The organism is Octadecabacter algicola (genome assembly GCF_021532625.1).
GTDB classification, from domain to species: domain Bacteria; phylum Pseudomonadota; class Alphaproteobacteria; order Rhodobacterales; family Rhodobacteraceae; genus Octadecabacter; species Octadecabacter algicola.
In genome coordinates, this window is sequence record NZ_JAKGAR010000001.1 from 571094 (window position 1) to 686436 (window position 115343).

At 54.2% G+C, this 115343-nt stretch carries 115 protein-coding genes (2 of these 115 running past the window's edge); 73 read left to right on the forward strand and 42 right to left on the reverse strand.

Annotation, left to right across the window (positions count from 1 at the left end; all coding sequences use genetic code 11):
- The 8 genes from rplU to L0666_RS02775 form a co-directional block, all read left to right on the forward strand.
- Positions 1-71, forward strand: the final stretch of a protein-coding gene (gene rplU, locus L0666_RS02740) for a 50S ribosomal protein L21 (protein ID WP_235258191.1). It extends 682 nt beyond the left edge of the window; 71 of the gene's 753 nt are visible here — the last part of the coding sequence; the start codon falls outside the window, past its left edge; its stop codon occupies positions 69-71.
- 11 nt (positions 72-82) lie between these two features.
- The gene (gene rpmA, locus L0666_RS02745; protein WP_216036907.1) at positions 83-352 is read left to right on the forward strand and encodes a 50S ribosomal protein L27; all 270 of its coding nucleotides are present in this window, start codon (positions 83-85) and stop codon (positions 350-352) included.
- Between the two features lie 83 nt (positions 353-435).
- Positions 436-924, forward strand: coding sequence for a GNAT family N-acetyltransferase (locus L0666_RS02750; protein ID WP_235258193.1), 489 nt, complete (start codon positions 436-438; stop codon positions 922-924).
- Positions 921-1526 carry a LysE family translocator gene (locus tag L0666_RS02755; protein WP_235258195.1) on the forward strand — a complete coding sequence of 202 codons (606 nt, stop codon included), beginning with the start codon at positions 921-923 and terminating at the stop codon, positions 1524-1526. The genes L0666_RS02750 and L0666_RS02755 overlap by 4 nt, the downstream gene beginning before the upstream one ends.
- A complete protein-coding gene (locus L0666_RS02760; protein ID WP_235258197.1) occupies positions 1523-2080 on the forward strand; it encodes a GNAT family N-acetyltransferase in 558 nt (185 codons plus the stop codon). The genes L0666_RS02755 and L0666_RS02760 overlap by 4 nt, the downstream gene beginning before the upstream one ends.
- Before the next feature lie 71 nt (positions 2081-2151).
- Positions 2152-3186 carry a GTPase ObgE gene (obgE, locus tag L0666_RS02765; protein ID WP_235258199.1) on the forward strand — a complete coding sequence of 345 codons (1035 nt, stop codon included), beginning with the start codon at positions 2152-2154 and terminating at the stop codon, positions 3184-3186.
- Positions 3174-4277 carry a glutamate 5-kinase gene (proB, locus tag L0666_RS02770; RefSeq protein WP_235258207.1) on the forward strand — a complete coding sequence of 368 codons (1104 nt, stop codon included), beginning with the start codon at positions 3174-3176 and terminating at the stop codon, positions 4275-4277. Before obgE ends, proB begins: the two co-directional genes overlap by 13 nt.
- Positions 4277-5527 carry a glutamate-5-semialdehyde dehydrogenase gene (locus L0666_RS02775; RefSeq protein ID WP_235258214.1) on the forward strand — a complete coding sequence of 417 codons (1251 nt, stop codon included), beginning with the start codon at positions 4277-4279 and terminating at the stop codon, positions 5525-5527. Before proB ends, L0666_RS02775 begins: the two co-directional genes overlap by 1 nt.
- On the opposite strand, the gene L0666_RS02780 is transcribed toward L0666_RS02775, so the two are convergent.
- Positions 5524-6141, reverse strand: coding sequence for a histidine phosphotransferase family protein (locus L0666_RS02780; RefSeq protein ID WP_235258224.1), 618 nt, complete (start codon positions 6139-6141; stop codon positions 5524-5526). The genes L0666_RS02775 and L0666_RS02780 overlap by 4 nt on opposite strands.
- 45 nt (positions 6142-6186) lie before the next feature.
- On the opposite strand from L0666_RS02780, the gene L0666_RS02785 reads away from it, so the two are divergent.
- From L0666_RS02785 to olsA, 3 genes are all read left to right on the forward strand, one after another.
- Positions 6187-6336 carry a DUF3553 domain-containing protein gene (locus L0666_RS02785; RefSeq protein WP_418887976.1) on the forward strand — a complete coding sequence of 50 codons (150 nt, stop codon included), beginning with the start codon at positions 6187-6189 and terminating at the stop codon, positions 6334-6336.
- Positions 6337-6420: 84 nt separating this feature from the next.
- Positions 6421-7191 (forward strand): L-ornithine N(alpha)-acyltransferase, encoded by a 771-nt coding sequence (gene olsB, locus L0666_RS02790; protein ID WP_235258228.1) that lies wholly within the window; start codon positions 6421-6423, stop codon positions 7189-7191.
- The gene (gene olsA / locus L0666_RS02795; RefSeq protein WP_235258229.1) at positions 7188-8021 is read left to right on the forward strand and encodes a lyso-ornithine lipid O-acyltransferase; all 834 of its coding nucleotides are present in this window, start codon (positions 7188-7190) and stop codon (positions 8019-8021) included. The genes olsB and olsA overlap by 4 nt, the downstream gene beginning before the upstream one ends.
- Here the strand turns inward: olsA and L0666_RS02800 are convergent.
- On the reverse strand, positions 7989-8615 hold the full coding sequence (locus tag L0666_RS02800) for a thiamine phosphate synthase (RefSeq protein WP_235258232.1): 627 nt from the start codon (positions 8613-8615) through the stop codon (positions 7989-7991). The genes olsA and L0666_RS02800 overlap by 33 nt on opposite strands.
- A 92-nt stretch (positions 8616-8707) precedes the next feature.
- Here L0666_RS02800 and L0666_RS02805 point away from each other — a divergent pair, with 92 nt between their 5' ends.
- The 3 genes from L0666_RS02805 to L0666_RS02815 all read left to right on the forward strand — a co-directional run bounded on the left by L0666_RS02805 (position 8708) and on the right by L0666_RS02815 (position 12180).
- Positions 8708-9448 (forward strand): RNA methyltransferase, encoded by a 741-nt coding sequence (locus L0666_RS02805; RefSeq protein ID WP_235258234.1) that lies wholly within the window; start codon positions 8708-8710, stop codon positions 9446-9448.
- Between the two features lie 119 nt (positions 9449-9567).
- Positions 9568-10707, forward strand: a complete 1140-nt coding sequence (ctaA, locus tag L0666_RS02810; protein WP_235258236.1) for a heme A synthase — start codon at positions 9568-9570, stop codon at positions 10705-10707.
- Between the two features lie 3 nt (positions 10708-10710).
- Positions 10711-12180 carry a carboxypeptidase M32 gene (locus L0666_RS02815; protein ID WP_235258238.1) on the forward strand — a complete coding sequence of 490 codons (1470 nt, stop codon included), beginning with the start codon at positions 10711-10713 and terminating at the stop codon, positions 12178-12180.
- Here the strand turns inward: L0666_RS02815 and L0666_RS02820 are convergent.
- The gene (locus tag L0666_RS02820) at positions 12177-12959 is read right to left on the reverse strand and encodes an enoyl-CoA hydratase (protein WP_235258240.1); all 783 of its coding nucleotides are present in this window, start codon (positions 12957-12959) and stop codon (positions 12177-12179) included. The genes L0666_RS02815 and L0666_RS02820 overlap by 4 nt on opposite strands.
- A 54-nt stretch (positions 12960-13013) precedes the next feature.
- Here L0666_RS02820 and L0666_RS02825 point away from each other — a divergent pair, with 54 nt between their 5' ends.
- Positions 13014-13436, forward strand: a complete 423-nt coding sequence (locus L0666_RS02825) for a PaaI family thioesterase (RefSeq protein ID WP_235258242.1) — start codon at positions 13014-13016, stop codon at positions 13434-13436.
- 64 nt (positions 13437-13500) lie between these two features.
- Here L0666_RS02825 and L0666_RS02830 read toward each other — a convergent pair whose 3' ends face one another.
- Positions 13501-13728 carry a DUF1127 domain-containing protein gene (locus L0666_RS02830; RefSeq protein WP_235258244.1) on the reverse strand — a complete coding sequence of 76 codons (228 nt, stop codon included), beginning with the start codon at positions 13726-13728 and terminating at the stop codon, positions 13501-13503.
- Between the two features lie 98 nt (positions 13729-13826).
- Here L0666_RS02830 and L0666_RS02835 point away from each other — a divergent pair, with 98 nt between their 5' ends.
- The 9 genes from L0666_RS02835 (at position 13827) to L0666_RS02875 (ending at position 22047) form a co-directional block, all read left to right on the forward strand.
- Positions 13827-15227: an aminotransferase-like domain-containing protein gene (locus tag L0666_RS02835; RefSeq protein ID WP_235258245.1), complete on the forward strand. Its 1401-nt coding sequence runs from the start codon at positions 13827-13829 to the stop codon at positions 15225-15227.
- 157 nt (positions 15228-15384) lie between these two features.
- Complete coding sequence (gene rplM, locus L0666_RS02840) at positions 15385-15846, forward strand: 50S ribosomal protein L13 (RefSeq protein ID WP_216036888.1); 462 nt, start codon at positions 15385-15387, stop codon at positions 15844-15846.
- Complete coding sequence (gene rpsI / locus L0666_RS02845) at positions 15846-16340, forward strand: 30S ribosomal protein S9 (RefSeq protein WP_235258252.1); 495 nt, start codon at positions 15846-15848, stop codon at positions 16338-16340. Before rplM ends, rpsI begins: the two co-directional genes overlap by 1 nt.
- 359 nt (positions 16341-16699) lie before the next feature.
- Entirely contained in the window at positions 16700-17665 is a 966-nt protein-coding gene (locus tag L0666_RS02850) for a TRAP transporter substrate-binding protein (RefSeq protein ID WP_235258256.1), read from the forward strand.
- 74 nt (positions 17666-17739) lie between these two features.
- Positions 17740-18252 carry a TRAP transporter small permease subunit gene (locus L0666_RS02855; protein ID WP_235258257.1) on the forward strand — a complete coding sequence of 171 codons (513 nt, stop codon included), beginning with the start codon at positions 17740-17742 and terminating at the stop codon, positions 18250-18252.
- Positions 18253-18256: 4 nt separating this feature from the next.
- A complete protein-coding gene (locus tag L0666_RS02860) occupies positions 18257-19558 on the forward strand; it encodes a TRAP transporter large permease (protein WP_235258258.1) in 1302 nt (433 codons plus the stop codon).
- Positions 19559-19567: 9 nt separating this feature from the next.
- On the forward strand, positions 19568-20341 hold the full coding sequence (locus tag L0666_RS02865) for a LamB/YcsF family protein (protein ID WP_336246263.1): 774 nt from the start codon (positions 19568-19570) through the stop codon (positions 20339-20341).
- 3 nt (positions 20342-20344) lie between these two features.
- The gene (locus tag L0666_RS02870) at positions 20345-21034 is read left to right on the forward strand and encodes a 5-oxoprolinase subunit B family protein (RefSeq protein ID WP_235258262.1); all 690 of its coding nucleotides are present in this window, start codon (positions 20345-20347) and stop codon (positions 21032-21034) included.
- Positions 21031-22047: a 5-oxoprolinase subunit C family protein gene (locus L0666_RS02875; protein ID WP_235258265.1), complete on the forward strand. Its 1017-nt coding sequence runs from the start codon at positions 21031-21033 to the stop codon at positions 22045-22047. Before L0666_RS02870 ends, L0666_RS02875 begins: the two co-directional genes overlap by 4 nt.
- 87 nt (positions 22048-22134) lie before the next feature.
- Here L0666_RS02875 and L0666_RS02880 read toward each other — a convergent pair whose 3' ends face one another.
- From L0666_RS02880 to guaA, 12 genes are all read right to left on the reverse strand, one after another.
- Positions 22135-23385 (reverse strand): aminotransferase class V-fold PLP-dependent enzyme, encoded by a 1251-nt coding sequence (locus tag L0666_RS02880; protein ID WP_235258267.1) that lies wholly within the window; start codon positions 23383-23385, stop codon positions 22135-22137.
- A 283-nt stretch (positions 23386-23668) separates the two neighbouring features.
- Positions 23669-24577 carry a LysR family transcriptional regulator gene (locus L0666_RS02885; protein ID WP_235258269.1) on the reverse strand — a complete coding sequence of 303 codons (909 nt, stop codon included), beginning with the start codon at positions 24575-24577 and terminating at the stop codon, positions 23669-23671.
- A gap of 263 nt (positions 24578-24840) precedes the next feature.
- Complete coding sequence (locus L0666_RS02890; protein WP_235258270.1) at positions 24841-25458, reverse strand: TetR/AcrR family transcriptional regulator; 618 nt, start codon at positions 25456-25458, stop codon at positions 24841-24843.
- The gene (gene ppk2 / locus L0666_RS02895; protein ID WP_235258274.1) at positions 25451-26335 is read right to left on the reverse strand and encodes a polyphosphate kinase 2; all 885 of its coding nucleotides are present in this window, start codon (positions 26333-26335) and stop codon (positions 25451-25453) included. Before ppk2 ends, L0666_RS02890 begins: the two co-directional genes overlap by 8 nt.
- Positions 26336-26386: 51 nt before the next feature.
- Positions 26387-27370 (reverse strand): alpha/beta fold hydrolase, encoded by a 984-nt coding sequence (locus L0666_RS02900; protein ID WP_336246264.1) that lies wholly within the window; start codon positions 27368-27370, stop codon positions 26387-26389.
- Positions 27371-27449: 79 nt separating this feature from the next.
- Positions 27450-28418 carry a homoserine O-succinyltransferase gene (locus L0666_RS02905; protein WP_235258279.1) on the reverse strand — a complete coding sequence of 323 codons (969 nt, stop codon included), beginning with the start codon at positions 28416-28418 and terminating at the stop codon, positions 27450-27452.
- 41 nt (positions 28419-28459) lie between these two features.
- Entirely contained in the window at positions 28460-29335 is an 876-nt protein-coding gene (locus L0666_RS02910) for an ATPase (protein ID WP_235258281.1), read from the reverse strand.
- Between the two features lie 89 nt (positions 29336-29424).
- Positions 29425-30489 carry an OmpP1/FadL family transporter gene (locus L0666_RS02915; protein WP_235258284.1) on the reverse strand — a complete coding sequence of 355 codons (1065 nt, stop codon included), beginning with the start codon at positions 30487-30489 and terminating at the stop codon, positions 29425-29427.
- A gap of 106 nt (positions 30490-30595) precedes the next feature.
- Entirely contained in the window at positions 30596-31495 is a 900-nt protein-coding gene (locus tag L0666_RS02920; RefSeq protein ID WP_235258288.1) for a DMT family transporter, read from the reverse strand.
- A 44-nt stretch (positions 31496-31539) separates the two neighbouring features.
- Positions 31540-31884, reverse strand: coding sequence for a hypothetical protein (locus L0666_RS02925; protein ID WP_235258289.1), 345 nt, complete (start codon positions 31882-31884; stop codon positions 31540-31542).
- A 22-nt stretch (positions 31885-31906) separates the two neighbouring features.
- A complete protein-coding gene (locus L0666_RS02930) occupies positions 31907-32572 on the reverse strand; it encodes a YdcF family protein (RefSeq protein ID WP_235258291.1) in 666 nt (221 codons plus the stop codon).
- On the reverse strand, positions 32563-34140 hold the full coding sequence (gene guaA, locus L0666_RS02935) for a glutamine-hydrolyzing GMP synthase (RefSeq protein ID WP_235258292.1): 1578 nt from the start codon (positions 34138-34140) through the stop codon (positions 32563-32565). Before guaA ends, L0666_RS02930 begins: the two co-directional genes overlap by 10 nt.
- A gap of 162 nt (positions 34141-34302) precedes the next feature.
- On the opposite strand from guaA, the gene L0666_RS02940 reads away from it, so the two are divergent.
- Positions 34303-35856, forward strand: coding sequence for a trimethylamine methyltransferase family protein (locus L0666_RS02940; protein WP_235258293.1), 1554 nt, complete (start codon positions 34303-34305; stop codon positions 35854-35856).
- A gap of 17 nt (positions 35857-35873) precedes the next feature.
- Here L0666_RS02940 and L0666_RS02945 read toward each other — a convergent pair whose 3' ends face one another.
- A complete protein-coding gene (locus L0666_RS02945; protein WP_235258295.1) occupies positions 35874-36191 on the reverse strand; it encodes a DUF6477 family protein in 318 nt (105 codons plus the stop codon).
- A gap of 215 nt (positions 36192-36406) precedes the next feature.
- Here L0666_RS02945 and L0666_RS02950 point away from each other — a divergent pair, with 215 nt between their 5' ends.
- From L0666_RS02950 to L0666_RS02960, 3 genes are read left to right on the forward strand one after another with little or no spacing between them, the layout of a single operon-like run.
- Entirely contained in the window at positions 36407-37438 is a 1032-nt protein-coding gene (locus tag L0666_RS02950) for a DUF6456 domain-containing protein (RefSeq protein ID WP_235258305.1), read from the forward strand.
- Positions 37339-38496: a lipoyl synthase gene (gene lipA / locus L0666_RS02955; protein WP_235258313.1), complete on the forward strand. Its 1158-nt coding sequence runs from the start codon at positions 37339-37341 to the stop codon at positions 38494-38496. Before L0666_RS02950 ends, lipA begins: the two co-directional genes overlap by 100 nt.
- A gap of 57 nt (positions 38497-38553) precedes the next feature.
- A complete protein-coding gene (locus L0666_RS02960) occupies positions 38554-39390 on the forward strand; it encodes an endonuclease/exonuclease/phosphatase family protein (protein WP_235258323.1) in 837 nt (278 codons plus the stop codon).
- A gap of 2 nt (positions 39391-39392) precedes the next feature.
- On the opposite strand, the gene L0666_RS02965 is transcribed toward L0666_RS02960, so the two are convergent.
- From L0666_RS02965 to hpt, 3 genes are all read right to left on the reverse strand, one after another.
- On the reverse strand, positions 39393-40262 hold the full coding sequence (locus L0666_RS02965) for a cytochrome c (RefSeq protein WP_235258325.1): 870 nt from the start codon (positions 40260-40262) through the stop codon (positions 39393-39395).
- Positions 40262-40711: a c-type cytochrome gene (locus L0666_RS02970; protein ID WP_235258327.1), complete on the reverse strand. Its 450-nt coding sequence runs from the start codon at positions 40709-40711 to the stop codon at positions 40262-40264. Before L0666_RS02970 ends, L0666_RS02965 begins: the two co-directional genes overlap by 1 nt.
- A gap of 98 nt (positions 40712-40809) precedes the next feature.
- Positions 40810-41370, reverse strand: coding sequence for a hypoxanthine phosphoribosyltransferase (gene hpt, locus L0666_RS02975; protein WP_235258336.1), 561 nt, complete (start codon positions 41368-41370; stop codon positions 40810-40812).
- An 83-nt stretch (positions 41371-41453) separates the two neighbouring features.
- On the opposite strand from hpt, the gene L0666_RS02980 reads away from it, so the two are divergent.
- Entirely contained in the window at positions 41454-41897 is a 444-nt protein-coding gene (locus L0666_RS02980; RefSeq protein WP_235258338.1) for a type II toxin-antitoxin system RatA family toxin, read from the forward strand.
- Positions 41898-41922: 25 nt separating this feature from the next.
- Positions 41923-42438, forward strand: a complete 516-nt coding sequence (locus tag L0666_RS02985) for a GNAT family N-acetyltransferase (protein WP_235258340.1) — start codon at positions 41923-41925, stop codon at positions 42436-42438.
- 62 nt (positions 42439-42500) lie between these two features.
- Here L0666_RS02985 and L0666_RS02990 read toward each other — a convergent pair whose 3' ends face one another.
- The 4 genes from L0666_RS02990 to L0666_RS03005 all read right to left on the reverse strand — a co-directional run bounded on the left by L0666_RS02990 (position 42501) and on the right by L0666_RS03005 (position 45938).
- A complete protein-coding gene (locus L0666_RS02990) occupies positions 42501-43682 on the reverse strand; it encodes an ammonium transporter (RefSeq protein WP_235258342.1) in 1182 nt (393 codons plus the stop codon).
- 143 nt (positions 43683-43825) lie between these two features.
- Positions 43826-44323 (reverse strand): CinA family protein, encoded by a 498-nt coding sequence (locus L0666_RS02995; RefSeq protein ID WP_235258344.1) that lies wholly within the window; start codon positions 44321-44323, stop codon positions 43826-43828.
- The gene (locus tag L0666_RS03000) at positions 44302-44802 is read right to left on the reverse strand and encodes a phosphatidylglycerophosphatase A family protein (RefSeq protein WP_235258347.1); all 501 of its coding nucleotides are present in this window, start codon (positions 44800-44802) and stop codon (positions 44302-44304) included. The genes L0666_RS02995 and L0666_RS03000 overlap by 22 nt, the downstream gene beginning before the upstream one ends.
- Complete coding sequence (locus L0666_RS03005) at positions 44799-45938, reverse strand: bifunctional 2-C-methyl-D-erythritol 4-phosphate cytidylyltransferase/2-C-methyl-D-erythritol 2,4-cyclodiphosphate synthase (RefSeq protein WP_235258349.1); 1140 nt, start codon at positions 45936-45938, stop codon at positions 44799-44801. Before L0666_RS03005 ends, L0666_RS03000 begins: the two co-directional genes overlap by 4 nt.
- A 160-nt stretch (positions 45939-46098) precedes the next feature.
- Here L0666_RS03005 and dusB point away from each other — a divergent pair, with 160 nt between their 5' ends.
- The 9 genes from dusB to hflX all read left to right on the forward strand — a co-directional run bounded on the left by dusB (position 46099) and on the right by hflX (position 57912).
- Positions 46099-47064 carry a tRNA dihydrouridine synthase DusB gene (gene dusB / locus L0666_RS03010; RefSeq protein WP_235258352.1) on the forward strand — a complete coding sequence of 322 codons (966 nt, stop codon included), beginning with the start codon at positions 46099-46101 and terminating at the stop codon, positions 47062-47064.
- Positions 47061-48125, forward strand: coding sequence for a two-component system sensor histidine kinase NtrB (locus L0666_RS03015; protein ID WP_235258354.1), 1065 nt, complete (start codon positions 47061-47063; stop codon positions 48123-48125). The genes dusB and L0666_RS03015 overlap by 4 nt, the downstream gene beginning before the upstream one ends.
- A complete protein-coding gene (locus L0666_RS03020; protein ID WP_235258355.1) occupies positions 48126-49487 on the forward strand; it encodes a response regulator in 1362 nt (453 codons plus the stop codon).
- A gap of 152 nt (positions 49488-49639) precedes the next feature.
- Positions 49640-51856 carry a sensor histidine kinase NtrY-like gene (locus L0666_RS03025; protein WP_235259546.1) on the forward strand — a complete coding sequence of 739 codons (2217 nt, stop codon included), beginning with the start codon at positions 49640-49642 and terminating at the stop codon, positions 51854-51856.
- An 11-nt stretch (positions 51857-51867) separates the two neighbouring features.
- Positions 51868-53274, forward strand: a complete 1407-nt coding sequence (gene ntrX / locus L0666_RS03030) for a nitrogen assimilation response regulator NtrX (protein WP_235259547.1) — start codon at positions 51868-51870, stop codon at positions 53272-53274.
- 65 nt (positions 53275-53339) lie between these two features.
- A complete protein-coding gene (trkA, locus tag L0666_RS03035; RefSeq protein ID WP_235258356.1) occupies positions 53340-54716 on the forward strand; it encodes a Trk system potassium transporter TrkA in 1377 nt (458 codons plus the stop codon).
- Positions 54717-54740: 24 nt separating this feature from the next.
- Positions 54741-56252 carry a TrkH family potassium uptake protein gene (locus L0666_RS03040; protein WP_235258357.1) on the forward strand — a complete coding sequence of 504 codons (1512 nt, stop codon included), beginning with the start codon at positions 54741-54743 and terminating at the stop codon, positions 56250-56252.
- 125 nt (positions 56253-56377) lie between these two features.
- Entirely contained in the window at positions 56378-56614 is a 237-nt protein-coding gene (hfq, locus tag L0666_RS03045) for an RNA chaperone Hfq (RefSeq protein ID WP_216036857.1), read from the forward strand.
- 2 nt (positions 56615-56616) lie between these two features.
- Entirely contained in the window at positions 56617-57912 is a 1296-nt protein-coding gene (gene hflX, locus L0666_RS03050; RefSeq protein ID WP_235258358.1) for a GTPase HflX, read from the forward strand.
- A gap of 41 nt (positions 57913-57953) precedes the next feature.
- Here the strand turns inward: hflX and L0666_RS03055 are convergent, their stop codons facing one another.
- Positions 57954-60419 (reverse strand): penicillin acylase family protein, encoded by a 2466-nt coding sequence (locus L0666_RS03055; RefSeq protein ID WP_235258359.1) that lies wholly within the window; start codon positions 60417-60419, stop codon positions 57954-57956.
- 112 nt (positions 60420-60531) lie between these two features.
- Between L0666_RS03055 and L0666_RS03060 the strand changes: the two genes are divergently transcribed.
- Positions 60532-61404 (forward strand): NAD(P)-dependent oxidoreductase, encoded by an 873-nt coding sequence (locus tag L0666_RS03060; protein ID WP_235258361.1) that lies wholly within the window; start codon positions 60532-60534, stop codon positions 61402-61404.
- 8 nt (positions 61405-61412) lie between these two features.
- On the opposite strand, the gene L0666_RS03065 is transcribed toward L0666_RS03060, so the two are convergent.
- Both L0666_RS03065 and L0666_RS03070 read right to left on the reverse strand, forming a co-directional pair.
- On the reverse strand, positions 61413-61841 hold the full coding sequence (locus L0666_RS03065; RefSeq protein ID WP_235258363.1) for a hypothetical protein: 429 nt from the start codon (positions 61839-61841) through the stop codon (positions 61413-61415).
- A gap of 32 nt (positions 61842-61873) precedes the next feature.
- A complete protein-coding gene (locus L0666_RS03070) occupies positions 61874-62875 on the reverse strand; it encodes a GlxA family transcriptional regulator (RefSeq protein ID WP_235258365.1) in 1002 nt (333 codons plus the stop codon).
- A 187-nt stretch (positions 62876-63062) separates the two neighbouring features.
- Between L0666_RS03070 and L0666_RS03075 the strand changes: the two genes are divergently transcribed.
- On the forward strand, positions 63063-64433 hold the full coding sequence (locus tag L0666_RS03075) for a class II 3-deoxy-7-phosphoheptulonate synthase (protein WP_235258367.1): 1371 nt from the start codon (positions 63063-63065) through the stop codon (positions 64431-64433).
- 7 nt (positions 64434-64440) lie between these two features.
- Here L0666_RS03075 and L0666_RS03080 read toward each other — a convergent pair whose 3' ends face one another.
- Positions 64441-65076 (reverse strand): PAS domain-containing protein, encoded by a 636-nt coding sequence (locus L0666_RS03080; RefSeq protein WP_235258369.1) that lies wholly within the window; start codon positions 65074-65076, stop codon positions 64441-64443.
- Positions 65077-65358: 282 nt separating this feature from the next.
- Between L0666_RS03080 and L0666_RS03085 the strand changes: the two genes are divergently transcribed.
- The 11 genes from L0666_RS03085 (at position 65359) to phoB (ending at position 75962) form a co-directional block, all read left to right on the forward strand.
- Positions 65359-66246, forward strand: a complete 888-nt coding sequence (locus tag L0666_RS03085) for a YicC/YloC family endoribonuclease (RefSeq protein ID WP_235258371.1) — start codon at positions 65359-65361, stop codon at positions 66244-66246.
- 4 nt (positions 66247-66250) lie between these two features.
- Positions 66251-66901 (forward strand): guanylate kinase, encoded by a 651-nt coding sequence (gene gmk / locus L0666_RS03090; RefSeq protein WP_235258373.1) that lies wholly within the window; start codon positions 66251-66253, stop codon positions 66899-66901.
- 12 nt (positions 66902-66913) lie between these two features.
- Positions 66914-67438, forward strand: a complete 525-nt coding sequence (locus L0666_RS03095; RefSeq protein ID WP_235258375.1) for a gamma carbonic anhydrase family protein — start codon at positions 66914-66916, stop codon at positions 67436-67438.
- Positions 67431-68630, forward strand: a complete 1200-nt coding sequence (locus tag L0666_RS03100; RefSeq protein ID WP_235258384.1) for a trans-sulfuration enzyme family protein — start codon at positions 67431-67433, stop codon at positions 68628-68630. Before L0666_RS03095 ends, L0666_RS03100 begins: the two co-directional genes overlap by 8 nt.
- Positions 68631-68639: 9 nt before the next feature.
- The gene (locus tag L0666_RS03105; RefSeq protein WP_235258392.1) at positions 68640-69683 is read left to right on the forward strand and encodes a sensor histidine kinase; all 1044 of its coding nucleotides are present in this window, start codon (positions 68640-68642) and stop codon (positions 69681-69683) included.
- 138 nt (positions 69684-69821) lie between these two features.
- Positions 69822-70859, forward strand: a complete 1038-nt coding sequence (locus L0666_RS03110; RefSeq protein ID WP_235258394.1) for a PstS family phosphate ABC transporter substrate-binding protein — start codon at positions 69822-69824, stop codon at positions 70857-70859.
- Positions 70860-70978: 119 nt separating this feature from the next.
- Complete coding sequence (gene pstC, locus L0666_RS03115) at positions 70979-72451, forward strand: phosphate ABC transporter permease subunit PstC (protein ID WP_235258396.1); 1473 nt, start codon at positions 70979-70981, stop codon at positions 72449-72451.
- Positions 72451-73773 carry a phosphate ABC transporter permease PstA gene (pstA, locus tag L0666_RS03120; RefSeq protein ID WP_235258398.1) on the forward strand — a complete coding sequence of 441 codons (1323 nt, stop codon included), beginning with the start codon at positions 72451-72453 and terminating at the stop codon, positions 73771-73773. Before pstC ends, pstA begins: the two co-directional genes overlap by 1 nt.
- A gap of 22 nt (positions 73774-73795) precedes the next feature.
- Entirely contained in the window at positions 73796-74557 is a 762-nt protein-coding gene (gene pstB, locus L0666_RS03125) for a phosphate ABC transporter ATP-binding protein PstB (protein ID WP_235258406.1), read from the forward strand.
- Between the two features lie 12 nt (positions 74558-74569).
- A complete protein-coding gene (gene phoU, locus L0666_RS03130) occupies positions 74570-75274 on the forward strand; it encodes a phosphate signaling complex protein PhoU (RefSeq protein ID WP_235258415.1) in 705 nt (234 codons plus the stop codon).
- Between the two features lie 4 nt (positions 75275-75278).
- Complete coding sequence (gene phoB, locus L0666_RS03135) at positions 75279-75962, forward strand: phosphate regulon transcriptional regulator PhoB (protein ID WP_235258424.1); 684 nt, start codon at positions 75279-75281, stop codon at positions 75960-75962.
- On the opposite strand, the gene L0666_RS03140 is transcribed toward phoB, so the two are convergent.
- From L0666_RS03140 to L0666_RS03155, 4 genes are all read right to left on the reverse strand, one after another.
- Entirely contained in the window at positions 75959-76774 is an 816-nt protein-coding gene (locus L0666_RS03140; protein ID WP_235258426.1) for an ABC transporter permease, read from the reverse strand. The genes phoB and L0666_RS03140 overlap by 4 nt on opposite strands.
- On the reverse strand, positions 76771-77622 hold the full coding sequence (locus tag L0666_RS03145; RefSeq protein WP_418887977.1) for an ABC transporter permease subunit: 852 nt from the start codon (positions 77620-77622) through the stop codon (positions 76771-76773). Before L0666_RS03145 ends, L0666_RS03140 begins: the two co-directional genes overlap by 4 nt.
- Before the next feature lie 411 nt (positions 77623-78033).
- Complete coding sequence (locus L0666_RS03150) at positions 78034-79182, reverse strand: ABC transporter ATP-binding protein (RefSeq protein WP_235258427.1); 1149 nt, start codon at positions 79180-79182, stop codon at positions 78034-78036.
- A gap of 65 nt (positions 79183-79247) precedes the next feature.
- Positions 79248-80336 (reverse strand): polyamine ABC transporter substrate-binding protein, encoded by a 1089-nt coding sequence (locus tag L0666_RS03155; protein ID WP_235258429.1) that lies wholly within the window; start codon positions 80334-80336, stop codon positions 79248-79250.
- Positions 80337-80527: 191 nt separating this feature from the next.
- On the opposite strand from L0666_RS03155, the gene L0666_RS03160 reads away from it, so the two are divergent.
- Positions 80528-81925, forward strand: coding sequence for an aspartate aminotransferase family protein (locus tag L0666_RS03160; RefSeq protein WP_235258431.1), 1398 nt, complete (start codon positions 80528-80530; stop codon positions 81923-81925).
- 9 nt (positions 81926-81934) lie between these two features.
- Here L0666_RS03160 and L0666_RS03165 read toward each other — a convergent pair whose 3' ends face one another.
- A complete protein-coding gene (locus L0666_RS03165) occupies positions 81935-82831 on the reverse strand; it encodes a hydrogen peroxide-inducible genes activator (protein ID WP_235258433.1) in 897 nt (298 codons plus the stop codon).
- Positions 82832-82927: 96 nt separating this feature from the next.
- On the opposite strand from L0666_RS03165, the gene katG reads away from it, so the two are divergent.
- From katG to L0666_RS03195, 6 genes are all read left to right on the forward strand, one after another.
- Complete coding sequence (gene katG / locus L0666_RS03170) at positions 82928-85126, forward strand: catalase/peroxidase HPI (RefSeq protein WP_235258443.1); 2199 nt, start codon at positions 82928-82930, stop codon at positions 85124-85126.
- Positions 85127-85313: 187 nt separating this feature from the next.
- A complete protein-coding gene (locus L0666_RS03175) occupies positions 85314-86090 on the forward strand; it encodes an ABC transporter ATP-binding protein (protein ID WP_235258445.1) in 777 nt (258 codons plus the stop codon).
- Positions 86087-86803: an ABC transporter ATP-binding protein gene (locus L0666_RS03180; RefSeq protein WP_235258447.1), complete on the forward strand. Its 717-nt coding sequence runs from the start codon at positions 86087-86089 to the stop codon at positions 86801-86803. Before L0666_RS03175 ends, L0666_RS03180 begins: the two co-directional genes overlap by 4 nt.
- 1 nt (position 86804) lies before the next feature.
- Positions 86805-87752, forward strand: a complete 948-nt coding sequence (locus L0666_RS03185) for a branched-chain amino acid ABC transporter permease (protein WP_235258449.1) — start codon at positions 86805-86807, stop codon at positions 87750-87752.
- Complete coding sequence (locus L0666_RS03190) at positions 87752-88852, forward strand: branched-chain amino acid ABC transporter permease (protein WP_235258451.1); 1101 nt, start codon at positions 87752-87754, stop codon at positions 88850-88852. Before L0666_RS03185 ends, L0666_RS03190 begins: the two co-directional genes overlap by 1 nt.
- Positions 88849-90039, forward strand: a complete 1191-nt coding sequence (locus L0666_RS03195; RefSeq protein ID WP_235258453.1) for an ABC transporter substrate-binding protein — start codon at positions 88849-88851, stop codon at positions 90037-90039. The genes L0666_RS03190 and L0666_RS03195 overlap by 4 nt, the downstream gene beginning before the upstream one ends.
- A gap of 81 nt (positions 90040-90120) precedes the next feature.
- Here the strand turns inward: L0666_RS03195 and L0666_RS03200 are convergent, their stop codons facing one another.
- Genes L0666_RS03200 through L0666_RS03210 form a run of 3 tightly spaced genes read right to left on the reverse strand, consistent with a single transcriptional unit; the run spans position 90121 to position 93785 of the window.
- Positions 90121-91878 (reverse strand): OmpA family protein, encoded by a 1758-nt coding sequence (locus tag L0666_RS03200; RefSeq protein ID WP_235258455.1) that lies wholly within the window; start codon positions 91876-91878, stop codon positions 90121-90123.
- A gap of 34 nt (positions 91879-91912) precedes the next feature.
- Positions 91913-92818: a type IV pili methyl-accepting chemotaxis transducer N-terminal domain-containing protein gene (locus L0666_RS03205; protein ID WP_235258457.1), complete on the reverse strand. Its 906-nt coding sequence runs from the start codon at positions 92816-92818 to the stop codon at positions 91913-91915.
- A gap of 58 nt (positions 92819-92876) precedes the next feature.
- Positions 92877-93785: a type IV pili methyl-accepting chemotaxis transducer N-terminal domain-containing protein gene (locus L0666_RS03210; RefSeq protein ID WP_235258459.1), complete on the reverse strand. Its 909-nt coding sequence runs from the start codon at positions 93783-93785 to the stop codon at positions 92877-92879.
- A gap of 305 nt (positions 93786-94090) precedes the next feature.
- Here L0666_RS03210 and L0666_RS03215 point away from each other — a divergent pair, with 305 nt between their 5' ends.
- Both L0666_RS03215 and L0666_RS03220 read left to right on the forward strand, forming a co-directional pair.
- On the forward strand, positions 94091-94633 hold the full coding sequence (locus L0666_RS03215; protein ID WP_235258461.1) for a hypothetical protein: 543 nt from the start codon (positions 94091-94093) through the stop codon (positions 94631-94633).
- 306 nt (positions 94634-94939) lie between these two features.
- Complete coding sequence (locus tag L0666_RS03220; RefSeq protein WP_235258462.1) at positions 94940-95692, forward strand: autoinducer binding domain-containing protein; 753 nt, start codon at positions 94940-94942, stop codon at positions 95690-95692.
- 402 nt (positions 95693-96094) lie between these two features.
- Here L0666_RS03220 and tsf read toward each other — a convergent pair whose 3' ends face one another.
- The 3 genes from tsf to L0666_RS03235 form a co-directional block, all read right to left on the reverse strand.
- Entirely contained in the window at positions 96095-96967 is an 873-nt protein-coding gene (tsf, locus tag L0666_RS03225; protein WP_235258473.1) for a translation elongation factor Ts, read from the reverse strand.
- Positions 96968-97044: 77 nt separating this feature from the next.
- Positions 97045-97830: a 30S ribosomal protein S2 gene (gene rpsB / locus L0666_RS03230; protein ID WP_235258475.1), complete on the reverse strand. Its 786-nt coding sequence runs from the start codon at positions 97828-97830 to the stop codon at positions 97045-97047.
- A 533-nt stretch (positions 97831-98363) separates the two neighbouring features.
- Positions 98364-99716 carry a HupE/UreJ family protein gene (locus L0666_RS03235; protein WP_235258477.1) on the reverse strand — a complete coding sequence of 451 codons (1353 nt, stop codon included), beginning with the start codon at positions 99714-99716 and terminating at the stop codon, positions 98364-98366.
- Between L0666_RS03235 and L0666_RS03240 the strand changes: the two genes are divergently transcribed.
- On the forward strand, positions 99709-100524 hold the full coding sequence (locus L0666_RS03240; protein WP_235258479.1) for a DUF4198 domain-containing protein: 816 nt from the start codon (positions 99709-99711) through the stop codon (positions 100522-100524). The genes L0666_RS03235 and L0666_RS03240 overlap by 8 nt on opposite strands.
- A 503-nt stretch (positions 100525-101027) precedes the next feature.
- Complete coding sequence (locus L0666_RS03245; protein ID WP_235258481.1) at positions 101028-101966, forward strand: sulfotransferase family 2 domain-containing protein; 939 nt, start codon at positions 101028-101030, stop codon at positions 101964-101966.
- 241 nt (positions 101967-102207) lie between these two features.
- Here L0666_RS03245 and L0666_RS03250 read toward each other — a convergent pair whose 3' ends face one another.
- Positions 102208-102879: a lysophospholipid acyltransferase family protein gene (locus L0666_RS03250; RefSeq protein ID WP_235258497.1), complete on the reverse strand. Its 672-nt coding sequence runs from the start codon at positions 102877-102879 to the stop codon at positions 102208-102210.
- A 174-nt stretch (positions 102880-103053) separates the two neighbouring features.
- Here L0666_RS03250 and L0666_RS03255 point away from each other — a divergent pair, with 174 nt between their 5' ends.
- The 3 genes from L0666_RS03255 to L0666_RS03265 all read left to right on the forward strand — a co-directional run bounded on the left by L0666_RS03255 (position 103054) and on the right by L0666_RS03265 (position 105697).
- The gene (locus L0666_RS03255; RefSeq protein ID WP_235258507.1) at positions 103054-103944 is read left to right on the forward strand and encodes a PfkB family carbohydrate kinase; all 891 of its coding nucleotides are present in this window, start codon (positions 103054-103056) and stop codon (positions 103942-103944) included.
- Positions 103941-104846 (forward strand): pseudouridine-5'-phosphate glycosidase, encoded by a 906-nt coding sequence (locus L0666_RS03260; RefSeq protein WP_235258509.1) that lies wholly within the window; start codon positions 103941-103943, stop codon positions 104844-104846. The genes L0666_RS03255 and L0666_RS03260 overlap by 4 nt, the downstream gene beginning before the upstream one ends.
- A 92-nt stretch (positions 104847-104938) precedes the next feature.
- Complete coding sequence (locus L0666_RS03265; RefSeq protein WP_235258510.1) at positions 104939-105697, forward strand: DUF502 domain-containing protein; 759 nt, start codon at positions 104939-104941, stop codon at positions 105695-105697.
- Between the two features lie 2 nt (positions 105698-105699).
- Here L0666_RS03265 and L0666_RS03270 read toward each other — a convergent pair whose 3' ends face one another.
- Complete coding sequence (locus tag L0666_RS03270) at positions 105700-106719, reverse strand: patatin-like phospholipase family protein (RefSeq protein ID WP_235258512.1); 1020 nt, start codon at positions 106717-106719, stop codon at positions 105700-105702.
- 25 nt (positions 106720-106744) lie between these two features.
- On the reverse strand, positions 106745-107530 hold the full coding sequence (locus L0666_RS03275; RefSeq protein WP_235258514.1) for a 3-hydroxybutyrate dehydrogenase: 786 nt from the start codon (positions 107528-107530) through the stop codon (positions 106745-106747).
- Positions 107531-107662: 132 nt separating this feature from the next.
- Here L0666_RS03275 and L0666_RS03280 point away from each other — a divergent pair, with 132 nt between their 5' ends.
- From L0666_RS03280 to L0666_RS03310, 7 genes are all read left to right on the forward strand, one after another.
- Entirely contained in the window at positions 107663-108979 is a 1317-nt protein-coding gene (locus tag L0666_RS03280) for a calcium-binding protein (RefSeq protein WP_235258516.1), read from the forward strand.
- A gap of 195 nt (positions 108980-109174) precedes the next feature.
- Positions 109175-110677, forward strand: coding sequence for a calcium-binding protein (locus L0666_RS03285; protein ID WP_235258522.1), 1503 nt, complete (start codon positions 109175-109177; stop codon positions 110675-110677).
- Positions 110678-111068: 391 nt separating this feature from the next.
- Positions 111069-112901: an extracellular solute-binding protein gene (locus tag L0666_RS03290; RefSeq protein ID WP_418887978.1), complete on the forward strand. Its 1833-nt coding sequence runs from the start codon at positions 111069-111071 to the stop codon at positions 112899-112901.
- Positions 112813-113943, forward strand: a complete 1131-nt coding sequence (locus L0666_RS03295; RefSeq protein ID WP_272492158.1) for a Gfo/Idh/MocA family protein — start codon at positions 112813-112815, stop codon at positions 113941-113943. The genes L0666_RS03290 and L0666_RS03295 overlap by 89 nt, the downstream gene beginning before the upstream one ends.
- A gap of 172 nt (positions 113944-114115) precedes the next feature.
- Positions 114116-114772, forward strand: coding sequence for an aquaporin (locus L0666_RS03300; RefSeq protein WP_235258526.1), 657 nt, complete (start codon positions 114116-114118; stop codon positions 114770-114772).
- A 68-nt stretch (positions 114773-114840) separates the two neighbouring features.
- Positions 114841-115068, forward strand: coding sequence for a hypothetical protein (locus tag L0666_RS03305; RefSeq protein ID WP_235258528.1), 228 nt, complete (start codon positions 114841-114843; stop codon positions 115066-115068).
- Between the two features lie 49 nt (positions 115069-115117).
- On the forward strand, positions 115118-115343 hold the 5' portion of the coding sequence (locus L0666_RS03310; RefSeq protein WP_235258530.1) for a class I adenylate-forming enzyme family protein. Its footprint extends 1271 nt past the window's final position; the window shows 226 of its 1497 coding nt (coding positions 1-226); it begins with the start codon at positions 115118-115120; its stop codon lies off the right edge, out of view.

Below are 115343 nucleotides of genomic sequence, written 5' to 3' on the forward strand. Positions count from 1 at the left end.
AACTGAATTTCAAAGGTCGCATTGACCGCGACGAGTGGCTCAAGCAAGCCGCTGAATTCGCGAAAGCGTAAGGAGAGACCTAATGGCACATAAAAAAGCAGGCGGTTCATCCCGTAACGGTCGCGACTCAGCTGGTCGCCGCCTTGGTATCAAGAAGTACGGCGGCGAAGCTGTCATCCCAGGTAACATCATTGCACGCCAGCGTGGCAACAAGTGGTGGCCGGGTGAGGGCGTTGGTGAAGGAAAGGATCACACGATCTTCGCTGTCACTGAAGGCGCAGTGTCCTTCCGCAAAGGCTTCAAAGGCCGCACCTTTATTTCGGTTCTCCCGGTGGCGGAGGCCGCTGAGTAACCGAACCTTAGGTTTTTAAGAATTTGAAGGGGTCGGTGTAAACCGGCCCCTTTTATTTTGTTCATTCGGTCAGGGAGGATCGCATGATTACGACAGAACGTCTTACATTGCGTCGGCCCATTATGGCTGATGCGCACGCCATCACGGCCATCTTGCAAGATGTCGAGGTGGCGAAATGGCTTACGAACCCGCCGTTTCCTTATACTTTGGCGGATGCTGAGGCGTACATCGCGCTTGACCACGAAGAAGACGTCTATGCGATTGTAGACGAGGCTGGCATATGTGGGGTGATCTCTTTGCGCAGTGAGCTGGGCTACTATTTAGCGCAGGACAGATGGGGGCGTGGCTATATGAAAGAGGCGGCCTCGGTATTGGTGGACGCCCATTTCGAGCTGTCCGATAAGGATCTGGAAAGCGGCCATTTCGTCGATAATACACGATCAAGGGCTGTTCTGGTGTCGCTCGGGTTTAAAGACACTGAGGTCGATCGCCACTACTGTCCCGCACGAGATGCGGCTCTGGATAACCAGAAAATGGTCCTTACCCGCGCCGCGTGGGAGGCAAAGTCATGAGCGTTGCAGTTCTGCCATTTCTTGCTTTTGGCGCATCACAGGTCGGCACGCCGGGTCCTGCGAACATGGTTTTGCTGGCCACGGGGGCCCGGTTCGGGCTGCGCCGTGCGCTGCCGTTCGTGGCTGGTGTCGCCTTCGGAAAACAGTTGATTATCTGGCCGCTGGGACTGGGTCTTATGGCAGTACAGGACGACTATCGATTTGTTTTTGAAGTTCTAAAATGGATTTCCGTCGCCTACATCTTGTATTTAGCGTACCGCGTTGCAGGTCTGCGGCTCAAAGTCGGTGAGGCCATGGGTACACCTCCTGGTTTCTTTGCCGGGCTGATCGTGCATCCGCTTAATCCCAAAGCATGGGCCATGATCACAACGGGGTTCACAACCTTCGTGAGCACTGGAACACCGCCCTTGCAAGCCACAGCAACCATCGCCATCTGTTTGTTGGGACTGCAAATCGTGTTGCACCCCATTTGGACCTACGCGGGACAAAGGGTTGCAACTGCTTTGGCCGGAAAACCGGCGGAGAAATATTTAATGTGGACGCTTGCTGCTCTGACCGTAGCGTCCGTGATCTATGCACTATTTGCAGGAGGCACATCATGAACAGCAATGTTGAGTTGGCCCAGACCCCAGACCAAACCGTGATTGAGGCGGAGCGCTTTGTATTGCGCCCATTGGCAGTGTCGGACGGTGGCCTTTTGGAACGATATCTCGGGGATGAGCGGGTCGCCACAATGACTCGTGTCATCCCGCATCCCTTGCCGCCCAACTACATTGCGAACATGTTGGATCGGGCCCAAAACCCAACCCGAACGGAAGATATTTGGGCGATCGACGGATCTGTAAATGGCCACGCCGAAGTAATGGGTGTGATTAAGCTCCTGCGTTTGGACCGTGACCAATGCGAAATTCGGTATTGGGTGGCCCCAGCATTCTGGAATGGTGGGATCGCTACGGCAGCGGTGGAGGCCATTTTGGCGGCAAACCCACAAGGGTCCAAAGACGTCTATGCAGAGGTGTTTCAGGATAACCCGACATCGGCCCGTGTGTTGAGCAATGCTGGGTTCTCCTACCTCGGTGATGCAGAGACGTTCTGCGTTTCCCGCAATGCCGTAATCCCCACATGGACATATGTCCGAAAGATGACTGCCGCTTAAGGGCGGCAAATGGTTGAGGCAAGCGCGGCTTTCGCGTATCGGCCTTACTAAACAGTTAGAAAGCGATCCCGATGAATTTCCTCGACCTTTGCAAAGTCTACATTCGGTCCGGCAGCGGTGGAGGCGGGTGTATCTCGTTTCGGCGGGAAAAATACATCGAATACGGCGGCCCGAACGGCGGTGACGGAGGCAAAGGCGGTGATGTCATCGTTGAGGCCGTCGACAACCTCAACACGTTGATCGATTTTCGCTATCAGCAACACTTTTTCGCAAAGAACGGTGAGGCGGGCAAAGGCCAGCAGCGCACAGGTGCGGATGGTGATGATATCTTGCTGAAGGTTCCAACTGGGACCGAAATTTTGGACGAAGACCAAGAAACCGTCATCGTCGATATGGCCACCACAGGCCAACGGGTCGTTATCGCCAAGGGCGGCAATGGTGGTTGGGGCAATCTGCACTTTAAATCTGCCACCAACCAAGCACCGCGGCGCGCCAACCCGGGCCAAGACGGCATCGATCGCACGATCTGGATGCGTCTAAAACTGATCGCGGATGCGGGGCTTTTGGGATTGCCAAACGCTGGTAAGTCCACATTCTTGGCCGCGACATCCAATGCCCGTCCGAAAATTGCGGATTATCCGTTTACGACTTTGGTCCCGAACCTTGGTGTTGTCGGCGTTGACGGCTCTGAGTTTGTGGTTGCCGATATTCCGGGCCTGATTGAGGGCGCATCCGAGGGCAAAGGGTTGGGCGATCTGTTCCTTGGTCATGTGGAACGCTGTTCTGTGTTGCTACACCTGATTGATGGCACGTCTGGCGATCCGGTTGGCGATTACAAAACCATTATTAGTGAGCTTGAGAATTACGGCGGCCATCTTGCAGATAAGCCGCGTGTGACGGTTTTGAACAAGGTCGACACCTTGGATGCCGAAGAGCGCCAGTTCATTGTCGATGAGATTAAGGCCGGAACCGGCGTTGATGTTATGTTAATGGCGGGCGCAACCGGTGAGGGCACTGTTGATGTGCTACGCGCGCTTAAGGTCGAGATCGAAGCAGACAAGCTACGCCAGAAGACCCCCGAGGAGCAAGAACCGTGGAAGCCCTAAGCACTGCGAAACGGCTGGTCGTTAAGATTGGGTCAGCGCTGCTTGTCGATCAGGATCAAGGGTTGCGCACGGATTGGCTACACGCACTTGCACAAGACGTCGCGACGATCCGCGCACGTGGTACAGATGTAATACTGGTGTCTTCCGGTTCGATCGCGCTTGGGCGCGGTGTCTTGGGTCTTCCAATGACGGAACTGGCGCTTGAACAAAGCCAAGCAGCGGCAGCGGTTGGCCAAATTCGCCTTGCACGCGCTTACGAAGAAGCTTTGGCACCACATGGGATCACAACGGCTCAGGTTCTTGTCACGCTTGAAGACTCAGAGGATCGTCGGCGTTATCTTAACAGTCGCGCTACGATGGAGACGCTATTGTCACTAGGCGTGACACCAATTGTGAATGAGAACGACACCGTTGCGACGGATGAAATCCGTTATGGCGACAACGACCGTTTGGCGGCGCAGGTCGCTGTCACGGCCGGGGCAGATTGTTTGGTTCTGTTGTCGGATGTTGACGGGCTTTATGACGATAATCCACATCTTAACGCCGGCGCACAACATTATGACGTTGTTACAGAAATTACGCCTGAGATTGAATCCCAGGCAGGGGATGCTGGGTCTGGCTTGTCAAAGGGCGGGATGAAAACCAAGATTATGGCGGCGCGCCTTGCCACTGATGCAGGATGCGCGATGGCGATCACCTTAGGTACACCAAACAACCCATTGAAACTGCTTGAAAATGGTGCAAGAGCAACGTGGTTCACGGCGCAAACTAACCCTAAGGCGGCGCGTAAGGGTTGGATTGCAGCAATGAAACCGCAGATGCAGGTTACGATTGATGCCGGCGCCGAAGCCGCGCTGAAGTCAGGCAAGTCTTTGCTACCAATTGGGATTACAGCCGTAAAGGGAACCTGCAATCGCGGTGATCCTGTTGAAATCCTTTCGGCGGCGGGCGAACGATTGGGGCTTGGCTTGTCCCGCTACTCCGGCGCTGAGGCGCAAGCGATCAAAGGATTGCGAAGCCAAGACATTGCTGCGGTTTTAGGTTACGAAGGCCGCAGTGTATTTATCCATCGCGACGATATGGTGATCTGATGAAAGACCTCGACAACATTCCCGAACTCATGGCGGACATTGGTGCGCGTGCAAAAGCAGCTGCCCGAGTGCTGGCCAGCGCCCCGTCTGACGCCAAAACTGCAGCATTGAATGCGGCGGCAGATGCCGTTTGGGCGGCCCGGGCTGATATTATCGCCGCGAACGAAAAAGATATGACGTTTGGCCGTGATAAGGGGCTTAGTGCTGCAATGTTGGACCGCTTGATGCTGGATGAAGACCGCATTCAAGGCATGGTTGACGGATTGCGCAGCGTGGCAGCACAGGACGATCCAGTTGGTGCCGTGACTGAAGAATGGACACAGCCAACCGGCTTGAACATTCAACGTGTTCGCACTCCATTGGGGGTGATCGGGGTGATCTATGAAAGCCGCCCGAATGTGACAGCAGACGCAGGTGCGCTGTGCCTCAAAGCGGGCAATGCTGTTATTCTGCGCGGCGGGTCAGAGAGTTTCCATAGCTCAGGAGCGATCCATGCAGCATTGCAGGCGGGCCTGCGGAGTGCAGGTTTGCCCGAGGACGCAGTGCAATTGGTGCCAACTCGCGACCGTGCGGCGGTTCGTGAGATGCTCACAATGACGGACACCATTGATGTGATCGTTCCACGGGGCGGTAAGGGACTTGTCGGTCTGGTACAACGCGAAGCGCGTGTTCCTGTGTTCGCCCACCTTGAAGGGATCGTGCACATCTACATCGACAAAGATGCGGACGCCGAAAAAGCCCGCGCCGTTGTTCTGAACGCCAAAACGCGCCGCACTGGTATTTGTGGCGCTGCCGAATGTTTGCTGGTGCATCGTGATGCGACGGCGCTTGGCCAACAGATCGTCGATGATCTGATGGCAGCTGGTGTTGAGGTTCATGCAGCCGGCCTATCAGGCAACACTGTGGCCACCGAAGATGATTGGGGTATGGAGTTCCTCGACATGAAGATCGCGGCAAAAACCGTTGATAACATTGATGAAGCAATCAATCACATCCAGACTTACGGGTCCAATCACACCGATTGCATCATCACAGAAGATGCGCAGGCCGTATCGAAATTCTTTGCGGAATTGGACTCGGCCATTCTGATGCACAATGCCTCAACTCAATTCGCCGATGGCGGTGAGTTCGGCATGGGCGCGGAGATTGGTATCGCGACCGGCAAGATGCATGCGCGTGGGCCTGTTGGGGCCGCGCAGCTTACGAGCTTTAAGTATTTGGTCGTTGGCGATGGCGCCGTTCGCGCCTAAAACGCAATCTTGACCCAATCGGCGCCGTGGCTGAGCTTGAGTTCGTGTCCAGCCTCGGTCGTCATATCTGGCAGTAAGCCAAAGTGTACTTGTGCACCGCTTAGCGTGTCAGGCACTGCGTTTTTGCTGAGCGGTACCCAAAGGGCTGGGTCGAGATTAAGTCGTTCATGTTGCGAATATACCGTCCACGTAGACCCGTCCTTCTCGATCTTAATGTCGCCGCCGAGCGGGAGCGCTGTTTCGACGCACATCGCCGCAAGGAAAGCGACACGGACGTCGAGGCGACGGACGTCTTCGAAGACCATCCATGAATAGTTTAACCGACCACCAACGGCGACATTGTCGAGCGTTGACACAACCTCAGCGCGGCCACAGACCTGATCGGCGGATGCTTCGCCAAAAGCGAGCCTAAGAAACTTTAGCCGCGCAGTCGCACCCGCAACGCTATCGACCACCAAGTCCATTTCTGGCCCCGTGCTCGATCCTGTCAGCTCAAGCAGCTCAATCCCATTGCCGATCGCGCCCAATGGGTTAATGAGGTCATGACAAATCCGAGAGCCCACAAGTGCGTTTAGGTTCGGGGCTTTTGGTTTAGTGGTATTCGAAGTGGGCAAGGGAGGCTCCAATTGGATAATGAACGTTCGATTTTCGAACCAGGTATGATTGTGGCCCATCCAGACGAGCCTGATTGGGGTTTAGGACAGGTACAATCGTCGATAACTGGTAAAGTTACGGTTAATTTCCGTGAAGCTGGAAAGGTGGTTATTGACGAAACCACTGTGTCACTCCGGATTGTTTTTGACCACTGACATACACGTCTAACTTGTATTTTCTTGCATTTGTGTCGTGAACGACCGCATTTAAAGCGGCACTAAACAAGAGGTTGGGAGGCCATGGGGCAAACTACGCCGATATTCGAGACTCGCTTGGCAGTGACCGACGATGACATTCGGGCAGCGCAGGCTTTGCGCTATGACGTCTTTGTGACTGAACTAGGCGGGGATGGACCTTTGGTGGATCATACGGGTGCGCTGGAACGCGACCGTTTTGATGAATACGCCGAACAGTTGATCCTGCTGGATTTAACACGTCCTGCTGGCGAACAGGTTGTTGGCGTCTATCGGTTTATGGATCAGGAGGCCGCGAAGGCTGCTGGGCAATTCTATTCAGAAAACGAATACAATTTAGCCGCGCTAAAGACATCTGGGCGGCCCTTGTTGGAAATGGGTCGGTCCTGTTTGCACACCGATTATCGGGGCGGGGCCGCGATGGTGCACCTGTGGCAGGGATTGGCGCAGGTCGTGCGAACCAAGGGGGCCGAGGTACTGTTTGGCGTTGCCAGTTTTCACGGGCAAGATCTGCAGGCACTTGCCCAACCTTTGTCCGTGTTGGCGCGCGATCATCTTGCACCAGAAGAATTGCGCGTGCGGGCAACACCTTACCAAAGCATGCAGCTGGTGAAGGAAATTGATCGCGTGACTGCCGTGAAGCAGATACCAGCCCTGATCAAAGCCTATCTTCGGTTGGGCGGATTTGTCGGGGATGGCGCATTTGTCGACCGCGAATTCAACACGACGGATGTGTGTTTAGTGTTGGATGTTGCGCGAATGAACGAGCGCCAAAGCGCGATTTATGGGGTTCATTCGGAGGAGAGTCGTCCATGACATGGGACTCCGATCATACGCCACCGAGCGAAACCATTACTTTGGCAGGCTGGGCGCGAGTTGTGGTTCGCGGCTTCGCGGTTGGAACACTGACCTTTGGTGGGCTTTTGGTGTTACTGTTGGTGCGTTTGGTTGAACGGCCTTTGTTTGGCCAAGGGCGCCCCGTGACGCCGTTTATCACGCAATTCGTTTGCCGCTGTGCATTCTGGTTTCTGGGTATCCGTTACCGTCGTATCGGCACGCCAATGGCGGGTGCGGGTGCTGTGGTTGCCAATCACTCATCATGGTTGGATATTTTCGCACTAAACGCCGCAAAGCGCATTTATTTCGTTAGCAAAGCTGAAGTGGCCGGCTGGCCGGGGATTGGCTGGCTGGCACGCGCCACGGGCACTGTCTTTATTGCGCGGGATCGCCGTCAAGCGGTCAGCCAAGTGGAGGTCTTTCGCACGCGTCTCAGCCACGGTCACAAGCTGTTGTTTTTCCCTGAGGGCACATCCACCGATGGGTTACAGGTCTTACCCTTTAAGCCGACTTTGTTTGCCGCGTTTTATGATGACGCCTTGCGCGACACCTTGTCGATCCAGCCTGTGACAGTGGTTTACCAATCACCAGAGGGCGAGGATGCGCGGCTTTATGGATGGTGGGGTGACATGGATTTCGGCCCGCATTTATTGCACACCCTAGCACAATCTCCCCAAGGGACTGTCACGGTTGTCTATCATGATCCCGTCAGGGTGGCCGATTTCGAGAACCGAAAGGTTCTGGCGGCGCACCTCGAAGAACAGGTGCGTGGTGGTTTAGCCGATCATCGCCGCGGCATAGGCGCTTAGGGCAGCAGACGGATCATCAGAACCCCAAATTTCGTCGCCAATGCCGAAAAAGTCAGTATGTGGCGCAAGCGTTTTGATAAGCGCATCGTCCAACATGCCCTCAGCCACGACTGGAACTTCGATCATCATCGACCACCACTGGAACAGCTCCAGTTCGGCCTGACGGCCATCCCCAAGCGAGGACGCACCAACGGGGCCAAAGCTGATGTAGTCAGCGCCCAGTTCACCAGCTGTCATGCCATCATGACGCGAATTGCCACAAAAGCTTCCGACAATGGCATCTACACCAAGATCATCGCGAACTTTTTTCACAGAACGCGCCCCATCCGTGAGATGCACACCATCTAGACCAAGACGATCCACCATCAAGACATGCGTATCGATGACCAAAGCCACATCGCGTTCATGGGTCACGACGCGCAATGCATCGGCAGCCTTGGCAATACGGGCTTCGTCCGTCGTTGACAGTGCAAGGCGCACGCAAGCAATTTCCGTCGTGTCAAGGCACCGCGCGAGCATGTCTGGAAACGTCGATAGTTCGAATTCAGACGGTGTAATGAGGTAAATTTGCGGTTGATCGGGTTGGTCGGTCATAGATAGGTCCTTAAACGTTGCGCCCGCTATAGCGGTCATGTTGCGCATTGAATAGGGGTGCGTTACTTCGACGACGAATTTGGAGAAACCTGATGCCTACTGACGCCCCCCAGCCAAGCTTTGTCCTGATCCGCCCCCAAATGGGCGAGAACATCGGCGCAGCAGCCCGTGCGATGTGGAACTTCGGGTTGGACCGGATGCGCATCGTCGCCCCGCGTGATGGCTGGCCAAACCCCGCAGCGGATGCGTTGGCCAGTGGTGCAGGGCGGTTGCTTGATGAGGCAGAAGTTTCGCCAGACGTCGCGAGCGGGATTGCCGACCGGACTTATGTTTATGCCACAACTGCACGCCCCCGCGAGCTGACAAAGCCGGTGTTCTCACCAGAGGCGGCCATGAAAGACGCTGCCGAGCGGATTGCACGTGGTGAAAAAGTCGCTGTGATGTTCGGACCTGAACGATCCGGCATGGAAAACGCGGATATTGCCCATGCCAATGCGATTATCACGGTGCCTGTGAACCCCGAATTCCCGTCCTTGAACCTTGCGCAATGTGTCTTGTTGGTTGGGTACGAATGGCGCCGAGCAAGCGAAGAGATCGTCGATGTTGTTGTTCAAGGACAAACAATTGAGACAGCGGATCAGCGCGATATCGAAGCTTTGGCGCGCCACTATGAAGATCGTCTTGAGGATGCAGGGTTCTTTTATCCAGACCACAAAGCCGAAAACATGAAGGTCAATCTACGTAACCTCTGGAGCCGGATGCCACTAACGCGGGCCGATGCTCAGATGTTACATGGTGTCTTGCGCCAGCTGTTACGTGGCAAGACTGATTAAGACCGAGTGCTAAGCACCTTTCATTTAGTTGGAATGAAGCGAGCGAAATGCTGCAGTTGGGTTGCCCAATGACAAGGTGCAGCCTAGGTTTCGCGTAAGACATATTTTGAGGTGAGAAGATGGCGACCAAGCCGCGTAGTATTTTTGAAGAGGTCAGCGACGTTCAAAAGCCCGTTGCCGCCCCAGGTGGCATCGACGGCAAGGGCAAAGGCGCGCGTGGCGGTATTCGTGTCTGGTTAATGATCCTGTTTGCGATGGTTGTTGCGATGATCGCAGTTGGGGGGCTGACACGGCTGACCGACAGTGGACTGTCGATTACCGAATGGGCGCCACTAAGTGGCGCGATGCCACCGATGAGCGCCGAAGCTTGGGATGCCGAGTTTGAGGCCTATAAGCTGATCCCTGAGTACATCGAACAAAATGCGGGCATGAGCCTGAGTGAGTTCAAAGAAATTTACTGGTGGGAATGGGGGCATCGTCAACTGGGCCGTGTCATCGGTCTGGTTTGGGCCGTCGGGTTCCTGTGGTTCTTTGTGCGCCGTCAAATTCCGGTCGGTTGGACTGGGCGTTTGGTTCTCATCGGTGCTTTGGGTGGCTTACAAGGTGCGATTGGCTGGTGGATGGTACATTCTGGTCTGCAGGCTGGGATGCTTGACGTTGCATCGTATCGTTTAGCGACACACTTAGGATTGGCATTTGTCATCCTAGGGTTCATCGCGTGGTACGTGTTCTTGCTTGGCCGTCGTGAGGCGGACTTGATGCAGGCGCGCCGCAGCGGTGAGGCCAAGCTGTTTTCGATGTCCACAGGGCTGATGCATTTCGCATTCCTGCAAATTTTGCTTGGCGCTTTGGTGGCCGGGATTGATGCCGGACGTGCTTTCCCGACTTGGCCCTTGATGGGAGATGGATTCTTCCCGCCTGAGCCGTTCCAGATCACGCCGATTTGGCGCAACTTCTTTGAGGATGCGGGGCTGGTACAGTTCATCCACCGCATGTCCGGCTATCTGCTGTTGGCGTTTGGCGTGGTTGTTTGGCTGCGCGGGCGCAAGTCCGCCAATGATCAGACGCGATTTGCAGTGAACATGGTGTTTGCCGTCTTGCTGGTACAGATGGTGATCGGCATCGCTACTGCGCTTTATTCAGCACCTGTTCACATTGCCATTGTTCACCAGTTTACAGCGATCCTGCTTTGGGTCGCGATATTGCGGGCGCGCTATTTGGCACGGTATCCGCTTCCTCAATCGATCAAAGGAACCTGATCTATGACCGCTTATGAAGACCTAATGGCCATGCAGCGCGAAACCGAAGCCCTGTCACAGGTTGCCGGACGTCTGGGTTGGGATCAGGAAACCATGATGCCGCGCGATGCGGCTCCTCAACGCGGTGCGGAGATGGCAGCGATGGAATCTGTTCTCCATGCGCGGCGCACGGATAGTCGGGTTGCGGACTTGCTGGCCGAAGCTGAGGCGAGCTCGGATGTAGAGGCTGCGCAGTTGCGCCACATCCAACGCTCCTTTGATCGCGCGAGCAAGGTTCCAGCGAAACTGGCCTCCGAGATTGCGCGGGTGACATCTGAGTCCCAAGGCAAATGGGCTGAGGCCCGCGAAGCCGATGATTTCGAAGCCTATGCGCCCGTCCTGAAAGAGGTTGTCGCACTCAAGCGTGAAGAGGGCGCAGCTCTGTCCGCAGGTAGTGATGTTTATGACGCGATGCTGGATGATTACGAACCCGGCGCGACCGCGGCAGAGTTGGGGGCAATGTTTGATGCCCTGCGGCCCCGTTTGGTGGATTTACGAGCAGCCGTTTTAGACGCACCAGCGCCGCCAGCCTTGCAAGGCAAGTTCGACGAAAACGCTCAGATGAAACTCAGCCGCCAGATCGCCAAAACCTTTGGTTATGACATGGCAAAGGGCCGCGTAGATAAGGCGGTGCATCCTTTTTCCAGCGGGTCTGGGTTGGACGTGCGGATCACCACGCGGACCAGTGAGACCGACCCGTTCAATTGTATCTATTCCACGATCCACGAGGTCGGCCACGCGTGTTATGAACAAAACATCGACACCGCATATCTCTTAACGCCTCTCGGTAATGGCGTATCGATGGGTGTTCACGAAAGCCAAAGCCGCATTTATGAAAATCAGATCGGGCGGGGCCGTGCGTTTACGGGATGGCTTTATGGTCAGATGCGCGATGCCTTCGGGGACTTCGGTATTGAGGACGAGGATGCGTTCTACGGCTGCGTGAACCGCGTCGAAAACGGGTTTATTCGCACAGAAGCAGACGAGGTTCAGTATAACCTCCACGTCTTGCTGCGCTTTGATCTGGAACGCGCGTTGATCGCTGGTGACATTGAAGTCGATGATCTTGAGGCCGCGTGGAACGAACGGTTCGAGGCTGACTTCGGTTATCCCGTCGACAAAGCCAGCAATGGCGTGTTGCAGGATGTCCATTGGTCCGTGGGGCTGTTTGGCTATTTCCCGACCTATTCATTGGGCAACGTCTACGCTGGCTGTCTGAACCAAGCGATGCGCAAAGCGGTTCCGGACGTCGATTTGGCACTGGCACGAGGCGAAACCCAATACGCCACAGGCTGGTTGCGCGATAATGTGCAGACCCATGGCGGATTGTACAAGCCACGAGAAGTGATCGGGAAAGCTTGTGAATTTGAGCCGAGCGAAGCCCCATTGCTAACCTACCTTGAGGACAAGTTCCGCGGGATTTACGGGCTTTAGGACCAGTCAGGTTTGCGTTTCTCCAAGAAGGCAGTGATGCCTTCGTTGGTTTGTGCCTCGAGCATGTTTTCGACCATCCTTGCACCGGTGTAGGCGTAAGCGTCGGCCGTTGTCATTTGGGCCTGTTCGTAAAAAGCTTGTTTGCCGGTTTTGACCGCGACGGGCAGTTTTGATGCAATGGTCAGGGCAAGGGCGCGGGTTTCTTCGGCAAGATCAGCCTCGGGCACAGCACGGTTAATCAAACCTAGTGTTTTTGCCTCAGCGGCATCAATCAGGCGGCCCGTGGTCAATAGCTCGAACGCGGCTTTGCGGCCAAGGTTGCGGGTCAACGCGACCATGGGCGTTGAACAAAACAACCCGATGTTCACGCCATTGACGCCAAAGCGGCAAGTATCTGCAGCAACGGCCAGATCACAGCTGGCGACCAGTTGGCAACCTGCAGCTACGGCAACACCATGGGTTTGCGCAATCACAGGCTGCGGCAGTTTCTGAAGCGTCTTCATCATCGTCGCACAACGATCAAACAGATCACCGAGGGCCGCAGCACCCGCGTCTTCGGCTTGGCGAGCGGCTTGCATTTCTTTGAGGTTGTGGCCCGCGCAGAACCCTTTGCCCGCGCCGGACAAAACCACCACACGAGTCTCTCGGTCGTTCATCAAGCCGTCAAATTCATCCTGCAAGGCCGCGATCATCCCGTCAGACAGGGCATTCAAACGTTCAGGCATAGTCATTTCGATGTGGGCGATGCCGTCTGCATCGGTGCGGGTCAAATGGGGCATCTTGTGTCCTTCTAAATTCTAGGCAAGCTTAGGACAGAGGGCAGGGGGAATGCTATGGAAATTAAGATGGACAAGGCCGCGTTGCAGGCTTTTCTAGAAACGGACTTTGCACAGGTCGCGGATCAATTCGGATTTGTTGAGGTCGCACCGCCGTTTTTGACGCTAGAACTGATCGCGTCGGATCAACATTTACGACCGGGAGGCACAGTGTCAGGCCCGACAATGTTTGGACTGGCCGACGTTTGCGCCTATTTCTGTATCCTGTCCGTGATCGGCCCCGTGGGTCTGGCGGTGACGACCAATTGTTCGATCGACTTTATGCGCAAGCCACAAGCGGGGCGGTTGCTGTGTCGTATGGAGTTGCTGAAACTTGGACGGGCTTTGGCCGTGTGTGAGGGGCGGATTTACAGCGAAGGTGCCGAAGACAAACCCGTCGCACGGGCGTCTTTGACCTATTCGATACCGCCCAGCAGATAGCGCATAAAAAAACGGGCCAGAGCAATGACGTGCAACTGGCCCGAGGTAGGAAGTTCTATTGCAATCAGTCTTGCCAGAAGGGTTTTTGCCCTTCGCGCTGCGCTGAAATCGGGTCAATCCCGATGTCGCGCAGAAGATGTGGCTCAAGGCGGGTCAGGTGTTTTCGTGAGCGTTGGCGGGCATCCCATTTCGTCACCATAACCGCGATCGTCACTGCGACGCGGGCCACAAACGGAAGGCTGTGGGCGGCGTTGAGGTACTGGATCTGGGTCGCATTGGTGGAGAGTGACATGGGGATGCTCCTTTGTGTCACGGGGTTGATTGTATCAATACAATTTGGCATTGTGCCGTAAGTAATTGATACAATGCAGACACCAGGCGGTAAACGAATTGATTGTACCCGATACAAAATGGTCCCCAGACCTCAGCGCTGCTGGCCGGTCCAAATACAAAGCCCTCGCCGAAGCGATCCGCGAAGGGATCGTGTCAGGGCAACTTATGGCCGGCACAAAGCTGCCGCCAGTGCGCGAACTGGCCTATCAGATTGGTGTCACACCGGGGACGGTGGCGCGGGCCTATTCCATGATGACGGATGAAGGGCGTTTGATCGCGGAAATCGGGCGCGGAACATTTGTTGCAGGGCGCACCAAGGTTGAACCGGTCGCGGATGTACCATTGATTAACACGGTCGATGAAACGATCGCAGATTTCCGCAGCAGCCGTGTGCCCGATGTGGGGCAGGGACTAATCATTGATGCCGCCTTGATGAAGATCGCGCAATCACACCGCCGCAGACATATTAATTATCCAACGCAAGAAACCGATCTAGAGGCCCGAGAGGCTGTGGTTGACTGGCTTTCTACTGTCGAGCTTGGGACTGTGGATGCGGATCATGTTGTTTTGGCGAATGGAGCTCAGAACGCATGCATCATGGCATTGCTATCCGAATTGAGCGGGCCGACACCCGTGATCCTGACCGAAGACCTTGCCTATCCAGGTGTGCGCCATGCTGCGCGCCTTTTGCGGGCAAAAGTCTTTGGTGTTGCGATGGACGATCACGGGATTATCCCAGAAGCGCTTGCGGCGGCCTATCGCGAACACGGCGGACAGGTACTGGTTACAGCCCCCGAAGTGCACAGCCCGACAACAATCAAAACGCCGCTTGAGCGCAAACAACAGATCGCTGAAGTTGCGCGGGCCCTAAACATTGTCATCGTCGATGATGATTGCCACTCAACCGTGAAATCCGATGTGCCCAGCTACCGCGCCATTCTGCCGGAACAGACGTATTATGTATCGTCACTCACAAAATCTGTGACGGGCGCACTGCGGTTCGGGTTTGCTGTCGCACCGCAGGGGCGGGGTGCGGTGCTGCGCCAAGTGGCCCAAAGCGCCCATTACGGGGTGTCTCAGCCTGTTGTCGATCTGTGTTGCGCGCTGATTAGGTCGGGCGATGCCGCCAGAATTCGGGCGGATGTTGCCGAGGCGGTCGCGCAGCGGGTACGCCATGCGGTGAACATGCTTGGGCGATGGAACATCAAATGGCGCGAAGATGCTCCGTTTATTTACCTGCAATTGCCGACCGGTTGGCGCGCCTCCAGCTTTATGGCAGCTTGCGAAGTCCGCGGCATTTTGGTGAAACCCGCCGATGAGTTTGCCCTGCCTGAGGATCGAGCCCCCAATGCCGTACGCCTTGCGATTGGAACATGTGTGTCCGAGAAGCGTTTTATCGCTGCGATCGCGGAAATCGACACGATGTTAGGCAATCCTGAGAGTCGGATCGATAATTGATGGGGTAAAATAATACCGTTTTATTAAGCCCTTGAAAACGCGTCACAAAAGGTGTCGCAAGGCACTTGACCGTAAATCCAACCCAGCTATAACCCCCCAATCGAATGTCGGGCCGGCCCTAAATACGGGGTGCGGTCCTTTCACTTAGGAAAAACCGATGAAAACTTTCTCTGCTACACCAGCGGACATCGACAAGAAATGGATCCTGATCGACGCTGAAGGCGTTGTTCTGGGCCGTCTTGCTTCGATTATCGCTATGCGGTTGCGCGGCAAGCACAAGCCGTCCTTCACGCCACACATGGACATGGGCGACAACGTCATTGTTATCAACGCTGAAAAAATCCAGCTGACAGGTAACAAGCGCGAAAAGCCTAACTACTGGCACACTGGCACTGTTGGCGGCATCAAGTCCCGCACAACTGGTGAGATTCTCGAGGGTGCACACCCCGAGCGTGTTGTTATGCAGGCCGTTAAGCGCATGCTTCCGGGCAACCGTTTGTCCCGCGTTCAGATGACACACCTGCGTGTGTTCGCTGGCGAAGAGCACGGCATGGACGCGCAAAAACCTGAAGTTCTGGACGTTAAGGCCATGAACAAGAAAAACACGAGGACTGCGTAATGGCTGATCAAGTGAATTCCCTCGAAGAATTGGGCGCAGTTGCCGAAGGCGTTGCACCTGCTGAGGTTGTGGCAGAAGCCATTGCACGCGAGCCTGTCAAGGACGAGCTTGGCCGTTCTTACGCAACTGGTAAACGTAAAGACGCTGTTGCCCGCGTTTGGATCAAGCCGGGTTCCGGCAAGGTCATCGTAAACGGTCGCGACCAGTCCGTATACTTTGCACGTCCGGTTTTGCAGATGATCCTGCGCCAGCCGTTCGAAGTTGCAGGTGTTGACGGTCAGTTCGACGTTATGGCGACAGTCAAAGGCGGCGGCCTGTCTGGTCAAGCTGGTGCGGTTAAGCACGGCATCTCCAAGGCTCTGCAATTGTTCGACCCAGCCTTGCGCGCACCACTAAAAGCTGCTGGCTTCATCACACGCGACAGCCGTGTTGTTGAACGTAAGAAGTACGGTAAGGCGAAAGCCCGTAAGAGCTTCCAGTTCTCCAAACGTTAAGGTTTTGGATTATATTTTGGAAAAGGGCGTGCTGCATGGCGCGCCCTTTTTCGTTGAGTGGTGAATCAACGGTAAAGGTCTGCTTTGAGCCCAAAATGCCCAATGCTGCGACACTCACCAATGTCCGGTCTTTAGAGAGAGCTGCAAATTTAGTCTCAAAAACTTGCCCCAAAGTCACGATGCCGGAAGGTTGGTTTGCCTTACTGGTTCGAGTTTCGGCCCCCTCTCATTCCCAAAAGTGATGAGGTTCCCACCAACTAAATTCACTTTTCATTTACATCAAGTTCATCAACGATACTCGCAATAATCTCGATTAAAAAAACTAAAACACATCTGACACTCACCAGGAGGGAATACCTATGTTTAATCGTAGCATCGCAATCGCGGTTTTCGCCGCAAGTCCTGCACTTGCTGAAAATTGGGATCTGCCGTTGGCATGGCCTGCGGACAACTTCATTAGCGTTAGTGCAAGTACCTTTGCTAGTGAAGTCGCCGAAGTGACCGAAGGCCGTGTAAGCATCACAACGCATCCGGGTGGTTCACTCGGGTTCAAGGGCCCTGAAATGCTCGGAACTGTTCGTGACGGAATTGTGCCTATTGGCGACCTGCTATTGCCGCAACAGGTCGGCGATGAACCACTTCTCGGCTTGCCGGGTCTTCCATTCCTGTTTGGCTCATACGATGAGCTAGAAGGCTTTGATGCGTACTTTCGCGAAGAGCTCGAAGGCATCATGGAAAGTCACAACCAAAAAGTACTTTATACAATTCCATGGCCTGCGCCTCAGGCTTGGGTGAAGGTTGAGCTTGCCGATATCGATTCATTTGAAGGGATCAGCATTCGTACTTACGATCGAACTTCAACTGAGGTCTATGAAGCCGCAGGCATGACCGCCGTTCAACTGCCTTGGGGCGATGTTATTCCATCATTGGCAGCCGGTACGATTGATGGGGTAGTGACGTCTTCCTCTTCCGCGATTGACGGCTCATTTTGGGAATTCCTGAGTGCAGGCTACCCGCTGGCCCATTCATGGAACGTCAATGCGACAACCGTAAACCTCGATGTCTGGAATGCTCTTAGCGCCGAAGACCAAGCTGCGATTGAAGAGGTGTCAGCGCGTTTGCAACCAGAATTCTGGCTCGCGTCTCGGGCAGAAGATGCCAAGAACATGGAAGTTTTGGCAGCGAATGGCATCGTCGCCGGCACGGTCTCGGAAGAACTGCGGGCTGAAATCATTGCCCGTTCCGGTCCAGTTCGTGACGGACTGCTTGAGGGCATGGGCGACGAAGCCGCAGCGATCATTGACGGTTTCGTCAACGCAAACTGATTGCTCCCACACACCAAAAGAACAGGAGGCGACTTACGCCTCCTGTTCATCGGCGCATCGCGAGGTTTAATTAAATGTTGAAGGCTATTGATCGTTTGTCATTTGTAATGGCACTTGCTTCCGGTGTGGCCTTACTTGTCATCGCGGTGCTGATCGCTGCAGAGATCATTTTACGGAAATTCTTTGGTATTAGCATGCATTTCCTTTGGGAAATCGCATCGTTCATTCAGCTCACGGCCGTCTTTCTTGGTGCCGGGTGGACGTTAAGAACAGGTGGTCATATTCGTGTTACCATCATCAGTTCCAAGGCACCGCGCCTATTTGAATGGCTCGCGACGCTGTTTGGGTTGGCAATCTCCGCATATTTGACAAAGGCTTTAGTTCTAATGGCTTGGGGCTATTTCGAGACTGGGCGCACAACGGGCACAGTCACAGATACGCCGCTGGTTTATCCCGCAGTTTTGGTTGCGTTTGGCGCAGCCATGCTCACGTTACAATTGGCCCTTCGGGCGCTGAGATTGGCGACGGGCGAAGAAACTGAAACCGACCAAACAGGCGCGAGCACTGACGTGCTCACAATGGAGTAATATCATGGGTAGTACTGCCGTTGTCCCGCTAATCCTTTTGATTGTCGTTCTTGGTTCGAGTGTCTGGGTTGGCCTTGGCTTGCTGGGCGTGGGAGTCATTAGTCTTGAATTGTTCCGGTCTATGCCGGTCGACAAATTGTTGGCACAGGCCGTCTGGAACGGGTTGTCATCCCCGGAACTGTTGGCGTTGCCACTGTTTATCCTGATGGCCGAATTGCTGATGCGTTCGAAGTTTATCGACGGCGTGTTTGGCTCGCTTGAACCATGGCTGCGAAATACGCCCGGTGGTCTTTTGCATACAAACATCGTTGGCTGCGCACTCTTTGCGCTTGTCTCTGGGTCTTCGGCAGCCACCACCAGCTCTATCGGTCGGATCACCATCGGCGAGTTAAAAGAGCGGGGCTATGATGAAAACGTTACGATCGGAACCTTAGCGGGTGCGGGAACATTAGGTTTCTTGATCCCACCATCGATTGTGATGATTATCTATGGCGTCTTATCTCAGACCTCTGTTTTGAAATTGTTTGCTGCTGGCCTTTTGCCTGGCCTACTACTGACACTTTGCTTTTCCGGCTACGTTGGCATCTTGTCCTATTTTCGCCCCAGCATCGTCGGCCCGCGCGTAGAAACGTCTAAGGCCGATCTTTGGCGCGCGCGCCGAGAACATCTCCCTCAACTTTTGCCCTTTCTGATTTTGATCCTTGCTATCCTCGGTTCGATCTACGGCGGATTGGCCAGCCCAACAGAGGCAGCAGCCTTTGCGGTCATAATGACGGGGATCATCATGATGTTTGAGGGCACGATGTCCGTTCAGATGTTACGTGACGCCTGCATCGGGACCGCGCGTATCGTATCGATGCTTGGTCTGATTATTGCAGCGGCTTCGTTCCTATCGGTCACCATGGGCTTCCTTGGAATGCCGCAAGCAATTCTGAATTTCATAAATGGCTTAGATCTGGCACCGCTCGCTCTTATCGCGTTGCTCATCGTAATCTACATTGTGCTCGGCAGTTTTCTGGAAGGGATGTCGATCATCGTGATGACTATCCCGATTGTGTTGCCACTTGTTGTTGCCGCTGGCTATGACAGTCTTTGGTTTGGCGTTTTCCTGATCCTAATGGTCGAACTTGCGCAAATATCTCCGCCTGTCGGTATGAACCTCTTTGTTCTGCAAGGCCTTACCAAGAAGCCACTTTCCGAGATCACGCGTGCAGCGTTTCCGTTTTTCTTGATAATGTTGGCGTTTGTTCTTTTGTTGGCCGTATTTCCGAGCATTGTGGCGTTTATTCCGAATCTTATTTCATGATAGATTTTCGTGGGGTGTACGTTGCAAATTGACCTAAATTCAGATCTCGGTGAAGGTTTCGGGCCGTGGCGCATGGGCGACGATGCAACGATGTTGACGCTTGTCAACTCTGCAAACATTGCTTGTGGCGGACATGCCAGCGACCCCGAGACCATGTACGACACACTTATGCTCGCCGCCGAGCACGGGGTGACGGTTGGCGCACACCCGGGATTCAATGACCGCGAAGGATTTGGCCGGCGCCTGATCCCAATGTCGCCTGATGAAATCACACGAATGATCGCTGCGCAGGTCGGGGCATTGATGGCCGTTGCAAAACTGATCCCTACTAAGGTGTGCTATTTCAAAGCACATGGCGCTCTGGGAAATCTCGCGGCACGGGATATGAATGTGGCACAGGCCGTCGCCACTGCGGTTCGCTTGATTGACGAGGAGTTACCAATTCTTGCGATCTCGGGGACCTGTCTTGAACACGCCGCACGTTCGGCCGGCGTCACTGTTTTTTCAGAAATCTTTGCCGACCGGGGCTATCTGAGCACCGGCCAACTTGTCCCTCGCGGCACGCCCGGCGCGATGATCCATGACGCGAAAGAAGCGGCAGAGCGTTTGATTGGCTTCTTGAAAACCGGCAAAATGCCGGTGATTGACGGCGAACCAATCGAGCTTTTGGCGCATTCAATTTGTGTGCATGGTGATAGCCCGACCGCTGTGGCCATGACCCAAGAGATACGGCAACGACTCATGGCGGAAGGCGTCGAATTCCGCGCCTTTCTAGTTCCCTAGGCAATGCAAAAGGTTTCCTTTTATCCCGTTGCCGATCATGCGCTTCTGGTGCAGCTCGGGCCCGAAATCAGCGATGCTTTGACGGCGCAGGTTCTGCGGCTTGATCGCGCGATTGCCGCCAACCCACCTTTGGGTTTGCGCGAAACCGTCCCTGCGTTCGTCAATTTGCTTGCTGAATTTGATCCGTTGGTCACCGACCATCAGGAAATGGAAGCCGCCATTCGAAGCTTGTTTGATGCCGAGGTTGGCCCAGCCCCAAAGGGGACCGAACGAGAAGTTCTTGTATGTTACGAGGACGATTTGGCCCCTGATCTGGATGCCGTGTCCAAAGCCACGGATATGAGTCCGGAAGCTGTCATCAACATGCATCTTTCAGGTCGCTATCAGGTTGGCATGTACGGATTTGCACCCGGGTATGCCTATCTGTCCGGCGTGCCAACAGCTTTGCAAGTACCGCGAAAGCCCGCAGCAATTCGCGATATTTCAGCAGGAAGCGTGGTGATTGCGGGGCCGCAATGCCTTGTGATGACACTGACCATGCCAACAGGGTGGTGCATTATTGGTAGATCACCGACCGAAATTTTGAGATCCGACCCCGACAAACCGTTCCTTTTTGATGTTGGCGACAGTGTGAAATTTCGCCGCGTAGGCCGATCTGCATATGACAATTTAACGAAGGGACGCGAAACATGACCGACGCAGTTTTACGCGTTTCTTTCGCGGGGCCGCTTGTCACGTATCAAGACGCTGGACGTGTGGGGCAAATGCGATTTGGTGTGCCGGCCTCTGGCCCTATGGATCGTCTTTCGCACGCCGCCGCCAACACGGCTTTGGGAAATGCGCCAGATTGCACAGCGGTAGAAATATCCGTCGGCGGGCTGTCGTTGGAATGTATCTCCGGCGCGTTATCTCTTGGCGTTGCAGGTGGCCATTTTAAGGTGAACCGGGCTGAAGAAGGCATCGGTGCATGGAGCGTTTTCGCCCTTCAAAAAGGTGATAAACTTACCATTCGCGCCGGTTCTAAAGGCAGCTGGGCCTATTTGGCCTTTGCCGGAACGGTAAACGCACCAAAATGGTTGGATCACACCGCAACACATTCGGCCTCAGGCTTTGGAGGAGGCGCGTTATTGGCAGGCTCTACAATCCGCGTCTCGGACACCAATATTCGTGAAGAACGTCATGGCGATATCGAGCGACCTTCGTTTCTGCCCCCAAAGGACAGGGTTCGGGTGGTGCGCGGCCCGCAAGACAGGTTCTTTACCGATACCCTCATCGAAACGTTCTTTTCCGCACAATATACATTGACGGGCTCATTTGATCGTATGGGGGTTCGGCTGTCCGGGCCAAAATTGGAAGTAGGCGGTGCGCTGTCTATCCCTTCAGAACCCATCACGCGCGGTTCTGTTCAGGTTGCCGGAAACGGTATTCCTACTGTTCTGCTTGCCGACCATCAGACGACTGGTGGGTATCCGAAAATCGCGACCGTGATCTCGGACGACATCGACAACGTAAGTCAGATGCGTGCCAATGACCGTTTGAGTTTCGTCGAGATATCACCACAAGACGCAGTACAAGAAATCCGTAAATCAGCGACAGATCGTGCTTTGTATCTCGCAAAAATTGCGGAGCCTAAAGGAACTTTGGGCCAACGCTTGATGCAAGAAAACCTAATCAGTGGTGCAATCGCCAATGATACGACGCCTTAACGGAACGCTTCGCCGGCGTTGTTCTGATCTGACATCGAAAACGCCCCAACAACGACGCGTGGATGGCCGCCTCCCTAAGTTACACTATCAAGTGAACTCTTTCATTACGGCCAAGAACTGTGCGACCTCTTCAATGGTGTTGTAATGGCACATTGAAACACGGACGCAATCCGGCAGTTCCAACGGCTTAAGAATATTGCCGCTATAATGATCGGCCTTACGAATGTGGGTGCGAATTCCCGCGTCCTTCAAAGCTTTCACTATTTCCTCTGAAGGAATCCCCTCAAGCGCGAATGAAACCGTGCCCTCACGCGCGGGATTATCAGCGCCAGCCAAAATTGTTACACCCGCCAGTTCCCGCAGCCCTGGAAGATTTCCAGTCCCGCCAATCAACGCGTTTGTAAGGTGGGTTTCATAGCTTCTGATCGCTTTGCCTGCGGCCTCGATGCGCTTACGGGCGTCGGTTTCGGTTGAAACCTCTCCTCCAAGCCAATCAAGATACGCTATGACATCCGAAGTCGCCGCATAGGAACCGGTGTCGCGTGTGCCGAGTTCCCAGTTGTTCCTCGGTCCACCTATCAAAGCTTCGTGCGGCAGTTCCGTCAACTTGTCAGATATCCACGCGAGTCCATAACCATGGCGTGAAAAGACTTTATATGGGGAGACGGCATAGCCATCGACGTCATAAGCGCTCAAGTCCATCTGGCCATGGGCGGCATGTTGGATGCCGTCGACGATAATCAGGCAATCGGGGGCGACAGCACGGATCGCTTGTGCAATTTCGGCCACATCCATGCCGATGCCCGTTACTGGTGACGCGTGCAGGATTGTTGCGACGGCAACATCGGCCGTCACGTGCCGAGTGTAATCATCAGCAGAAACGAGACCCGTCGCATCATTATGGGGAACATTTACATACTCCATTCCGACAACCCCAGCCCAATGAAGGGCCGCGCTTCTGCTGGAAGGATGTTCAATTGAACTCCCAATGATTTTGGACCCTTTTGGAGCGTTCAGACAGGCCGCGCGGATCATGCGGAATAATAGCTCAGTTCCAGTTTCACCGAATATGAATTGCCCAGATACTGGGTTCATCAACACAGACAGATTGGTCTTGGCTTCGTTGATCGTACCGACAAGTGCTTCGGCAGCGGGGTTGTCGCGCCCTTGGTTATCGGGAATTGCCGCATATTTGGCAGAGGTTTCGGCGACAGACTTCAGCGTAAGCGCGCCTCCACCATTCTCAAAATAGATACGCGGCCCTTGAAACGGGCAGCTATGCACGTGGGCGAACTTATCTCGGATGGCTTTGATGAGGGCTGGGTTATCTTGGATCATTGAGCTGTCCTGTACAGTCTGGTGCACCGTTGAAAACGGGAAGACGCAATCAGAGAAGCCCTAGATCACTTGATTGATGATTCAATCTGTTGCGTTATCAAGCGATTGGCGCAGAATGAAACCCATAAAGTTCTACCTAAGACTGCAAATCCCTGACCTGGTTATTAATGTCAAAAGTTGGGTTAAATCTAACCAACCTAGATGGTCGCGGAAAACGACTAATCGGCATCGGGAATGATCTAAAAAGCGACTGAATCGGATCTGGTGTTCTTCGACATTTGCACTAGCTCTGAAAGCTACGCCCAAAATCACAAGCCGATTTTGCAAGCTCCGCGATCCCATGAATGAACGAATGAGGCCGATCTTCACGGTACATTGCCACATAAGGAATAGCTGGCAGTGGTGTTTCCGCCTCGATTACTTCTAGCGTCCCGGACTCTTCAAACCGACGACAAAGTTCATACGGCAGGTAGGCAACACCCAGACCAGCAACTGTCAGCCCCAACAGAGCAGTCATAGAGTCGCAAGCTAAAGTTTCCTCAAAAACGACGCCTCGCTCCTTTAGCCACTTATTGAGGAACAGACCGGATCCGGATGCCTGCCCTTGAAGTAGAACTGGATACTGGGCCAAGTCCCTGTGTCGGATTGGGCCCGACAAGTTGACCAATCCTTTCTTCGCCATCCAGACATTCTGTACTTCTGCAATCGGAACAGATGAAAACTCGGGCAAAGTAAACGTCGCCGGAATGATGATTAGGTCAAGCAGGCTATGCTCAAGATCATTGAAAAGTGCGCGCGCCATATCGACTTTTGGCGAAACCTGCACGTTCCCGTATTCTGCTTTTATGCTCGAAATGAGTTGTGGTAGCCAAGTAATGGTCGTCAGTTCTGTCACACCTATTCGAAGCGTTCTCGGCTGGTTCGTTTCGCCGTGCCGAACTTCCATAATCTGATCATGCAGGTGGAGAATTTGCTTTGCCATTTCGAACAGCTCTTCGCCCCGTGCAGTTAGCTTGGCACCACGCATTGAGCGATCAAAGATCTCAATTCCAGATCCACGCTCAAGCTCTTGCACACGTTTGGAAATCGCGGATTGAGTTGTATACAAATGTGAGGCGGCGCGCTCAAAAGTGCCGAGCTCAGAAATCCAGAAGAGCGCTTCAAGCTGTTTCAGGGTAATTCTAGTGTTCATGACTTACCCTAAGTATAAAGAGTCGCGGTTCATTCCTCCAAGCGAAGCTTAGTGGCAAAGTAAGTCGCCATAAAGGAATGAAAGACAATATAAGAGAAATTTGTAAAATTAAACCAGCGAGTACCAAGGGAAATCACATACTGGCACGTTTCAGGTTGTTTATGCCATCAATATGCGGCCAGCTCACGAAAGCAGACCGTCATTGTGTTAAGGTGAATGGCGGCTTCGTCCCGCAAAGCTGACCATCGCCACGCGCCTTGGGCCTATTCGTCCGGCTTCACCAGACCAAGCCCTCGTAGGTAGACGCCGATGCCGCTTTCTAACAGGTCTTCGGGGGGGAAAGGGGATTTTGTCCCGGGTGATCCACGGGCAAACAATTCAACCACGCCGTGGGACATCGCCCAGATGTGAGCGCTGAACATCTGCGGAGGAGGGCGTTTTTCTTCGGGGATATGCTTGGACAGTTCAACGGCAGCTTTCTCAAGCACCCCCATAGCGCGGGTTGCGGCGTCGTTGAGTTCTGGCGTGCGTTGGATCGAAATGCCGGATTCAAACATCGCGACGTAGTGGCCAGGGTATTTTCGCGCAAAGGCGAGGTAGGCGCGACCAGTTGCTTCGAAACTGGCAAGTGCCGACGGCTGGCCTTTGTCATAAGCGTATTCCATCAGGTCACCAAAAATGACGTAGCCCTGACGTGCGGCTTCGGCGATCAGGTCTTCGCGACCGTCAAAGTGGCGATAGACAGCAGCCGGCGTTACGCCAGCTTCGCGTGCGGCCTCTGAAAGGGTGAACCCTGTCGGGCCCTTTTCTTCGATCAGGCGTAAAGCCCCATCGACAAGCGCACGTTTCAGATCGCCGTGGTGATAGCCGCGTTTAGCCACCCGCGTTCTCCGTCATGATTTCGGGTCCGCCAGCTATCTTTTGATCGACCAAGCCAAGGGCTTTTGCGTCTTTTCCAGTGTAATCCAGCTGGTTCAGAACGGCGCGAATGGCGTTGACGCGCGCACGGCGTTTATCCGCACTTAGCACGGCAATCCACGGTGTGTCATCGGTATGGGTCTTGGACAGCGTTTCTTTGATGGCGGCCGTGTATTCATCCCACTTTTTGAGACCCTCAACGTCGATCCAGCTAAGCTTCCAATGCTTTAGAGGATCACCTTCACGGTCCATAAATCGTTGAAGCTGGGCGGCGCGATCAACATTCAGCCAGATTTTGAATACCTTGATGCCTTCATCGACCAGCATTTGTTCAAACGGATTGACCTGCTCGAACCACTTTTCACGTTGCTTGTCAGAACAAAATCCAAAGACGTTTTCGACAACCCCGCGGTTATACCATGATCGGTCGAAGAACACGATTTCGCCCGCAGTGGGTAGATGCTGGATATAACGCTGGAAATACCATTGGCCCGCTTCGGCGTCCGTGGGTTTAGACAACGCGACAACGCGCGCGCCACGTGGATTTAGGTTTTCGCGGAACCGTTTGATCGTGCCGCCTTTGCCTGCAGCATCGCGGCCTTCAAACACAATCGCAATCCGCTGGCCTGTTTCTTTGGCCCAACGCTGCATTTTCACCAGCTCAATCTGAAGCGCGGCGAGCGCTTCCTCATATTCGGACCGTTTCCATTTCTTGTCGTAGGGGAAATCCGTGGCGAGGATTTCGCCCTTTTTCACACCTTCGATTTCCGCGCGAACATCGGCGGGCGCGTCTTCGCGAAAGTAGCGGCTGATTTCGCCGTCAAAGGGCAGGTCGGTCATGGTTTGGCCTCGTGTTTCAATGAGTTGCGCCACTATGGGGATGTGCGCGGCTTAGCGCAATCCAGCTTGCGTGGCGATCCTGTCGATTGCAGCCTCGACAAGGTCTGGATGAGCGTGGTGTGGCATGTGTCCAACTCCGTCCAAAACTGTCAGGTTCGCGTGGGAAACGGCTTGGTTGAGCGGAATGGAGTGAATGTCGAGCGGCACGGTTGCGTCTAGATCACCGTGCAAAATCTCGAGCGGGCGGGTGAATTCACTGGCGTAACGCCCAGCCATATCCACGATGTGTGGCCGCAGCGTTGTGACCTGACGTGCATTAGTTCGCAAATTTGTCGGCCGGATGGTAAGCGGCGCACCGATGTGATCAATATAGCCGTCCGGCACCGGCTGGGGCGCAAAGACGCCCGCGATGGACGTTTCGATCTGCTGGGCACTCGCGTAGGCCGAAATCATGGGTGGCAAAACGGCACAGCCCCAAAGTGACGCGTTCACTGTATAAAACGGGCCTAAATTGCCGGGCCAAGGGTGGCTCGGCGCCGCGAGGTTCACAACGCCTGCAATGGCATCAGGATGGTTAAGTCCCCACGCCAAAGCAACAGAACCACCAAAGGAATGCCCAAGTACGATAGGTTTATGCGCGCCAAGGGTTGCCGCAGCCGCTTGTAGCATTTCAGCCTGTTCAGCGGGGCTTTCAGCGGTCGTATTGAATACACCATCATAGGTATCAGACGTGCGGTCTGTGTACCCCAAACCCGGACGATCAAAAATGATAACACGGTAACGATCCGTCAATCGATCCATGAAATCAAAGGTAAATTCGCGGGTGTTTCCACCAGCACCATGGAGCAAAATAACATCAGGTCCTTCACCGCGAACAACCGCGTGAACCTTGCGGCCGCCCACGTCAATAAACTGCCCCTCAGGAGGGTAGTCTTGTTCTGCTGTGTCCTTACGCGCATTGACTTGGCTTTTCGTCACTGCGGCAACGCCCGCGACGGCAGCAAGAGACAATGTCGCAATCAGATTTATGGCCACGGTGGTGTCCTGCGTTATGTTTCCCTCATTAACATAAGCGCGGGACATCAAAACGCAAACATCGCCGGGCAAGTTTTCCCTATTCCGTAACGTCGTCTGTGTTTGTACGCAGGTCGGTGGTCTTCAGGCCGATTTCGTCGACATTGTAAGGCGTTGTCAGATAAATCTCTGAAATCCAGTTGCCATAAAGCAGGTGCGCATGGCTGCGCCATGTATTCGGCGGCGCCTTTGTCGGATCATCGGACGGGAAATAGTTCACCGGAAGCTGGATTTCCGCGCCTTGAACTTGGTTGCTTTCTAGATCGCGTCGATACTCTTGCGCCAGCGTGTCGCTGTCATATTCAAAGTGGTTGAAAACATAGATTGCGCGATGTTCTGGGTCCTCTACCAAGGCGGGGCCGACTTCGTTTGAATGTAGCAGAATTGGCAGACCAGCGGCCTCAATTTCATCCTTACGCATCTCGGTCCAGCGGCTGACAGGCATGGACATTTCGTCAGAAAACCCTCTGAGATAAGGACTTTGCGGGTCGAAGTTCATGTGTCGGTACAGACCAAACAGCTTTTCATCGAGAACATGTTTACGCACCCCATGAAAGTGATTGATCATCGCCATGCCGCCCCAGCACACACCAAAAGTGGAATGCACATTGGTTTGGGTCCAATCCATGATCTCTGACAGTTCATTCCAATAGGTCACATCCTCAAAGTCGAGGTGTTCAATCGGGGCACCGGTAATGATCAGCCCATCGAACTTCTGGTCCTTCACCTCTTGGAAGGTGCGATAGAATTCAGTCATGTGGTCAGCGGCCGTGTTGCGGGCCTGATGTTCGCTCATCCGGATCAGGGTCAGTTCGATCTGCAAAGGCGTTGCGCCCATAAGCCGAGCAAATTGATTTTCCGTCTGAATCTTCTTTGGCATCAGGTTCAGGATACCAATGCGAAGGGGCCGAATGTCCTGATGATCGGCAGCGGACCGTCCCATCACCATCACACCTTCGCGCGAAAGCACGTCATAGGCGGGCAGGGATCGAGGAAGACGGATGGGCATTGTATTCAACCTGTATTGGAGTTCGTAAGGAAATAGTAAGCTTAGCTGCGCATCTCAAGGGTTTGAGCGACACCCTGAGCGATCACGTTCGTGAAATCGGCCTCATCGCGCACGCTGGCCATATCAGAGGCCTGCACCGTTACGCCCCAGTTCTTGGCCATGGCTGCATAACGCGGTTGTCGATGGGCAAGGGCGCGCGCATAGGTCCAACGGATAAACGTATCGGGATCAACCGTATTTGGGTTCTGGTCGTGAACCTTGAGAAATTCAGCCCAAGTTTCCATTAGAAACGTTGGATCGTATGCCATCGGCTTTGGCGCCTTGTCGAAACGTTCGATCAGGTCGGCGGTGTGTTCTTCGCTGCCTTCGATCCAGACCATAAGACTTTGAGAAGACAGAGCTTTCAGCAACGCATCGTCGGGGTCTTCTGGGTTAACCCATTCGCAAATCGAACCGCCAGTGTCACAGACGAAGTTCTTGTACCCGTAAAGCGCCTGCGAGCGTTCCATAAAATAGCCGGTATCATGGAGCGCGGAGATTTCAGCGCGTTGGAACTGATCCTGACGACGGCGATATTCTGACATTGGCAAACCGCCCTTAGCCGGATCGCCGGGCTTTCCAAGATAGGTGCTGACGGTGCTTAAATCATCAAACGATATATTGGAGCCGATATAGATGCTGTCAGACATCAGCAATTCCCGCAGAAACGGGACCTTCATCGCCTCTGCTTTGGCATTATCGGCAATGAATTCACCCATGTAGCGGGTGCCAATGCGGTAATCGACAGAATAGTGGAACCAATCACCTGTATCGCGCAACATATTGGAGACATGGGTTTTTCCCAGTCCAGACATTGCGAATATCAGTACACGCTTTTGCGCGGCGTCGGTCCATTTAGAGGCGGAATTATACAACATGGGCTAGGGGTAGCCTGAGACGCGCAGTGGGGCAATAAAAAAGCCCCGACCGGTTGGGTCGGGGCTTTGATGTGTTGTTTTTGGCTGCCTTAGAAGGAGTACGCAACCTTCAAGCCGACACCAATTGCCGAGTTGTCATTAAACGCCGAACCGATCGTTGTCGTTGCATCACCGATATTGACATAACGGACACCGCCAGACACTTCGACACCGCTGTCCATCGTATAGGCCGCGCCAACTTGGTAGCTGATGTAGCCGTCTGTTGGCCCAAGGTTACCGGTGGGGTCACCAGTTGAATTTTCGTAACCAATGGAGAATGAAGCGGCGAGTTGGTCTGTCAGACGCCGACCAACACCTACGTTGTACGTGACCACATCATCGTCATAAGTCAGGATGTCACCCGCGAGAGAGTCCGTCAGCGCAAAACCATCCCAAGCGACATAGCGAATAGAACCGAACAACAGTGTGTCCGCCGCAATGCCTGTTTGGAAATCAAGGTTAATCGATTCAGGCAACGTTGTATCAAGGTCGCCAACAGTACCTTCAAGTGTGCTCAACTCAATTTCGCTTGAGTAAGTCAAAGCGACACGAAGCGCGATGTCTTTACGCTCATATGCGGCACCTGCCACAAATCCAACGCCGTCACCGGAAGAATAAGTGGAAGAATACGCAGGTGATCCACCGAGAGCGGCAGGCAGGGCCGGAACGGTATAGACACCATTTGCTTTCAAGTAGCGCAAACCACCGTGAACACTGAAGTTGTCGTTGATGTTGTAGTTCAAAAGGGCCGTTACCGCATCGCTTTCAACTTGCGCGTTCGCGCCGTTGAAAATGTAACCTGCTGTGTCATATGTTACGTCGGCACCGTACGGGTTATCAAAGATAATGCCGAGAGCAAGTTGATCGCTCAACTGCGTTTTATACGCCAGCCCAAACTGCGTGTAGCTGTTGGCCATTTCGCCCGAATTTGTGCCGCCAAGTGCGGCTTGAGCAACACCAGTTACGCTCGGTGTCACCGACCCAAAGCTCAGCTCAGCGTAGTCGCCGTCTTCAAAAATAACACCTACGCTCTGCCCAGAGCGGTCAAGACCGCCGGCGGTTGCGATGCTGGTCGTCAAAAGCAGGGCTGCGCCTGCAGTTACAAACTGTTTCATTTTTCCCATTTTTCCCTAATACCAAAACTTTTCAGTCTCGGACGTTTCCTCACGATCAACTTAGGGAAGGTGCGACGTTTTGGTCAATGAATTTGATTGTCTTACGCTACGTCCCTATCGTCTGTTCGGCGTCTGTGTGATGTTTTTGTGACCCCGTTTTTGCCCGTGAAATATTAAGATAGTTCGCACCAAAGATCACTGCAGCGCCGACAAACACCCAGATATCCAAGGGCTCTGCGTAAAAAAGCGCCCCGACAATTGCGATCACGGGTAAACGTGCAAAGTCGATAGGCATCACGATACCGGCAGGCGCGAGAGACAGGGCGGTCGTGAGACAGAAATGCGCTGTCAGCCCCGCGAATCCAATCAAGATGACCCAAGGGAGTGCGGAGAGTGACGGCAGCGTAATCTGCCCATCATAGCCCGCAGCGATCAGCCCAAAGGCGGCTTGGGTGACTGTAAGCCAAAACAAAATACAGGTGATTGTTTGGGTCCGCGTCAGTTTACGAGTGAGAAGGGCGGTCACCGCAAAACCGATTGCAGCACTCGCCGCCGCGACTGTCGCCGGTGACAGCGGCGTACCGATGGGCCGCGTCACGATCATAACACCGACAAAGCCGATCGCAGCGGCCAACACTCCAATGGACGTGATCCGTTCGCGCAACAGCAATGGCGCCAGAAGGATCACCCAGATTGGCGTGGTGAATTCCAATGCAAAGACCTGCGCCAACGGCAGCAGAGGCAAGGCGTAAAACCAGAGGTTTTGACCCGTAAAATGTGCAAGATTTCGAGCGCCATGCAACGCGAGCTGTTGGCTATTGATTTGGCGGTAAGCCCCCGACGCTCCCGCCACCGTCACGACGACAATCACGCCAACAAGAGACCGGAACAGCATAATCTCGAAGGTGTCCAGCTCGTGACTGATCTCTCGGCCAGCAATGGCCATAGATGTAAAGGCGATGATAGCCCCGATCATCCAAAGTGCAGCTTTCAGTGTGTCGGTCATGGGCACTTGCTGTCAGCTTGACGGTCGGCGCGCAAGAGGGCGGTTCAATTACGCAGGCAGCAACCGACCAGCAACAACGGGGTTTCGCCTCTTTGGGTCAAAACACGCGCGCCATGATCGTAGCCATTACACAGGCCCTGATCGACGATCAGGATCGCGCTGTCGCCGCGCCCGATCAGAGTTAGTGCGACGGGCCAGTCGCGCCCCTCGGCCGGAGTCACCAACATCACATCCATTTCAGAGCTGCGCTGAAAGTCGAGCGTGGCGGTCTCGCCAGCGACTTCCAGCGTCCACGTCGGGTCGCTTCCAGAGCAGATCAGGGGGTATGTCAATTCCTGCGCTGAAAGCGGCAAGGCAGAAAAAGCAAGGTAACAGGCAATGGATCGCATATCAGGATGCTAGCAGCGCGGCCTAATGAAGCCAATCCACAGATGGCTTCAGAGCGAGCGAATAAACCGAAGCGCGGGCGGCGTTAAACCAGATCGCGAAGCTTTCGCGAAACAGGATGTTCCAGTTGACGGCGCCCGTTAATGGATCGCGGCGCACGTCTTCTGATTTCACCAAGGCGACCGACACATCTGACTGATCCTGTTCCCAAGACGCCCAGTGAAATGACGCCCATGAACGAGGTAAATGGAATGCTTCGGTGACAACGATCAGTCTGCGTGCCTCTGGAATAAGGGCTAATGAAAACAAAGCATTCTGCAGCGTTGATTGTGCTCGGCCTTCTTCGATAACGGCGCTGACAGGAAGACCAAGCCCGACGGCATAACGCCCCATCTGACCGCCGGCAGTGACGCCATGGGGGGTCGCGGTACCACCCGTGAACAAAATCACGGGGGCGAGGCCGGCCTCATAGAGTTGTACACAGCGTTCGATGCGGGTCAGAACGGGCGCACCTAAGGTGCCATTCGATGACATGCCACCGCCCAAACAGACAATAGCGTCCGCCTGTTTCAAATCCGCCATGTCAGATTTTGGCCAAAGGAACGTCCAAGCAAGCATCGCTGCCGTCATTAAGACATAAGCAGCAACACCCCATTTAAGAACCCGAAGACCTAGGCGGGTTATTCCCACTCAATCGTGCCCGGAGGTTTGGACGTGATGTCGTAGGTGACGCGATTGATCCCCGGCACTTCGTTGATGATCCGCGTGGCCGTTTCGCCCAAGAATTCATGGGTGAACGGGTAATAATCCGCAGTCATGCCGTCCACAGACGTTACCGCGCGCAACGCACAGGCAAAATCATACGTCCGGCCATCGCCCATCACACCAACGGTACGCACAGGCAGGATTGCGACGAAGGCTTGCCAGATTTCATCATACAGGCCGTGTTTACGGATCTGGTCGATATAAACAGCGTCCGCTTCGCGCAAAATGTCGAGCTTTTCGCGCGTGATTTCGCCAGGGCAACGGATCGCAAGACCCGGACCAGGGAAGGGGTGACGTCCAATAAAGGACGCAGGCAGGCCAAGTTCGTGGCCCAACACGCGGACTTCGTCTTTGAATAGTTCACGCAGGGGTTCGACCAGTTTCAGGCCCATCTTTTCCGGAAGGCCGCCAACATTGTGGTGGCTTTTGATGGTCACGGACGGGCCGCCAGAAAACGACACAGATTCAATGACATCTGGGTACAACGTACCCTGAGCAAGGAACTCCGCACCCTCAATCTCATTCGCGTATTTCTGGAACACGTCAATGAACAGCTTACCGATGATTTTGCGTTTTGTTTCCGGGTCGGATTGGCCTTCGAGTTCACCAAGGAACAGATCAGCTTCATCCGCGTGAATGACTTTGAGGTTCATGTTGTCGCGGAACATCGCAACAACGTCGGCACCTTCGTCAAGGCGCAGCAAGCCGTGATCAACGAAGACACATGTCAGCTGATCGCCAATTGCTTCGTGTAGTAATGCCGCCGTAACGGATGAATCCACGCCGCCGGACAAGCCACAGATGACCTGTTTGTCACCAACCTGTTCACGAATGCGCGCAATCGCGTCGTCTTTGTAGCCCGCCATCGTCCAATCACCAGAAAACCCAGCCAAGCGGACAAAGTTTTCATAAAGTGTGGACCCGTTTGGGGTGTGGTGCACTTCGGGGTGGAACTGAACAGCATAGAAATTGCGTTCAAGATCAGCGGTGATGGCGTAAGGCGCGTTAGGCGATGTGCCATAAACCTCAAAACCGGGGGCGAGTTTGGCAACGTGGTCGCCGTGGCTCATCCAAACTTGTTCTTTCTTCTCAAGGAACCAGCCAGCCAGTAGATCAATGCGATCCTCTGTTGGTGTCACGTAAGCGCGACCAAATTCTGCCGTACCGCCGCCACCTGTATTCTTGCCACCGTGCACTTCGCCGCCGAGCTGCTGCATCATAGTCTGTTGACCGTAGCAGATGCCCAGAACAGGGATGCCCATCGTCCAAAGACTTTCGGGGGCCCTTGGGCTGCCTTCGCGTGTGACTGAATCTGGCCCACCCGAAAGAATCACAGCCTTAGGCGCGATCTGTGCAAGAACGTCATCGGTGACGTTCTGATAGGGGTGAATTTCACAATAGACATTCTGTTCGCGCAAGCGGCGCGCAATCAGCTGCGTCACTTGGCTACCAAAGTCGATGATAAGAAGGCGGTCGTGTTCGATTATATCCATGATGCGTCGTAAAACGCGAGCGGCGCGGACGCAAGGATTCGGGGTGTCGAAAATCGACAGGTAGAATGTCGCATTTGCCTCGTATAGGCCGCTTCTTTGGGACGAGCGGGCGCTTGGCCCGTGTAGTTTTTGGATCAACAGGATTCTTACGGGGTAATCATCATGTCAGAGACAGCAACACCAGCACGCGGACGACGGGCACGTGGTGGCGGCGGTGCCGCACGGCGCGCCGAACGTACAGCGGTAAGCTTTGAAACTGCGCCGACAATCGTGCGCAATATCCCCAACCTTGAAATGTTGAGCGATGAGGCCTTGGATATCATCGAGGCCAATGCGGAAACCGTGCTTGAAGAAATCGGTGTCGCGTTTGTCGATAACCCAAAGGCACTTGAGCGCTGGAAGGCCGCTGGGGCAATGGTAGACGGTGAACGGGTCCGTATCCCAAAAGGATTGGCGCGTAAACTTTGTGAAACAGCGCCTTCCGAATTTACCCACCACGCCCGAAACCCCGAAAAATCCGTTCAGGTGGGCGGCAAGAATTTGGTTCTGGCACCAGTCTACGGCCCTCCGTTTGTGCGCGATGCCGATGGCGGTAGGCGCTACGCGACGATTGCCGATTTCCAGAAGTTCGTAAAACTCGGCTATATGTCCAAGTGGCTGCACCTTTCAGGCGGCACCGTGTGCGAACCAACAGATGTTCCGGTGAACAAACGCCACCTTGATATGTTGATGGCGCATATGACGCTGAGCGATAAGCCCTTCATGGGGTCCGTTACCGAACCAAGCCGCGCACGTGACAGTGTAGAGATGTGCGAAATCCTGTTTGGCAAAGAGTTCGTTGCCGAAAACACAGTGATGACGTCGCTCATCAATATTAACAGCCCGCTCACGTTTGATGAAACAATGATGGGCGCGTTGGAAGTCTACGCGGAAGCAAACCAAGCCAGCATCATTAGCCCGTTTATCGTAGGTGGGGCCATGGCGCCGGTATCTGTCATGGGGACTTTGACACAAGTCTTGGCGGAAGTTCTGGCTGGCGTGGCCTATAGCCAGTTGATCCGCCCAGGTGCGCCTGTGATCTTCGGGACCTTTGTGACCTCGATCGACATGAACTCGGGTGCGCCGACATTTGGTACGCCAGAGGCTGCACATATCACAAACGGCGCAGGACAATTGGCCCGCCGTCTTGGGTTACCTTATCGCTCGGCCGGGTCGTTCTGCGGTTCTAAACTGCCAGATGCACAAGCCGCCTATGAAACGTCAAACAGTCTGAATATGGGGCTGCTGTCCGGTGTGAACTTTATGCTGCACGCCTGCGGCTGGCTTGAAGGCGGCCTTGTCGCTGACTTCGAAAAGTTCGTGCTGGATGCCGATCAGCTCGGCACGTTGCACCACATGGCCAAAGGTGTCGAGATCGACGAGAACGCCCAAGCCATGGATGCGATCCGTGAAGTCGGGCCGGGTGGGCACTATCTTGGCTGTGCCCACACGCAAGCAAATTTCAAAACGGCTTTCTGGCGCTCCGAAGTGTTTGACTACAAGCCGTTTGAAACATGGGAAGAAGAGGGCGCGCGCGACAGTCAAACGCTTGCCTCTGAACGGGTTGCAAAACTGATCGACACCTATGTCGCCCCACCGATGGATCCGGAAATCCTGATCAAACTGAATGCCTATGTCGACGAGAAAAAGGCATCCATGCCAGACAGCTTTATGTAAAAATACGTTTAGGGCCGTCAGACGACCGTCATGGCGGCCCTTCGTTTTTCTGCATTAGACCTCTTAAGGATCTGCGCCTCGCACATCAGTGCTACGATAAGTTCAATGTGGCGTGCGATTGAATATTCGGCGCTGTCATTCAAGCGGTGATCATTTGTCGTCGCTTCGATATCCATTAAGCGCATGATGGCCTGACTTGGACCGGGAATGGTTTCACATTTTAAAAGGCGTCGTAGGTGCACAACGCGGTTGTAGTCCTCAACCCCATGTCGGGCTGTGCTGACCAAAAGTTTCGGTCGGTTCAGGCGAGAAATCTGGGTTAGTACATCTTCCATAGCGGCTCTCCAGTTTGATCAATGTCACGACAATGACACAACCCAAAGTAGTGTTGCGTGTGTATAACTCGCGGCGAACGGTAGGTTAAAGAATGTTTATCTTTTGGAAACAATTCTATGCGCCTGTGGATAACATTAACGAAACGGAAACAATTGCCCGCCAAGATTGCAGGGCTTGGCGGGGCAGTCGTTAGGCAAGGGAATTGGGAAACAAAATGATCGAGAGCAGACGCGCAAACCGCGCGATCCCATCATGGGTGCCTGTTGAGGTGCGCAATTACATTTTTCATACAGAAATGGGACAGGCAATTCGTGTGCTGGCACGTGGGCAGAACTGTCATCCGTCAACAATCATGCGTCAGGTTCGCAAGGTCGAACAAAGACGGGATGATCCACTTGTTGATCGGGCAATCAAGATTTTAGCGGAGGAGGGGCCAAACGCCCTGACGCCGTCCTCTCTTGAATTGATGCAGGCGCTCCGCCGCCTTGCATCGCCGGATGTACTTTTGGCTATCGCGTTAGGAATGGATCAAGGCGTCGTTCTAAAGGACAATCCGACAGGTGAACCAGACCACAGCAGCAAGCTTCCTATGCAAACGGCGACGACACTGGCGTTGCGAGGGTGGATTTCAAGTGGCCAAACAACGACGCGGGTTTTGCGCTACCGGATCACTGCCGGGGGACGTGTGGCACTGCGCGAACTTACGGCCATGTCCGAAAACAACGCCCGTGAAATGGCCGAAGGACCTGCCAGCTTTACTGGTGCGCCCAAAGGCGTCGGAACATGGGATGAAAAACCGGTTCCTGTGCGCGCAGCCACGCAAGACAGCCCAGTTCTTGCCCTTTCACGGCGCAAAGATCTGGATGGCAATCCCTTCATCAACCGAAGTATGGTTCAGGCGGCCGAACGTTTACGAGAAGGCTACGAGCTGTCCTTGGTCGGGCGTTCTATGGGTACAGACACGTCACCGGACTGGGACAGCATGCTGGCCAAGATTGAGGCACATGAACCCATTGAGCGGTTGAAAAACCCCTCGGCGGATCAAGTCGCAAAAGCACTCTCGTATCTGGGACCTGGATTGTCGGCGATCGCATTGCGGTGTTGTTGTTTGCTTGAAGGACTTGAAACGACAGAAAAGCAAATGGGTTGGGCTGCGCGGTCTGGCAAGGTCGTTTTGCGGATCGCATTGCAGCGGTTGGTTTTACATTACGAAGGTGTCGGCGGGCTCGGTCCAAAGATTGGCTAAGCTGCACGATATGCACAGCGCACAAACCCGCGACCCAGTGCATTGAGACCCTTGGACAAATCCTCTCAAACGGCCTAGATAGGTCGCAAGAGGAGACCCACATGACCACGCGTGATCTGAAGATTCCGGCCCAACGTCACCCTGAGAAGCAGCGGCGCCCAGATGCGCCGCAGCCCAAAAAGCCAGATTGGATCCGTGTTAAGGCCCCCGTCAGCGAAGGCTACATGGACACGCGCGACATCATGCGCGAGCACAAACTGACAACAGTCTGCGAAGAAGCAGGTTGTCCAAATGTGGGTGAATGTTGGTCTCAGGGTCATGCGACCATGATGATTATGGGCGAAGTTTGCACACGGGCCTGCACCTTTTGCAACATTGCGACCGGCAAGCCACCAGAAGCCTTGGACGTTTTTGAACCGGGCCGTGTTGCGGATGCCGTTAAGAAATTGGGCCTGAACCATGTTGTGATTACCTCTGTGGATCGCGATGACGTAGAAGATGGCGGCGCGGAACATTTTGCGCAGACCATCCGTGCCGTGCGTCGCCAATCCCCGAACACCACCATTGAAATTCTGACGCCGGACTTCATCCGCTGTGATCCAAGTGTTCTTGAGATCGTGGTCGAAGCGCGTCCTGACGTTTTCAACCACAACCTTGAAACCGTTCCAGGGCTTTATCCAGAAGTGCGCCCCGGTGCGCGGTATTTCCATTCCCTGCGTCTTTTGCAGCGCGTCAAAGAGCTCGATCCGACGATGTTCACCAAATCTGGGATCATGGTTGGCCTTGGCGAAGACAAACAAGGTGTGACGCAAGTAATGGAAGACATGCGCGCGGCTGATATCGATTTCCTGACCATCGGTCAGTATTTGCAGCCAACACCGAAACACCACAAAGTGGATCGTTTCGTGACGCCTGAAGAATTCCAAACCTATGAAAAGACAGCTTATAACAAGGGCTTCTTGATGGTTTCTGCCACGCCTCTGACGCGATCCAGCTACCACGCTGGCGATGATTTCGCGAAACTTCGCGCCGCGCGGATGGATAAGCACGGCTCTTAACCCTAGGTTGAACCGCCTTAATCGCCTAACCTTTGCCCATTATGGACGGAGGCGATTATGGATTTGAAAATACTGACATGGAACGTCGAACATTTTAGCGGCACCAAAACGGCTGCAAAAGCCGGACGCGTTGACCGCGTAATTACAGAGCTTGAGGCACAAGACCCCGATGTCTTTGGCTTGCTTGAAGTTGAAGGCGCGGAGAGTTTTAACATTATCGCCCAGAGAATGACGGACTATACCTTTATGCTGACCGAAGGGCGGCAAGTTCAGGAAATTCTCATCGGGTTCAAAAAGACATTGCGTGCATTCATCACGCAGAAAGGGGAGTTCAAAGAGAACAACCTTGATCTACGGCCCGCGGCGCTTTTGACCATTACGTCTGATACCGGCAAACATCTTCCAATCCTGTTTGGACACTTCAAATCCGGCAGCGACCCAAAGGGCTGGGGGCTGAGAGTATCGATGTTTGAAAAGGTTAGCAGCCTAAAGAAGGTCATCAACAAGATCGCCGTCGCACAAGGGGATGCGTCGGGCGGTATGGTCGTTCTGGGCGATTTAAACACGATGGGGATGGTTTTGACGGATTCGGATGGTGATCTTGATGCCGACGCCGAAATCATAAGACTCAACAAAAGATTTGCCCGCGTTGGGTTGCGCCCGTTAGTAAAAAGCCACCCACATACGTTTTCTAACGGCACTGGCAGCAGTTATCCCGATAGCGATTTGGATCACGTTTATGTGGACGAAAACATGACCATTGAAACAGACGCCAATGGGCATGAGGCAAACGTCGGGGGCTGGGCTTTACTGCCAGCGGGCTCACAACGCGATGCATGGATCGCGTCAATGTCCGACCACGCGCCGGTGTCGTTCACGGTACTGAATTTCTGATTTTAAGGCAGCGCGACCAGATAAGCCGCGATGGCGGCTCTGTCTTCTGGTGGCAGTTGTGCTGTGTTTTCAACTACGTCCACCATTTCACCGCCCACACTATCAAAATCCGGTGTGAAACCGCTGTCGAGGTAAATGGCGATGTCCTGTTCACTCCACCCAAGGTCATCGGGATGGATAGACGGGATGCGACCCTCGCCAGATGGGTTCGCCGCGCCGCGCAACCACTGAGCCGTTTGCGTACCACCTAGGATGTTACGCGGAGTGTGGCATTCGCCGCAGTGGCCCAATGCTTCAACCAGATAACGGCCGCGTTCGATTTCGGGTGTCGGGGCGTCCGCGACAACCCAATCATCGCTTGCGAACAAGAACTTCCAACCGCCAAGGCTGCGACGGATGTTAAAGGGAAACCCGACATCGTGATCCCGCGACGGGGTCGCATCAGCGGGCAGGGTCCGCAGATGGGCGATAAGATCCACCGCGTCTTGCGGAGTCATCTTTGAATAGGTCGTGTAGGGAAATGCGGGGTAATAATGTGCGCCGTTTGGCGACACGCCAGCCATCATCGCGTTGACGATTTCATAATCCGTCCAGCCCCCGATACCATGATCTGGGTCGGTCGAAATGTTGGGCGCATAGAAGGTTCCGAAATCACTGACAAAGGCTTTACCCCCGGCCAAAGCGTCACTGCCTTCAGCACTGTGACACGATGCACAGCCTGCTGCGGCCATCACCAGTTCACCGCGTGCGGGGTCACTTTCAAACGGGGCATCCGTCAGGACTCTTGGGTCAAGGTCTTGAGGGGCCGTTACGTAAAACGCAACAGCCGCCCCAACTACGCCAACAGCTAAGACGAAGGCTCTTTTACGCATTACCGTGCGCGGTATTCGCGGTGACAGGCGGAGCAGGTGCCACCAAGGTTGCCCATCGCGCCCTGAAGGCTGGCGAGGTCATTGCCCGCGACGTCGGCCATACCTTGAGCCTCAAACGCAAGGTCTTCGCCTTTGGACATGAAGTCATCCAAGTTTTCCCAAATAGCAGGTTGGGCCTTGGTGCCTTCGGCGGTTCCTTCAGGCCAGAAGCTCGCCGTGTTCATTGACGTTAGGGCCACCATATTGTCGGCTGCCGTTTGCGCCGCTTCGGCATCATAGTCAATTTTGCCCTGTGCCATTCCACCCAGAATGCCAACATTATACGCGTAAAGCTGCATTTGAGCGTGCCGCGCAACAACAGTAGGATGCATATCTTCGTCAGCGTGTGCGGTTGCGATCGTGGCAACCGCAAGAACAGCGGTGCCAGCAAGAAGAGAAAGGGATTTCATAATTGGGCCTCCATAAAAGTGAATAATCATGAGAACGGTAACATGGAAGGGTAGGTTTCAAATTCAACTTTATGTGCAATTACGCACAATCGATGTGACTAGGTAAACCGTACTTTACCGATAAATGGCAGATTCCGATTTCGCTGCGCATAGTCGATTCCATAACCGACAACGAATTCATCAGGGATTTCAAAGCCGGTCCAATCGGCTTTCATGTCGACCTCGCGGCGTGATGGTTTATCGAGAAGCGCAATAGAGCGAAGCCGCGCAGGTTTTCGGGTGTTGAGCATATCAATCACTTGATGCAACGTATGGCCGGTGTCGACGATGTCTTCGACAACCAACACATCGCGCCCTTCGATCTGGCCGCGCAAGTCCTTGAGAATACGCACTTCACGCGAACTTTCCATGCCGTCGCCGTAGCTGCTAGCCTCAAGAAAATCGACCTCGACCGGAAGGTCCAGCTCGCGAACGAGGTCCGCAATAAACACAAATGATCCGCGCAACAGGCCAACCACAACAAGCTTATCGGTGTCTTTGAATTCACTCTGAATGGTTTTTGCCAGATCTTCGATCCTTGCTGCGATCGATTTAGCAGAGATCATCACGTCAATCACATATGGCGGAGATGCGGGGGCGGTGTCGTTTGCTTGCGTCATTCGGGCCGGACCTTGTGCAATTGCTTGAAATTCCGCACAAACCATACGACATGGTTCAACAATGTCACCCGTGAAAGCGACCAATGCCTGCCCATTCTGAAACCAAACACCTGCCGTACTCAGCGGCGCAAATGTATGACCTCGTCGGGGACGTGGCGAATTATCCAAAGTTCCTGCCATGGACCGCCGCTGCCCGCATAAGATCGCGCAATGATGAGGGCGACCACGAGGTGATGTTGGCCGACCTTGTGGTCAGCTTTAAGGTCTTTCGCGAAAAGTTCGGCAGTCGTGTCGTGCTTTGGCCTGCAGAGCGTAAGATAGAGACCGCCTACATCGACGGCCCGTTCAAGTTTCTAGAAAGCACGTGGCGATTTGAAGATGTAGAAGGCGGTTGCGACGTTCACTTTGAAGTAGACTTCGAATTCAAGAATAAACTTTTGCAAGGCGCCGCTGGCATGTTCTTTAATCAAGCGATGCAAACCATCGTGCGCGCCTTTGAAACCCGCGCCAAAGAACTCTACGGTTAAGAGGACCAGTACTGAAAGGCGCGCCATGCAATCCCTCACAACGGCCCCGACGTTAACAAGCGAACGGTTGACCCTACGAGGGCCCGAACGGAGTGATCTGCCAGCTTTTACCCGCTTCATGACCAGCGCCCCGTCGCTGGCCGCACAGGGCGAAACCGGTACGGCGCAACAAGCATGGTTTGGCTTTATTGCCGGTATCGGCCACTGGCAGTGGCACGGGTTTGGGTTCTTCATTGTTGTGGACAAAGCGACAGATGAACCCGTTGGCCGCGTGGGGTTACTCAAACATGTCGACTGGCCGGACGTTGAATTGGCTTGGCATCTGTTTGAAGGTGCCGAAGGCAAAGGGTTTGCCACCGAAGCCGCAACGGCGGTCAAGACATGGGCCTATGGGGATCTAGGTCTTGATCGACTGTACAGCTACATCGATTGCGACAACTCCCGCTCACAAGCGGTGGCAAAACGGCTTGGTGCCAGCACAGACGGAACACGCGCGGCTCATGAACCGGACGCCGAAATCTGGCACCACACTCGGCCATAAGCGAAGCCAAGAACGAAAAAGGGCGCCGGTTAGGGCGCCCTTTGTGTTGTTAGCAGATTGAATTAGCTGCTCATGTCGTAGGCGCGTTCGCCGTGGGACGACAGGTCGAGGCCTGTGTGTTCGTCTTCTTGGCTGACGCGGATCGGGAAGATCGCCTTGACGACCAGAACGATCGCAACCGTTGTGACAACTGTCCAAACACCGACAACTGCCAAACCGCCAAGCTGTTCCGTCCAGCCCGCGTGGCCAAAGACAGCCAGCATAATGATACCGAACATACCGCCAACACCGTGCACCGCGAAAACGTCCAGCGTATCGTCGATCTTCAGCGTGTTCTTTACGATGGAACACAGCTCCTGACACATGACGCCAGCAACAGCACCGATGATCAGTGCTTCGATTGGGCCAACAGAACCAGAAGCAGGTGTAATAGAAGCAAGGCCCGCAATCGTACCTGTCACCAGACCCACGAGGGACGATTTACCGTAACGAATACGTTCCCAAAGAACCCAAGTCAGGGAAGCAGTCGCCGCAGACAAATGCGTGACAGTTATTGCCATTGCGGCAGACCCGTTGGCCGCCAATTCAGACCCACCGTTAAAGCCGAACCAACCAACCCAAAGCATCGCGGCACCAATCATGACCATACCAGGATTATGAGGAGGCTTGGATTTGTCAGACCGACCGCCCAAGAAAAACGCAACGATCAAAGCCGCAAGACCTGCTGTCTGGTGAACCACGATGCCGCCGGCAAAATCGTTAACGCCATTCGGGAACAAGGACCATTCCTCGCCAGCCAACAAACCGCCGCCCCAGATCCAGTGAGCAACAGGCGCGTAGCAAATCAGCATCCACAGTCCCGAGAACGTCATCACAAAGGCAAACCCGATACGTTCAACATATGCACCAACAATCAGAGCTGGTGTGATGATCGCAAAGGTCATCTGAAATGCGAAGAAAAGAACTTCGGGGATGTTGCCCGACATAGTGTCTTCGGTCACACCATTGAGGAAAGCCTTGCCGAGACCGCCCCAGTAGGCATTCCCGTCGCCGAACGCGATGGAGTACCCAACGGCCAGCCAAAGTACTGACATCAAGCAGGCAATTCCGAAACACTGCATGAATACGCTCAGCACGTTGCGGGCGCGCACAAGGCCACCGTAAAATAAAGCCAACCCTGGCAGGGTCATAAACAGCACCAAGGCTGTTGCGACGAGTATCCAAGCGGTGTCCGCTGCGTTCATTGTTCCGTTCCCCTTTTTCGTTTGGGGCGGTTAATCGTAAACGAACTGCCTTAAAAAGGGGCGCGAAGGACTCATGCTGCTTAAATTTGCCGCTTTATTAAAAATGCCGCGTAAATAGGCGGGATTTGGTGCTAACGGCTAATTTATGAGCAATCCTGAATCAGCGCCGCATTCAAAAGCTCGAGCGCTGTTTGGACGCTATTCTCGCGGACTTGGCCGCGGCCCAATGCACCAAAGTCATGCGTTACGGCCTGAACACCATCCGCTGTTGCCACACCAAAACACACGCGCCCCTCGGGTTTGTGCTCGGACGGGCCCGGACCAGCAATACCTGTGATCGATACCGCGATGTCCGCCTTCGCAGCGCGACGTGCACCATGGGCCATTTGGGCCGCAACCTCTTCAGAAACAGCTCCGACCTGATCCAATGTCAGAGGTTCAACACCCAGCATTTCAACTTTAGCGGCGTTGGAATAGGTGACAAAGCCGCGCTCAAACATTGCGGAACTGCCCGCAATATCGGTGAGTGCAGCACTCACCATGCCGCCGGTACAGCTTTCGGCCGTGGTTAGGATCACGCTTTTGGCAATAGCGAGCTCAACAATTTCTTGTGCAAGGCTCACAGCAAAAACACGTGCCATATGATGGCCAAAAGAACCACAAAGAGTGCTGCAAACACACCAGCGATCACATCATCCAACATCACACCAGTTGCATTGTCTTTGCGATCCGCCCAACCGACGGGGCCGGGTTTGGTGATGTCAAACAGGCGAAACAACACAAACGCCGCAACCCAACCGGGCCAGAGGCCGAGGACATCCGCATTCACCCAGTACGCACCGAAAAACACTGGAAGGAGCGCGATCCACTGTCCGATAACTTCGTCGATGACAATTTCGGACGGATCGTGATTATCCGCACCTTCAGTCATCCACTTCGTCGCGATGTAGCCCTTGATGTAGCCTGCGGGGATAGCAATCAGGAACAACCAAAAGCCGCCGATCCAATAGATCAACAACGCTAAGGGCAGGGCGGCCAGTGACCCCCATGTACCCGGAGCAGGTTTCATGTAGCCGACGTAGAACACCGTCGCTGTGATTTTTGCCCAAGTGTCTTTCATGTCTTCACCAATGTTACGGTTGCGATGGCAGCGATCCCTTCGCCGCGCCCAGTAAAACCGAGCCGTTCCGAGGTCGTGGCCTTTACGCTAACACGATCAATATCCAGTTGCATTATCTCGGCCATGCGGGCGCGCATGGGCTGTGCGACTGGCCCGATCTTGGGGAACTCGCAAATCAAAGTGCAATCCATATGAGTGATTTCAAATCCCATATCACGGGCAAGGCCGCACGCGTGGCTCAGGAAAATATGGCTTTCTGCGCCTTTCCATTGGGGATCACTGGGTGGGAAATGTTGGCCAATATCACCACGACACAAAGCGCCATAAATCGCGTCCGTTACCGTATGCATACCCACATCGGCGTCTGAATGGCCTTGCAAACCGCGCTCATGTGGGACTTTCACGCCGCAGAGCACCACGTGATCGCCCTCGCCGAAACGGTGAACGTCAAAACCGTTTCCGGTTCGAATATCTGGGATCATTTGTGGCTCCAAAAGAAGGGATGCGGCGCGGTCAAAATCCGCGGGTGTTGTTATTTTGAGGTTACGCTCATCGCCATCGACGATTGCAACAGTAAGCCCCGCACGACGGGCGACTTCAACGTCATCGGTTGCACCCTGCCCATATTTGACGTGGGCCGTGCGGATCGCATCAAGGTGAAACCCTTGCGGGGTTTGTGCCCGATAAAGGCCATTGCGATCCTGAAGCCCTGTCACAACCCCATCTTCGCCGCGCCAAAGAGTATCAGACACTTGAACAGCTGGCGCTGCAGCGGGTGAGGTTTCAAGTGCGTTCAAAACGCGATCAATTACTTTGGCAGGCAGGCAGCACCGCGCAGCGTCATGCACCAACACGATATCTGCTTGCGCTTCGGCCAATCCCGCGAGGACAGAAAGCGAGCGTTCCGCGCCACCAATGACGATCTGGGCGCGGTTCTCGAGGCCCAAAGCGGCGACATGTTCAAGATCATCGGCCGACACCACTAGGATTATGCGGCCAACGCGCGGATGGCTTTCAAATACCGCAAGCGTGTGTTCCACAACAGTTTTCCCGGCAATGAGCTGCCATTGCTTGGGGACATGCCCGCCAGCGCGAGCTCCGCGTCCTGCTGCAACGATAAGGGCGTCCACTGTCATGAAAATTCCTTTGTGTGTCTTGGGGTGGTTCTAGTCAGTCACGCGGAAATGGGGAAGGGATTAAGGGTGAGTGCTTAAAAATTGTGCAAGTGGTGTTTTCCGCCTATTATTTGAACTCACTTTCCTTGAGGTCTTACCATCGCCGCGCTAATTCATGCCCATGACACAACAAATGCCCTTACCTGATCCTGATAGCCCCGTCGCGCTCGCGCCGTTGGCCGGAATCACGGATTTGCCGTTTCGCCAACTGGTGGCGTCATTCGGTGCGGGTTGGGTTGTCTCTGAAATGGTAGCGAGTCAGGAAATGGTTCAAGCCAAGCCCGGCGTGCGCGAGAAAGCAGAACTTGGTTTTGATCAAGCCGCAACAGCCGTGCAGCTTGCGGGGCGCGACGCCTATTGGATGGCAGAGGCCGCCCGTCACGTCGCAGCCAATGGGGCCGCAATGATCGACATCAACATGGGCTGTCCGGCCAAAAAGGTAACGAATGGCTATTCGGGCTCAGCATTGCTGCGCGACCTGGATCATGCATTGACACTGATTGAGGCCGTGGTTGATGCCGTTGATATTCCGGTCACGTTAAAAACGCGTCTGGGTTGGGACGATGCGCTGCTGAATGCGGCGGATCTGGCTGTTCGCGCGGAAAACGCGGGCATTGCACGGATTGTGATCCATGGGCGAACACGGTGCCAGTTTTATAAGGGCCACGCCGATTGGAATGCCATCGCCAAGGTTAAGGATGCGGTGCGCATTCCAGTGATCGCCAATGGCGACATCGTTGATGCCAAGACAGCGCGCGCCGCATTGGCGGCGTCTGGTGCGGATGGCGTGATGATCGGGCGCGGCGCGCAAGGGCGACCTTGGATTTTGGCACAGGTGGCTGCGCAGCTGGCGGGTGCCCCTATTCCAAACGCTCCAAGCGGGCGGGGTTTTATCGACATGGTCTTACAACACTACGACGCGATGCTTTCATTTTACGGAACTGAACTGGGCGGCAAAGTCGCCAGAAAACACTTAGGTTGGTATATGGATCAGATCACGCAAGAACCTGCGCTTCGCAAAGCGGTGCTTACGGAACGCGACACAGCGAAGGTTTTCGACCTTCTGCCGGAGGCACTGGCAGCATGAATGCGCTTTGGACCTCTTTACCCGTACCAGCGTTGTTGCTGAACAAAGACGATACAATCGCCGACAGCAACCCTGCCGCTGAGAGCTTTTTGAACCTGTCCACAAAATCACTTCTTGGTGCGTCCTTGTGGGATAAAGTGATGATCGACGCTCCACTAGAAGGCGCGTACGCACGGGCGTCTGCGAACCGCTCGTCTTTGTCTGTCAATGACGTTGATGTGGGCAGCGGTGAACGTCCGCCAGTTCTGTGTAACATCCAGTTCGCGCCGATGGTTGGCGAAGACGATCAAATGCTGATGCTGTTTGAACCAACAGAGACAGCAGCCCGCCTTAACAAATCAACTCAGTCCGCACGGGCCGCACGATCAGCAATCGGCATGGCCGAAATGCTGGCGCACGAAATCAAGAACCCACTTGCGGGAATTACAGGTGCCGCACAGTTATTGTCGATGTCACTGTCGACTGAAGATCGCGAAATGACCGATCTGATCGTAGAAGAATCCCGCCGTATCGTAAGCCTGCTGGAACAGGTCGAACAGTTTGGAAACCTTCAGGCGCCAAACCTTGCCCCAGTGAACATTCATGATGCCCTTGATCGCGCGCGACAATCTGCGTCTGTCGGGTTCGGTGCTCACATGATGATGATCGAACAGTATGATCCGTCCCTGCCTCCTGCTTTGGTAGACGCTGACCAGCTGCTACAAGTGCTTTTGAACCTTCTGAAGAACGCATCTGAAGCGGGTTCAGCGGGTGGATCGATCACGCTTCATACGTTTTACGACCCGTCTTTGCGGGTAAAGGGCGGCACTGGCGCGTCTGCGCGGCTGCCTCTTCAGATTGAGATCATTGACGATGGCCCTGGATTGCCGCCCGACATTGCGGCGGATGTGTTCGAGCCCTTCGTGTCCGGCAAAGAGAACGGCACCGGGCTCGGGTTGGCGTTGGTCGGCAAACTGGTGGCGGATGTGGGTGGCATGATCACCGTTTCCTCCGTCCCCGGTCGCACAGTTTTTCGGGTATCGTTGCCCGTCGTTCCAAAAGATTACCAAGGAGAGAACTAGATGGATGGCACAGTACTCGTCGCGGATGATGACCGCACAATCCGCACCGTTCTAACACAAGCGTTGACGCGGGCAGGCTGTAAAGTCCATGCGACGTCTAGCTTGGTGACGCTTATGCGTTGGGTCGAAGAAGGCAAGGGTGACCTTGTGATCTCTGACGTTGTAATGCCCGACGGGAATGGTCTTGAACAACTACCACAGATTTCCGCCATCCGGCCTGACCTGCCTGTGATCGTGATTTCCGCGCAGAACACTATCATGACAGCAATTAAAGCCGCTGAAGCCGATGCCTATGACTACCTGCCCAAACCGTTCGATTTACCGGATTTGATGAAACGGGCGGCGCGTGGCCTTGAGATGAAACCGCGCCGCACACCTGCGGCCTTGGTGAATGACGCGGAACCTGACGATCTGCCGCTTGTCGGGCGCACGCCCGCGATGCAGTCGCTGTACCGACTGGTCGCGCGTGTGATGAACACACCCTTGTCCGTTTTGGTGACAGGGGAAAGCGGCACGGGCAAGAGCCTAATCGCCAAAGCCATTCACGATTTTTCTGATCGTCGCACACAACCTTATGTCGTGGCGAACGCCGCCGACTTAGAAGGCATGGATGGCCCACAGGCGCTGCTGTCGCGCGCTAAGGGCGGCAGCTTGGTTTTTGACGAAGTCTCTGACTTACCCGAAGCAATGCAAGCGCGTATCGTGCGCATGTTAGATGCCTTGGGCGAAACTGCGCCACGTATCATGGCCACATCTCGCAATGACCTGATGCAGGCGCTTGAGGATGGCACATTGCGCGAAGACCTCTATTACCGCCTTGCAGGGGTAACAGTGTCGATGCCGCCGTTGCGCGATCGCGTCGATGACATCCCGCTTTTGGCGCAACACTTCTTGGCACGCGCTGAACAGCAGGGCACACCGCCACGTCAATTGGGCAGCAGTGCCATTGATCTAATGCGGGCCTACACTTGGCCAGGAAACGTCCGCCAACTTGAAAACGTAGTGCACCGTTTGGTTGTGACGTCCAGCAACGCCGAAATTCATCGCCCCGAAGTGGAACAAGTTCTTGGTTCGCAACCCGCGATCGAACCGTTGCAAACTGGATCATCTGAAAAGCTGTCAGGCTCAGTTGCCCAGCACCTGAAACGCTACTTTGATCTGCACGGCGGAACCCTTCCGCCAGCCGGCCTTTACCAGCGCATTCTGCGCGAGGTTGAAGCGCCATTGCTTGAAATCGCGTTAGATGCGACCTCCGGCAACCAAGCTAAATGTGCCGAGCTTCTTGGCATCAACCGCAATACCTTGAGAAAAAAGATCACAGAGCTGGATATCCACGTGACACGCCGCCGCAAAATGATGTAAAAGGGCAACATAACCGTGACCCTCTGGCCCCACTCTTGGGTTCAGGGCAGGATCACATCAACAGGCGGTGGGCGAAGGGGTGCTAAATAGCACCTAATAAGCCCCTAGGAAGTGGGGCTTTTCGCGTGCAGCGATCCCTTATTGGTACAGCAATGCTGGCGTTTTCGCGCTGGCGCCGCAAGAGCAGCGTTCGCAACGCTTCTACTGTGTTGCTGGTGGCGTTGGCACCTGTTCTGGTGATCCTGACGATCACGGCTCTGCGTCCGCTTGACCAGACAGGCCGCACAGACGTTCTACGGCTGATTTTGCTGGCCGATATTATTTACGTTTTGATTATTGCTGCCTTGGTTGCCTCACGCGTGGTTGCCATGATCGCGGCGCGACGCAACAAGTCCGCGGGTTCAAGGTTGCACCTACGATTGACCGGAGTGTTCGGCCTTTTGGCATTGATCCCAACCGTGGCCGTTGCGGTCTTTGCTGTTTTGACCATCAATATCGGGCTTGAGGGATGGTTTTCTGAACGGGTTCGCAATGTTTTAGGCAATTCTCTGTCCGCCGCCCAAGCCTACGAAGAAGAACACCGCCAAGAAGTTGCCCGCGACGGCATTGCACTGGCCGGATTTTTAAACACCGAACGTCTACAGACATTCTTCATGCAAAGTGGCGAAGTCCGACAGGCGCTTGCTCGGGTCCAGCCCCAAATCGAGCGTGGGCTGACAGAAGTGTTTGTTCTGGATTCCGCTGGCGAAATTTGGGCGAGGGGGGAGCAGTCCTACGAGTTCTACTTTGAGCGCCCCGAGCTGGAACAACTTACAGAAGCCCGCCAGATCGGCATGCTCATTATCGAGGACTATTCCAACAACGAATTCCGCGCTTTGATCCCGCTAGAAGCCTTTAACGAGAAGTATCTTTACGTCACGCGTGAAGTCGATGGCGAAATTTTGGCTTTGTTGGACAACACTCAAGAAACCGTGGTGCTCTACGGCCAACTGGAGGACGAACGCGGTCGGGTCCTGTTCGAGTTTGGTCTAATTTACTTGGGTTTCGCGCTGATCCTTATCATTGCTGCCGTCTGGGTGGGTCTTTGGTTTGCGGAACGCTTGTCACGTCCCATCGGACGTTTGGTTGGCGCATCCCAGCGGGTTGGTTCCGGTGATTTGACCGTGCGCGTCCGGGAAGAAGACGGCGAAGATGAGATTGCGCAACTGGGGCGTTATTTTAACCAAATGACCGAACAGTTAAGCACGCAACGCGAAGAACTGTTGGACAACACACGACAGATTGAACGGCGCAGGCGCTTGTTTGATTCCGTTTTGTCTTCGGTTCCGTCAGGCGTGGTTGGTCTGGACGAAGAAGGGCGTGTAACGTTTGTAAACCGCTCGGCAGGGCGTTTGCTTGAGGTGGATGGGGGCACACAGACAGCCTTGTCAGTCGCCGTTCCCGAGTTCGCAGCGCTGTTTGATGAGATGACGTCAGAAGGCAAATCTGTGGTGCAGGGACAGGTAAACCTTGTTCGTGGCGGGAAACAAGAGAGCCTCTTGGTGCGCATGTCCCACCGCTCGCGCGAGGATGACTCTCTGGAAGGCTATGTTGTTGCCTTTGAGGACGTGACCGATCTGGTGTCAGCACAGCGTATGGCGGCCTGGGGCGATGTTGCACGTCGGATCGCCCACGAAATCAAGAACCCACTAACCCCGATCCAACTGTCGGCCGAGCGGATTAAGCGCAAGTTTAGTAAGGAAGTCGAGGTTCCGGGTGACCTTGAGCAACTTACAGACGTTATCGTACGCCAAACCAATGACTTACGCCGCATTGTCGATGAGTTTTCCAAGTTCGCGCGGATGCCGGAACCTGACCGTCACGTCCATGATCTGGCAAATATTCTGCGCGATGCAGTGACTCTGCAAGATGCGGGTCAGCCAGATGTGACGTTCAGTAGCGATATCCCTACGGGTGAGGTTTGGGCGGATCTGGACAGCACGATGATGTCTCAGGCGCTGACGAACCTGATTAAGAACGCAGGCGAAGCAATTGAAAGCTTGCGAGAAAAAGAGCCTGACCTCAACATCACGCCGCAGATCAAGATCGCAATGTCGCTGCGAAATGATGTTGCCGAAATTACCATTGCGGACAATGGGATCGGCCTACCAGAAGACCGCGCCAAGCTGTTTGAACCCTATGTCACGACGCGTGACAAGGGCACGGGGCTCGGCCTGCCAATCGTAAAGAAAATCATAGATGAACATAGCGGAACGCTGACGTTAACGGATGCGCCCGTCTTTGATGGTGGCACGCGTTTCGGCGCGATGGCTGTCATCACACTTCCAATCCAGGCTGCCACAACGCAGCCGATAAAAGAAACTGCATGAGGACCACTGTTATGGGCGATATTCTGATTACCGACGATGAACGCGACATTCGCGAATTGATTTCGGACATCTTGAAAGACGAGGGTTTTAGCACGCGTTTGGCTGGTACGTCGGATGAGTGCATGGCTCAGATCGAACAGGAAACGCCTGCGCTGATGATCCTTGATATCTGGCTGAAGGACAGCCGGATGGACGGGATCGACATTCTCAAGCAAGTCAAACGGGATCACCCAGAAGTGCCAGTCGTCATCATTTCCGGCCACGGTAACATCGAGATCGCCGTCGCCGCGATTAAACAAGGTGCCTACGACTTTATCGAAAAACCGTTCAATATTGACCAGTTAATGGTCGTTATTCGCCGCGCCATGGAAACCAGCCGTTTGCGTCGGGAAAACATCGAATTGAAACGCACGGATGTTGCACCCTCCGAAATGTTGGGTGAAAGTGCTGCGTTTCGCACACTGATCAGCCAGTTGGAAAAGGTCACCAAGTCAAATGGTCGGGTTATGCTTTCGGGTGAAGGTGGCGCGGGCAAAGAGACGGCCGCACGCTACATTCACATCAATTCCGACCGCGCGGATATGCCGTTTGTTTCCGTGAATTGTGCGTCGATCGAACCAGACAGCATGGAAGAAACCCTGTTCGGGCGTGAAACCGAAGGACGCGGTGTTGAGCGCGGTCTGTTGGAAGAGGCCAACGGAGGGGTAATATACTTCGACGGAGTCGCGGATATGCCACTCGGCACCCAGACAAAACTGCTGCGCGTCTTGGTTGACCAGAAGTTCCAACGCGTTGGGGGAGTGGATAAGGTACAGGTAGATGTACGCGTTATTTCAAGCACTAACAAAGACTTGCAAGTCGAAATTGAAGCAGACCGTTTTCGCCAAGAACTGTATCACCGCCTTAACGTCGTGCCGATCCATGTTCCGAGCCTTGAAGAACGCCGAGAGGACATTCCTTTGCTTGCTGCGCATTTCATTTCCGAGCTGAATGCCTCTCAGGGACTGATCGCCAGAGAGATTAGCGATGAGGCCGACGCCTTGCTGCAAACGATGCAATGGCCCGGCAATGCCCGCCAGTTAAAGAATGTGATGGAAAGGGTTTTGATCCTTGGCGACGGAACCGGCCCGATCGAGGCCAAAGAGCTACCAAATCAGAACGAAGGTCCGTCCGAGGAAGGCCGCGTGTTGCTGTCTGGCAGCCTTGCGACTTTGCCACTTCGCGAAGCACGAGAGCTGTTTGAACGGGAATACTTGCTGACACAGATCAACCGTTTTGGCGGAAATATCAGCCGTACAGCCAGCTTTGTCGGGATGGAACGGTCTGCTTTGCATCGTAAACTCAAGACCTTAGGGGTTGTTACGTCCAATAAGGCGGGTGCACGTGTTGCCTATATTGAAGACGACGCAGAAGCATAACCAGAGTTGACCGTCGTGACCTGTTCTGTCACCACAATCCAATCGCAACCATTCAAGGGTAACCCATGAAGGTCATCATTTGCGGGGCAGGTCAGGTGGGGTGGCAAATCGCCCGTCACCTCGCGTCGGAGCGAAACGACGTCACCGTCGTTGACAACAACCCCGAACTCGTCGCCCGTGCGACGGATACGTTGGATGTGCAAGGCATCGCTGGTTTTGCGAGTTATCCAGACATTCTGGAACGCGCTGGCGCAAACGATGCTGATATGATCATTGCGGCAACCCATTCCGATGAGGTCAACATGGTGACCTGTCAGGTGGCGCACTCGGTCTTTGCTGTGCAGCGCAAAATCGCACGTCTTCGTGGCCAGAGCTATTTGAACGCGATTTATTCCGACCTTTATAGGCGCGACCACCTACCGATTGATGTTGTGATTTCGCCGGAAATGGAAGTCGCCGAAGCGGCGTTGCAACGTTTGGCGGCGCCTGCGGCTTTTGACACAGAACGGTTTCTAGAAGGTCAGGCCCAATTGCTGGGAATCTCGATTGATGAAGATTGCCCTGTCATCAATACGCCGTTGCGCCAGCTAAGCGACCTATTCTCGACCCTTAAGGCCGTGGTTATTAGCATTCGGCGCAACGGAGCGCTGTTCGTTCCAAGCGCAAACGATCAGATTTTCGCCGGTGATGAATGCTACGTCATGACCGAAAACAGCGACATGGCCCGCACCCTAGAGATTTTCGGTAAGACACAAGGCACGTTGGAACGGGTTGTTGTGATCGGCGGCGGGAACGTGGGCCTAGCCGTGGCCCGCGCCCTTGAAGCCCGAACAGAACGGGTTCGGGTACGCGTAATCGAACGCAACCGCGAAATCGCGGAACATGCCGCGGACGCCTTGGAACGGACGATTGTACTGAATGGCGACGGGCTGGATTCTCGGTTGCTGGAAGAAGCCAACATCAGCAGCGCCGATGCGGTGTTGTGCGTAACCGATGACGATAAAACCAACCTTTTGGCCGCCGTGCGCGCTAAGGGCTTGGGTTGCCCTATGGCGATTTGTCTGACCAATGATCCAACGCTGGTCCCACTGATGGGACCGCTGGATATCGATGCCTATATCAACCCGCGAGCAACCACCGTGAGCTCAATCCTGCGTCACATCCGCCACGGACGCGTTCGCGCTGTCTATTCCGTCGGTGATGCCGAAGCTGAGGTGATCGAAGCACAGGTTCTCACCACAAGTCCGATTGCGGGCAAACGTTTGCGCGACATCGACTTTCCAGAAGGCGTTCTGCTTGGCGGTGTTTTAAAAGCAGGCAAGATGCACAAGCCACGGGGTGACCTGCGCATTGACGAAGGCGATGTTGTCGCAATCTTTGCCATGGCCAGCCAAGTGGCCGAGGTCGAGGCACTTCTACAAGTGTCCATCGACTTTTTCTAATGGCCGTGCGCGGGCAGGTGTCCCATGATTAAGGCGCTGTTCAGGCGACCGTTTTCCGTTGTCCTTATGGGGATCGGCGCGCTGGCGATGCTGGTGCCATCTATCCATGCGTTCGTGATTGACGATGACACCGTCGGGCGGGCGTTCTTACATTCATCGGTTTTGTTCTTTGTTTTGGCCTTGTTCATAACTCTGGCGACGGCAAACTATACCCAAGGACACCGCTCTCGCGGGTATTTAATGTCCCTTTTGGCCGCCTTTCTGGTTCTGCCAATCATGCTGGCCGTGCCCATGTATGAAGCCGTGCCGCAAATGACGTTCTTTGAGGCCTGGTTTGAAACGGTTTCGTCGATCACAACGACGGGGGCGACCCTTTATGACAGCCCGCGGGATCTGCCACCATCGGTGCATTTATGGCGTGCTTTTTTGGGATGGCTGGGCGGTTTGCTGATCTGGATCGCGGCGATCTCGATCCTTGCTCCATTGAACATCGGCGGTTTCGAAGTCCGTGCGATGGGGACGGGCGATCGCACCTATGCGCAAATCGGGCGGGTCTCTGACCCATCAGAACGCTTGATCCGTTTCGGGGCAAAACTGGTGCCACTCTATACTGCGTTAACTTTGATGGTCTGGCTGATGTTGACCGCCACAGGAGAAGTGCCGTTTGTTGCCTTGTGTCATGCAATGTCCGTGTTGGCGACGTCCGGCATTTCACCCGTCGGGGGTGTTATCTTTTCTCCGGCTGGGTTCGCGGGAGAGTTCGTGATCTTAGTTTTCATGGTCTTTGCTTTGTCGCGTGTCTCTTTCTCTCGCGGGTTGTCGGGCCTCGAAATGAGGCCCCTCCATAAAGACAGCGAATTCCGGATGGCCCTAAGCCTGATTAGCCTTTTGACACTAGTTCTATTCGTTCGCCACGCACTGATCGCCTTTGAGTCCGACGCCATCAACAGCGCACAGCAAGCCGCCCGCGCCGTTTGGGGTGCGCTGTTCACAATAACCAGCTTCCTCACCACGACGGGCTTTGAATCCGCCGATTGGTCGGCGACGCGCAATTGGTCTGGCCTTGGATCACCGGGGTTGATGTTAGTCGGGCTATCGCTGATCGGCGGCGGAGTGGCCACAACAGCAGGCGGGATCAAACTGTTGCGGGTCTATGCTCTTTGGAAGCATGGCCAACGCGAAATTGAACGGCTGGTGCACCCGTCATCGGTTGGTGGCGCGGGCGCCGAAGCCCGCCAAATTCGCCGTCACGGGGCGCAAATCGCGTGGATCTTCTTTATGTTGTTCACCATCTCAATTGCAGCGGTGATGGTTCTGCTGGCCTTGTCTGGCGTGCAATTCGAAACTGCTATGGTTCTCGCGGTTGCCGCTTTGTCGACCACTGGGCCCTTGGCCGCCATCGCTGGCGAGACGCCAATTTCCTATGCGGGCTTGCCTGACTTTGCCAAAGCGGTGCTGGCCTTTGCTATGGTTTTGGGCCGTTTAGAGGCGCTCGCAATCATCGCATTGCTGAATCCAGGGTTCTGGCGTCGCTGACACACTGCCATAGCATCCTTATTTTTGGGGGTGGATGTTCAGAAGCCATCGCGACATAGTGCGAAAGGATGGATGAAAAATGGCTGCAACGTCAGCCACAAGAACAATAAGGGACGGGGAATAAAATGGCCTCAGACAAAGCAAACCTGCAAGACGCATTTCTAAACAATGTGCGAAAAGCGAAAGTTCCGGTCACGATCTTTCTAATCAACGGTGTGAAACTGCAAGGCGTCATCACATGGTTTGACAGCTTTTGTGTATTGTTGCGCCGCGATGGTCAAAGCCAATTGGTGTATAAATCCGCGATTAGCACAATCATGCCATCAACACCGATCAGTCTTTATGACGGCGAAGAAGCCTAATCATGGGTGAGGAGCGGTCCGCGACGCGGGCCTTCGTTCTGCACCCCGAGATTAAGTCCGACCACATGCGCCGAGACGCTCAAGCGGCCCTTGATGAAGGGGTATCGCTTGCGCATGCCTTGCCGGAATTGGACGTCGTCGGGGCAGAAGTCATTAGATTGCCTAAAGTCCATCCAGGGATGCTTTTTGGCAAAGGAAAGATTAAGGAAATTGGCGACTGGCTCGAAGAGACCGAGGCTGGCCTTGTTCTGATCGACGGGCCTGTTAGCCCCGTACAGCAGCGAAATCTGGAAAAAGAGTGGGGCGTAAAGCTCCTCGATCGCACGGGCTTGATCCTCGAGATTTTTAGCGACCGTGCGCGCACCCGTGAAGGTGTACTGCAGGTAGAAATGGCCGCATTGTCCTATCAGCGGACACGTCTGGTGCGGGCTTGGACCCACCTTGAACGCCAGCGTGGTGGTCTTGGATTTGTGGGTGGTCCCGGTGAAACCCAGATTGAGGCCGATAGACGGGCCATTGATCTACAACTGAACCGCCTGAAGAAATCCCTCGAGAAAGTGGTTAAAACCCGAGAGCTGCACCGTAAGGCGCGCGCAAAGGTGCCATTCCCGATTGTTGCTTTGGTTGGCTATACGAACGCCGGTAAATCCACGCTATTCAACCGTTTGACTGGCGCTGACGTCATGGCCAAGGACATGTTGTTCGCCACACTGGATCCAACAATGCGTCGCGTGGAACTCGAAAGTGGTGACGAAGTCATCCTATCGGATACGGTTGGATTTATCTCTGAGCTGCCAACACAGCTTGTTGCGGCCTTTAGCGCCACGCTTGAAGAAGTTCTCGAGGCTGATGTCATCTTGCATGTGCGCGATATTAGCCATGCGCAGACGGACGCACAGAACCGGTCCGTTAAAGCAACGCTTCAACAGCTCAAAGTTGACCCCGATGTGCCGATGATCGAGGTTTTAAACAAAATCGATCTTTTGCCCGAAGAAGACGCCAACTACCTGCGTGCCACCAAGGGATCAGACGATACGACCTTCCCGATTTCAGCTGTTACAGGGCAGGGGCTTGATGCTCTTCTTGAAGAAGTTGCAAACCAACTCAAGGGCCAAACCCGCGAGGTCACCCTGACACTGGATTGGGCCCAAGGCGGCGCACAAAGCTGGCTACAGCGCGAGGCCGTTATTCAATCCGAAAAGCAGACCGACACAGGTTGGACATTGGATATTCGTTGGACACCAGTCCAGCAGGCGAAATTCGAAAAGCAGTTCCCGGACGCTTTCAACGACGCCTGACAACTTCAGTACCTTGGGGGTCTGGGGGCTAGCCCCCAACTCTATTGCGCTGGCTGCAAGACCGTAATGCCAACAGCACCCCCGCGCGCCAAAGCGGGATCCAACGACATCGGGATATACTCCCCACGCCGCCACAGATCCCCAAGGTCGTCATAGTGGCGCGACAAGAAATGCCCTGACTGACCAGTCGACGTGATAAATACCGAACTGTCAGGGTCCGCGAAATCATAAACGCCTCGGTAGGCTGCGGCATGAACGTTCTGGAACGGATGCTCTCCGTCGCCGCTGGTACGACCACGCATCAAGGTGTTGTCGCCGCCTGACGTTGATTGACGAATGTTGACAAACCAATGTAGCACAGGCGCTTCTCCAAGGACTGCGTGATCATGTGTGGCCTCATGGGCATCGCCCCAGCGCAGGGATTCTAGCGCATCACTGTGGTTCTCGGCCACCCAGATCAAGGCATCATCCAGCGCGATACGTGCAATGTCGCTACAGGTCTCGGTTGGTGCGGATTGCAGAACATCACACCACACAGCAGCACCATCCGTATTGCGGAACACCCGTTCAATAAACAACGGCTCAACATGGGTGAATTCACGCGACAACGGTCCCAGTTCATCGCGGATCAATCGATCCTGCAATGCACGCATCCAAGCAGAATACAGCAACGGTTCGGGTAGGTGTTCGTTCATCTCACCGTTCCATTCGCCCAATAGGGCGAGCGCATCCTGACGCAAGCGTTCTGGCGTGCCATCTGGCGCTGCTTCGCCCGTAAACCAAAGGTCAGCGCCGATTAGCGGCAGAATAGACCGCGCTGTGTAACTTACGGTGTCTAACTGAGCCTCAATGAAACTGTCGCGGGTGTGGACTTCGCGGGCCTGCATCAGCAACCGCCAGCGATTGACCCGCTGGCTGTCGCCCCACATGAAACTGACGTGTGCCGGAAACGGTTCTTGCACGACTTTGTTGTTGGTGTTGCCGACAATGCCACCTGTTGGATCAATCCACTCAGGGTTGGTGTCATAAGGTCGTCGTCCGTCCCAGCGATTTTGCGGCAAATAACCAAAGTGCGGCAAACGCCCTTGTGTCACGTGATCTGGGCTGCGGTTTGGCACATGCCCGATCAGTTTTAGGCCGACCGAATTGCGATCCGCCAGCGTTAGCATCTGGCTGGGCGCGACGTAATCTTCTGCGGCCGCGATACCTGCTTCGACATTGCGAGCGCGCATCAGGGCCATCGCAGCCTGAATGGTTGTGTCTTCGCCAGAAAGCGCAGTCCAACCCAATGCCGTCACATGCCCAGCAGGGCGGATCGAGGCGAGGTCATACTGGCTGGGCGGAAGAACAGGGCCGTTGACTGTCCATTGCAGTTGCAACGTGACCGATGGCGCGTCTTTGATCCGGATAATACTGTCACGCGTTTCAAAAGACGCCCAACCGTCAGGGGTGCGGTATTGGCTGGCGTCGCTGGGGTTCACTTCTTCGATGTAGATATCCTGATCATCGAGATAACTGGACGTGATTCCCCAACCAAGGTTCGATGAGCGGCCAAGCATCACAACGGGAACACCGGGGATGGTGCCGCCGATGACACCGCCCTCGGACAGTTCCAAGCGTGCCAGATACCAGATCGACGGAGCCGTCAGGCCAAGATGTGGGTCATTGGCCAACAAGGTCGACCCCGTGGCAGAGCGGTTCACACCTGCTGCCCAAGCATTTGATGCACCCGCAAGATTGCGCGGCACAACTGGCGACATCGGGTCAAACGCCATACGCGTGTTCGGGGTAAAGGACGGAACATTCGGCATCAGGCTTGCGTAATTCGGCAACGCCGCAAGACCAGACCCCGGTGTAAGCGGTAGAATGTCATTCAACCGTTCATCATTATTCAAAAGCAGAGAGGTACGCGCGCGTAGTACTTCTTCTTCGAGATGACTGCTTAACTGGACGGCCATAAGTTTGATAATCGAAACGGAATCGGCAGGTTGCCAAGGCGCGATGGCGTGGTTGAACATCCACATTTCTGGTGCGCCGCGCCCACGAGCGCCTGCGTTCACCTGATTAATCCAAGCGTTCACACCGTCCGAATAAGCCCGCAAAGCGGCCTGCGTTTCATCGTCCAAAGCCTGCACAGAAGACTGGGACAACGGATAAAGATCAAGACGACGGATCAGGCTATCGATCGGCAGCGTGCGTTCCCCAAAGATTTCTGACAATCGGCCTTGGGCGGTGCGGCGTAGCATTGTCATTTGCCACAGGCGGTCTTGGGCATGGGCCATGCCGAGCGCAAAGAACACGTCTTCGTCTGTCTCCCCAAAGATGTGGGGCACATTGGCGTTGTCGCGCACGATTTCCACTGGCGCGCTGATGCCAGCAACCTCAACGGTGCCATCATAGTCGGGCAGGGAACGGGAGGCGAAATAATACGCCAGCGCAAACGTCGCCACAGCCAACATAATCAACGCCGAAGCGAGTCGAATGAGCCATCGAAAGATCAACGCCATAGTCTAGTCCTTTGCCCTAAGGGATGTGGAGAGGCGTGCAACTGGTTGACGCCCGCTAAGGGTCCGTTACCTATCTTCTAACAGCACTTCTTATGCAAGCAGGAGAGAGATCATGGCAGTAATCGCATTTTTGGGACTTGGGGTCATGGGCTACCCGATGGCGGGGCATCTGGTGAAGGCGGGCCATGACGTAACGGTTTATAACCGCACGACGGCCAAGGCCGAAGCTTGGGTCGCGGAAAATGGCGGAGCAATGGCCGCCACGCCTGCGGACGCGGCCGAGGGTGCAGACTATGTGATGGCATGCGTCGGCAACGATGACGACCTGCGCGCTGTTTGCATTGGTGAGGACGGCGCGTTCTCAACAATGTCCAAAGGCGCCGTCTTTGTGGATCACACGACAGTGTCGGCCAAAGTCACCCGCGAATTGTATGACGATGCCGCGACGCGCGGATTGTCGTTCGTTGATGCGCCCATCTCTGGCGGGCAAGCAGGGGCCGAAAACGGCGTGCTTTCTGTCATGTGTGGAGGCGACGCGGACGTCTATGAAGCCGCTGAGCCCATTATTGGCGCATATGCGCGTATCTGCCGCCGGATTGGTGACAGCGGTGCAGGCCAGATGACAAAGATGTGCAACCAGATTGCCATCGCGGGTTTGGTTCAGGGCCTATCAGAAGCATTACATTTCGCCGAGCAGGCGGGCCTAGACGGGAATGCAGTGGTCGAAGTGATCAGCCAAGGGGCTGCGGGATCGTGGCAGATGCAGAACCGGTATCAAACCATGCTGGATGACAAGTTTGATCACGGGTTTGCAGTCGACTGGATGCGCAAAGACCTTGGCATTTGCCTTGATACTGCGAATGAAACAGGCGCATCGCTTCCGGTCACGGCCTTGGTCGATCAGTTTTATAAGGATGTGCAGAAACAGGGTGGCGGACGTTGGGATACATCAAGCCTTTTAAAACGTCTGCGTGGTTTCAGCTAAGCCAGTGTTTACGGCTCATGTAGCCGCATGCATGATCCGGTGGCGAAGTGTTCGACAATCCCTTCGTCACCCACCGCCGATCCGATGAAATCAAATTTTCGGTTGCGCAACAGCACAAGTGTGCCCGAGATTTCCCCGCCAGAGGTTTCAAACTCCAGGCGGTTGTCGAACCGTTCCATCGCAGTGATTGTGCTTGCGCCGGGCATCTCAAGGCGCGGGTTGCCGTCTTCGTATTCGAGATAAACAACGAAAGAGACGTCGTCCCTGTTGCATTCACTGCCTGCGCAATAGCTGTCAAAGGTGCAGATATGATGCGGGTAGGCGGGGTTTCCCACTACTCCAAGGTCCTTTGGACCACCTGTTAGAATTGCAATCAATGCAAGTAGGGCAATCACTATGACCATTACGATCGGAAGCATTGTGTGGCGTTTGGTCATTGGGTCCTCGTTAATCGACGGCTTACAGGTACTTATATAGACAAACGTGCCGCATGGGCACCTCGTTCGCGATAGGGTGTTGTATCGTAGTGTGCGCGGTAACACTTGGAGAAATGGCTCGGCGAGGCAAAACCACACGCCAAGGCCACGTTGATCACTGACATGTCCGTTTGCATCAACAGGTTACGGGCTTTTTGCAAGCGCAGTTCCATATAGTACCGCTTGGGGGAGCGGTTCAGATAGCGACGAAACAAGCGTTCAAGCTGGCGCGTCGACATGCCCACGTCTTTGGCAAGAATACTGGGGCTGATGGGTTCTTCGATGTTGAGTTCCATCGCTTGAATAACACGGCTGAGTTTGGGGTGGCGCACACCAATCCGGGTCGGGATCGACAAACGCTGGGTGTCTTGGTCGGTGCGAATGGCCGAATAGATCTGCTGATCCGCCACAGCATTGGCCAGCTCTTCGCCATATTGATCCGCAATGATCTGCAAAAACAAATCAATAGAGGATGTCCCGCCCGCCGTCGTAAGGCGGGTGCCGTCCTTCACAAATACAGATTTGGTCAATTCAACCTCAAGGAATTCTTCCGTGAAACTGTCGTGGTTTTCCCAATGGATCGTGGCCCGTTTGCCGTCCAACAACCCGGCCTTGGCAAGCGTATAGGCCGCCGTACACAAACCGCCAATAACCAAACCACGCCGTGCTTCGCGGCGCAGCCAGTTTAACAGTTTCTTGGTTGTCGCAGTTTGGACGTCACGTCCGCCACATATCATCACCGTGTCATCGCGGTGAAGTTCGTTCAGATCATCATCAAGCTTGAATACCGTGCCTGTAGAACAACTGACGGTGTCGCCACCTTCGCCAACAAGGCGCCAGCTATAAAGCTCTTGGCCCGACATCTGGTTTGCCAAACGCAAACAATCTATCGCTGCCGCAAAAGACAACAGCGTAAACTGATCCAACAGAACAAACACGAACCGGTGCGGCGCGCCGCGTGTTGTTTCCACATCAATGATATTGTGACGCTGCATAAGGGCTGCCAATTCTATTCAGATAAGAATGCTCACCACCTTTCGCTTGGGGGATCAAGTAAATTGAATCACGAAATCGTCCAAAGCTGTCGCTTTTTGTCATTGGACCTTATCCACAGCTTCGTTATAAGCGGGGCTGGTATCGCTAACGAGCCAATAGAAACTTAATAACTTGCGGAGCAAGAACATGACGGACTGGAAAAAATCTGACTGGCGCAACAAGCCCCGGGTTCAGATGCCCGACTATACCGACGCTGCGGCACTCGCCGCTGTTGAGGAAAAGTTGGCGAGCTATCCACCGTTGGTTTTTGCAGGCGAGGCACGCCGTCTTCGCGCCGAATTGGCAGATGTGTCCCGTGGGGATGCATTTCTGTTACAAGGCGGCGATTGCGCCGAAAGCTTTGCGGCGTTTCAGGCGGACCCGATCCGCGACACATTCAAAGTGATGTTGCAGATGGCAATGGTGTTGACATACGGCGCCAAAGTGCCTGTCGTAAAAGTTGGCCGCATGGCCGGGCAATTCGCCAAGCCACGCAGTGCAGACACCGAAACGATTGATGGTGTAGAACTGCCAAGCTACCGCGGTGACATCATCAACGAGTTGGACTTTACGCCAGAAGCCCGAATCCCGAACCCTGAAAAGATGCTGCAGGCCTACACACAGGCTGCGGGCACGCTGAACTTATTGCGCGCGTTTTCAACGGGTGGGTATGCGGATGTGCATCAGGTACACGGCTGGACGCTGGGCTTTACCGGCGCTCCAGAAGCCGAAAAGTACCGCGCTATCGCTGAGCGAATTTCGGACACGCTGGACTTCATGGAAGCCGCTGGTCTTACGTCTGATCAAAACCACGAGCTGAAGACAGTTGATTTCTACACCTCTCACGAGGCGCTGTTGCTGGAATACGAAGAGGCGTTGACGCGTCTTGATTCCACGTCTGGTAAATGGCTAGCGGGTTCTGGCCACATGATCTGGATCGGTGATCGTACACGTCAACCTGACGGTGCTCATGTTGAATTCTGTAGCGGCGTTCAGAACCCAATTGGCCTGAAGTGCGGCCCGACTATGACGTCTGGCCACCTTAAAGCGTTGATGGCTAAGTTGAACCCAGAGAATGAAGCTGGCCGTTTGACGCTGATCGCACGTTTCGGAGCGGGCACAGTAGGCGAACACCTGCCACGCCTTATCAAAGCTGTCGAAGAAGAAGGCGCCAAGGTAGTTTGGACCTGTGACCCGATGCACGGCAACACGATTAAGTCGTCGTCTGGCTACAAGACTCGTCCATTCGAATCCGTTCTTCGCGAAGTTCGTGAATTCTTTGGCGTTCATAACGCCGAAGGCACGATCCCAGGTGGCGTTCACTTTGAAATGACTGGAGCAGACGTAACAGAATGCACCGGTGGTGTTCGTGCGGTCACGGATGAAGATCTGTCAGCGCGCTATCACACAGCATGTGATCCACGCCTGAACGCGTCCCAGTCTCTCGAACTGGCGTTCCTAGTCGCCGAAGAGCTGTCCGCGCGACGCAACAAGGTGAAGGCCGCGCAGTCAGCGTAAGATCAGTCTACGGATTAGAAACAACAAGGCGGAGGGCAGGGATGTCCCCCGCCTTTTCTCTTTGCGCCATGACGCCCCTTTGGGGGAGAAGACCTGAGCGCAGGGGTGTTTTGGGGAGGGACGGGTTTGACACGACCTCTCGCAATCCATGGGCGGGCACAAACCGAGGTTCAACATCCTCGCATATCGAAAATCGCCGTCCGCCAATGCCGCGAATGCCGCTCATGACCAGAACGCCCAAGGCGCGGCTGACGCGCCCATGATCGTCACGTAACGGCAACATCAGTATTTTGCCCGTCAAAAGAGGCTGACCCACAGCGCGTGGCGCTTCTAACGTCAATTCCACCAAACCGGGCGAGGTGAACACTGTTTCCAAATGGCGCCCCATAGCAGCGCGCGATTGCGGAACAAAAGCAGTCGTAATCGGCAAACCACGCGGTTCAACACCGATCAACCTGCCAACATTGCGCCCCGCAACACGGATGCGCGCAACACCAGAGGCCACCCGTTCAAGAATAAAACTGTTCTCCAATAGACCGCTCATCGCCGCAGGATCCACGTCCCTGCGCAATGGGACGCCATTGCGCCGCGGCAGTGAAGACCAATAGGCTTCGAGTTCATTCAACTCTGTCGGATTGGTCATCAAGACATCCTTTGCGTCATCAGCGGTCACTGAATGTCTGTTATGTTTTTCGATGAAACCTCTCACGAAGCGTCTCCCTTTGCTGTACTTACTGTGGCGCGGATTGATCTGCCTTACCGGTTCAACATCCTACATTTGCGTTTCAATTACCCTAAACAAAGTATTAACGGGTTAACCGGTTAACGGATTTCGCTTATTTTTTCAGTGCTCAGAACCGCGCAACGCTTGCCCATGTGTGAACTTTACCTTTAGGTGCAAGGACATACCGAAAAGGGGACAGCTGTGATCCGATCCATGACTGCATTTGCCACTCAGCAAGGACACGCCGATAGCGCAACTTGGACGTGGGATGTCCGAAGCGTGAATGGCCGTGGGCTTGATATCAAAGTACGTGTGCCAGATGGAATCGATGGGCTCGAAGCCAAAGTTCGCGCAGCCGTGACAAAATCAGCAACCCGTGGAAACGTCACGATCGGGCTTCGATTGGCCCGCGAACAAGCAGACGGGGCCTTACAGATTGATCCTGCACGTCTTGATCTTATCCTTGAAGCATTAGATGCAATCCAAGACCGTGCCTTTGATAAAGGGGTCACATTGGGCCAGCCAACCGCGGCGGATGTCTTGGCGCATCGCGGGGTTCTTGTGGCGGCCCAGACGGATGTAAACGTCGATCTAGCTGAACCGATATGGGCAGATTTTGAAACCGCCTTAAGCGCTATGATCGACATGCGCGAGGTTGAAGGGAGGTCTTTGTTGTCGGTCATAACCGCACAAGTTGATCAGATTGAAACGCTCACGGCTCAAGCGGTTGATGCCACGAAATCCCGCAGCGACGGGGTTAAGACGCAGATGGCCAAGGCGCTTGGCCGCATCATGGAAGACGCCACGGGCGCAGACCCTGATCGTGTGGCCCAAGAACTGGCATTGATCGCCGTGAAATCCGACATCACCGAAGAAATCGACCGTCTTGGTGCGCATGTGAAGGCCGCGCGCGACCTGCTGGCCACAGGCGGGCCATGTGGGCGCAAGCTCGATTTTCTTACGCAGGAATTCAATCGCGAAGCCAATACATTGTGTTCAAAGGCGCAAGATGTTGCAGTGACCCAGATCGGTCTTGCGCTTAAGGCTGTGATCGATCAACTGCGTGAACAAGTTCAAAACGTGGAGTAACAGCATGACGCGGCGTGGCCTACTAATCATCCTTTCATCGCCATCTGGCGCAGGAAAATCCACCCACTCCAAACGGTTACGCGCGTGGGATCCTACGATTGAATTTTCTGTGTCCGCGACCACGCGAAACCCTCGCGACGGGGAAGAGGACGGAAAGGATTATCACTTCCGAACCGAAGAACAATTCCGCGAACTTGTCGCAGATGGCGAAATGCTAGAACACGCCCATGTTTTCGGGAACTTTTACGGATCGCCAAAAGGGCCTGTTAAAGCATCCATTGATGCGGGCAATGACGTTTTGTTTGATGTGGATTGGCAGGGCGCCGAACAGATCAAGGACTCGTCATTGGGCCAACACGTTCTAAGCGTGTTCTTCCTGCCGCCCTCAATCGCGGAATTGCGCCGCCGTCTAGAATCACGCGGGCAAGACGATAAAGAAACTATCGACAAACGCATGACCCAAAGCTGGGACGAAATCAGCCACTGGCGGTCTTATGACTATGTTTTGGTCAACGATGATTTGGATGCCACCGAAGCGCGCCTGCGCACAATCGTCGAAGGCGAACGTCAGCGCCGCGATCAACAACCGGATTTGGCGGATCATGTGCGTGCACTGCATGACGAATTTACAGACGGGCTGAGCAAAGGCCGGTAAACGGAGGCAACAATGCTTTATGAATTGGACGGCCACGGGCCGGATGTACATACAAGTGCGTGGGTCGCGCCGGGCTGTCATGTGATCGGCGATGTTGAAGTTCTTGATCTGGCGTCCATCTGGTTTGGCGCAACCCTGCGGGGCGATAATGAACGGATCACTGTTGGTGCGGGCAGCAACATTCAAGAAAACAGTGTCCTTCATACGGACATGGGTTTTCCCATGGTCATCGGCACCAATTGCACGATTGGCCATAAGGCGATGCTTCATGGCTGCACCATCGGCGACAATTCATTGATCGGGATGGGCGCGACTGTGTTGAACGGCGCTGTTATCGGCAAAAACTGTCTAATCGGGGCAGGGGCGTTGATTACCGAAGGCAAAGTCATTCCTGACGGGTCTTTGGTGATGGGAATTGGCAAAATTGTGCGTGAACTTGACGCGCCAGCCATACAACGGCTCACCGCATCCGCTCTTCATTATCAAGAAAACGCAGCGCGGTATCGCGCAGGCTTGAAGGAAATCCCAAATGACTGAAACTCCAAAATCCCTCGCACGGCGCCCTGAGTGGCCGAGTTCTGTTTCAAGGCCTGTGGCTACGCCGCTGCAGCCAAGTGTTGTGTATTCTTCTCCAGATCCGACCGCTTTGGACAAGCAATACGCCGAAGGCACTGGATATACCTATGCCCGTGAAGGCCACCCAAACGCGACCGTTCTGGCGCAAAAGATCGACATGCTCGAAGGGATCGACATGCTCGAAGGGGTTGAGGGCGGTATCGTCAACGGGTCAGGCATGGCCGCGGTGTCTACGGTGCTGTTCGGTTTGCTAAAGGCGGGCGATCACGTAATCGGAGCGGACCAGCTTTATGGGCGCACCTTGCGGTTGATGACTCAAGACCTGCCGCGTTTTGGCATTGAAACAACATTGGCGGACCCAACGGATGCAGCGTCGTTTGAGGCCGCGATCCAACCAAATACCCGCATGATGATTGTTGAAGTCGTATCGAACCCGACAATTCGTATTGCCGATATGGAAGGCATTGCAAAAATCGCCAATGAACGTGGCATCCTATTGATGGTCGACAACACCTTTACCACGCCGCGCGGGTATCGCCCGTTTGATCATGGCGCAGATATTGTGGTGCATTCGGTGACAAAACTGCTGGCGGGGCATGCTGATGCAACTCTGGGGTATGCCGTCGCCAAAGACCCAGCCCTGAACGAAGCGATTTACATCGCCAACACGACGTTCGGCATGACGGCCAGCCCGTTTGATTGTTGGTTGGCGGAACGTGGTCTGCAAACATTCGAAATCCGATATGACCGCGCAGAGGCTACGGCGACAACTTTAGCGGAGGCATTAGCGGGCGTAAAAGGTGTCAAACGAGTGTTCCACCCGAGCCGCAACGATCACCCTGATCACAATCGCGCCCTGCAAATTCTGGGGAACCGCCCCGGCAACATGCTATCCATTGAAATCGAAGGAGGACGTCCGGCAGCGGATGCCATGACACGCGCCGCGCCAGAGCTACCTTTTGCGCCGACCTTGGGCGATGTGGGCACCACGCTAAGTCACCCTGCGTCCTCATCTCACCGAGCGCTTACGCCCGAAGGGCGTGCTGATCTCGGCATTTCCGAAGGCTTCTTTAGGGTATCCGTCGGCCTTGAAGACCCAGATATGTTGATCGCCGAATTCACCAAGGCAATCGCCGAAAGCCAAAAGGCCTAGGCGCGCGGCATGATTGATACCCATGCCATGGTCAAAGCGCTTCCCAACCCAGTTATCTTGGTTGGGCCCGACGGGAGGGTGGCCTGTGCAAACAGTCCCGCGCTGAGCTTGCTCGGCACGGATGCGACAGGCTGGTCATACGTAACAGCGTTACGCCAGCCGGCGATTCTGGAAGCCGTCGAAATCTGCCTATCGGGCATTGGCAGTCCTGTGGTCCGTTACACCAGCAATGACGGCGCACGTGACACGCTTTGGGATGTGTCTGTAACGCCACTGAGCCTTGAGCATGACGGTGGGTTTGGTGGTTTTTCGGCACTGATGAGCTTTACGGATACAACCGCTCAGTCGGATGCCGATGAAAAGCGCCGCGAGTTCGTCGCGAACGTCAGCCATGAACTCCGCACCCCTTTGACATCGCTGGTTGGGTTCATCGAAACCCTACGCGGCCCCGCGAAAGATGACCCTGCAGCACAAGATCGGTTCCTTGCGATTATGGAACAAGAAGCCGGCCGAATGCATAGGCTGGTTGAAGATTTGCTGTCCCTGAGCCGTGTTGAAGACCTTGAGCGGATCAGGCCGACGACGAAAGTTGTCTTGAACCAATTGGCCAAAGACATCGTCGCAGGATTGGAGCCAGTCGCAGCCCCACAGAACGTTGAGCTGGTTGTTGATGTTCCGGATCAAGACGTCGAAGTTCTTGGAGATTGGGATCAGCTGGCACAGGTTCTGCGCAACCTCGTTGAGAACGCCATCAAATACGGTGGCGAAAATCGTACTGTGACTGTTCAACTCACAACGCCCACCGAACAGACCGCCTCATTAAGCGTCATCGACCAAGGAGAGGGCATTCCTCCCCATAACATTGCGCGTTTGACGGAACGGTTTTACCGAGTCGATTCTCATCGCGGGCGCGATAAAGGCGGAACCGGGCTGGGTTTGGCCATCTGCAAACATATTGTCACCCGTCACAGAGCCCGATTACGTATCACCAGCACATTGGGTCAAGGGTCTGAATTTGCTGTTCTTTTCAAGACGATTGGATCCAGATCTTAAGTGCAAAACCCGACACAAAGCGACTGTCATATTACTTTTACATAAGTGTCACAAAAGCGTTTTGCAGCGCCAGTAGTCATCGCCCTGTAAGTCCCGCGACACGCGTGGGGCGACATCTAAAATCACTAGGAGTGACACATGTCCTTTCTCAAACTGACTGCCTCTACATTGGCCGTCGCAGCCGTCTCCGCTACATCCGCTGCAGCACGTGACAACGTCCAGATCGCTGGTTCGTCTACAGTTCTGCCATATGCGTCCATCGTCGCAGAAGCATTCGGCGACAACTTTGATTTCCCAACACCGGTTGTTGAATCTGGCGGTTCTTCTGCTGGTCTTAAGCGTTTCTGTGAAGGCGTTGGCGAAAACACAATCGACATCGCAAACTCTTCCCGCCCAATCCGCCAGTCCGACATCGATCTCTGCCTTGAGAACGGCGTGACAGACATCATCGAAGTGCGCATCGGTTATGACGGCATCGTTTTTGCATCACAAATCGACGGCCCTGATTATTCAGCATTCGAGCCAGCTGACATCTTCAACGCACTTGGCGCGACTGTTCTGGTTGACGGCGAAGTTGTTGCGAACCCGCACACACAGTGGGCTGACTTCAATGCTGACCTGCCTGCAGAAGACATCGTTGCTTTCATCCCAGGCACGAAACACGGCACACGTGAAGTGTTCGAAGACAAGGTGCTGATGGTTGGCTGTGAAGAAACTGGCGCATTTGACGCGATGATCGCGACTGGCATGTCCGAAGACGACGCAGAAGACGCCTGCATCGAAGTCCGCGGCAACGGCATCACAGTCGACATCGATGGTGACTACACAGAAACACTCGCCCGCATCCAAGCGAACCCGAACGGGGTTGGTGTTTTTGGTCTGGCGTTCTACGAAAACAACACGGACACGTTGCAGGTTGCGACAATGTCCGGCGTAGAACCAACAACTGAAACAATCGCTGCAGGCGACTATCCAGTTTCCCGCCCATTGTTCTTCTTCATCAAGCAAGCGCACATCGGCGTTATCCCTGGTGTTAAAGAATTCGCTCAGTTCTTCATCGCGAATGAAGTTGCAGGCCCTGACGGTCCGCTCGCTCAGTATGGTCTGGTGTCCGATCCAGAATTGGCTGCGACACAAGCGGCTGTTGAAGCGGAAGAAACACTGGAAATCCAGTAAGCGATACGAAACATGGGTGGCCCAATGATTTGGGCCACCCAACCACCTGAATAACCGAAAGACAGACCATTGTCTGCGTGCCCGAAAGCGGGCACAAGCCGTGCCGGGGGGCACATAATATGTCATTGATCTTTATCGTCAGCATTGTCATCGCTTTAGCAGCCATTGGCTACGTGCTTGGTGTGCGCCGCGCCGTATCTTCGGCGGACGGGGATCAACGTATCCTTCACTCACTTAAGGGCTACTACGGCCAGAACGTTGCGCTGACGGTTCTTGTGCCATCCATGCTGGTTCTCGCGATTTGGGCGATTGCGCAACCTTTGTTGATTGATCAATCCGTATCCGGACTTTTGGATTTGGAAGAAGGCCGCGCGCAGTCCTTGGCAATGGCCGATGTGCGCCGTGTCGCGGAAGGGCTTGATACTGCCATCGCTCAAGGTGCGCTGACCGCCGATGCCGCAGCCAACATGGACGCTGATACGACCGATGTTCGCGACCTTCTGGGCGACATCGGTGTTGCGATCGGGTCTGACGTCACCGCAGAAACACTCAACGCAGCTCAGCGCTATCGCGGTCTATCGAACACCGGCAGCTGGGCGCGCGGGTTTGTCGTGCTGGCAATTGCGCTGGCGGGCTTTGCCTTTGCGCTTAGCCGCATTACCAAAGATTTCCGTGCCCGCAACATTGTAGAACGTGGTGTTCTCGTGCTGCTGATCGCAGCGGCATCTGTCGCGGTCCTGACGACCATTGGCATTGTGCTAAGCCTGATCTTTAACACTATCAACTTCTTGCAGGCCTATCCCGCTGCTGACTTCTTCTTTGGCACCCGCTGGGAGCCGAGCTTCTCTGGTCGTGGCGGGTCGTCTGAACTGGGCTTTTTGCCACTGATTTGGGGCACGATGTTCATCTCGGTCATTTCCCTGATCGTGGCTGTGCCGCTGGGGTTGTTTTCTGCAATTTATCTGTCTGAGTATGCGTCGCCTCGCGTGCGTTCGATTGCCAAACCCATGCTTGAAATCCTCGCGGGTATTCCGACCATCGTTTACGGTCTGTTTGCGTTGCTCACGGTCGGGCCGCTGTTGGTCAGCGCCTTCGGGCAAGGAGGATTCTTTGGCGTGGACTGGATGTCTGGTGGTACGGCCGCGATGACGGCTGGTTTGGTCATGGGCATCATGTTGATCCCCTTCGTATCTTCATTGTCAGATGACATTATCAACGCGGTGCCACAGGCGATGCGCGACGGGTCTTACGGCTTAGGCGCCACGCAAAGCGAAACGATCCGCCAGGTCATCATGCCAGCTGCGCTACCGGGGATCGTCGGTGCGATCCTTTTGGCCGCGTCCCGCGCCATCGGTGAGACCATGATCGTGGTGCTTGGGGCAGGGGCCGCAGCGAGCCTATCGCTCAGCCCATTCGAAGCCATGACAACCGTGACCGCCAAAATCGTCAGCCAACTGACAGGTGACGGTGAATTTAACAGCCCTGAAACGATGGTGGCTTTCGCGCTGGGGATGACGCTGTTCGTGATCACCCTCTGCCTGAACGTCTTCGCGCTTTATATCGTTCGTAAATATCGGGAGCAGTACGACTAATGACTGATCTTTCTTCCACAGAACCCGCGACACATCGATCTTTGAAGGTCGCGGATGCCCGCACCAAAAAGCGCAATGCGGCTGAAAAACGCTTTCGCGCCTACGGGATCGTTGCCATCGCGATTGGCGGCCTGTTTCTACTCGCCCTAACCTACAACATTCTGAAAGCGGGCCTTCCGGCCTTCACGCAGTATGTTGTTGAACTTGAAGTCACATTGACCCAAGACGAATTCGACGCCGCCGAAAGCCAGATGCTGAAAACGGCCGCCTACACGGACATCTTTATCGGAAACTTTGAAGCCAACCTAGAAGAGCGTGGTGTTGAAGTCCCTTATGATGGCGACGCGATTGAGCGCCTTCTTGGTAAAGTCGGCGGCGACATCCGGTCCTATTACCGTGAAAACCTTGATGACATTGGCCAACCCGTCACGTTCCAACTGCAAACATCATCCCGTGTTGAGGGCTACTTTAAGGGCCGCGTAAACCGAGACACGATTGTCGACAGCCGGTTCTTGATGGGATCTGACCTCGATATTGTGGACGCGCTGCGCGATGCGGGTGTTCTCACATCTCGGTTCAACTGGGCCTTTGTAACAGGCACGGATTCCGGAGTGGACAACCCGGGCGGGGCTGGGATCGGCGCATCTGCGATCGGGTCATTCTTTATGATGCTGGTGGTCTTGTTCCTTAGTCTGCCAATTGGTGTCGCAGCATCTATCTACCTCGAAGAATTCGCACCTAAGAACCGACTGACCGATCTGGTTGAGGTAAACATCTCAAACCTTGCTGCGGTGCCGTCAATTGTGTTCGGTATTCTGGGCCTGTCAGTGTTCATCCAGTTCGCGCATTTGCCGCAATCCGCCCCTTTGGTGGGGGGGCTGGTCCTGACCCTTATGACATTGCCGACGATCATTATTTCCACCCGCGCGTCTTTGAAATCCGTGCCGCCATCCATCCGTGATGCAGCCCTTGGGATTGGCGCGTCTAAGATGCAGTCGGTGTTCCATCATGTGCTGCCTTTAGCGATGCCGGGTATCCTAACGGGTACGATCATTGGATTGGCCCAAGCCTTGGGCGAAACAGCGCCGCTGCTGCTGATCGGGATGGTGGGCTTTGTTGCTCGCGAATATCCTGATGGTGTCGTCAGCGGCTTTATGGACCCGAACTCGGCCATGCCAGCACAGATTTACACATGGGCCGCACGAGCTGATGTTGGGTTTTACGAAAAAGCATGGGGCGGTATCATCATATTGTTGATCTTCCTCCTTTTGATGAACGCGCTGGCCATCTTCCTGCGCAAAAAATTCGAGCGCCGGTGGTAAGCAGATGAAGGATACGAGCCTAATGACCGACTACAAAATCTCCGCCAAGGGCGTCCAAGTCTACTATGGCGACAATCACGCAATCAAAGACGTAAATGTCGATATCGAAGACAAGACTGTAACGGCGTTTATCGGCCCGTCAGGGTGTGGCAAATCCACGTTCCTTCGTACGCTGAACCGCATGAATGACACGATCGACATCTGCCGCGTCGAAGGCGACATCCTGATCGACGGGGAAGACATCTACGACCCCGCAGTCGACCCGGTGCAACTGCGCGCTAAGGTGGGCATGGTGTTCCAAAAGCCGAACCCGTTCCCGAAATCGATCTACGACAACGTGGCCTATGGTCCGAAAATTCACGGATTGGCCCGCAACAAGGCCGAACTGGATGAGATCGTCGAAAAATCCCTACGCAAGGCCGCGATTTGGGACGAAGCCAAGGATCGCCTGAACGCGCCTGGTACGGGCCTGTCTGGCGGGCAACAGCAGCGACTGTGTATCGCTCGCGCCATCGCGACAGCACCAGAAGTGTTGTTGATGGATGAACCCTGTTCTGCGCTGGACCCGATTGCCACGGCGCAGGTTGAAGAACTCATCGATGAGCTACGCCAATCTTTCAGCGTTGTGATCGTGACCCACTCCATGCAGCAGGCCGCCCGTGTGAGCCAGAAGACAGCCTTCTTCCACCTCGGCAATCTGGTCGAGTACGGCGAAACAGATAAGATTTTCACCAACCCAGAAGATTCACGCACGGAAAGCTATATTTCCGGCCGGATCGGGTAAGGAGCAAACGCTATGAACGAGCATATTTCATCCGCTTTCGACCGCGACCTCGAGAACATTCAATCCCAGATCATGAAGATGGGTGGACTTGTGGAACACGCCATTCTGGAAGCCGCTCAAGCGCTGGAACAGCGCGATGTGGCCCGCGCAGATGTGGTTCGTAAGGCCGATAAAGTCATCGATGCCCTTGAAGAACAAGTTAATGAAGACGCAGCGCGCACCATTGCCTTGCGCGCACCTGTCTCCAAGGATTTGCGGACGTTGTTGTCGGTTCTCAAACTTGCAGGATCGCTCGAACGTGTCGGCGACTACGCCAAGAACATGGCCAAGCGGACACCGATTATCGCAGATATGTCCCCGCTCAGTGGCACTGACGCCGCCCTGCGCCGTATGAGTAAGGAAGTCCAATCCATGCTTAAGGACGTGCTGGATGCCTATGTGCGCCGTGACGTCGATCTGGCCGAAACCGTGCGCCAGCGGGACCTCGAGGTGGATCAGATGTATAACGCGCTGTTCCGTGAATTCCTGACCTTCATGATGGAAGACCCGCGCAACATCACCGGTTGTATGCACCTGCACTTCGTCGCCAAGAACGTTGAACGGATGGGCGACCTTGTAACGAATATGGCCGAGCAAGTGATCTATATGGTCACTGGTGAAATGCCAGATGATGAGCGCCCCAAGCTGTCGAGCACCGCGATCCAGTCGGACGTTTAAGACCATGACCCAACCTCATATTTTGATCATTGAGGATGAACCGGCACAGCGCGAAGTCTTGCGCTATAACCTTGAAGCCGAAGGTTACCGTGTCAGTTCCGCCAGTGATGGTGAACAGGGGCTGCAGATGGTCCCAGAGGATGTACCCGATGTCATTGTGCTGGATTGGATGATCCCTTTGGTGTCCGGCATCGAGGTATGCCGCCAGTTAAAAGTCAACAAAGACACGCAGTCCATTCCAGTGATTATGCTGTCGGCCCGTTCTGAAGAAGTAGACAAGGTGCGCGGTCTTGAAACAGGCGCGGATGATTACGTTACCAAGCCCTATGCCGTTGCAGAACTGATGGCTCGGGTCCGCACGCAATTGCGCCGAGTCCGCCCATCATCCGTGGGCCAAATGCTGACCTACGAAGACATCACTTTGGACAGCGAAACCCACCGAGTGACCCGCGGTGATATGGATTTGAAACTCGGGCCGACCGAGTTTCGCTTACTGACTACGTTCATGGAAAAGCCAGGCCGAGTCTGGAGCCGTGAGCTGTTGTTGGATCGTGTGTGGGGCCGTGACATCTACGTCGACACCCGCACCGTAGACGTGCACATCGGACGGCTGCGCAAGGTTTTGACGTCAACAGGTGGCCAAGATCCACTGCGGACAGTCCGCGGCGCGGGCTACGCGCTCGGCTAGGATTGTTCGGCCGCGCGTTCATCCGCGCGTGCCTTGATGGATGTTGCCCGTGAGATGAGCGAGGCCGTGATCACCCCAATCGTTACCAGCGCGATCATGATCGTCGAAAGCGCATTGATCTCGGGTGTCACACCAAGACGAACTGCAGAGAAGATACGGATCGGCAGGGTGGTTGATGACGGGCCTGATGTGAATGACGCGATAACCAGATCGTCCAACGACAGCGTAAAAGCCAAGAGCCAGCCAGACACGACTGCAGGCATAATTATTGGCAATGTCACACTGCGAAATGCATCAAACGGCGTGCAGCCTAGATCGAGCGCTGCTTCTTCTAAGGATCGATCAAAGCTCACCAAACGGGACGTCACGACGACACTGACAAAACACATCGCAAAAGTGGTGTGTGCCAAAACGATCGTGACCACACCACGATCCAAACCAATTGCGATAAAGAACAGTAACAGCGACAGACCTGTGATGACTTCGGGCATCACCAGCGGCGCGTAAATCATACCAGAGAACAGACCCCGTCCACGAAATGGGCCAGAACGGACCATGATATAAGCGGCCATCGTGCCCAAAATCGTGGCACAGGTGGATGACCAGAATGCCACTTTTATCGTTACCCAAGCGGCATCAAGGAACTGTTCGTTCTGCAACAATTCCCCATACCATTTCGTCGAAAAACCCGCCCAAACTGTAACCAGCCGACTTTCATTGAACGAATAGATGATCAGGATCAGCATCGGCAGGTAGAGGAACGCAAAACCAAACGTGAGAGCCGTAGCGTTGAACCAAGAGAACTTTCTCATTGATCTGCCTCCTGTTGGTTGCGCTGGAACAGAACGATGGGGATGATCAGGATCAACAGCAGGATGACGGCCACCGCACTCGCTACTGGCCAGTCGCGGTTGTTAAAGAATTCTTCCCACAGAACTTTACCAATCATCACGGTATTGGATCCGCCCAGCAGGGATGGAATAACGAATTCACCCAGAACAGGGATGAAGACGAGGAAACACCCCGCAATGATACCAGGTTTCGAAAGAGGCGCCGTGACGAGCCAAAAGGCAGACAGCGCCGAGCAGCCCAAGTCTTCTGCGGCTTCGATCAGACTGTCATCCATCTTTTCTAGCGCGGCATAAATCGGCAGCACCATGAACGGCAGATAGGTATACACGATGCCGATATAGACGGCGATGTTGGTGTTTAGGATCGTGAGAGGTTCGCCAATGATACCAGCACTCATCAGCATCTGATTGAGGTAACCTTCTTTGCTGAGAATGCCGATCCATGCATAAACGCGGATCAGGAACGACGTCCAAAAGGGCAGGATCACCAACATCAATAGCGTCGGGCGCCAGTGTTCAGCAGAGCGCGCCATCGCATAGGCAATTGGGTAACCGATCAGCAACGTGAGGAAGGTCGAGATTACCGCAATCTTGAGCGACGACAGATACGCCGCGAAATACAAGAAATCAGGAATATCAACAAAGCCGGCAAGGGCAGGGAACAAGAAACTGAGCACCGCCACAAGCAACGCCACATTGACCACCGCGACAGCAAGCGCCGTCAGCGCACCTGCGGCACTGTCAAAAAGACCCGAGCGTGCATCGCCCATCATGGCGCGTCTGGCGCGTGGATAAACGACACGAAACATCCCGATCAACGCGACAAGCCCGACGAACGCCGCAAATACCGCGCCCGCACCGATGAACGCGTAGTTTTCCAAATCTAGCCCCGCGAGCATGGTCCAGAACCCATCCTTTAACGTCGGCGTGTAAGGTGGAATGGCCAGCGCAATATCCGAAAGCGATATTTTCAGCACGATGCCAAACGGCACAAGGAACAGTAGAAATAGCCAGAAATAGGGTGTCGCGATCAAGGTTTGGCGTCCCATCTCACGACGTAAACGGTGTGGGAGTAAGTAAAGTGCAGCCACCAAAGAGGCCGCGATCAAAAGAACAACCCACCACGTCAATATGCCCGCGATCCATCCATAGGCCACCGTCACTAGAACAGCGAGAATGATGGTCACGAAGAAAGATGAGGCCGTGCGCGCTGTCATGATCTACTCCGTCAAAACAACACCAGCGGTGTCGGTCCAGCTGAGGTAAACATGGTCTTCCCACGTCAGGTTACGACGTGAAATCCGGCGGTTGTTGGTCGCTTGGGCCTTGATGATCAGACCGGGTGCGACTTCAACGTGGTAGGTGGAGATATTGCCCAAATAAGCGATGTCGAGGATTTTGCCCTCCATCACGTTGGCCGCCTCTGGTCTCTCGTTCGAGATCGCGACTTTTTCTGGTCGTATTGCAAATGTGACAGTGCTGGCCGCTGGCGGAGGCGTGTCACTTGTAGCATCGATTGGCGTTTCGGTCGGCGACCATTTGATAGACACGTCAGTGGGTTTGGCCCCTTTGGCCTGCACCTCGACGGTGCCTTCAATCAGGTTCACATCTCCAATAAAATCAGCAACATAAGTGGAATTCGGTGCTTCGTAAATCTGATCAGGTGTTGCGACTTGCGCCAATTTTCCTTCGGTCATGACCGCAACCCGCGACGCGACGGTCATCGCTTCTTCTTGGTCGTGTGTGACGATCACAAATGTGGTGCCCGTGGTTTCCTGAATGTCCATCAATTCAAACTGGGTTTCATTGCGCAACTTCTTGTCCAACGCGCCCAAGGGTTCATCCAAAAGAAGAAGCTTAGGGGCCTTCGCCAAAGAACGTGCGAGGGCGACACGCTGGCGCTGTCCGCCCGAAATCTGATGCGGTTTGCGTTTTGCAAATTTACCAAGCTGCGTCAGTTTCAGCATCTTTTCGACGCGATCCCCGATCTGGTCTTTGGGCATATCAGAGCGTTTTAGGCCAAAGGCAATATTGTCCCAAACCGTCAGATGCGGGAACAGCGCATAAGATTGAAACATCATGTTCACGGGGCGCTCGTTTGGGGGGATGGGGCCAATGTCGACACCATCCAGCAGGATTGTGCCCTCCGTCGGGGTTTCAAATCCGCCCAGCATCCGCATCAGCGTGGTTTTACCGCAGCCCGATGGGCCGAGAAGAGCGAAAAATTCTTGGGCGTAGATGTCGAGGGTTAAATCATCGATGGCTGTAAAATCGCCAAAACGTTTTGTGACATTTTTAAACTGGATCAACGGCTTGGCGTCTGGTTCGTCCCATGGGGCGAAAACTGTATCAGGTCTTGGCTGCGCCATTCAAACGTTCCCTTGCTGGCAATCCCCCGCGCAGGTTGGCGCGGGGAACAATCTTATGACGGTGCTTACTGGCCAGACTTAATCGTCGTCCAAAGACGGGTCACAACTCGCTGGACACGCGCATCATATGGCGTGGTCGTGAAGAGATTTTCCAGCGTCGCGGCATCAGGGTAAACAGCCGGATAATCGAGGATCTCTTGATCGATGAATTCCTGCGCAGCTTCGTTGCCGCTTGCGTACCAAACATAGTTGGTAGCTGCAGCCGAGTTCTCGGCGTCTAGCATGAAGTTGATAAACGCGTGGGCGGCGTCTGGGTTTGGCGCATCGGCAGGAATAGCCATCTGGTCAAACCACATCTGTGCGCCTTGGCTCGGGATAGCATAATCGATCTCATGGCCGTTCTCGGCTTCTGCGGCACGCAGCTGCGCGAGGAAGACGTCGCCAGACCAGCCTACTGCAACGCAGATGTCACCGTTGGCCAGCGCGTTGATGTATTCCGAGCTGTGGAATTTCTGGATATAGGGGCGAACCGCTGCGAAGACGTCTTCGGCTTTCGCGATCACGTCTGGATCGTGGCTGTCAGGGTCTTCGCCGATGTAGTTCAACGCCGCCGGAATCATTTCGGTCGGAGCATCAAGGAAATATACGCCGCATTCAGCCAACTTTTCCATGTTCGCCGGATCAAAAACGAGGTCCCAGCTGTCAAACGGTGCATCTTCACCCAGAATCTCGGTCACTTGACCGATGTTGAACCCGATCCCGGTCGTGCCCCACATATAGTTTACAGAGTAGGCCCCATCAGGATCATACTGGTCGGTACGTTCTTGAACCGCACCCCAAAGGTTTCCGTGGTTCGGCAATTGGTCCAAATCAAGCGGCTGAAATGCGCCAGCAGAGATTTGGCGTTGCAGGAATGTGGCCGAAGGCACGACGACGTCATAGCCGGAACTGCCGGACAGCATCTTGGTTTCCAAAAGCTCGTTGGAATCAAACACGTCGTAAATCAGGTCAATGCCGGTTTCTTCTTCAAACTGCGTCAGCAGCTCTTCGTCGATGTAATCGGACCAGTTATAAACGCGTACTTCTTCGGCCATCGCGCTTCCTGCCACGAGGGCAAGCGTCGCAATTCCGGACATAAGTTGGATGTTTTTCATGAGTTTTCCCTGTCGTTTGAGTGGCGGGTTTTCCCGTCGCTGACAGAGACTATGAATATCGTTGTCAGGATTGGCAATATGGACCGAGATTCAAAACCTTTATAAAACGCTCAACCGATTGACTTGGACATAGTTGAGCATAGTCTGGCGGCAAATGGCGACCATGCCGCTCAAATTTCAGGACATTCGCAATGAACGTGATCTCAAACCACATGCCCACGGCCGATCTACAAACACTTGATGCAGCCCATCACATGCATCCCTTTTCGGATGGCGCTGATTTGGCCCGCGTCGGGGCGCGGGTGATCACTGGCGCAAATGGCGTGACGCTTACGGACAGTGAAGGCCACAAGATCCTTGATGCGATGGCGGGGCTCTGGTGCGTTAATATCGGCTACGGACGAGACGAACTGGCAGATGCTGCCGCGCGCCAAATGAAAGAACTGCCATATTACAACACGTTCTTTCAAACGACTCATGTTCCCGTCATCGCACTGTCCGCAAAGTTAGCCGAACTTGCACCGCGCGATTTGAACCACGTCTTCTATGCAGGTTCGGGATCTGAGGCCAACGACACAAACATCCGCCTTGTGCGCCACTACTGGATGGCTAAGGGCCAACCAGATCGCAACATCATCATCAGCCGCAAGAATGCCTATCACGGATCGACATTAGGCGGTGGCAGCCTCGGCGGCATGTCGGGCATGCAAAACCAAGGCGTGCCAGTAATCCCTGGCATCCATCACATCGACCAGCCAGACTGGTGGTCTGAGGGCGGCGACAAGACACCAGAAGAATTCGGTCTTGAACGCGCGCGTCAGTTGGAAGCCGCGATCAAGGAACTTGGCGCGGACCGCGTTGCCGCGTTTATCGCTGAACCGGTGCAAGGGGCAGGGGGCGTTATCGTTCCGCCCAGCACCTATTGGCCTGAAATCCAACGCATCTGCGACGAATACGGCATCCTACTGATCGCGGATGAGGTGATCTGTGGGTTCGGGCGTACAGGCCATTGGTTTGGCAGCGAATACTACGGCATCCGCCCGCACATCATGACCATCGCCAAAGGTTTGTCATCGGGGTATGCGCCGATTGGTGGATCCATGGTTTGTGACGAGGTGGCCCATACCATCAACGAAGCGGGCGATTTTAATCACGGCTATACCTACTCCGGCCATCCTGTGTCCTGTGCCGTAGCATTGGAAAACCTGCGGATCTTGCAGGAAGAAAAAATCGTTGAGACTGTCGCGAATGAGACAGGCCCATACCTGAAGGAAAAATGGGAGTCGCTGACGGATCATCCGATGGTCGGTGAGGCAAACATTGTCGGTATGATGGGATCAATCGCATTGACGCCCCACAAGGAAAGCCGCGCGAAGTTTGCTGCTGATACGGGTACTGTCGGGTTGGCGTGTCGCACACGTTGCTTTGCAAACGGGCTGGTGATGCGCCACGTTGGGGACCGGATGATTATCTCGCCACCTTTGGTAATCTCAAAGGCCGAGATCGACACCTTGATTGAACGTGCACGCCTGTCGCTGGATGAAACGTATGAACAAATCAAAACGGATGGGTTGTTTGTTGCAGGTTGATCGCAGGTCTTAGCGCACGGTTTTGCTGGCTTGCTCCAGAATGCTGACGATTTCCCGGTACTGCTCCGCCAATGGGGAGGTCTTGCGCCAAACCATACCGATGGTCCGCTTGGGTTGGGCTCCCTTAAAACTGGCGACAGCGACGTTTGCGGATTGCGTTTCTACGCCAATGGCCATGCGTGGGATCAGGGTGACGCCGATCCCTGCGCCAACCAGTTGCACGAGGGTCGACAGGGATGATCCATCCATGCTTTCGCGCGGCAGTGAAGACCGAAGCGAACAGAACGCCAAGGCCTGATCTCGAAAGCAGTGACCTTCTTCCAATAATAACAGCTGCATCTTTGCAAGGTCTGCAGCATTAGGGACCGGAGCATCGCTATCGGCCACAGGTCGTACCAACACGAAATCCTCTTCGAAGATTGTGACTTCTTCTAATGTCGGCTCAGAAACCGGTAAGGCAACGATCGCCGCATCCAAGCGACCGTGCGTCAGTTCTTCGATCAGTGTCTGTGTTTGAGTTTCCCGCACATGCACATCCAAAGTGGGATAGGTGTGTGTCAGGTGGCCCAGAAAAGACGGCAGCAGATAGGGGGCGATGGTCGGAATCACCCCTATGCGCAAACGACCGGTCAATGTGTTTTGGGATTGCCGCGCGAGGTCTTCAACCTCATCGACGGAACGCAAAATATCCCGAACACGCGGCGCCAGATCTTCGCCAAAAGCGGTCAAACGCACTTGACGTGCAGACCGTTCAAACAGCTGCGATCCAAGGCTGTCTTCCAACTCTTTGATCTGCATGGACAATGCAGGTTGCGAAATACCGCTGACATCTGCGGCCCGCCCAAAGTGACCATGCACGGCGAGCGCATCAAAGTAGCGAAACTGTTTTAGGGTCAGATTAACCATAAGATATACTTATCGTTACAATCAGAAAATACAACTTAAACTAATCATTTGGGGTTGCTAAACTTGGCCCAAATTCAACACTTGGAGGATTCTCAAATGGACGGCGCTGAAGTCAAAGGTATGAACGAAGACGGGGGCAAATGCCCCTTCGATCACGGAACATCGCAGGAAACAGGCTCTATCGCCAACAATGGCTGGTGGCCCAATGCCCTGAACCTGAAACCACTGCACCAAAATAATCCCCAGTCCAATCCGATGGGCGGTGCATTTGATTACGCCGAAGCCTTTGAAGGGCTCGACTTGGACGCGGTCATTGCTGACCTGACAGCCCTGATGACGGACAGCCAAGACTGGTGGCCTGCAGACTACGGTCACTATGGTCCGTTCTTCATCCGTATGGCGTGGCACTCGGCTGGGACATACCGTGTGGGTGATGGCCGTGGTGGCGCTGGTTCCGGTTCGCAACGTTTTGCGCCGCTTAACTCTTGGCCAGATAACGGCAACCTCGACAAAGCGCGTCGCCTGTTGTGGCCGATTAAGCAAAAATACGGCAAAGCCTTGTCTTGGGCCGATTTGATGATCCTGACAGGCAATGTCGCACTGGAAACCATGGGTTTTGAAACTCACGGTTTTGCAGGTGGTCGCGCCGATATCTGGGAGCCGGAAGAAGACATCTACTGGGGTCCTGAAACAGAATGGCTGGGCGATGACAGCGAGCGCTACAAGCAAGACGCACGCGAACTGATCGGTGAACTTGGTGCCGTGCAGATGGGTCTGATCTACGTAAACCCAGAAGGTCCGATGGGTAACCCTGACCCGTTGTTGTCTGCCAATGACGTGCGTGAGACGTTCGCCAAGATGGCAATGAACGATGAAGAAACGGTTGCACTGGTCGCGGGCGGTCACACCTTCGGCAAGACCCATGGTGCAGCCGACCCTGAAAAGTATGTTGGCCCTGAGCCAGAGGCCGCTGGCCTGACAGAAATGGGCCTTGGCTGGGCCACTTCTTTCGGCACAGGCAAAGGCGTCGATACGATCACTTCTGGGATCGAAGGCGCTTGGACGCCGACCCCGACAAAATGGGACATGTCCTATTTCGGTGTGCTGTTTGGATATGAGTGGGAACTCACCAAATCGCCAGCAGGTGCAAATCAGTGGCAGCCGAAGGACTTGAAAGAGTCCGATATGGCACCGACGGCAGATGGAGCGGGCAAAACCCACATCGTGATGACAACTGCCGACATGGCCATGCGGATGGACCCTGCTTACGAAAAAATCTCGCGTCGGTTCATGGAAAACCCAGCCGAGTTCGCCAAGGCCTTTGCAAAAGCGTGGTACAAGCTGACACACCGTGACATGGGCCCATACGAGCTTGGTCTTGGTAAACTGGTCCCCGCGACCGCTGAAAGCTGGCAAGACCCAGTGCCTGCTGTCGATCACCCGTTGATTGATGGGGCTGATGTTGACGCGCTAAAGGCAGCAATTGCTGCATCTGGCCTGACACCGGCACAGATGGTTACGACCGCTTGGGCATCCGCTGCATCTTTCCGTGGCTCTGACAAACGGGGCGGGGCCAATGGCGCACGTGTTCGTTTGAGCCCAGCCAAGGATTGGGATGTAAACGATCCAGCAGAACTGGCGAAAGTACTGGCGAAGCTGGAAGAGGTGCGCAGCGCCTTTGCCAAGCCTGTGTCGCTGGCGGATACGATCGTGCTTGCGGGCTCCGTTGGTGTGGAACTGGCGGCGAAAGCGGCTGGTAAAGACATCACAGTGCCGTTCAACGCAGGCCGCACAGATGCCAGCCAAGAGGACACGGATGTTGAATCCTACGCGTGGTTGGAACCAAAGGCTGACGGTTTCCGCAACTACATCAAGCCCGGTGCCACACGTTCAGCCGCAGAGCACCTTGTTGATCGCGCTCAGCTGCTGACGCTGACAGCGCCTGAGATGACCGTTCTGGTCGGTGGGTTGCGCGTTATCGGTGCGAACACGGGCGGGTCATCACTTGGCGTTTTGACAGAAACACCGGGTGCATTGGATCAGTCGTTCTTTAACAACCTGCTCGATATGGGCACGGTCTGGTCCGAGAACGGTGATATCCTTGAAGGGCGCCCACGTGCTGGTGGCGACGTGAAATGGACAGCGACTGCTGTTGATCTCGTGTTCGGATCCAACTCAATCCTGCGGTCCTTGGCTGAGGTATATGCCTCCGCTGATGCTGGCGACAAGTTCCTGAACGACTTCGTTGCCGCATGGGTTAAGGTTATGGAGCTCGATCGCTTCGATTTGAAGTAAACCCATAATACAGTCCAAATGAACGGCGCCCCAAGCTTTGGGGCGCCGTTTTTCCTTTTGACGCAGGGATCAAGCAGCAAAATCAATTTTGAGATGGATTAGCGGGCCTAAGATTGTTAGCAGTTTAAGACTGATACGCGGGCACAAGACCTGCGGCAGGCAAAATCCTTTGTGGGAGAGGGTACGAATGGCGAACGATATTGTCCTCAGCGTTGCTGGGCTGGCCAAAAGTTTTGGCGGGCTGCATGCTGTTCGAGGCGTTGATTTTGAGGTTGAGCGCGGCGCGATCGTCGGACTGATCGGACCCAACGGCGCAGGCAAAACCACCACATTCAATATGATCGCAGGTGAACTGCCGCCCACAAGCGGTAAGATTACATTGCTCGGCGAAGACATCACCGGCCAGCGAACGGATGTGTTGTATCACAAAGGACTGATGCGCACGTTCCAACTGTCCCATGAATATGCACGCATGACGGCGCTTGAAAACCTTGCCGTGGCAGCGCCGGATCAAACGGGCGAAAGCATTTGGTCCACGTGGTTTACGGGCGGCAAAGTACGTAACCGAGAGGCAGAAGTCATTGAGCTTGCCCGCGAGACGTTGGAATTTCTTGGTTTGACCCATGTGGGCCACGAACTGGCGGGCAATTTGTCAGGTGGCCAGAAAAAGCTGCTCGAAATTGGTCGCACTATGATGAACGACTCTAAGGTCGTCTTGCTGGACGAACCCGGCGCGGGTGTTAACCCGACTTTGATGCGCAAAGTCGCTGAAATGATTGAACAATTGAACGAAGAACGCGGTTACACGTTCTGCATAATCGAGCACGACATGGATATGATTGCACGGTTGTGCGGCAAGGTTGTCGTTCTCGCCGAAGGCCAAGTTCTGATGGAAGGCACGATGGATGAAGTCCGCAATGACGAACGGGTTATCGACGCCTATTTCGGGGGAGAAGTGGTATGACGCAACCTGTGCTGTCACTGAATAATCTGAAGGCTGGTTATGGCCAGACCGAGATCCTTCATGACCTGTCCATTTATGTGAACCCGAACGAAATCGTCGCGATCATCGGGCCAAACGGGGCTGGGAAGTCCACTGCGATGAAGTCTGTCCTTGGCCTATTGAATATCCGCGAGGGTTCCGTGGTCCTAAACGGCGAAGACATTACCGACACGCCCGCGCAAAAGGTAATCGAAAAGGGCATTTCCTATGTGCCGCAAACAAACAATGTGTTTGTGAACCTGAGCGTACAGGAAAACCTCGAAATGGGTGCTTGGACACGTCCGAACGGCGTTGAGGCACGTATTGCCGAAATGTATGAGCTGTTTCCCGACCTCGCCGAAAAACGCAATCAGGCAGCGGGAAGCCTTTCAGGCGGTCAACGTCAGATGGTTGCGATGGCGAAAGCGCTGATGGTGGATGCGAAAATCCTGTTGCTGGACGAACCAACCGCAGGACTGTCACCCAAGTATCGCGGCGAGATTTTCAGCACCATCCAAAAGATTAAAAACACAGGCGTTCCTATTCTAATTGTTGAACAAAATGCCAAACAGGCGCTCGGCGTATCGGATCGAGGCTATGTTCTGGTAGACGGTGCAAACCGCCATACCGGCACCGGCGAAGAGCTGGCAAACGATCCAGAAATTGCGCGTATGTTCTTGGGCGGGGGGCACTGATATGTGGGATGCTTTCGGATTTGAATTCGTCAACTTTTATCTGATCCCCGGATTGGTCCTAGGCTGCATCTATGCGCTTGGTGCGATCGGGATTACGCTGACATTCGGCATTCTGCGGTTTGCCAACTTCGCCCACGGCGAGATCATGATGTCGGGCGCGTATCTGACTTATACAGTTATGGCGATCGTAGCAGGGGCAGGGTTGTCGTTGCACCCTCTGGTCGCGATGGTGCCTGCCGCGTTTATGGTGATCTTGCTGTTTCTCGGCACAGACCGCTATTTTTACAAACCATTCCGCAAAGAAGACACCATCAAGGTTGTGATGGCGTCCTTTGGTATGATGTTGATCATCCGCTCTGCGGTTCAGGTCATTTGGGGGCCAAACCAGATCGCCTTTGTGCCTGGTATCGCGAAACCAAACGCGTGGCTGCAAAGTTTCACCGGTGATCTTGGTGCCATGATCATCATGCCTAACAAGCACCTGTTTATCTTTGCGGGTACAGTCATCATCGTGATTGCACTTGGATATCTGTTGAACCGCACGCGCATCGGTAAGGCTATGCGCGCGGTGTCAGACAGCCCTGATCTGGCCCATGTGACTGGCATCAACGTCGACAAGGTCATTAACGCCACATGGATCGTCGGCGGCATCTGCGCCACGGCCGCAGGGGTGTTCTTGGTGATGGATACACAGACTTTGGAAACCACGATGGGGTTCCGAATGTTGCTGCCGATGTTCGCCGCCGCCATCCTTGGCGGGATCGGCAAACCCTATGGGGCGGTCTTTGGTGGCTTGGTCATTGGACTGGCGGAAGAGCTGTCAGCCTATCCATGGATCGGCGACGCGCCACTGTTGTCACCGGGTTATAAAACAGGCGTGGCCTTTGCGATTATGGTCATCATGTTGATCGTTCGCCCACAAGGTCTGTTCAAGGGGAGGTCGTTCTGATGGAAGCTTATCTTGGGTATTTCCTGTATTTTCTATCTCTTCTGACTGTTGGCGGCATCTACGCGATCTTGGCGCTGGGTCTGAACGTCCAATGGGGGTTTGCTGGTCTGTTTAATGCTGGCATCGTCGGGTTTGTCGCCGTGGGGGCGTATACCTACGCGCTGCTGACGACAGCTGAATCCACGTTCCATTTGGGTGGCTTTGGCTTGCCACTGCCCATTGGTATGGCTGTTGCGATGCTGGCATCGGCACTGGTTGCCGCGTTGATCGGGCTGGTCTGTATCAGGCTCAGGTCTGATTATCTGGCGATTGCAACCATCGGTATCGCCGAGATCATCAAGCTGATCTTCAAGAACGAGACCGAGGTCACCAACGGCCCGCGCGGCATCAACAAGATCCCGCGCTCTTGGGAACATTTCAGCGAAGAACGCTTCTATTCCAGCTGGCCCATGAGCTGGTTCGGCACGCCCGAAAATTGGGAAGCCTTCTTTGACAGCCTACCAAATTGGTACTGGCAGCCACTGTTTGCTGGCACGATTATTCTCGTGGTATTTGCCATCTACAAGATGCTGGAACGCGCTCGTACATCGCCGTGGGGTCGCATGATGACCGCCATTCGTGAAAACGAGCCTGCATCACGCGCGGCCGGTAAGAACGTCACACGCCGCCGGATTGAGGCCTTTGTTATTGGCGCTGCAATCATGGGGCTTGGGGGGGCATTTCTAGCCCAGCACCTGCGCCTTATCGAACCTACAAACACCTTTGACCCGAGCAAAGTGACATTCCTTGTCTGGGTCATGCTGATCGCTGGCGGATCTGGAAACAACCGAGGTGCAATCCTTGGTGCGTTTTTGATCTGGACCATTTGGTCGGCTTCTGAATTGATGATTTCAGGGATTATTGATCTCATCACCGCTATTTTCTCCACGATGGATGCAAGTATTTTGCAGACACGGGCAGGGTTCTTGCGCATGATGCTCATCGGTATTCTGATGCAAGTGATCCTCCAACGTTATCCAGGAGGGATACTACCTGAGGTGAGACCCGCATCACCAAAGGCTGACACTAAGACTGCGGACCCAACGGGAGATACAAAATGAAAACGACACTACTCGCGACTGCCGCAACTCTGCTGGCGACAACTGCAATGGCCGACGTCACAATCGGTAACCCAATGGCGATGACAGGCCCAATTCCGGACCTCAACGCGCCAATCGCGGCTGCGGTTGATCTGGCTGCAGCCAACATCAACGAGCAAGGCGGCATGTTTGCAGGCGGCGAAGCACTGGTTATCGAACGTGCCGACTCGGCGTGTGACCCAACGGCGGCTGTCGATGCTGTGACCAAACTGATCAACGTCAGCGGCGTTTCCGCAATCGTTGGACCTGTATGTTCCGGCGCCACAATCGCGCAGGCTGAATCCGTATCGATCCCTGCCGGCGTTATCACGCTGTCCGTTTCCGCGTCTTCACCGGCGATCACAAACATGGAAGACGGTACAGACCTCGTGTTCCGCGCAGCCGCATCTGACGCATATCAGGGCGTTGCATTGGCTGAACTGGCGATGGCGAACGGTTACACAGAAATGGCCGTATCTTATGCCAATGACGATTATAACGCAGCTATCGCTGAAGTATTCGCTCAAGCTTACGAAGGCATGGGCGGCACCGTCACAGCAAACGAAGCACACGAGCCAAACAAAGCGTCTTACCGTTCTGAAGTTGCGACGATCGGCGCAACATCCGACAATCTAGCGCTGTTCTCTTACTACGGTTCTGGCGGCATCACACTGATGCGTAACGCTCTGGAAACTGGTGCGTTCACAAACTTCATCGGTGCGGACGGAATGTTGTCTGATGAGCTGATCGAACAGATCGGCGCTGAAAACCTTGCAAACGCAACCTTCACAACATCTGCATCCGACGACAGCACACCGTCATTTGGCGCATGGAAGGCAATCGCAGACGCAGCAGGCGTTCCAGCGGGTGATCCGTTCGTAGCCAACGGTTATGACGCAACCTTCATGATGGCATTGGCGATCGAAGCTGCTGGTTCTGGCGACCGTGAAGGTCTGGCCGAGCACCTGCGTGCAATTTCATCTGCACCGGGCGAAGTGATCCTGCCTGGTCAGTGGGCCGAAGCCAAAGCGATCCTCGCTGCAGGCGGCGAGATCAACTATGAGGGCGCCGCTGGCAACCAAGACTTCGACGAGAACGGCGACGTCGCCGGTAACTTCTCCAAGTCGACCATCGTAGATGGCGCATGGGCAGCTGAACTCATCGAGTAAGCTGAACTAACTTAGAAAAAAGAATGCCGGCGCTTTTGGGCGCCGGCATTGTTGTTTGTAGGAACGTGTTGCAATCAGCCGTTAGCCCTGACGGCGCACCCAAACTTCGACCCGACGGTTGTTTGCACGACCCAGATCGGTTTCGTTGCACTGCACTGGCATTTGTTCGCCAAAACCCATGCTGATCAGGCTAAGCTGTTCCAGTTCTGAAGGATTGAACTCCTGCGCCAAAGCACTCCGCACGGCTTCCGCACGTCGCAAAGAGAGAGCGGAGTTAGGGCCCGCAGGACCCGTGTTGTCCGCAAATCCAACCAAAAGCACGTCATGCCCGCCAAACTGTGCCTCACGAATGCGCTGTGCGAGGTTTCTGACGCGCTGCGCGGAACCATCATCAAGAACCGTTGACCCCGAGATAAAGGTAAAGGTCATTGAAAGCCTGTCAGCAGTTCGCAGTTCACGCATCATGTTTGAAAACTCGGCACCGTCAAAATCGGGTTCCGACGCGGCAGCATGAATAACGGCGTTACCCATATCTTCAATGCGCGTGCGTTGCAGCGATGCGCCGGTGTAGCCCCATTCGGAAACAGCAGATGACGCTAACGGCGTTTGGGTCCATTCAAGGAACGACAATACAAATGGTGCTGCGCTATCGACACGGGCGTATGAACTGATCGGCTGCGTGAACGGGTAGTGTTCAGTGCGCAGGCCGAATTGGGTCGGTACTGCGGTAAGCCCGCAAACGTCCCGTACGGCCAGCATTTTTGCATTGTCGCGCGCGGCAGTTGTTTGGTGAACAACACCGATCGCATTGCGGTCCGCGTTTACGGCCTCGATGACTTGTTCCTCGGTTTCGTGGGTTACAACACCAAGAGTGCTAGCCGCGATTGTGCCGTTCAACCAACGTGGCGCTCCAAACCCATCTTCCAGCATATGAACCGAAATCGGAAAGTCTCCGCCTCCCAAACCTTGCCAAGATGTAAGATTTTGGGTCGCAATTTGACCAATCTCTGCAAGGCTGAGGTCACGGACAGGGTTGTCTTCGTTCCCGACAATGACTTCGCCATCATAGGCCAAGACATTTCGCAAAACAGTGTCGAGCCCATCAATGGACGCCAAACGCGTATCGATCTGAAGCTGGTTGTAAAATACAACATCCACCGAACGATCCGAAAGCGCGGTCGCGGCCTGATCAGGACCACTAACGGTCAGATCAATTTCAGCGACCAGTTCTTGTTCTTCGCCCGAGAAGAGTTGAACGGACTGCGATGTGTCACCGTCAGCAGTAGACGAGAACGTGTACCCTGCGTCTTCGGAATAATCGCGCAGCAAATCAACCATCATGTCGCCCACTTTGGCCGAGGGGACGTGGAAGGCGAATTCTGTTTTGATGATTTCTATAACGGGGCAGGCGGCTCCTTCGCAGATCACACCGTCTAGCTTAATGCGAAATTCACCCAGCGGGTTGCGAATGACATAATGGGTGTCGTCAACATCGACCAATTCACCGCTGATACGGGTTTCATCATCAACGGAATGCAAGACGATTTCACGTGTTGCGACAACAGGCGCTGGTTCCTCTACAACAACGGGACATGCGTCTCCGGAGCAATCAACTGCACTACGTGGGACACGAATGACGCCAAGTTGGCCCTCGACGGTGTAAAACTCGTCATCCAAACCAACCAAAGCACCGCTGATTGACATGCTACCATCCGGAGATTCGAGCAGAACGTCCTGTGCAAAAGCAGGTGAGCTAACAGCCAACGCAAGTGCTGCAGTGCCAGACAAAAAGGATGGGCGGATTACTGGCCCAGGCATACCCAAAACACTAATTTTCATGTGGAAGATACTTTCAATGGATCGTGAATTCTAATTAACCTTGGGAGCCCAGCTCGACGTACATATGTTCAATATGTTGCGCTGCCTCGAGCAGGGATTCTTCTTGCGATGCAATGGAATAAAGCTCGAGAGGGCCGGGTTCAGCACCATCTGCGATTCCGCGCACGATTGGGCCTAGATCGCTCCAGCGGCTTTTCTCCTCGAGCAGCGCCAATTCGATGTGTTCGGGGGGCGGTGGCAGGGTCAATGCCGGAACGCCGCCGATCAGGGCTTGCAATGAATTCTCGTAGAGGTCGATTGTGCCCGCAAGGATCGCGCGGTTTTCCTCGGGTTTGAAGCCCAGTGCGATATTGCCAACTTCTTTGGCCATCTTTTGGGTCAACATTTCTTGACGGGCGGCCAGTTCCACGGAGATGAGAATACCAAGTTTTTCAGTGCTGTCGCCGTAGACGGACAACAGGCGTTTCTCTACGTTTTCTGACATGAACAACAACGCGGAACTTGCACGGGCAATCGCATCAAACTCGGCCTCTTCAACGAACCCTTGTGCGATCACTGTTTCGACGGCGGCCTGCATGCTGGGCCAGACGGCATCAACGGCCGACAAAGCCTCAAGGACTTCGCCATTGGTTTCGGCCACAATGCCCAGATCGGCATCGCCATTGCGTAGACCGGTCAAGACCTGTCCAAACCGCTTTGCCGCGTCCTCGATGTTCACCATAAACCGGGACGGCTCAACGTTGAGCTTGATGAAGTTAGCGCACATTGGAATGCGCTGCGTTAGCACGGCCTGTTCTTCGGCAAGACCAACACGAAGCACAACGCCAGCGAAATCGGCATCCTGTGCGTATGTCATTGAAGAGCTTGTAGAAAGGGCGCCGATTGCAGCGGCCCCAAGGCCAAATTGTCGACGGGTACAGGTCATTGGGTTACGGGTCATTCTATTATCCTTGTCGTGGCGGGGTGGCATCAACATGTTGAGCCGCCGTAAAATTCGTTCAGGCTTCATCGGCCTGTTTGATCAAGATTTCATTCATCGCATCAAGCGCTGCGAGAATAACGTCAGCCTCGTGCGCTAGCTCCAAGACTTCGGCGTATTCAACCGCGTGTGTCTGGTCCAGTTTCTCGAGGATCGGCTGTAGCTTGACCCAGCAGTGTTCGGCATGTGTCAGGTGCTCAGCGAATTCGCCGGTCGCGGCGGGCAGGGTGTGTTCGTTGTGCGCCATATTTCCGGCCAGTTTATCGAGGTCAAAGCGGAACAACTGCATCGATCCGACCAACATCTCGTGATGGGCTTCCGCCTCGAATTCCAATGCAACAAGGATCGCTTCCTTGATCATTTTCTGGGACAACATTCGCAACGAACCAACCACGTCGATCTGATAGGCAAGGTCGAGGGGAATTGCGTCTTTATACTCAAGCAAAATGCGGTGGATCAGGCTATCGGTCAGTGTCATCACCTGTGTGTTGACGTGTTCGATCGCCGAGAAATGTTCATCGTCGACGGTGCCCGTATCGATTACATCCTTGAGCGGGGGCCCAAGCACCGACCATCCAAATTCAACGGTATTGATCGCCTCAAGAACCAGCGCATTCTCTTCAGGCGCCATTGAAAATTCCGGATCACCGTTACGCAAAGCATCGATATCATCGGTGAATTCATCGTACTCTTCGGTCAGGACCTCAAGGTAGTGATCCTTTTCAACGTCAAGCATCACAAACGCTGCGGATAGCGCCATGCGCTGCGTGAACATTCGCAGATCGCCAGCAATCTTGATCTTGTGACTGATATCAACAGCGGCTGCGGCTTGCGTGGCACTAAAGGCAAGAATGCCGGCTGAGGCGAGGGTTAAGGTTTTCGCGAGTTTCAGGGAATCTCGACGATCTACTTTGGCAGAAGTATTCATGCGGTCTCATTATATTTTCTGAAGGTTTTTTGTGTACGGGGAAGGGGCAGTCGATGCCAGATTTGAGGCGAACAGAGCCTCATTACAAACAGGTCCTTCCATACAAACATCTGCTTGTTATGGTCGCGTCTATTGCAGAATAGAACACGACTAGAAGCAGCACACGTCACCACATATATGGCTTTTTTCAGCCGGTCACCATAGACTTTGATACAGTTGACTGTATTTAGACGCCTGTGGAATACCAGAAGAAAGCCGTCGGATACGGCTTCGTAAAGAGTTTATCGATGTCGAAAGCAATGAGTATGAGTGGTAATGCCGATTGGCGTCTCGTTCAAAAGCAAACGTTTCTTAAAGTCAGTATTTTCAAGACCGCAGTCGCTGTGACTTTGGCTGCATTTTTGGGCGCATCCCAATCATCCGCGCAGGCCGCGGACTTTGTAACGTTGCAGACTTTTGATGGCAGCAATGCAATCTCGGGGCAGTTGGTTGGCGTAGAAGGCGACTACTTCCGAATCGATACGCTCGTTGGGGTTCTTGAAGTCAGGATCGACACCGTGGAATGCGTCGGCGCGGCATGTCCTGCACTTGTTCCGGATTTCGTCGTCGGTGAAGTCGTAACTTTAACGTCGAAGGACCGCACGACAAACATTACGGGCCAAGTCGTTTCGTTGGACGACGTCTACGTGACGGTCAATGCGGGGTTGCTCGGCGAGGTGGCTCTGGAGCGTGCAAAAGTCGATTGTTCCGGACCGAACTGCCACCCGACGCTTATGGTCGAAAGCCAACAGGAACCTGCGTCCACGTCATCCATTCTTAGGGCATTGCTGGACGACACTGGGAACTAATCGACGCCGTAGGTCGATCTTACGACTCGATCACAAGAGGATAGGCACATCGTTGATATGTGCGATTCATTTATTCAGACCGATGTCCGGAGCGCACGGGCAGCCCGTAAGCCTCCGTACAATATTCTTATAATCAGTATTATGTAAAATATAGACGCGAGGTAATCCTATGCTGACTTTAATTAAACGCAGCCCCATCAAATACTTACAAACGCCTCTTAAACGACCGCCCATCGCTGCGGCACCAATTTGACCAAAAAGTAAATTCTCTTTCAACCTAAGCGAAAACAATGCTACTCCTATTCCATGTCAAGTTTTGTCGAACATCTTGAAGCTATCGCCAGCGCCCCGACCGTCGAGGCTCTTTGGGCGCTGCACTCTGAGAAAATGGCGTCTTACGGGTTCGACAGGTTGATCTACGGTTTCACACGGTATCGCAGTGGCGGATCTCTCGGGGATCCTCAAGATTGGGTTTTACTGACGAACCACGGCGACACCTACATGGAGCAGTTCCTGGGCAAAGGATTGCTAGCGAACGCCCCAATGACGAACTGGGCGCTGGAGAATACAGGATCTTGTTCGTGGCGCTGGATGTCCGAGACGGATCATCTAACCGAAGCCGAAAAAGCTGTTGTCGCGTTTAACCTTAGTCAAAATGTCGCAGCGGGCTACACAGTGAGCTTTATCAGCACCAATGAAAGATCCAAGGGTGCGGCCGCGCTGACCGCAAAGCCCGGAATGACCCAAGACGAAGTCGATACGCTGTGGGAAACTCACGGGCGAGAAATCGAGGTCATGAACAACATGATGCACCTCAAGATCCAAACCCTGCCCTATAGCCAGCGCAACCTGACCAAGCGACAACGTGAGGTTTTACAATGGGTTGGCGACGGCAAAACGACCCAAGATATCGCAATTCTACTAGAACTAACGCCTGCGACGATTGAAAAACACCTTCGACTGGCGCGTGAAAACTTGGACGTAGAGACAACTGCGCAGGCAGTTTTGAAGGCCGCTTTCTACAATCAGATGTTCGTAATTGAATCTGAGGCTGCGTAACGGCACGCCTGATAGATTCAATCAAAATTTCCCCTAGATTTTTCAAATTATTACTATGGTAGGGAATCCCTGACTGGAGCTTTCCTTACGTTAATGTCAATCTAACCTTGTTCCGTGAGTGGTGGCCTAAGGCCTGGGAACAGCGGCTAGGATACCCGTTGTATTTTTTGGGTTCTTCCTTTTCGTACCGGGAAACCGGACGCTGATCTGATCGGGCTAAGCCCGTATTGGATCAGCACCCTAAGGGACGTGGAATTGTGCCATTTTATCCCTGTGGTCCACGTCTTGAACGACCCTACCAGTCCCATGGAAAGGGTCGTTCACCCCTCCCCCTAAACGCAAAAAGCCGCCAACTTAATGGCGGCTTTTCAGTATTTTATCACTCGAAGGTAACGGGTTACCTTAGCTGTTCATCTTTGCAACTTCAGCTGCGAAGTCTTCTTTTTCGACTTCGATGCCTTCGCCAACTTCAAGACGAACAAAACCAGTGATCGTTGCGCCGGCGTCAGCTGCCGCCTGCCCGACTGTTACGTCAGGGTTCACGACGAAAGCTTGGTTCAACAATGTTGATTCACCGATGAATTTCTTCATACGGCCAACGATCATCTTTTCGATAACAGCTTCTGGCTTGCCGCTTTCGCGAGCGATATCCATTTGAACCTGCTTTTCTTTTTCTACGACAGCGGCATCCATGTCTGCTTCGGACAAAGCAGCTGGGTTCACGGCAGCGATGTGCATCGCGATCTGCTTACCGAGAGCTTCGTCGCCGCCTGTCATTCCGACCAGAACGCCGATTTTACCCATGTCTGTTGCTGCAGCGTTGTGAACATAAGATACAACATTGTCGCCTGTCAGCGCATCCATACGGCGCACGGACATGTTCTCACCGATGATCGCAACGGCGTCGATAACCGTCTGTTCAACAGTCTTGCCGTCAAGATCAGCCGCGTTCAGCGCAGCAACATCGTCAACGGTCAAAGCAACACCAGCAATGCCGGATACCATTTTCTGGAAGTCCGCATTTTTGCCAACGAAGTCAGTTTCGGAGTTCACTTCAACAGCGATACCCTTGCCACCGGAAACAGCAACCGCAACCAAGCCCTCAGCAGCCGTACGGCCGGATTTCTTAGCGGCTTTTGCCAAACCTTTAGTACGCAACCAGTCAACAGCAGCGTCCATGTCGCCATCTGTTTCTGTCAGCGCTTTTTTCGCGTCCATCATGCCTGCGCCTGTGGAGTCACGCAGTTCTTTTACCAATGCAGCTGTAATCGCCATCTTTGGTCTCCTTAGATATGAATAGGGTCCGGGCGCAAATAGGCGCGCCCGGTATCAGTTTTGTGAAACGTTAGCGCTTATTCAGCGGCTGGTGCTTCTTCTGCTGGTGCTTCGGCGGCAACTTCTTCTTCAACAGAAGCTTCCATTTCGCCGATGTCGATGCCAGCTGCGCCCATTTGCGCTGTCATGCCGTCAAGGGCAGCGCGTGCAGCAAGGTCCGTGTACAGTGCGATTGCACGTGCCGCATCGTCGTTGCCTGGGATGATGTAATCAACGCCCTTAGGGGAGCAGTTTGTATCAACAACAGCAACAACTGGGATGCCAAGTTTCTGTGCTTCTGCGATTGCCAGATCTTCTTTGTTTACGTCGATGACGAACAGAAGGTCAGGAACACCGCCCATTTCACGAATACCACCGAGAGAGGCTTCGAGTTTGCCTTGCTCACGTTCCATGCCAAGACGTTCTTTCTTGGTCAGGCCTTCGAAGCCGCGCTCAGCTGCTTCGTCGATCGCTTTCAAACGCTGGATGGACTTAGAAACAGTCTGCCAGTTTGTCAGCGTGCCGCCGAGCCAACGGTGGTTCATGTAGAACTGTGCGGATTTCTCAGCAGCGTCTTTAATTGGCGCTTGCGCCTGACGCTTGGTGCCAACGAACAGAACACGGCCGCCTTTAGCGACTGTATCACGAACGATGTTCAACGCAGCGTCCAACATAGGAACCGTCTGTGTGAGGTCCATGATGTGGATGCCGTTGCGGGCGCCGTAGATAAATTCTTGCATTTTCGGGTTCCAGCGCTGTGTCTGGTGGCCGAAGTGTACGCCTGCTTCAAGCAGTTGGCGCATGGTAAACTCTGGAAGAGCCATGGTCGTTTCCTTTCCGGTTTCATTGCCTTGGACGGGGGTATCAGCATTCGCCAACCGGTGGATGTCTTGGGATTTCTCCCCAATGCACCCGCCCCCGTCTGGGGATTTCGTAGCGCGCGTATAGGACGCCAAGATTTGGGGTGCAACCCCTTTAACAACGCACGAAACGGTGAGCGTGCGACAGAACCATAACTGTGAATTCACTTTGACCTTCGGCCCGCGATGAATGCAATGATCAGTGCGAGCAATGACATTAACACCCCTAGTGCGAAACCAAGAAGCTGTCGGTTCTCGATCGAATAAACATCAGCGTTGGATGCGTTTTCTCCCAATTCCGCGAAGTCAACAGAAGCACTTATCACCAAGTTCCAAGCGAAAATCGATCCAACCCAAAAGGTCACGACAATGGCCACGTAAACAAATATGCGCAAAATCTATACTCTGTTCTATTCAACTCAAACGTCGCTAAAGTGAAGTGGAGTGTCAAACGGCCTCGTGCCGCCTTCTGTGGCTATTTGCGAATGAAAGACGCCCTAAAGAAAGACCCGTTCCACAACCCAATACGCGCCAATCAGCGCGATCCCGATGCTGGCTGGCATCGCGACCATATGACGGTAGGTTTCAAACCGTTCTACCGCACAGGACGCCGCACATAGGCCGGACAGTGCCGCAACCATGAACAACAGTGGCAGATAGGCCTCTACCGCGTCGGGGCCCATGGCGCTGATCGGGATTATAGCCAAAGGCACAACCAAAATAGCGATACCCATATAGACCCAAGCCGCACCCTTGTTCACCTTACCGTCTTCGGAAAGACGGATAGCGGACACCACGATGATGAATGCTACAGCGATACACAGCAACTGCCCCAATTCGACGCCGATGTTAAAGCCGATCAACGCCGGAAGAACGGCTCCATCCGGCAAGCCGTAAGCTGTCAGGACCGACGCAAATCCAAGCCCGTGCAGCAACCCGAAACCAAAGATAATTGCGGGTCGCCATGGGTTTAGGCCATCGGTAAAGATGTTCTCAACGGCGACATACACAATCGAAGCCGCGATGATGGATTCAACGATCCACATGTAATCGTCAGGAATGTTGACGAAACCCATGGTCGCGAGTGCCAATGTCACCGTGTGCGCCGCCGTAAACGCCGTGACCTGCCACAACAACGGGCGCATCCGTGTGGACAAAAAGAACAAACCCAACACAAACAGAATGTGATCCAGCCCCAGTGGCACGATGTGTTCGACGCCAACAGGAATAAACCGCATGAAAGCCTCGCCGCCTGTCATGGCATCGCCACCACCCAGTTTAACAGGGTCCGTTATGCCACCGCCGGACAGATACCCATCCCAACCGGATTCGACGCCCATCTGACGCAAAACCAACACGCCATATTCCGCAGGCCACGCGATTTGCATCGCTTCCGCGCCCTCAGGCAATGTGGCTGTAAATTCCAAAGTGGAGGTCCGCACGATATCAACGTTGCCGACTTCCGGCACTGCAATACCAGTTAAGGTCAACTCAACAGGGGCACCATCCACCAAAACCTCTATGCTGTCGGCCATTTGCGGCCAGTAGGCATCAATCTCTGCGATGAAGTCGTTGGGGTCTTGGGCACGCAACTCGGTGTAGCGATCTGCCTCTGGCGCGGTCTCCGTGTCTTCTAGACCGTCCAGATTGATCCCGGCAACAATGCTCTCGAGGTTTCCGTCCAGCTTAAACGTCAACTGGCCGTCTACGACTTCCATATCGCCGATTGTTGGGAGCACTTCATGGGCCTGAGCCGCTAACGCAAGCGTGATCCAAATCACGGCGGCCATTGACACTGACAGCAGTCGAGCCACTGTACTCATAACTATATCGGAGAATTTAATGCGCATTTATGCCGCCCTTTCAGCCTTAGCACTTAGCTTTACCCTACCATCTGCTCTCGTCGCTCATGAGTTCTGGATCGAGCCTCTCGCCTTTCAAATCCAACCTGACGCTCGGATGCAAGGCCAACTCCGCAATGGAGAGGATTTTTCGGGGGTAGAGCAAGCGTTTTTGCCGCGACGCATTGACCGTTTTACGGTTTCAGCAGGAATGCAGCAGGCAACTGTCGAAAACCGCATTGGGGCGCGTCCGGCGTTGGATATGGACCCGTTGAGCGAAGGACTAAACATCGTCAGCTACAGCGCGCGCCTATCAAGGATCACTTACACCGAGTGGGAAAAATTCCTACGCTTTGCAGAACATAAAGACTTTGTAGACGTAGAAGCCCGTCACGACGCACGCGGCCTGCCCCGTGAAGATTTCACCGAAGGCTACTGGCGGTTTGCCAAAAGTCTTATAGGCGTCGGTCATAGTGTTGGGCGCGATTACCGTGTTGGACTGGCTGTTGAATTTGTCACGCTCGACAACCCTTACACGGACCCTCTGTCCGATGGGCTGCGTGTGCAGCTTTTCTTCTTGGCCGACACGGTTGCGGATGGTCAGGTTGAACTGTTTGAAAAAGCGCCCGATGGAACTGTGAACATTACATACCACCGCACAGATGCTAACGGGATCGCCACCCTGCCCGTTCAAGCTGGACATAGCTATCTGGTCGATCACGTCGTCCTGCAAGAACCTTCAGAAGCCCTCGCCGCACAGGCAGACATCGAATGGGAAACCCTATGGGCGGCCCTGACATTCGGCGTGCCGGAATAAACTAGAGAACGGGAAAGCAGCGAACGGCAGCTCAGAGCAGATGTTATCAATGCTCCGCCATACACCAATCTCTGGCCATGGGAAGCGCTTTAAACTCGCATTAAATTTCGAACCAATCCTGCCATTGGAACACTGCGGATCGTGCCTTGGTGTGACCCGCGAAACAAGGGGTGCGCCGCACCAGAAAAATCGGATGTCGATCTTCCACAAGAAGATCTATTCAGGAATTAGATTGAAGGTTTCACTCTACCAATTTCCTCGTTGTCGCTCTTTGATATCTTTCTAGTTTACCATTCTTCAGTAGTTACGATGAACCACACTCCTTGTTGTAGCAATTGGCCTTATTTGCCTCATAAGACAAACCTCGGACATGCTCCAAATTGGGTGCACACAAGCGGTTTCTAGAATTCTTCTATAAAATGGACTTGCAAGTTACTGTGATGCATTGTGTAGATCTTAGCGTTGCATGACCTTCGAAAACTTCGACCCAAGGATTTCCAAAAGTGGCTGTGAATGAAGATAACATCCGCCTAGCGTATAAGCTTTTTCTTGATCGAACGCCCGCACCTGAAGAGGTTCTGCATCACTTTGAGAAGAACCAACCGCTGACGGATCTCGTATTCAATTTCCTCGAGTCGCCAGAATTTAAGGTAAAAAACCCGAACGCCGCCAAAAGTACAAACAGACCGCAAACGCAATCTTCGTCTCTTGGACTGGGAAAGCGGACTCTAATCCATCTACACATCCCAAAAACTGCGGGCACAAGTTTAACCGCTATTCTGGCTGGGGGCTTCCCCGATGGTACACATCAGCCCATCTACAGTGAATACTTCGACAAACCAGATCAACAGGTTAGAGAAGAACTGCACGATAAACAGTTCATGTTCGGCCACGTTCAACATGGCGTCGCGCGGCAGCTGGAGCAGGACCACCTTTATATCTGCACATTGCGCAGCCCTGGTCCCAGGCTGCTAAGCTACTACAATTACGTTCGTCGAACTGAAAGTCACTATTGTCATAAAGCTGTGGCCGGACAGAATATGTCTTTTGGCACATTCCTAAAATGGGCTTCTAAACGAGGAAACCCATTTAAATTTGAAGTCGATAACGGCCAAGTAAGGCTTTTGGCCGGCCAAAATCGACAAAATAGAGAGAAGATAGACACGGATATACTGCATACGGCCGTTTCTAATCTCTTAAGCCAAGACATGATTTATGGACTAACGGAATATTTCGATGATTTTGTCAGAGTTCTCGTTGAGAAGGGAATAGTCGCCGTCGATATCAATATTCAGCGAAACGTTTCGCCGAACTCGGCTAATTTTGAAGATGAACTCAAGAATTTAACCAGAAGCCAGAAGAAAATATATGATGCTTTCACTTACTGGGACGAAATCATGTATGATCTCGCGAAAAAAAGTTACTTCTTAGCGCACAACTGAAAATAGCAGGCCGTCCATAGTGATGCTTCTGTTCTCTTCTAACGAATAATGTTCACGGGCAGCCCGTTTGCTGTCGAAGATCAGCTTTGCTTTATAACATCTTGGAGTATTCCCCACAGCGAATGTTCAGGAACCGCTCTTTAGTCCTGTCATCTGCGTTATGGCATCGAAAAAGTAATTATTGGCGCTGTGGAGAGGGCAAGGTGGCTTGTTCCTGCAAAGCTGACCTTCAAGCCCATTTTCACCCATTCAGCAACCTTTCCAATTCAGCATTGAACTCAGCCAGCTCTAACCCCGCGTCCAGCTCTATTGGTTGCAGATCAAGACTGACATGGCGACGGCCCTTTTTGCGGCCGATAAAGCTCCAGAACAGATCGTAGGTGGCGCGTTGGAATTTACCTAACCCGTCAAGGCGCAGCAGCATAACTGGGGTATCCGGTTCCGCACGAAGGATTTCGTGCACACCGGACAAATACGGCGCGACGATTTCTTCCGGTTGGCGGCGGACTTTGCCTGCGGGAAACAACAGGATTGAATTGCCCTGCCCCAACAGGTCGTGAATTTTGGATAGAGTTTCTTCTTTGCGAGCTGCACGGCGCTCCTCTGGCCAAGACTTTGGCGACGACATCGGGACCGCACCTGCCACATACATAGGAAACCATTGGGCAGGATTGTGATATTCATCGTAATGCACCGTCGGGCGAACCCGTTTGGTGGAATAAAGCGTGGTGGCGATCAGCGGCCCGTCATGACGGCTGACATGCGTGGCAAGGATCAAAACGCCGTCTGTATCTTGCAGCAGATGTTTGCCCGCTGCACTGACGTTGTAGAACAACCCATAATAGGTTCGCAGCAGCACGAAAAAGAAGTGTCGGGTCCATTTGCCCAAGGTGTTGTCTAAGAAACGTTTCATATGGGTAAACCTTTGCAGATTGATCGCGCTAGGGGAACTGTAATTTCAAATCATGAACAATGTTCAATTAAGCGTTCTACTGCCCCGTCGACAAGGCCATAAATACAAAAGTAAGGAAACCCAGACCCCATTCCATGTGTTGACCTCCCAGACGCCGCAAGCCATCAACACCTCATGACACAACCAGACATCCTTTGTATCGGCTCGGTCCTTTGGGACATCATCGGGCGCTCTTCCAGCCACATGCGCGCAGGGTCTGATGTACCCGGCCGGATCACCCGCATTCCGGGTGGTGTGGCAATGAATATTGCAATGACGCTGATCAATTTTGGCCTGACGCCTGCACTGCTGTCCGCTGTGGGCCGCGACCCCGAAGGCGATGAATTGGTGGCTGAGGCTGATCAACTCGGGATGATTACCAACACTCTTTACCGATCCGAGGACCTGCCGACCGACTCCTACATGGCCGTTGAAGGTGCGAACGGACTGATTGCGGCGATTGCCGATGCCCATTCACTGGAACGGGCTGGGACCAAAATTTTGCGGCCAATGTCTGAAGGTCCGCTTGGAACGCCAGACGCGCCTTGGGACGGCCTTGTGGCGCTGGACGGCAATTTGACCCGCGAGCTGTTGGGCGACATCGCGAAATCCCCGTTATTTGCCAAATCCGACCTTCGGGTCGCGCCTGCATCACCGGGAAAGGCCGAACGCTTGCTCGCGTTGGTCGGGCATGCGTCCGCGACTCTTTATGTGAACCTCGAAGAGGCAGGGTTGTTGTGCCAAACTACGTTCGATCTCGCCACAGACGCAGCAAAGGCGCTGACAGTACGCGGCGTACATCGCTGCCTTGTCACCGATGGCGGCAACCTTGCCGCAGAAGGCCATGGCAACAGCATTCGCACCGCACAACCACCCGAAGTCCTTGTCACCCGCGTTACGGGTGCAGGTGATACTTTTATGGCAGCCCATATCGCATCCGAAGTGCAAGGTATGGACCCACAAGCTGCCCTTGAACGCGCGCTCAACGCTGCCGCTACTTATGTTTCAGGAGAGACCCCAACATGATCCCACTCCACTACGCCCCCGAAGTTGCCGCCGCCAAAGAAGCAGGCAAAGCGATTGTCGCACTGGAATCCACCATCATCACCCATGGCATGCCCTACCCCCAGAACGTCGAGACCGCGCGTCTGGTGGAAGGTGACATACGCGATACAGGCGCAGTTCCTGCCACAATCGCGGTGATGGATGGCAAGCTGCACATCGGGTTGACGGACGATGAATTAGACACTTTGGCGCAAACCAAAAACGTCGCCAAGCTTAGCCGCGCGGATATGGCGGCCTGCATCGCCACAGGCGGCACGGGCGCTACAACAGTCGCTGCTACGATGATTGCAGCGAACCTTGCAGGCATTCATGTCTTTGCCACAGGTGGTATCGGTGGTGTGCACAAGGGGGCTGAGACCAGCTTTGATATCTCAGCGGATCTTCATGAACTCGCCCAAACTCCCGTCACCGTAGTCGCCGCGGGTGCGAAGGCGATCCTTGATCTAGACAAAACCTATGAGGTTCTTGAGACCCTCGGCGTTCCGGTGATCGCCTATGGTCAGGACATGTTGCCAGCCTTTTGGTCCGCCACATCACCCCTGCCCGCACCTTTGCGCATGGACACACCTAGCGATATCGCAAGCGCTGGGCAGATGCGCGCGGCCATGGGCCTTCCGGGGGGACAGTTGATCACCAACCCTATCCCAGCCGACGCCGAGATTTCTGCCGAAACCCTTGCGCCGATCATTGCCCAAGCCCTAAACGAGGCCGAGACCCAAGGCATAGCCGCCAAGGCCGTTACACCCTTTTTGTTGGGACGTATTTTTGAACTTACCGATGGCGCGTCCTTGGTGGCCAATATCGCCCTTGTGCGAAACAATGCACGCTTGGCTGCTCAAATTGCGTGCGTTTGGACACCTTAACAGGCGTCAAATCACGCCATCCATTGCCGTTCCAGAGGTCGTACCCTACATAAACATTTAATGTATCTAATGGTTTTCCAAAGGCCCTAACTGTGAGCACACCCCAAGACCCAAAACCGCGCCGCGCCATTCTGACGGCATTGCGCAACAACTTCATCGCGGGTTTGGTCGTGATTGCGCCCATTGGTCTAACGCTTTGGCTTATTTGGACAGTCGTCGGTTGGGTCGATAGCTTTGTTTGGCCATTTGTGCCGAACGCCTACCAACCAGAGGAATTGCTGAACCGTTTCTTGGGCAACTCCCAAGCGGACGACAGCTGGATCACAGTAAACGTGCGCGGCATTGGTGTTGTGATCTTCTTGGTCTTCACGATGCTTGTCGGTTGGGTCGGCAAAGGTTTAATCGGACGCAGTTTTCTGCGCTGGGGCGAAGGCTTGGTCGCACGTATGCCCGTGGTACGGTCTATCTATAACGCCGTGAAACAGATCGCCGAAACGGTTTTTGCGCAGTCCGAAACCAGCTTTGATAAGGCCTGTATGATTGAATACCCACGCAAGGGAATTTGGGCGATCGGGTTTATTTCAACGGCGACAAAGGGCGAATTGCTGATCAAGGCCGACACTGGACCAATGACGTCTGTCTTCCTGCCCACGACGCCGAACCCGACGTCAGGGTTTCTGTTGTTGGTTCCGACCGAAGATATCATCGAGCTAGACATGAGTGTCGAAGACGCAGCCAAGCTCGTTATTTCGGCAGGACTTGTTTATCCAGGTGAAAAGGACGCGAAACTGCCGGACGCAATGGACAAACTTGCCGACAAGATCGCCCATCAGCGCACGCCTGAGTCCTGACATCAAGCTTTAAACATTGCCTCAAAATCGACGGTGTCACGCTCACCCAGATCGTCAAAATGAGCGCTTAAGAAACCGTCTGCCGCCGCACGACCAGCGGCCTTAAGCCGTGACAAAACCACAGGGTTCGGCACGGATTTCGTCGCCACACTCAGATCATTCATCAACGCGTCATCTGAAATCATATGCACGAGAACGTTTTTCATGACATCTTCGGACACTGAACCAGCGGACAGCAAACGTTTCACGAACTTGATCGCCCGCAATTCGCGCAAGAGCGAGGAATTGAAACTGATTTCATTGATGCGATTTTGAATGGCCTGCGGGTCTGTAGGAATATCGTCGCGATGTAAGGGATTGATATTTACGACAACGACATCCGCGGGCAAATGCCCCTCAAACAACGGAAACAGCGCGGGATTGCCGGTGTAGCCACCATCCCAATAGGCTTCTCCGTCGATTTCAACTGCCTTATAAACCGTCGGCAGGCAGGCTGACGCCATCAACGCATCACTTGTAATCGCTGCGCCTGAGAACATCTTGATCTTGCCCGTGCGCACGTTCGTTGCACAGACATAAAGCTCGGGACCGGTATCAGCGCAGACCGCATCAAATTTCATCTGATCGACGATAGGTTTCAACGTATTCGTATAGAAAAGCCCTGCCCCATACGGCGACATCAGCCGCGACGTAAAATCAATAGCCGCATATGCTGGCGAATAAGACATTGCCGCCGAAAGGATTGATGTCGCAGGCGACATTGCATCCATCCAGCTGGATAGACTGTCATCCGTGACCGCACCGACCTGCGCCCAGAACCAATCAAGGTTCTCGCGCGCGCCGTCACGGCCCCCGTTCATCATGCCTGCTTTTAATGCAGCACCATTCATGGCCCCAGCAGATGTGCCCGAGATCGACGCGATCTCGATACGCTCATCCTCAAGGATGCGATCCAGCACCCCCCACGTGAACGCCCCATGTGCTCCACCGCCCTGAAGCGCGAGGTTGATACGTTTTACCATTGGGCTGCCGCCATCACGCTGCGGATCACAAGGCTGTCCAACCGCCATCAACGCTGATGGTCGTACCTGTGATCTGCGTCGCAGAATCTGAAGCAAGGAACACAGCCGTTCCACCAAGCTGTTCAACCGTTGCGAACTCTTTAGACGGCTGTCGTTTCAGCATGACGTTTTTGATCACCTCTTCACGGCTCATGTTGTATTCCTTCATCGTGTCGGGGATCTGAGCCTCAACCAAGGGTGTCAGAACATACCCCGGACAGATCGCATTGCAGGTGATCGGTTCTTCTGCAGTCTCTAGCGCTGTCGTCTTTGTCAGGCCAACAACCCCGTGCTTTGCTGCGACATAGGCAGATTTATAGGGCGATGCAGTTAACCCGTGGGCCGATGCAATGTTAATCACCCTGCCCCAGCCTACCTTGCGCATCATCGGCAAAGCCGCTGCGGTGGTGTGAAACGCAGAGCTCATGTTGATTGCGATGATCGCGTCCCATTTTTCAGTCGGGAATTCATCAATCGGTGCGACGTGCTGGATGCCCGCGTTGTTGATCAAGATATCACACGCACCTGCGTCTGCGACCAAACGGCGGCAGTCGTCGGCTTTGGACATGTCGGCGGCGACGTATTTAGCCTCGACGCCAAATTCCTTTGCGATCTCGGCCGCAATTGCGTGATCTTCTTCGCGATCCGTAAAGGAATTCAAAACAACATTGGCGCCAGCTTTGGCCATCTCACGGGCCACGCCCAAACCAATCCCCGAATTCGATCCCGTGATTACTGCGGTCTTACCTGAAAGAGGTGCGTTAGACGTCATGGTGCTCTCCTGCAAATCATGTTGCAATGCAGCATAGGCTGATGGATACAAACAGCAACAGGCCTCGCGCCATAGTTGTGCCTAATTCGATAACTAAATCTTTAGTAACAGTTATTTCTAGTGAGAATGCCCATGGAACCGATCGTTATCAAATCTACACCTAAGACTTTCCAATTCGGAATTATCGTCGGGGGCACCATTTTCCAAGGCGTCACAGTCAAAGGGACTGACCTGACGTATGACCCAGTGACCGGACTTCCGATCACTGGAACCGTACGATGGATGGAATACATCAATTACGGAGCGCTTATAGATGCCCCTGAAGGCATGTATGGTCTTCCTGCACTGACTGAAACGGATGTTGCAACTCTGAACGCAGGGACGATTTTTTGGTTTGAACCGGCTAGCTTTTTGGAGTTCGTCGCAGCGCAAGCTCCGCTGACGATGAACCTGACATTTAGCGACGGTGAATTTGTCGGAACAGGTGGAGATGATCGGATTACCCTGACTGACCACACCTATTTTGAAAACCGTGCTGTTGATGGTGGTCTGGGTGATGACATCCTAAAGGGATCGGAAACCGCTGACACCTTGTCGGGCAGCGAAGGGGCAGACCGTCTTTTTGGATTCGACGATGATGATTCACTCTATGGCGGTACCGGCGATGACCAGATGTTCGGCGGAAGCGATGATGATTCAATCCTTGGCGGTGCTGGAAATGACCGCATTTACGGCGGAGACGGACACGACTGGCTGCTTGGAGACTCGGATTTCGTCCACGATTACGGCGTCACCGACTTCGGGCGGGACGTCATGTTCGGCGGCGATGGGGACGACATAATCTTAGGTCACTCAGGCAATGATCGTCTACTCGGCGATGGCGGCGTCGATACTATTTTGGGTGGCGAGGGGGCAGATGACATCTTTGGCGGCGACGGCAACGACGAATTGAGCGGCGATACTTACTCTGCTTCAAACGGTGCAGGCGACAGGGTCTTCGGCGGCAATGGCGATGACGCCCTATTTGGCGGCGCCGGCGATGATCGGTTGTTCGGCGGCAATGGCAACGACGCAATCATTCTAGACGAAGGTAACGACGTGGCCAACGGCGGTGCTGGTGATGACAAGTTTGAAACACTGGGCGGAGGCACGGATATTTTGACTGGCGGCAGTGGGTCTGACCAGTTCCTCTTTGTTTCGAGCACAACGACCTATGCTACAATTAGGGACTTTGATCCCGCAGAGGACGCTCTCTCTGTATACTATACCTACACGTCCACCCAACAAGAACAATTTGACGCCTTTATGGCTGGTGCGACGCAGGTCAATCAGCACGTTATCTGGGCAAGTGACACCGCTACGATTGTTTTGAAACGATTAGATATCCAAGACCTGACTCTCGACAACTTTATTGGCAACCCAGGAGAGGGTGACGGTATCTACAACTAAAGGTCCCAAAAGTCGCCAAGCCGCCGCAAAGGCGACCCCAAACTACAGAGCGCGACACGCCGCCACATGATGAACAAATTCGCGCTCTGATTGTTTCCCTACGACACCCAATCTCCTGTTTCATGACATATTTCTCCCTAAATTGATGGGTATCTCTTCCGGTGAATTAACCAACTTTCACCACCGGAGGCAGATATGCCACTTACTGAACCTGTGATTTCGAATACCCACGAGAGCCGTTTTTTGTTTGGCTCATTTTCCAACGAAGGCACAGAACCGGTTTTCTTCGGTGTCGTCGTGTTTGGGTCCGACCTGACATATGACCCAGCAACGGGCTTGCCCAATGGCGGTTACATCAACCGCATCGAATTGCAGACTCGTACTGAAGACGGCATGCAAACCCTGCACGCGGAGTTCACTGATTTCGACGCGTCGGTCACCCATTTGGACAATGCCTTCGCAACAGCGGGCGCACCTTGGTATGACCCCAGCCATTTCTTTGGCACCGAATTGATGTCCCTAAATTACGAAGTAAACTGGAGCGGCGGCATCGGTGGCGACACGTTTACAGGAACCGACAAAGGCGAAACCCTTCTGGGCCGCGATGGTGATGACACGCTTAACGGTGCCGCTGGCGCAGACGATCTGCGTGGCCAGACTGGGAACGACGAAATCTATGGTGGCGACGGGCGCGACTATGTCGCCGGTGGGTTAGGACACGACACACTGTTTGGCGAAGCGGGCAAAGATTCCCTGCTTGGAGGCAAAGGGGATGATGTTCTTTACGGCGGCCAAGAAAACGACGTGCTGTATGGCAATGACGGCGCTGACACACTCTTTGGCGGTGACGGCAAGGATGATGCTACCGGTGGTGCCGGAAATGATTACGTCGACGGAGGCGCAGGCGCGGATTCCATCCGAGGGGGTGCGGGCGACGACGAACTCTATGGTGGCGATGATAACGACCGCCTATCCGGCGGCGACGGCCTTGATGACCTTTATGGTGGCCTCGGCAATGACACCTTGAGTGGCGGGGGCGGTGAAGACACCCTGTCCGGTGATGACGGAAATGACCAAATCTATGGCAACGACGGCGACGATACCGCCTACGGCATGACTGGCGATGATCGCATCACCGGCAACAACGGCAATGACGCGCTTTATGGTGGCGAAGGCCGTGACGACATCAGCGGTGGGTACGGTAATGACGTTCTGGATGGCGGAGCCGGCAAAGACAAATTGTCAGGCAACAGCGGCGACGATGTTCTCATCGGGGGCGCAGGCAATGATCGAATGACAGGTGGTGATGGCAACGACGTCTTGGTTGGCGGAGACGGCTATGATCAGGTCGCGGGTAACGACGATTCTGATACCTTCCTTCTGGATGAGACCCTTGCTGGTGGAAACATGACCGTTCGCGACTTTACGGATGGTGAAGACAACCTTTACCTCAACACGGGTGATATTCTTACGGCAGAAGAAATGTTTGATATCTTCATGGCTGGAGCGACCCAAACAGGTGAAAGCGTAACCTATGATAATGGCGAAGGCAGCGTCATTTCCCTGCTGAAGACATCTATTGAAGACATCACTGTTGAGGACTTTTACGCGCTCGACGTGCAAGAAGACGAAGACACCGGTGAGAGAACCGTTGCGTCCGAAGGTCTCGTTGAGGACTTCATGCTCGGGTTCCTTTAATCCAGCAGCCCTGCGGCGGCATCCCAACACGAAAACAAGCGGCCCCCTGTCACCGACAGCGGGGCCGTTTTGTTTTTTCGTTAACGATTCTTAACGGCCCTCAAACACCGATTCCATGCGATGGAATCGCGCTTGTTTCTGAACGAATAAAAATGCTCTCTCAACCGCCAAACCCCCAATAAATGCGGGCAGAAAAAAACCCCAGCCGAAGCTGGGGTTAAGTTATTGAGGCAGGTTTCATACAGGCAAGAAACCTATCGAGCAGTGCCCTCGTTATAAGCAATTGGCCGCCCGCATCCAAGCTAAAAGTTTGAAAAGGTTTGTTTCCCCATCTAGGTTGGTTTCAATGCCACCGAACACAGGTGGTGGAAATCGGGGGAGCGACATCAAAATGTCCGTACAATTTCTAACAACAACGGCGACAACTTTGCGCGTATTCGCGCTAGCAGCGTCAACGTCCGTCCTAGCAACACTTGCGGCAGCCGAGCCCGTACATGGCATAGCTATGTATGGAGACCCTGCTCTACCCCCAGATTTTGCGCATCTCCCTTATGCAAATCCCGATGCACCAACAGGCGGTTCTATCATTACAGCCAACATCGGTGGCTTTGACAGCCTGAACCCTTACATCGTCAAAGGCTCGGTGCATTGGCAGCTGCGGTTCTTGATGGGCGAAAGCCTGATGGCACGTTCCTTGGACGAACCTTTCTCGCTTTATGGCCTTCTCGCCGAATCGGTTGAGACCGCAGATGACCGTTCTTGGGTCGAATTCACGCTTCGACCTGAAGCCCGATTCTCTGATGGGAGCCCAGTTACGGTCGAAGATGTGATCTGGTCATATGAAACGCTCGGCACCGTGGGCCACCCGCGTTACCACGGGTTCTACAATAAGGTCGAAAGTATTGAAGCCGTTGGCGAACGTGGCGTGCGGTTCAACTTCGCAGAACAAGACCGCGAATTGGCGCTCTTGGCTGGCCTGCGTCCGATCCTCCAGAAAGCACAATGGGAAGGTCTCGATTTCGCCGAAAGCGGCCTCGACGTTATTCCGGTGACGTCATCGCCTTATACGATCACTGATTTCGAAGCCGGTCGTCACATCGAGCTAACCCGCAACCCAGACTATTGGGGCTATGACGTCGTGCCGTTTGTAAACGGGCTTTATAACCTCGACACTATCCGCATGGAGTTTTTCGGAGACGAAACCGCGGCGTTTGAAGCGTTCAAGGTCGGTGACGTAAACACCAACCGCGAATTCAACGTTGCGAAATGGGACAGCCAGTATGATTTCGCCCTGATGCAATCTGGCGAATATGTGCGTTCGATTTTGCCGCATTCTCGCCCCAGCGGTATTACCGGTTTCGTAATGAACACCCGCCTGCCCCAGTTCGAAGACATCCGTGTGCGAGATGCAATGATGCATGCGTTCAACTTTGAATTCATCAACGACGCTATGACAGGCGGCGCACAACCGCGGATCACCAGCTATTTCTCGAACTCACCGTTGGCGATGCAGGATGGCCCGGCAACGGGTCGTGTTCTCGAATTCCTTGAACCCTTTGCCGATAGCATTCCAGCGGACGCGATCAGCGGGTATTCCCTTCCTGTTTCTGATGGGTCCGAACGCAACCGCGCAAACATCGGCGCGGCTTTGGATCTAATGGAACAGGCTGGTTACACTGTTCAGGACGGCGTGATGACAGGGCCAGATGGACAGGAATTCACTTTTGAAATCCTGCTCAAATCAGGTTCCAGCGAGAACCAGTCGATTATCGACATGTTTACCGAAAGCCTTAGCCGTCTTGGCATTACACCGACGATCACCGTGGTGGACAATGCCCAATATAGCGAACGCACAGACATCTACGATTTCGGTATGACCTATCACCGCCGTGGGCTGTCGCTTTCGCCTGGCAATGAACAATACCTCTATTGGGGGATCGAAGCTGCGGACGTCGAGGGTGGTCGCAACCTGATGGGTGTGCAATCGGAAGCGATCGACGAGATGATCAACCTGCTTTTGACGTCTGACAGTCAGGACGATTTCGTCGCCGCGACCCGCGCGATGGACCGGTTGCTCACTTCGGGCCGCTACGTCATTCCGATCTATCAGTGGAACATCAGCCGCATCGCCCATGATGCAGACCTCCATTATCCCGACACCATGCCGATCTTCGGCGACTGGCCCGGTTGGCAGCCAGACGTGTGGTGGTACGACGAAGGTTAAGAGAGGTTTGCATACCGTTCCAACGGACCATTCTGTCGGCGTCGCGCTAATCGGCGCCGGCATGATCGCCCCCTCACATATCAAAGCGCTTTCCGCGATGGGAGCTGCAGTACGGCTCAGCTATGTTGTCTCGCGCAGCCCCGAACGCGCAAAGCATCTCACCAAGTACTATGATGGCCCCGCACCGCATTTCACTAGTGATCTAGAAGCAGTCGCCAATGATCCGTCAGTGCAGTTCGTTATCGTTGCCACGCCACCCAGCGTGCGGGCGGATCTGATCCGGACACTTGCACAGGCTGGCAAGCACATCCTGTTGGAAAAACCGGTGGGACGCACCTTGGCCGAGGCAAAACAGGTCGTCGATATCTGTGAACGTGAAGGAGTCACGCTCGGGGTGTTGTTTCAACACCGCGCCCGTGCGCCGTCGATTGCGGCAACGCAGTTGATCAAGGAAGAAAATCTTGGCCCCTTAGCCCATGTCGAAATCAGCGCGCCTCTTTGGCGCGAGCAAAGCTATTACGACGAACTTGGCCGAGGCACTTATGCCCGCGATGGCGGCGGCGTCTTGATTACGCAAGCAATCCATACCATTGATCTTGCCCTTAGCTTTACTGGCCCCGTTAAATCAGTGCAGGCCATGACCATGACAACAGATCTACACAAAATGGAGGCGGAAGACCTTGCTGTGGCGGGCCTACAATTTGTCAACGGCGCGGTGGGCACTCTGCTTGCCAGTACAGCGATCGCGCCGCAACGACCCGAAACAGTGATACTACATTACGCGCAAGCCACGGTAACCATTAGTAAAGACCAGCTCGCCGTTTCATGGCGCGACGGGCGCAATGCTCCTCTTTCTGCATTGCCTGCTCCTGATGACAAATTCCGGTGGCACCAAGTCCTAATCGAAGATTTTCTATCAGCTATTTCCCAAGGCCACTTGCCGGAAGCCACCGGACACGCGGCGCTTACCTCCCATGTGTTGATCGACGCCATCGAACGCTCGTCTCGACTAGGTGCGCGCATCAATCTCGATCCGACTTGATTAAGCTGGGACCTTTTTGCTGTGCCTGACGCTCCGAAACGAAGCCAAATTCTGTGCAGGCGCAAACGGACTATAGAGCCTCGCCCGCAAAGGCAGCAGCATTGATGGCCTGCCCGCTAAACGATATGGGTCGTTCAGGCTTGGAAACTGAACTGAACAAGATTGCTGATGTATGACGTCTCAAAAACTCGCCTCTGAGGGCCTCGGAACTGCGCTTTTGCTCATCGGCGTTGTTGGCTCGGGCATTATGGCGCAATCGCTGACGGATGACATTGCGCTTGCGTTGTTGGCCAATGCGATTGCCACAGGCTGCACACTCTATTTCATCATCACTATTTTTGGGCCGATTTCAGGCGCACATTTCAACCCAATCGTAACGCTGGCCTTTGCGCTAAAGGGCGAACACCCTTGGCGATTGGTGGCCAGTTATATTCCCGTGCAGATCATTGGCGGCATCGTGGGTGTCTGGCTGTGCCATGTGATGTTTGACCTTGATCTTATTCAGGCGTCCACGACTGCGCGCACAGGTGCGAACCAGTGGACATCAGAAGTCTTTGCAACCGTTGGACTGTTGCTGGTGATCTTTGGCGGGCTCCGTAGCCGCCCAGATACGGTGCCCACATTGGTTGCCGTTTATATCACAGGGGCCTATTGGTTTACGTCATCTACCAGCTTTGCCAACCCTGCTGTGACAATCTCTCGCGCGTTTTCGGATACCTTTGCAGGGATCGATCCCGCCCATGTTGTCGGCTTCATTCTAGCACAGCTGATCGGGTTGGCAGTCGCCCTGCCCGTCATCCGGTTCCTTTTTGACAAGAGCGACTATTAACCCCGGTTTAAGGCGACTGTGATGATCTAAATCTGCGCTGACGGTATGTCAGGGCAGAAAGGCATCTTATGACACGGACCGACACACTGAAGTTCAAGCCGGATTTCCCCACTGTGATGTGCCAGGATTATTCGCTTCTCGATCAACTCACATTACATGAGCGGCAAACTGATTGGGACGATATCGTGCGCTACTTCGCCGAGGTCTATTACCTCACAGTCACCGAAGGCCATGACACGTTAGGCGAATGGGCCACACGCCGACTTGAGCCAATGATCGAAGGCGCAGCGGCCTGACCAATACAGGCGGTTGCACCTGCTGGTGCGGATAAGATACCGCTTGGGCATGACACATGATCCTGTCCCTTCGCCCTTTAACCTCGCGGCCTATGTCCTTGGGCGCGCATCACAACTGCCTGATAAAACCGCGCTGAGCATTATTGGTGCAGGCGGCGTCGATGTCTGGTCCTACGCACGGCTTGAACGCGCCATTCGTGGGGCTGCTACGGGATTGCTGGCGATGGGTTTAACAGCTGGGGATCGGGTTCTCTTGCGCCTCGGAAACACGCCAG

Coding starts and splice junctions, on each gene's coding strand:
- L0666_RS02855 (WP_235258257.1), top strand. CDS start 17,740: ATGTTGAAGGCTATTGATCGTTTGTCATTTGTAATGGCACTTGCTTCC.
- dusB (WP_235258352.1), top strand. CDS start 46,099: ATGACACAACAAATGCCCTTACCTGATCCTGATAGCCCCGTCGCGCTC.
- L0666_RS02950 (WP_235258305.1), top strand. CDS start 36,407: ATGATCGAGAGCAGACGCGCAAACCGCGCGATCCCATCATGGGTGCCT.
- L0666_RS02870 (WP_235258262.1), top strand. CDS start 20,345: ATGCAAAAGGTTTCCTTTTATCCCGTTGCCGATCATGCGCTTCTGGTG.
- L0666_RS03185 (WP_235258449.1), top strand. CDS start 86,805: ATGTGGGATGCTTTCGGATTTGAATTCGTCAACTTTTATCTGATCCCC.
- L0666_RS03235 (WP_235258477.1), bottom strand. CDS start 99,716: ATGCGCATTAAATTCTCCGATATAGTTATGAGTACAGTGGCTCGACTG.
- L0666_RS02915 (WP_235258284.1), bottom strand. CDS start 30,489: ATGAAACAGTTTGTAACTGCAGGCGCAGCCCTGCTTTTGACGACCAGC.
- L0666_RS03195 (WP_235258453.1), top strand. CDS start 88,849: ATGAAAACGACACTACTCGCGACTGCCGCAACTCTGCTGGCGACAACT.
- L0666_RS02905 (WP_235258279.1), bottom strand. CDS start 28,418: ATGCCCATCCGTCTTCCTCGATCCCTGCCCGCCTATGACGTGCTTTCG.
- L0666_RS03190 (WP_235258451.1), top strand. CDS start 87,752: ATGGAAGCTTATCTTGGGTATTTCCTGTATTTTCTATCTCTTCTGACT.
- L0666_RS03145 (WP_418887977.1), bottom strand. CDS start 77,622: ATGTTTCGTGTCGTTTATCCACGCGCCAGACGCGCCATGATGGGCGAT.
- L0666_RS02980 (WP_235258338.1), top strand. CDS start 41,454: ATGCCTGCCCATTCTGAAACCAAACACCTGCCGTACTCAGCGGCGCAA.
- L0666_RS02995 (WP_235258344.1), bottom strand. CDS start 44,323: ATGGCACGTGTTTTTGCTGTGAGCCTTGCACAAGAAATTGTTGAGCTC.
- L0666_RS03025 (WP_235259546.1), top strand. CDS start 49,640: ATGCTGGCGTTTTCGCGCTGGCGCCGCAAGAGCAGCGTTCGCAACGCT.
- L0666_RS03070 (WP_235258365.1), bottom strand. CDS start 62,875: ATGCAGCGTCACAATATCATTGATGTGGAAACAACACGCGGCGCGCCG.
- L0666_RS02825 (WP_235258242.1), top strand. CDS start 13,014: ATGGAAATTAAGATGGACAAGGCCGCGTTGCAGGCTTTTCTAGAAACG.
- L0666_RS03295 (WP_272492158.1), top strand. CDS start 112,813: ATGCAGACCTCCATTATCCCGACACCATGCCGATCTTCGGCGACTGGC.
- L0666_RS02785 (WP_418887976.1), top strand. CDS start 6,187: ATGATTGTGGCCCATCCAGACGAGCCTGATTGGGGTTTAGGACAGGTA.
- L0666_RS03285 (WP_235258522.1), top strand. CDS start 109,175: ATGCCACTTACTGAACCTGTGATTTCGAATACCCACGAGAGCCGTTTT.
- L0666_RS03280 (WP_235258516.1), top strand. CDS start 107,663: ATGGAACCGATCGTTATCAAATCTACACCTAAGACTTTCCAATTCGGA.
- L0666_RS03275 (WP_235258514.1), bottom strand. CDS start 107,530: ATGACGTCTAACGCACCTCTTTCAGGTAAGACCGCAGTAATCACGGGA.
- L0666_RS03250 (WP_235258497.1), bottom strand. CDS start 102,879: ATGAAACGTTTCTTAGACAACACCTTGGGCAAATGGACCCGACACTTC.
- phoB (WP_235258424.1), top strand. CDS start 75,279: ATGACCCAACCTCATATTTTGATCATTGAGGATGAACCGGCACAGCGC.
- L0666_RS02920 (WP_235258288.1), bottom strand. CDS start 31,495: ATGACCGACACACTGAAAGCTGCACTTTGGATGATCGGGGCTATCATC.
- pstB (WP_235258406.1), top strand. CDS start 73,796: ATGACCGACTACAAAATCTCCGCCAAGGGCGTCCAAGTCTACTATGGC.
- L0666_RS03140 (WP_235258426.1), bottom strand. CDS start 76,774: ATGAGAAAGTTCTCTTGGTTCAACGCTACGGCTCTCACGTTTGGTTTT.
- L0666_RS03110 (WP_235258394.1), top strand. CDS start 69,822: ATGTCCTTTCTCAAACTGACTGCCTCTACATTGGCCGTCGCAGCCGTC.
- L0666_RS03065 (WP_235258363.1), bottom strand. CDS start 61,841: ATGACCAAACGCCACACAATGCTTCCGATCGTAATGGTCATAGTGATT.
- ppk2 (WP_235258274.1), bottom strand. CDS start 26,335: ATGACCGACCTGCCCTTTGACGGCGAAATCAGCCGCTACTTTCGCGAA.
- L0666_RS03020 (WP_235258355.1), top strand. CDS start 48,126: ATGGATGGCACAGTACTCGTCGCGGATGATGACCGCACAATCCGCACC.
- trkA (WP_235258356.1), top strand. CDS start 53,340: ATGAAGGTCATCATTTGCGGGGCAGGTCAGGTGGGGTGGCAAATCGCC.
- phoU (WP_235258415.1), top strand. CDS start 74,570: ATGAACGAGCATATTTCATCCGCTTTCGACCGCGACCTCGAGAACATT.
- L0666_RS02850 (WP_235258256.1), top strand. CDS start 16,700: ATGTTTAATCGTAGCATCGCAATCGCGGTTTTCGCCGCAAGTCCTGCA.
- L0666_RS03015 (WP_235258354.1), top strand. CDS start 47,061: ATGAATGCGCTTTGGACCTCTTTACCCGTACCAGCGTTGTTGCTGAAC.
- L0666_RS03095 (WP_235258375.1), top strand. CDS start 66,914: ATGCTTTATGAATTGGACGGCCACGGGCCGGATGTACATACAAGTGCG.
- olsB (WP_235258228.1), top strand. CDS start 6,421: ATGGGGCAAACTACGCCGATATTCGAGACTCGCTTGGCAGTGACCGAC.
- L0666_RS03105 (WP_235258392.1), top strand. CDS start 68,640: ATGATTGATACCCATGCCATGGTCAAAGCGCTTCCCAACCCAGTTATC.
- L0666_RS03260 (WP_235258509.1), top strand. CDS start 103,941: ATGATCCCACTCCACTACGCCCCCGAAGTTGCCGCCGCCAAAGAAGCA.
- L0666_RS03160 (WP_235258431.1), top strand. CDS start 80,528: ATGAACGTGATCTCAAACCACATGCCCACGGCCGATCTACAAACACTT.
- L0666_RS02945 (WP_235258295.1), bottom strand. CDS start 36,191: ATGGAAGATGTACTAACCCAGATTTCTCGCCTGAACCGACCGAAACTT.
- L0666_RS03270 (WP_235258512.1), bottom strand. CDS start 106,719: ATGGTAAAACGTATCAACCTCGCGCTTCAGGGCGGTGGAGCACATGGG.
- L0666_RS02885 (WP_235258269.1), bottom strand. CDS start 24,577: ATGAACACTAGAATTACCCTGAAACAGCTTGAAGCGCTCTTCTGGATT.
- L0666_RS03300 (WP_235258526.1), top strand. CDS start 114,116: ATGACGTCTCAAAAACTCGCCTCTGAGGGCCTCGGAACTGCGCTTTTG.
- L0666_RS02830 (WP_235258244.1), bottom strand. CDS start 13,728: ATGTCACTCTCCACCAATGCGACCCAGATCCAGTACCTCAACGCCGCC.
- ctaA (WP_235258236.1), top strand. CDS start 9,568: ATGGCGACCAAGCCGCGTAGTATTTTTGAAGAGGTCAGCGACGTTCAA.
- L0666_RS03180 (WP_235258447.1), top strand. CDS start 86,087: ATGACGCAACCTGTGCTGTCACTGAATAATCTGAAGGCTGGTTATGGC.
- L0666_RS03100 (WP_235258384.1), top strand. CDS start 67,431: ATGACTGAAACTCCAAAATCCCTCGCACGGCGCCCTGAGTGGCCGAGT.
- ntrX (WP_235259547.1), top strand. CDS start 51,868: ATGGGCGATATTCTGATTACCGACGATGAACGCGACATTCGCGAATTG.
- L0666_RS03175 (WP_235258445.1), top strand. CDS start 85,314: ATGGCGAACGATATTGTCCTCAGCGTTGCTGGGCTGGCCAAAAGTTTT.
- L0666_RS02990 (WP_235258342.1), bottom strand. CDS start 43,682: ATGAACGCAGCGGACACCGCTTGGATACTCGTCGCAACAGCCTTGGTG.
- L0666_RS02860 (WP_235258258.1), top strand. CDS start 18,257: ATGGGTAGTACTGCCGTTGTCCCGCTAATCCTTTTGATTGTCGTTCTT.
- L0666_RS02800 (WP_235258232.1), bottom strand. CDS start 8,615: ATGACCGACCAACCCGATCAACCGCAAATTTACCTCATTACACCGTCT.
- L0666_RS03080 (WP_235258369.1), bottom strand. CDS start 65,076: ATGACCAATCCGACAGAGTTGAATGAACTCGAAGCCTATTGGTCTTCA.
- rpsI (WP_235258252.1), top strand. CDS start 15,846: ATGGCTGATCAAGTGAATTCCCTCGAAGAATTGGGCGCAGTTGCCGAA.
- obgE (WP_235258199.1), top strand. CDS start 2,152: ATGAATTTCCTCGACCTTTGCAAAGTCTACATTCGGTCCGGCAGCGGT.
- L0666_RS02875 (WP_235258265.1), top strand. CDS start 21,031: ATGACCGACGCAGTTTTACGCGTTTCTTTCGCGGGGCCGCTTGTCACG.
- L0666_RS03155 (WP_235258429.1), bottom strand. CDS start 80,336: ATGAAAAACATCCAACTTATGTCCGGAATTGCGACGCTTGCCCTCGTG.
- gmk (WP_235258373.1), top strand. CDS start 66,251: ATGACGCGGCGTGGCCTACTAATCATCCTTTCATCGCCATCTGGCGCA.
- L0666_RS03255 (WP_235258507.1), top strand. CDS start 103,054: ATGACACAACCAGACATCCTTTGTATCGGCTCGGTCCTTTGGGACATC.
- L0666_RS03055 (WP_235258359.1), bottom strand. CDS start 60,419: ATGGCGTTGATCTTTCGATGGCTCATTCGACTCGCTTCGGCGTTGATT.
- L0666_RS03305 (WP_235258528.1), top strand. CDS start 114,841: ATGACACGGACCGACACACTGAAGTTCAAGCCGGATTTCCCCACTGTG.
- L0666_RS02965 (WP_235258325.1), bottom strand. CDS start 40,262: ATGCGTAAAAGAGCCTTCGTCTTAGCTGTTGGCGTAGTTGGGGCGGCT.
- pstC (WP_235258396.1), top strand. CDS start 70,979: ATGTCATTGATCTTTATCGTCAGCATTGTCATCGCTTTAGCAGCCATT.
- guaA (WP_235258292.1), bottom strand. CDS start 34,140: ATGGATATAATCGAACACGACCGCCTTCTTATCATCGACTTTGGTAGC.
- tsf (WP_235258473.1), bottom strand. CDS start 96,967: ATGGCGATTACAGCTGCATTGGTAAAAGAACTGCGTGACTCCACAGGC.
- L0666_RS02985 (WP_235258340.1), top strand. CDS start 41,923: ATGCAATCCCTCACAACGGCCCCGACGTTAACAAGCGAACGGTTGACC.
- L0666_RS03075 (WP_235258367.1), top strand. CDS start 63,063: ATGACGGACTGGAAAAAATCTGACTGGCGCAACAAGCCCCGGGTTCAG.
- L0666_RS03220 (WP_235258462.1), top strand. CDS start 94,940: ATGTCAAGTTTTGTCGAACATCTTGAAGCTATCGCCAGCGCCCCGACC.
- olsA (WP_235258229.1), top strand. CDS start 7,188: ATGACATGGGACTCCGATCATACGCCACCGAGCGAAACCATTACTTTG.
- rplM (WP_216036888.1), top strand. CDS start 15,385: ATGAAAACTTTCTCTGCTACACCAGCGGACATCGACAAGAAATGGATC.
- rpsB (WP_235258475.1), bottom strand. CDS start 97,830: ATGGCTCTTCCAGAGTTTACCATGCGCCAACTGCTTGAAGCAGGCGTA.
- hflX (WP_235258358.1), top strand. CDS start 56,617: ATGGGTGAGGAGCGGTCCGCGACGCGGGCCTTCGTTCTGCACCCCGAG.
- L0666_RS03200 (WP_235258455.1), bottom strand. CDS start 91,878: ATGAAAATTAGTGTTTTGGGTATGCCTGGGCCAGTAATCCGCCCATCC.
- L0666_RS02760 (WP_235258197.1), top strand. CDS start 1,523: ATGAACAGCAATGTTGAGTTGGCCCAGACCCCAGACCAAACCGTGATT.
- L0666_RS02805 (WP_235258234.1), top strand. CDS start 8,708: ATGCCTACTGACGCCCCCCAGCCAAGCTTTGTCCTGATCCGCCCCCAA.
- L0666_RS02775 (WP_235258214.1), top strand. CDS start 4,277: ATGAAAGACCTCGACAACATTCCCGAACTCATGGCGGACATTGGTGCG.
- L0666_RS02940 (WP_235258293.1), top strand. CDS start 34,303: ATGTCAGAGACAGCAACACCAGCACGCGGACGACGGGCACGTGGTGGC.
- L0666_RS02880 (WP_235258267.1), bottom strand. CDS start 23,385: ATGATCCAAGATAACCCAGCCCTCATCAAAGCCATCCGAGATAAGTTC.
- L0666_RS02815 (WP_235258238.1), top strand. CDS start 10,711: ATGACCGCTTATGAAGACCTAATGGCCATGCAGCGCGAAACCGAAGCC.
- katG (WP_235258443.1), top strand. CDS start 82,928: ATGGACGGCGCTGAAGTCAAAGGTATGAACGAAGACGGGGGCAAATGC.
- L0666_RS03290 (WP_418887978.1), top strand. CDS start 111,069: ATGTCCGTACAATTTCTAACAACAACGGCGACAACTTTGCGCGTATTC.
- L0666_RS02925 (WP_235258289.1), bottom strand. CDS start 31,884: ATGCGATCCATTGCCTGTTACCTTGCTTTTTCTGCCTTGCCGCTTTCA.
- L0666_RS03150 (WP_235258427.1), bottom strand. CDS start 79,182: ATGGCGCAGCCAAGACCTGATACAGTTTTCGCCCCATGGGACGAACCA.
- pstA (WP_235258398.1), top strand. CDS start 72,451: ATGACTGATCTTTCTTCCACAGAACCCGCGACACATCGATCTTTGAAG.
- L0666_RS02820 (WP_235258240.1), bottom strand. CDS start 12,959: ATGCCCCATTTGACCCGCACCGATGCAGACGGCATCGCCCACATCGAA.
- L0666_RS02750 (WP_235258193.1), top strand. CDS start 436: ATGATTACGACAGAACGTCTTACATTGCGTCGGCCCATTATGGCTGAT.
- L0666_RS03210 (WP_235258459.1), bottom strand. CDS start 93,785: ATGAATACTTCTGCCAAAGTAGATCGTCGAGATTCCCTGAAACTCGCG.
- L0666_RS02755 (WP_235258195.1), top strand. CDS start 921: ATGAGCGTTGCAGTTCTGCCATTTCTTGCTTTTGGCGCATCACAGGTC.
- hpt (WP_235258336.1), bottom strand. CDS start 41,370: ATGACGCAAGCAAACGACACCGCCCCCGCATCTCCGCCATATGTGATT.
- L0666_RS03040 (WP_235258357.1), top strand. CDS start 54,741: ATGATTAAGGCGCTGTTCAGGCGACCGTTTTCCGTTGTCCTTATGGGG.
- rpmA (WP_216036907.1), top strand. CDS start 83: ATGGCACATAAAAAAGCAGGCGGTTCATCCCGTAACGGTCGCGACTCA.
- L0666_RS03005 (WP_235258349.1), bottom strand. CDS start 45,938: ATGACAGTGGACGCCCTTATCGTTGCAGCAGGACGCGGAGCTCGCGCT.
- L0666_RS03240 (WP_235258479.1), top strand. CDS start 99,709: ATGCGCATTTATGCCGCCCTTTCAGCCTTAGCACTTAGCTTTACCCTA.
- L0666_RS02910 (WP_235258281.1), bottom strand. CDS start 29,335: ATGTTGTATAATTCCGCCTCTAAATGGACCGACGCCGCGCAAAAGCGT.
- hfq (WP_216036857.1), top strand. CDS start 56,378: ATGGCCTCAGACAAAGCAAACCTGCAAGACGCATTTCTAAACAATGTG.
- L0666_RS03165 (WP_235258433.1), bottom strand. CDS start 82,831: ATGGTTAATCTGACCCTAAAACAGTTTCGCTACTTTGATGCGCTCGCC.
- L0666_RS03205 (WP_235258457.1), bottom strand. CDS start 92,818: ATGACCCGTAACCCAATGACCTGTACCCGTCGACAATTTGGCCTTGGG.
- L0666_RS03060 (WP_235258361.1), top strand. CDS start 60,532: ATGGCAGTAATCGCATTTTTGGGACTTGGGGTCATGGGCTACCCGATG.
- L0666_RS02970 (WP_235258327.1), bottom strand. CDS start 40,711: ATGAAATCCCTTTCTCTTCTTGCTGGCACCGCTGTTCTTGCGGTTGCC.
- L0666_RS03000 (WP_235258347.1), bottom strand. CDS start 44,802: ATGAAAGACACTTGGGCAAAAATCACAGCGACGGTGTTCTACGTCGGC.
- L0666_RS02960 (WP_235258323.1), top strand. CDS start 38,554: ATGGATTTGAAAATACTGACATGGAACGTCGAACATTTTAGCGGCACC.
- L0666_RS03215 (WP_235258461.1), top strand. CDS start 94,091: ATGAGTGGTAATGCCGATTGGCGTCTCGTTCAAAAGCAAACGTTTCTT.